Origin of the sequence: Enterobacter cloacae complex sp. 342H5 (assembly GCF_050030905.1) — a bacterium.
GTDB lineage: Bacteria > Pseudomonadota > Gammaproteobacteria > Enterobacterales > Enterobacteriaceae > Enterobacter > Enterobacter intestinihominis.
This window is the reverse complement of record NZ_JBLGVB010000001.1, coordinates 4,347,369-4,462,711: the sequence shown is the minus strand read 5'-3', so window position 1 is coordinate 4,462,711 and position 115,343 is coordinate 4,347,369. Positions and strand designations below refer to the sequence as shown.

At 56.2% G+C, this 115,343-nt stretch carries 94 protein-coding genes, 4 tRNA genes, 3 rRNA genes and 1 riboswitch (2 of these 102 cut by a window edge); of the genes, 54 read left to right on the top strand and 47 right to left on the bottom strand.

The window, feature by feature from the left end:
- Positions 1-352, bottom strand: partial view of a rhamnulokinase gene (gene rhaB, locus ACQG03_RS21295; RefSeq protein ID WP_048965903.1) — the 5' portion only. Its footprint begins 1,118 nt before the window's first position; only the first 352 of its 1,470 coding nucleotides appear in the window; its start codon is at positions 350-352; its stop codon lies off the left edge, out of view.
- Positions 353-653: 301 nt separating this feature from the next.
- Here rhaB and rhaS point away from each other — a divergent pair, with 301 nt between their 5' ends.
- Together rhaS and rhaR are read left to right on the top strand one after the other, a co-directional pair.
- Entirely contained in the window at positions 654-1,490 is an 837-nt protein-coding gene (rhaS, locus tag ACQG03_RS21290; RefSeq protein ID WP_022649815.1) for an HTH-type transcriptional activator RhaS, read from the top strand.
- Between the two features lie 73 nt (positions 1,491-1,563).
- A complete protein-coding gene (rhaR, locus tag ACQG03_RS21285) occupies positions 1,564-2,412 on the top strand; it encodes an HTH-type transcriptional activator RhaR (RefSeq protein ID WP_022649814.1) in 849 nt (282 codons plus the stop codon).
- Here the strand turns inward: rhaR and rhaT are convergent, their stop codons facing one another.
- Positions 2,413-3,447 carry an L-rhamnose/proton symporter RhaT gene (rhaT, locus tag ACQG03_RS21280; protein WP_022649813.1) on the bottom strand — a complete coding sequence of 345 codons (1,035 nt, stop codon included), beginning with the start codon at positions 3,445-3,447 and terminating at the stop codon, positions 2,413-2,415.
- Positions 3,448-3,735: 288 nt separating this feature from the next.
- Here rhaT and sodA point away from each other — a divergent pair, with 288 nt between their 5' ends.
- Entirely contained in the window at positions 3,736-4,356 is a 621-nt protein-coding gene (gene sodA, locus ACQG03_RS21275; protein ID WP_003861999.1) for a superoxide dismutase [Mn], read from the top strand.
- A gap of 66 nt (positions 4,357-4,422) precedes the next feature.
- On the top strand, positions 4,423-5,097 hold the full coding sequence (gene yiiM / locus ACQG03_RS21270; protein ID WP_063163764.1) for a 6-hydroxyaminopurine reductase: 675 nt from the start codon (positions 4,423-4,425) through the stop codon (positions 5,095-5,097).
- Between the two features lie 100 nt (positions 5,098-5,197).
- Here yiiM and cpxA read toward each other — a convergent pair whose 3' ends face one another.
- Both cpxA and cpxR read right to left on the bottom strand, forming a co-directional pair.
- A complete protein-coding gene (cpxA, locus tag ACQG03_RS21265; RefSeq protein WP_022649811.1) occupies positions 5,198-6,571 on the bottom strand; it encodes an envelope stress sensor histidine kinase CpxA in 1,374 nt (457 codons plus the stop codon).
- A complete protein-coding gene (gene cpxR, locus ACQG03_RS21260; protein WP_003862004.1) occupies positions 6,568-7,266 on the bottom strand; it encodes an envelope stress response regulator transcription factor CpxR in 699 nt (232 codons plus the stop codon). The genes cpxA and cpxR overlap by 4 nt, the downstream gene beginning before the upstream one ends.
- A gap of 150 nt (positions 7,267-7,416) precedes the next feature.
- Here cpxR and cpxP point away from each other — a divergent pair, with 150 nt between their 5' ends.
- From cpxP to ACQG03_RS21230, 6 genes are all read left to right on the top strand, one after another.
- On the top strand, positions 7,417-7,923 hold the full coding sequence (cpxP, locus tag ACQG03_RS21255) for a cell-envelope stress modulator CpxP (protein WP_023298904.1): 507 nt from the start codon (positions 7,417-7,419) through the stop codon (positions 7,921-7,923).
- A gap of 153 nt (positions 7,924-8,076) precedes the next feature.
- Positions 8,077-8,961 (top strand): CDF family cation-efflux transporter FieF, encoded by an 885-nt coding sequence (gene fieF / locus ACQG03_RS21250; protein ID WP_023298903.1) that lies wholly within the window; start codon positions 8,077-8,079, stop codon positions 8,959-8,961.
- Positions 8,962-9,145: 184 nt separating this feature from the next.
- Complete coding sequence (pfkA, locus tag ACQG03_RS21245; RefSeq protein ID WP_003862009.1) at positions 9,146-10,108, top strand: 6-phosphofructokinase; 963 nt, start codon at positions 9,146-9,148, stop codon at positions 10,106-10,108.
- A gap of 208 nt (positions 10,109-10,316) precedes the next feature.
- Positions 10,317-11,306 carry a sulfate ABC transporter substrate-binding protein gene (locus ACQG03_RS21240; RefSeq protein WP_003862012.1) on the top strand — a complete coding sequence of 330 codons (990 nt, stop codon included), beginning with the start codon at positions 10,317-10,319 and terminating at the stop codon, positions 11,304-11,306.
- Positions 11,307-11,417: 111 nt separating this feature from the next.
- Positions 11,418-12,161, top strand: a complete 744-nt coding sequence (locus ACQG03_RS21235) for a CDP-diacylglycerol diphosphatase (protein WP_063163777.1) — start codon at positions 11,418-11,420, stop codon at positions 12,159-12,161.
- 73 nt (positions 12,162-12,234) lie between these two features.
- Entirely contained in the window at positions 12,235-13,539 is a 1,305-nt protein-coding gene (locus ACQG03_RS21230) for an SLC13 family permease (protein WP_063163763.1), read from the top strand.
- A 47-nt stretch (positions 13,540-13,586) separates the two neighbouring features.
- Here the strand turns inward: ACQG03_RS21230 and tpiA are convergent, their stop codons facing one another.
- Positions 13,587-14,354 (bottom strand): triose-phosphate isomerase, encoded by a 768-nt coding sequence (gene tpiA / locus ACQG03_RS21225; protein WP_003862019.1) that lies wholly within the window; start codon positions 14,352-14,354, stop codon positions 13,587-13,589.
- A gap of 111 nt (positions 14,355-14,465) precedes the next feature.
- Positions 14,466-15,062, bottom strand: a complete 597-nt coding sequence (locus ACQG03_RS21220; protein WP_022649805.1) for a DUF1454 family protein — start codon at positions 15,060-15,062, stop codon at positions 14,466-14,468.
- Between the two features lie 112 nt (positions 15,063-15,174).
- Here ACQG03_RS21220 and ACQG03_RS21215 point away from each other — a divergent pair, with 112 nt between their 5' ends.
- On the top strand, positions 15,175-15,594 hold the full coding sequence (locus tag ACQG03_RS21215) for a DUF805 domain-containing protein (protein ID WP_063163762.1): 420 nt from the start codon (positions 15,175-15,177) through the stop codon (positions 15,592-15,594).
- On the opposite strand, the gene fpr is transcribed toward ACQG03_RS21215, so the two are convergent.
- The 4 genes from fpr to ACQG03_RS21195 all read right to left on the bottom strand — a co-directional run bounded on the left by fpr (position 15,595) and on the right by ACQG03_RS21195 (position 19,994).
- Entirely contained in the window at positions 15,595-16,341 is a 747-nt protein-coding gene (gene fpr, locus ACQG03_RS21210) for a ferredoxin--NADP(+) reductase (protein WP_022649803.1), read from the bottom strand.
- Between the two features lie 96 nt (positions 16,342-16,437).
- Positions 16,438-17,448, bottom strand: a complete 1,011-nt coding sequence (gene glpX / locus ACQG03_RS21205) for a class II fructose-bisphosphatase (protein WP_063163761.1) — start codon at positions 17,446-17,448, stop codon at positions 16,438-16,440.
- Positions 17,449-17,618: 170 nt separating this feature from the next.
- Entirely contained in the window at positions 17,619-19,127 is a 1,509-nt protein-coding gene (gene glpK, locus ACQG03_RS21200) for a glycerol kinase GlpK (protein ID WP_022649801.1), read from the bottom strand.
- A gap of 21 nt (positions 19,128-19,148) precedes the next feature.
- On the bottom strand, positions 19,149-19,994 hold the full coding sequence (locus ACQG03_RS21195; RefSeq protein ID WP_022649800.1) for an MIP/aquaporin family protein: 846 nt from the start codon (positions 19,992-19,994) through the stop codon (positions 19,149-19,151).
- 400 nt (positions 19,995-20,394) lie between these two features.
- Between ACQG03_RS21195 and zapB the strand changes: the two genes are divergently transcribed.
- On the top strand, positions 20,395-20,634 hold the full coding sequence (gene zapB, locus ACQG03_RS21190) for a septal ring assembly protein ZapB (RefSeq protein ID WP_022649799.1): 240 nt from the start codon (positions 20,395-20,397) through the stop codon (positions 20,632-20,634).
- A 583-nt stretch (positions 20,635-21,217) separates the two neighbouring features.
- On the opposite strand, the gene rraA is transcribed toward zapB, so the two are convergent.
- The 7 genes from rraA to priA all read right to left on the bottom strand — a co-directional run bounded on the left by rraA (position 21,218) and on the right by priA (position 29,155).
- Positions 21,218-21,703, bottom strand: coding sequence for a ribonuclease E activity regulator RraA (gene rraA, locus ACQG03_RS21185; RefSeq protein ID WP_022649798.1), 486 nt, complete (start codon positions 21,701-21,703; stop codon positions 21,218-21,220).
- A gap of 92 nt (positions 21,704-21,795) precedes the next feature.
- Positions 21,796-22,722, bottom strand: coding sequence for a 1,4-dihydroxy-2-naphthoate polyprenyltransferase (gene menA / locus ACQG03_RS21180; protein ID WP_139153959.1), 927 nt, complete (start codon positions 22,720-22,722; stop codon positions 21,796-21,798).
- Between the two features lie 62 nt (positions 22,723-22,784).
- Entirely contained in the window at positions 22,785-24,119 is a 1,335-nt protein-coding gene (hslU, locus tag ACQG03_RS21175; RefSeq protein ID WP_022649796.1) for an HslU--HslV peptidase ATPase subunit, read from the bottom strand.
- A 9-nt stretch (positions 24,120-24,128) separates the two neighbouring features.
- A complete protein-coding gene (hslV, locus tag ACQG03_RS21170; protein WP_022649795.1) occupies positions 24,129-24,659 on the bottom strand; it encodes an ATP-dependent protease subunit HslV in 531 nt (176 codons plus the stop codon).
- 94 nt (positions 24,660-24,753) lie between these two features.
- A complete protein-coding gene (gene ftsN / locus ACQG03_RS21165; protein ID WP_017383099.1) occupies positions 24,754-25,722 on the bottom strand; it encodes a cell division protein FtsN in 969 nt (322 codons plus the stop codon).
- A 92-nt stretch (positions 25,723-25,814) separates the two neighbouring features.
- On the bottom strand, positions 25,815-26,840 hold the full coding sequence (gene cytR, locus ACQG03_RS21160; RefSeq protein ID WP_022649794.1) for a DNA-binding transcriptional regulator CytR: 1,026 nt from the start codon (positions 26,838-26,840) through the stop codon (positions 25,815-25,817).
- A 119-nt stretch (positions 26,841-26,959) separates the two neighbouring features.
- Positions 26,960-29,155: a primosomal protein N' gene (gene priA / locus ACQG03_RS21155; RefSeq protein ID WP_023298897.1), complete on the bottom strand. Its 2,196-nt coding sequence runs from the start codon at positions 29,153-29,155 to the stop codon at positions 26,960-26,962.
- 200 nt (positions 29,156-29,355) lie between these two features.
- Here priA and rpmE point away from each other — a divergent pair, with 200 nt between their 5' ends.
- The gene (gene rpmE / locus ACQG03_RS21150) at positions 29,356-29,568 is read left to right on the top strand and encodes a 50S ribosomal protein L31 (protein ID WP_003862040.1); all 213 of its coding nucleotides are present in this window, start codon (positions 29,356-29,358) and stop codon (positions 29,566-29,568) included.
- A gap of 48 nt (positions 29,569-29,616) precedes the next feature.
- On the opposite strand, the gene metJ is transcribed toward rpmE, so the two are convergent.
- The gene (gene metJ, locus ACQG03_RS21145) at positions 29,617-29,934 is read right to left on the bottom strand and encodes a met regulon transcriptional regulator MetJ (protein ID WP_006179183.1); all 318 of its coding nucleotides are present in this window, start codon (positions 29,932-29,934) and stop codon (positions 29,617-29,619) included.
- Positions 29,935-30,209: 275 nt separating this feature from the next.
- Here metJ and metB point away from each other — a divergent pair, with 275 nt between their 5' ends.
- The 4 genes from metB to katG all read left to right on the top strand — a co-directional run bounded on the left by metB (position 30,210) and on the right by katG (position 37,291).
- Positions 30,210-31,370 (top strand): cystathionine gamma-synthase, encoded by a 1,161-nt coding sequence (metB, locus tag ACQG03_RS21140; protein ID WP_017383102.1) that lies wholly within the window; start codon positions 30,210-30,212, stop codon positions 31,368-31,370.
- A 2-nt stretch (positions 31,371-31,372) separates the two neighbouring features.
- The gene (locus tag ACQG03_RS21135; protein WP_023298896.1) at positions 31,373-33,805 is read left to right on the top strand and encodes a bifunctional aspartate kinase/homoserine dehydrogenase II; all 2,433 of its coding nucleotides are present in this window, start codon (positions 31,373-31,375) and stop codon (positions 33,803-33,805) included.
- A gap of 270 nt (positions 33,806-34,075) precedes the next feature.
- Entirely contained in the window at positions 34,076-34,966 is an 891-nt protein-coding gene (gene metF, locus ACQG03_RS21130; RefSeq protein WP_022649792.1) for a methylenetetrahydrofolate reductase, read from the top strand.
- 144 nt (positions 34,967-35,110) lie between these two features.
- Positions 35,111-37,291, top strand: coding sequence for a catalase/peroxidase HPI (katG, locus tag ACQG03_RS21125; RefSeq protein ID WP_063163758.1), 2,181 nt, complete (start codon positions 35,111-35,113; stop codon positions 37,289-37,291).
- A 91-nt stretch (positions 37,292-37,382) separates the two neighbouring features.
- Here katG and gldA read toward each other — a convergent pair whose 3' ends face one another.
- The 5 genes from gldA to argE all read right to left on the bottom strand — a co-directional run bounded on the left by gldA (position 37,383) and on the right by argE (position 44,266).
- Positions 37,383-38,486, bottom strand: coding sequence for a bifunctional L-1,2-propanediol dehydrogenase/glycerol dehydrogenase (gene gldA / locus ACQG03_RS21120; RefSeq protein WP_023298894.1), 1,104 nt, complete (start codon positions 38,484-38,486; stop codon positions 37,383-37,385).
- 12 nt (positions 38,487-38,498) lie between these two features.
- Positions 38,499-39,161 carry a fructose-6-phosphate aldolase gene (fsa, locus tag ACQG03_RS21115; RefSeq protein ID WP_058646047.1) on the bottom strand — a complete coding sequence of 221 codons (663 nt, stop codon included), beginning with the start codon at positions 39,159-39,161 and terminating at the stop codon, positions 38,499-38,501.
- A gap of 128 nt (positions 39,162-39,289) precedes the next feature.
- Positions 39,290-40,054 (bottom strand): helix-turn-helix transcriptional regulator, encoded by a 765-nt coding sequence (locus ACQG03_RS21110; RefSeq protein ID WP_023298892.1) that lies wholly within the window; start codon positions 40,052-40,054, stop codon positions 39,290-39,292.
- Between the two features lie 102 nt (positions 40,055-40,156).
- Positions 40,157-42,808, bottom strand: a complete 2,652-nt coding sequence (gene ppc, locus ACQG03_RS21105) for a phosphoenolpyruvate carboxylase (RefSeq protein WP_022649787.1) — start codon at positions 42,806-42,808, stop codon at positions 40,157-40,159.
- Positions 42,809-43,114: 306 nt separating this feature from the next.
- Positions 43,115-44,266, bottom strand: a complete 1,152-nt coding sequence (gene argE / locus ACQG03_RS21100) for an acetylornithine deacetylase (protein ID WP_015569956.1) — start codon at positions 44,264-44,266, stop codon at positions 43,115-43,117.
- A gap of 88 nt (positions 44,267-44,354) precedes the next feature.
- On the opposite strand from argE, the gene argC reads away from it, so the two are divergent.
- The 4 genes from argC (at position 44,355) to oxyR (ending at position 48,844) form a co-directional block, all read left to right on the top strand.
- Positions 44,355-45,359, top strand: a complete 1,005-nt coding sequence (gene argC / locus ACQG03_RS21095) for an N-acetyl-gamma-glutamyl-phosphate reductase (RefSeq protein ID WP_063163757.1) — start codon at positions 44,355-44,357, stop codon at positions 45,357-45,359.
- 6 nt (positions 45,360-45,365) lie between these two features.
- Positions 45,366-46,142 carry an acetylglutamate kinase gene (argB, locus tag ACQG03_RS21090; protein ID WP_094948456.1) on the top strand — a complete coding sequence of 259 codons (777 nt, stop codon included), beginning with the start codon at positions 45,366-45,368 and terminating at the stop codon, positions 46,140-46,142.
- Between the two features lie 105 nt (positions 46,143-46,247).
- Positions 46,248-47,621 (top strand): argininosuccinate lyase, encoded by a 1,374-nt coding sequence (gene argH / locus ACQG03_RS21085; RefSeq protein WP_063163756.1) that lies wholly within the window; start codon positions 46,248-46,250, stop codon positions 47,619-47,621.
- A gap of 305 nt (positions 47,622-47,926) precedes the next feature.
- Positions 47,927-48,844, top strand: coding sequence for a DNA-binding transcriptional regulator OxyR (gene oxyR / locus ACQG03_RS21080; RefSeq protein WP_022649783.1), 918 nt, complete (start codon positions 47,927-47,929; stop codon positions 48,842-48,844).
- On the opposite strand, the gene sthA is transcribed toward oxyR, so the two are convergent.
- On the bottom strand, positions 48,827-50,227 hold the full coding sequence (sthA, locus tag ACQG03_RS21075) for a Si-specific NAD(P)(+) transhydrogenase (protein WP_003862057.1): 1,401 nt from the start codon (positions 50,225-50,227) through the stop codon (positions 48,827-48,829). The two genes, oxyR and sthA, sit on opposite strands and share 18 nt — an antisense overlap.
- A 196-nt stretch (positions 50,228-50,423) precedes the next feature.
- Between sthA and fabR the strand changes: the two genes are divergently transcribed.
- Complete coding sequence (gene fabR, locus ACQG03_RS21070) at positions 50,424-51,062, top strand: HTH-type transcriptional repressor FabR (protein ID WP_003862059.1); 639 nt, start codon at positions 50,424-50,426, stop codon at positions 51,060-51,062.
- Between the two features lie 9 nt (positions 51,063-51,071).
- A complete protein-coding gene (locus ACQG03_RS21065) occupies positions 51,072-51,431 on the top strand; it encodes a YijD family membrane protein (RefSeq protein WP_017383113.1) in 360 nt (119 codons plus the stop codon).
- Between the two features lie 90 nt (positions 51,432-51,521).
- Here ACQG03_RS21065 and trmA read toward each other — a convergent pair whose 3' ends face one another.
- Positions 51,522-52,622: a tRNA (uridine(54)-C5)-methyltransferase TrmA gene (trmA, locus tag ACQG03_RS21060; RefSeq protein ID WP_063163755.1), complete on the bottom strand. Its 1,101-nt coding sequence runs from the start codon at positions 52,620-52,622 to the stop codon at positions 51,522-51,524.
- 104 nt (positions 52,623-52,726) lie between these two features.
- A riboswitch (cobalamin riboswitch) is annotated at positions 52,727-52,902 on the top strand.
- A 66-nt stretch (positions 52,903-52,968) separates the two neighbouring features.
- Between trmA and btuB the strand changes: the two genes are divergently transcribed.
- The 9 genes from btuB (at position 52,969) to ACQG03_RS21015 (ending at position 61,391) form a co-directional block, all read left to right on the top strand.
- Complete coding sequence (gene btuB / locus ACQG03_RS21055; RefSeq protein ID WP_063163754.1) at positions 52,969-54,816, top strand: TonB-dependent vitamin B12 receptor BtuB; 1,848 nt, start codon at positions 52,969-52,971, stop codon at positions 54,814-54,816.
- The gene (gene murI / locus ACQG03_RS21050; RefSeq protein WP_023298885.1) at positions 54,761-55,612 is read left to right on the top strand and encodes a glutamate racemase; all 852 of its coding nucleotides are present in this window, start codon (positions 54,761-54,763) and stop codon (positions 55,610-55,612) included. The genes btuB and murI overlap by 56 nt, the downstream gene beginning before the upstream one ends.
- Before the next feature lie 386 nt (positions 55,613-55,998).
- Positions 55,999-57,540: ribosomal RNA gene (locus ACQG03_RS21045) — 16S ribosomal RNA — on the top strand.
- 70 nt (positions 57,541-57,610) lie between these two features.
- Positions 57,611-57,687, top strand: a tRNA-Ile gene (locus tag ACQG03_RS21040).
- A gap of 105 nt (positions 57,688-57,792) precedes the next feature.
- Positions 57,793-57,868, top strand: a tRNA-Ala gene (locus ACQG03_RS21035).
- A gap of 171 nt (positions 57,869-58,039) precedes the next feature.
- Positions 58,040-60,945: ribosomal RNA gene (locus ACQG03_RS21030) — 23S ribosomal RNA — on the top strand.
- Between the two features lie 69 nt (positions 60,946-61,014).
- Positions 61,015-61,130 (top strand): 5S ribosomal RNA (rrf, locus tag ACQG03_RS21025).
- The 16S, 23S and 5S rRNA genes sit together here with 4 tRNA genes alongside, the layout of an rRNA operon.
- Positions 61,131-61,185: 55 nt before the next feature.
- A tRNA-Asp gene (locus tag ACQG03_RS21020) sits at positions 61,186-61,262 on the top strand.
- A gap of 53 nt (positions 61,263-61,315) precedes the next feature.
- A tRNA-Trp gene (locus tag ACQG03_RS21015) sits at positions 61,316-61,391 on the top strand.
- Between the two features lie 100 nt (positions 61,392-61,491).
- Here ACQG03_RS21015 and hdfR read toward each other — a convergent pair.
- Complete coding sequence (gene hdfR, locus ACQG03_RS21010) at positions 61,492-62,313, bottom strand: HTH-type transcriptional regulator HdfR (protein ID WP_022649779.1); 822 nt, start codon at positions 62,311-62,313, stop codon at positions 61,492-61,494.
- A 118-nt stretch (positions 62,314-62,431) separates the two neighbouring features.
- On the opposite strand from hdfR, the gene ACQG03_RS21005 reads away from it, so the two are divergent.
- Positions 62,432-62,770, top strand: a complete 339-nt coding sequence (locus tag ACQG03_RS21005; RefSeq protein WP_006808641.1) for a DUF413 domain-containing protein — start codon at positions 62,432-62,434, stop codon at positions 62,768-62,770.
- Positions 62,771-62,796: 26 nt separating this feature from the next.
- Here ACQG03_RS21005 and ACQG03_RS21000 read toward each other — a convergent pair whose 3' ends face one another.
- Positions 62,797-64,317, bottom strand: coding sequence for a YifB family Mg chelatase-like AAA ATPase (locus ACQG03_RS21000; protein WP_063163866.1), 1,521 nt, complete (start codon positions 64,315-64,317; stop codon positions 62,797-62,799).
- A 339-nt stretch (positions 64,318-64,656) separates the two neighbouring features.
- Here ACQG03_RS21000 and ilvL point away from each other — a divergent pair, with 339 nt between their 5' ends.
- The 7 genes from ilvL to ilvA all read left to right on the top strand — a co-directional run bounded on the left by ilvL (position 64,657) and on the right by ilvA (position 71,207).
- The gene (ilvL, locus tag ACQG03_RS20995; RefSeq protein ID WP_001311244.1) at positions 64,657-64,755 is read left to right on the top strand and encodes an ilv operon leader peptide; all 99 of its coding nucleotides are present in this window, start codon (positions 64,657-64,659) and stop codon (positions 64,753-64,755) included.
- 86 nt (positions 64,756-64,841) lie between these two features.
- Entirely contained in the window at positions 64,842-64,892 is a 51-nt protein-coding gene (gene ilvX / locus ACQG03_RS20990) for a peptide IlvX (protein WP_166792073.1), read from the top strand.
- A gap of 2 nt (positions 64,893-64,894) precedes the next feature.
- A complete protein-coding gene (gene ilvG, locus ACQG03_RS20985) occupies positions 64,895-66,541 on the top strand; it encodes an acetolactate synthase 2 catalytic subunit (protein WP_063163867.1) in 1,647 nt (548 codons plus the stop codon).
- Positions 66,538-66,801, top strand: a complete 264-nt coding sequence (gene ilvM / locus ACQG03_RS20980) for an acetolactate synthase 2 small subunit (RefSeq protein WP_063163868.1) — start codon at positions 66,538-66,540, stop codon at positions 66,799-66,801. The genes ilvG and ilvM overlap by 4 nt, the downstream gene beginning before the upstream one ends.
- 18 nt (positions 66,802-66,819) lie before the next feature.
- A complete protein-coding gene (gene ilvE, locus ACQG03_RS20975; RefSeq protein WP_003860182.1) occupies positions 66,820-67,749 on the top strand; it encodes a branched-chain-amino-acid transaminase in 930 nt (309 codons plus the stop codon).
- 60 nt (positions 67,750-67,809) lie between these two features.
- Positions 67,810-69,660 (top strand): dihydroxy-acid dehydratase, encoded by a 1,851-nt coding sequence (ilvD, locus tag ACQG03_RS20970; RefSeq protein WP_022649775.1) that lies wholly within the window; start codon positions 67,810-67,812, stop codon positions 69,658-69,660.
- Between the two features lie 2 nt (positions 69,661-69,662).
- Positions 69,663-71,207 (top strand): threonine ammonia-lyase, biosynthetic, encoded by a 1,545-nt coding sequence (gene ilvA / locus ACQG03_RS20965; protein WP_100148853.1) that lies wholly within the window; start codon positions 69,663-69,665, stop codon positions 71,205-71,207.
- Positions 71,208-71,252: 45 nt separating this feature from the next.
- Here ilvA and ilvY read toward each other — a convergent pair whose 3' ends face one another.
- Complete coding sequence (gene ilvY, locus ACQG03_RS20960) at positions 71,253-72,143, bottom strand: HTH-type transcriptional activator IlvY (protein WP_017382574.1); 891 nt, start codon at positions 72,141-72,143, stop codon at positions 71,253-71,255.
- Between the two features lie 152 nt (positions 72,144-72,295).
- Between ilvY and ilvC the strand changes: the two genes are divergently transcribed.
- On the top strand, positions 72,296-73,771 hold the full coding sequence (gene ilvC / locus ACQG03_RS20955; RefSeq protein WP_022649773.1) for a ketol-acid reductoisomerase: 1,476 nt from the start codon (positions 72,296-72,298) through the stop codon (positions 73,769-73,771).
- 36 nt (positions 73,772-73,807) lie between these two features.
- Here ilvC and trmL read toward each other — a convergent pair whose 3' ends face one another.
- From trmL to lldP, 5 genes are all read right to left on the bottom strand, one after another.
- Positions 73,808-74,281 (bottom strand): tRNA (uridine(34)/cytosine(34)/5-carboxymethylaminomethyluridine(34)-2'-O)-methyltransferase TrmL, encoded by a 474-nt coding sequence (gene trmL / locus ACQG03_RS20950; RefSeq protein WP_022649772.1) that lies wholly within the window; start codon positions 74,279-74,281, stop codon positions 73,808-73,810.
- Between the two features lie 46 nt (positions 74,282-74,327).
- Positions 74,328-75,668, bottom strand: a complete 1,341-nt coding sequence (locus ACQG03_RS20945) for an MFS transporter (RefSeq protein WP_063163869.1) — start codon at positions 75,666-75,668, stop codon at positions 74,328-74,330.
- A 179-nt stretch (positions 75,669-75,847) separates the two neighbouring features.
- On the bottom strand, positions 75,848-77,035 hold the full coding sequence (lldD, locus tag ACQG03_RS20940; protein ID WP_022649770.1) for an FMN-dependent L-lactate dehydrogenase LldD: 1,188 nt from the start codon (positions 77,033-77,035) through the stop codon (positions 75,848-75,850).
- On the bottom strand, positions 77,032-77,805 hold the full coding sequence (gene lldR, locus ACQG03_RS20935; RefSeq protein WP_023298877.1) for a transcriptional regulator LldR: 774 nt from the start codon (positions 77,803-77,805) through the stop codon (positions 77,032-77,034). The genes lldD and lldR overlap by 4 nt, the downstream gene beginning before the upstream one ends.
- Positions 77,802-79,457 (bottom strand): L-lactate permease, encoded by a 1,656-nt coding sequence (lldP, locus tag ACQG03_RS20930; RefSeq protein ID WP_063163870.1) that lies wholly within the window; start codon positions 79,455-79,457, stop codon positions 77,802-77,804. The genes lldR and lldP overlap by 4 nt, the downstream gene beginning before the upstream one ends.
- Positions 79,458-80,556: 1,099 nt before the next feature.
- Between lldP and ACQG03_RS20925 the strand changes: the two genes are divergently transcribed.
- Genes ACQG03_RS20925 through ACQG03_RS20910 form a run of 4 tightly spaced genes read left to right on the top strand, consistent with a single transcriptional unit; the run spans position 80,557 to position 85,432 of the window.
- Positions 80,557-81,138 carry a fimbrial protein gene (locus tag ACQG03_RS20925; protein ID WP_032621994.1) on the top strand — a complete coding sequence of 194 codons (582 nt, stop codon included), beginning with the start codon at positions 80,557-80,559 and terminating at the stop codon, positions 81,136-81,138.
- Between the two features lie 30 nt (positions 81,139-81,168).
- Positions 81,169-81,843: a fimbrial biogenesis chaperone gene (locus ACQG03_RS20920; RefSeq protein WP_063163871.1), complete on the top strand. Its 675-nt coding sequence runs from the start codon at positions 81,169-81,171 to the stop codon at positions 81,841-81,843.
- Positions 81,844-81,847: 4 nt separating this feature from the next.
- Positions 81,848-84,328, top strand: coding sequence for a fimbria/pilus outer membrane usher protein (locus tag ACQG03_RS20915; RefSeq protein ID WP_063163872.1), 2,481 nt, complete (start codon positions 81,848-81,850; stop codon positions 84,326-84,328).
- A gap of 9 nt (positions 84,329-84,337) precedes the next feature.
- The gene (locus ACQG03_RS20910) at positions 84,338-85,432 is read left to right on the top strand and encodes a fimbrial protein (protein WP_046620394.1); all 1,095 of its coding nucleotides are present in this window, start codon (positions 84,338-84,340) and stop codon (positions 85,430-85,432) included.
- A 31-nt stretch (positions 85,433-85,463) separates the two neighbouring features.
- Here ACQG03_RS20910 and ACQG03_RS20905 read toward each other — a convergent pair whose 3' ends face one another.
- From ACQG03_RS20905 to ACQG03_RS20890, 4 genes are all read right to left on the bottom strand, one after another.
- Complete coding sequence (locus ACQG03_RS20905) at positions 85,464-85,826, bottom strand: YibL family ribosome-associated protein (RefSeq protein WP_022649764.1); 363 nt, start codon at positions 85,824-85,826, stop codon at positions 85,464-85,466.
- Positions 85,827-85,884: 58 nt separating this feature from the next.
- A complete protein-coding gene (gene mtlR / locus ACQG03_RS20900) occupies positions 85,885-86,475 on the bottom strand; it encodes a mannitol operon repressor MtlR (RefSeq protein WP_023298873.1) in 591 nt (196 codons plus the stop codon).
- On the bottom strand, positions 86,472-87,635 hold the full coding sequence (mtlD, locus tag ACQG03_RS20895; RefSeq protein ID WP_041907503.1) for a mannitol-1-phosphate 5-dehydrogenase: 1,164 nt from the start codon (positions 87,633-87,635) through the stop codon (positions 86,472-86,474). Before mtlD ends, mtlR begins: the two co-directional genes overlap by 4 nt.
- A gap of 87 nt (positions 87,636-87,722) precedes the next feature.
- Positions 87,723-89,630, bottom strand: coding sequence for a PTS mannitol transporter subunit IICBA (locus ACQG03_RS20890; RefSeq protein ID WP_022649761.1), 1,908 nt, complete (start codon positions 89,628-89,630; stop codon positions 87,723-87,725).
- 436 nt (positions 89,631-90,066) lie between these two features.
- Between ACQG03_RS20890 and ACQG03_RS20885 the strand changes: the two genes are divergently transcribed.
- The 3 genes from ACQG03_RS20885 (at position 90,067) to selB (ending at position 93,999) form a co-directional block, all read left to right on the top strand.
- Positions 90,067-90,675, top strand: a complete 609-nt coding sequence (locus ACQG03_RS20885; protein WP_046620387.1) for a glutathione S-transferase — start codon at positions 90,067-90,069, stop codon at positions 90,673-90,675.
- A 103-nt stretch (positions 90,676-90,778) separates the two neighbouring features.
- On the top strand, positions 90,779-92,164 hold the full coding sequence (gene selA / locus ACQG03_RS20880) for an L-seryl-tRNA(Sec) selenium transferase (protein WP_063163873.1): 1,386 nt from the start codon (positions 90,779-90,781) through the stop codon (positions 92,162-92,164).
- Entirely contained in the window at positions 92,161-93,999 is a 1,839-nt protein-coding gene (gene selB, locus ACQG03_RS20875) for a selenocysteine-specific translation elongation factor (protein ID WP_063163874.1), read from the top strand. Before selA ends, selB begins: the two co-directional genes overlap by 4 nt.
- Before the next feature lie 3 nt (positions 94,000-94,002).
- Here the strand turns inward: selB and ACQG03_RS20870 are convergent, their stop codons facing one another.
- Complete coding sequence (locus ACQG03_RS20870; protein WP_022649757.1) at positions 94,003-94,887, bottom strand: ROK family protein; 885 nt, start codon at positions 94,885-94,887, stop codon at positions 94,003-94,005.
- A gap of 166 nt (positions 94,888-95,053) precedes the next feature.
- Here ACQG03_RS20870 and aldB point away from each other — a divergent pair, with 166 nt between their 5' ends.
- On the top strand, positions 95,054-96,592 hold the full coding sequence (gene aldB, locus ACQG03_RS20865) for an aldehyde dehydrogenase AldB (protein WP_023307168.1): 1,539 nt from the start codon (positions 95,054-95,056) through the stop codon (positions 96,590-96,592).
- A 132-nt stretch (positions 96,593-96,724) separates the two neighbouring features.
- Here the strand turns inward: aldB and ACQG03_RS20860 are convergent, their stop codons facing one another.
- Together ACQG03_RS20860 and ACQG03_RS20855 are read right to left on the bottom strand one after the other, a co-directional pair.
- Positions 96,725-98,674 carry a glycoside hydrolase family 127 protein gene (locus ACQG03_RS20860; protein WP_032626985.1) on the bottom strand — a complete coding sequence of 650 codons (1,950 nt, stop codon included), beginning with the start codon at positions 98,672-98,674 and terminating at the stop codon, positions 96,725-96,727.
- A 10-nt stretch (positions 98,675-98,684) separates the two neighbouring features.
- Entirely contained in the window at positions 98,685-100,085 is a 1,401-nt protein-coding gene (locus tag ACQG03_RS20855) for an MFS transporter (protein WP_022649754.1), read from the bottom strand.
- Between the two features lie 225 nt (positions 100,086-100,310).
- Between ACQG03_RS20855 and ACQG03_RS20850 the strand changes: the two genes are divergently transcribed.
- On the top strand, positions 100,311-101,129 hold the full coding sequence (locus ACQG03_RS20850; RefSeq protein ID WP_022649753.1) for an AraC family transcriptional regulator: 819 nt from the start codon (positions 100,311-100,313) through the stop codon (positions 101,127-101,129).
- Positions 101,130-101,222: 93 nt separating this feature from the next.
- On the top strand, positions 101,223-101,678 hold the full coding sequence (locus ACQG03_RS20845; RefSeq protein ID WP_045309001.1) for a 4Fe-4S dicluster domain-containing protein: 456 nt from the start codon (positions 101,223-101,225) through the stop codon (positions 101,676-101,678).
- 7 nt (positions 101,679-101,685) lie between these two features.
- On the opposite strand, the gene avtA is transcribed toward ACQG03_RS20845, so the two are convergent.
- Both avtA and ACQG03_RS20835 read right to left on the bottom strand, forming a co-directional pair.
- The gene (avtA, locus tag ACQG03_RS20840) at positions 101,686-102,939 is read right to left on the bottom strand and encodes a valine--pyruvate transaminase (RefSeq protein WP_045622149.1); all 1,254 of its coding nucleotides are present in this window, start codon (positions 102,937-102,939) and stop codon (positions 101,686-101,688) included.
- Positions 102,940-103,181: 242 nt separating this feature from the next.
- A complete protein-coding gene (locus ACQG03_RS20835) occupies positions 103,182-105,212 on the bottom strand; it encodes an alpha-amylase (protein WP_063163875.1) in 2,031 nt (676 codons plus the stop codon).
- Positions 105,213-105,525: 313 nt separating this feature from the next.
- On the opposite strand from ACQG03_RS20835, the gene ACQG03_RS20830 reads away from it, so the two are divergent.
- Positions 105,526-106,350, top strand: coding sequence for a protein bax (locus ACQG03_RS20830; protein WP_022649749.1), 825 nt, complete (start codon positions 105,526-105,528; stop codon positions 106,348-106,350).
- A 35-nt stretch (positions 106,351-106,385) separates the two neighbouring features.
- Here the strand turns inward: ACQG03_RS20830 and xylR are convergent, their stop codons facing one another.
- The 4 genes from xylR to xylF all read right to left on the bottom strand — a co-directional run bounded on the left by xylR (position 106,386) and on the right by xylF (position 111,364).
- Positions 106,386-107,564 (bottom strand): D-xylose utilization transcriptional activator XylR, encoded by a 1,179-nt coding sequence (gene xylR / locus ACQG03_RS20825; protein ID WP_038416899.1) that lies wholly within the window; start codon positions 107,562-107,564, stop codon positions 106,386-106,388.
- A gap of 34 nt (positions 107,565-107,598) precedes the next feature.
- Positions 107,599-108,780 (bottom strand): xylose ABC transporter permease XylH, encoded by a 1,182-nt coding sequence (gene xylH / locus ACQG03_RS20820; RefSeq protein WP_003860151.1) that lies wholly within the window; start codon positions 108,778-108,780, stop codon positions 107,599-107,601.
- Positions 108,758-110,299 (bottom strand): xylose ABC transporter ATP-binding protein, encoded by a 1,542-nt coding sequence (locus ACQG03_RS20815; RefSeq protein ID WP_063152813.1) that lies wholly within the window; start codon positions 110,297-110,299, stop codon positions 108,758-108,760. The genes xylH and ACQG03_RS20815 overlap by 23 nt, the downstream gene beginning before the upstream one ends.
- A gap of 72 nt (positions 110,300-110,371) precedes the next feature.
- Positions 110,372-111,364: a D-xylose ABC transporter substrate-binding protein gene (xylF, locus tag ACQG03_RS20810; protein ID WP_022649746.1), complete on the bottom strand. Its 993-nt coding sequence runs from the start codon at positions 111,362-111,364 to the stop codon at positions 110,372-110,374.
- 371 nt (positions 111,365-111,735) lie between these two features.
- Here xylF and xylA point away from each other — a divergent pair, with 371 nt between their 5' ends.
- Complete coding sequence (gene xylA, locus ACQG03_RS20805) at positions 111,736-113,058, top strand: xylose isomerase (RefSeq protein WP_045622160.1); 1,323 nt, start codon at positions 111,736-111,738, stop codon at positions 113,056-113,058.
- 59 nt (positions 113,059-113,117) lie between these two features.
- Positions 113,118-114,572, top strand: coding sequence for a xylulokinase (gene xylB / locus ACQG03_RS20800; RefSeq protein ID WP_063163876.1), 1,455 nt, complete (start codon positions 113,118-113,120; stop codon positions 114,570-114,572).
- A 52-nt stretch (positions 114,573-114,624) separates the two neighbouring features.
- Here xylB and ACQG03_RS20795 read toward each other — a convergent pair whose 3' ends face one another.
- A protein-coding gene (locus ACQG03_RS20795; RefSeq protein WP_022649743.1) for an acyltransferase crosses the window boundary here: on the bottom strand, positions 114,625-115,343 show its 3' portion. Its footprint extends 277 nt past the window's final position; 719 of the gene's 996 nt are visible here — the last part of the coding sequence; its start codon lies off the right edge, out of view; it ends in the stop codon at positions 114,625-114,627.

Sequence of the window (115,343 nt, the reverse complement as noted above, 5' to 3'; positions counted from 1 at the left end):
GCTGCGCGATGGCGTGCGCCATCAGCCCATCGGTGCGGCTGTCGCGGTAGGAGACCGGCAGGCCGACGCGTTCGCCGTGACTGTCCAGCAGCACGTAATCCACACCCCAGGTATCAATGCCGATACTGTCGATGCGAATACCGTCTTCGCAGACGTTGTGAAGTCCGGTGCGGATCTCTGCTTCCAGGGCGTCGATATCCCAGGTAACAAAACCGTCCTGTTTTTGCAGACAATTGGCGAAACGGTGCATTTCGCGAAGCGTAAGGGTGTGCAGGTCGCAGTCCCAGGTGGCGAGCATTACACGGCCGCTGGATGCGCCTAAATCGACAGCCACACAATGGCGAAAAGTCATGGTCGGGTCCTTTCTTAAGTCATTAGCGAGGAGTGTAAGAAAGGGAAGAAATAGCCACCTTCTCGCCACTGACAGCCCAAATCTCGCGCTGGCAAGAAAGCAAAGATGAACGTGAGGGAGTTCACAGTTTCCAGTAATCGCGGGGTTTGCAGGCAGTGTGACGCTGACCGCATTTCCCGATCTTTCCGCCTGTTTCTTGAAAAACCGGCAGCTTTTGCGCGGTTTGCTGTCAAAAATTTAAGGTGAGCGGGGAAGGCCTTAATTACTATTTTGAGAACTTTTCTCATTGGTAGAGGCCGTTATGACCGTACTGCACAGCGTCGATTTTTTTCCTTCGGGGGCTTCGCCGGTTGCGATTGAGCCACGGCTGCCTCAGGCTGCGTTCCCGGAACATCATCATGATTTTCATGAAATTGTGATTGTTGAGCACGGAACGGGCATCCACGTGTTTAATGGTCAGCCGTATACCATCAGCGGCGGTACGGTGTGCTTCGTGCGCGATCACGACAGGCACCTGTATGAACATACCGATAACCTGTGCCTGACCAATGTGCTCTATCGTTCTCCGGATGCGTTTCAGTTTCTCTCCGGGCTGAATCAGCTGTTGCCGCAGGAGAAGGACGGCCATTATCCGTCGCACTGGCGGGTGAATCAGTCCACGTTGCAGCAGGTGCGTCAGCTGGTAAGCCAGATGGAGCAGAGCGAGGATGGACAGGAGACGCACGCCATTGCTACCCGCGAGATGCTGTTTATGCAGCTGCTGGTGCTGCTGCGGCGCAGCAGCCTGGTGGAAGGGCTGGAAAATAACGACGCGCGCCTGAATCAGCTGATGGCCTGGCTGGAAGATCATTTTGCCGAAGATGTCTGCTGGGAAACGCTGGCGGATGACTTTTCGCTCTCGCTGCGCACGCTGCATCGTCAGCTCAAGCAGCATACCGGGCTGACGCCGCAGCGCTACCTCAACCGTCTGCGCCTGATCAAAGCGCGTCACCTTTTAAGGCACACGGATGAAAGCGTCACGGATATCGCCTATCGCTGCGGTTTCGGCGACAGTAACCACTTTTCAACGCTGTTTCGTCGGGAATTTAGCTGGTCGCCGCGCGATATCCGTCAGGGGAAAGACGCGTTGCTTCAGTAACGCGAGGGCAGTCACCGTTTTTTTACCGCAGAAAGGCTAATAATGTCCGGTTATTCGCCGTCGAGGTTGTGGTGTGGCTGCTCAGTTAATTCTTCGTAAAGATGATTTTTTTGCCTCCGCGAGTCAGGCCGTCGCGGTGGCGGACCGCTATCCACAAAACGTCTTTGCCGAGCATACCCACGAGTTCTGCGAGCTGGTGCTGGTGTGGCGGGGCAACGGCCTGCACGTCCTCAACGACCGTCCCTACCGCATCACGCGCGGAGACCTGTTCTACATCCGCGCCGAAGATAAACACTCTTACGCCTCGGTTAACGATCTGGTGTTGCAGAACGTCATCTACTGCCCTGACAGGCTTAAACTGAATGTCGACTGGGCGGGCAATATCCCCGGTTTACATGATGCCAGAGGCGAACCGCACTGGCGCTTAAGCAGCAACGGCATGGCTCAGGTGCGCCAGACGATTTCCCAGCTGGAGCAGGAGAGCCAGAAGAGCGATCCGGTGGCAAACCAGATGTCGGAGCTGCTTTTTGCCCAGCTGGTGATGACCCTGAAGCGCCATCGTTACGCTACGGATAATCCCTCTGCCACCACGCAGGAAGCGCTGCTGGATAAGCTCATCACCCGGCTTGCGGGCAGTCTTAACAAGAGTTTCGTGCTGGAAAAATTCTGCGAGCAGGAGCAGTGCAGCGAGCGCGCGCTGCGCCAGCAGTTCCGCACCCAGACGGGGATGACGGTAAACCACTATCTGCGCCAGCTGCGCATCTGCCACGCTCAGTATCTGTTACAGCATACGGAGCTGATGGTGAGTGAAGTGGCGATGCGCTGCGGCTTTGAGGACAGTAACTACTTTTCGGTGGTGTTTAACCGTGAGGTGGGGATGACGCCGGTTCAGTGGCGTCATCGCAGTCGAAAGGCAGCGTAATCAGTTCGCCATGCCGAGGCCGACGATATTGGCCGCAATAATAATCACCACGCAGCCCAGGCTCAGCACGCCAACCGGACGACGCCCGGCGTTGTTCCACTCTTTCAGCACCAGCCCAACCAGCCCGCCGCACAGCACGTAGAAGCTCATGTGCAGCATCCAGCTCATGTAGTCATACTGCGCCGGAATACTGGCGTGACCCCAGGCGTAAAAGAAGAATTGCAGATACCACATCAGACCGCCGAGGGCGGAAAGCAGGACGTTGGTGACGATCAGCGGTTTTGCCAGCGAGAAGTCGGCTTTTACCGACAGATTCTTCACTTTTGCCAGACGAATGAAGCAAAAGCCGAGGTTTACCAGTGCGCCGCCGCCCATGATCACCACGTAGCTTGGCAGGGCAACGTACAGCGGGTCGACGCCCAGCGCTGCAGCGGCGTCGTGCATCGGTTTGGCGGCGTTCATCGCGAACGACATGCCCGCCGAGAAGACGCCACACATCACCGCCAGTAGCAGCCCTTTCTTCAGGTTGAACTCTTCGGCTTTGATGCCCATCTTGCGTTCTTTCAACTGGCCCGCGCGGGTGACAATTCCCACGCCGATCACCGCTACCAGCACGCCCAGCAGCGTCATTCGCCCACCCTGGGTGTTGATCAGCACATCGAAGTTGCCGTTGAGGATTGGCGTCATCAGGGTGCCAACAATCAGCGTAATGCCGATCGCGATGCCAATCCCCATCGACATTCCGAGGTAGCGCATGGTGAGGCCGTAGTTGATATTACCGATACCCCACATCGCGCCGAACAGGAATACCGGCAGCAGGGTGGAGGCGTTGAAGGAGGAGAAGTAGCCCCAGAAATCGGGCAGCAGCATGGCGCTGATTGTCCACGGCAAAATCAGCCAGGACACGGTACCGCCAACGGACCACATGGTTTCCCATGACCAGCCTTTCACCTTTTTAAACGGGGCATAGAAACAGGCTGCACTGGCCGCGCCTATCAAATGCCAGAAGATACCCATCGTAATCGCATGATTCATTTTTACATCCTCATCGTTTTTATAGCCGGAGGCTTCCCGCCGACTTGATGAGTGTAAAAATTAGGCGGTTTGGGAACCTTCAGAAGGTTGCCGCACTTTTGTTTTGAATGGCAATCAGCACGTTAACCGCGTGAGCAGACTCACAATTCCTTCATTTCTTAAAAACCGAATAACCTTATAAAAACTACGGTATTGATAATCATTTTCAATATCATTTAATTAACTATAATGAACCAACTGCTTACGCGGCATTAACAGCTGTGCCGCCCGACAATAATGGAGAGGATTATGAGTTATACACTGCCATCCCTGCCGTATGCCTACGACGCACTGGAACCGCATTTCGACAAGCAGACGATGGAAATCCATCACACTAAACATCACCAGACCTACGTGAATAACGCGAATGCTGCGCTGGAAAGCCTGCCAGAGTTCGCTAATCTGCCTGTTGAAGAGCTGATCACCAAACTGGACCAGCTGCCAGCAGACAAGAAAACCGTGCTGCGCAACAACGCGGGCGGTCACGCTAACCACAGCCTGTTCTGGAAAGGCCTGAAAACCGGCACCACCCTTCAGGGCGACCTGAAAGCGGCTATCGAGCGTGACTTCGGTTCCGTTGACAACTTCAAAGCGGAATTCGAAAAAGCCGCTGCAACCCGTTTCGGCTCTGGCTGGGCGTGGCTGGTCCTGAAAGGTGACAAACTGGCGGTCGTTTCAACCGCAAACCAGGACTCCCCGCTGATGGGTGAAGCTATCTCTGGCGCATCCGGCTTCCCAATTCTGGGTCTGGACGTGTGGGAACACGCTTACTACCTGAAGTTCCAGAACCGTCGCCCTGACTACATCAAAGCCTTCTGGGATGTAGTGAACTGGGACGAAGCAGCAGCGCGTTTCGCCGCTAAAAAATAAGGTTGCATTGACGCCTGTGAGAAGCGAGTCTGATGACTCGCTTTTTTTGTATCTGAAGGAGTGGAGATGCATTACCCGGTGAATGTGTTTACAGGCAAGGTAAGGGAGTACGAAGGCAGTCGCCCGAGCGCTATCGCCAAAGTGCAGGTCGACGGTGAGCTGACGCTTACCGAGCTTGGTCTGGCGGGTGACCAGCAGGCCGAAAAGAAAATCCACGGCGGGCCCGATCGCGCGCTGTGCCACTATCCGCGCGAGCACTATCAGCACTGGAAAACCGAATTTCCTGAACAGGCGGACCTTTTCGTCGCCCCCGCGTTTGGCGAAAATCTCTCAACGGAAGGGCTGACGGAGAAGAACGTCTTTATTGGCGATATTTATCGCTGGGGCGATGCTCTGATTCAGGTCACCCAGCCGCGCTCGCCGTGCTTCAAACTTAACTACCATTTTGGCATTCAGGATATGTCGGCCCAGCTGCAAAACGCGGGTAAAACCGGCTGGCTGTATCGCGTTGTGCAGACGGGACAGGTTTCGGCGGATGCGCCGCTGGAGCTGGCGTCGCGGCTGAGTGAGGTGTCGGTATTCGAGGCCTGTGCCATTGCCTGGCATATGCCGTTCGACGATGAACAGTTTCACCGCCTGCTGTCAGCGGCAGGATTATCCACCAGCTGGACCAGAACGATGCAGAAGCGGCGGATAAGCGGCAAGATCGAGAGCAGTTCGCGGAGATTGTGGGGGAAATAATTTCCCCTCACCCCGGCCCTCTCCCCAGAGGGGCGAGGGTGAAAAGACCGCACCGAGCCGTCCCCTCTCCCCTATGGGGAGAGGGTTAGTGGCCAGGGGATTACGAACGCTTATACAGCGGCAGCCACAGCGTTAACCGCAGACCGCCCAGCGGGCTGTCATCGGCTTTCACCCAGCCACGGTGCTGCTGCATGGCGGTTTCAACAATCGCCAGACCCAGCCCCGTACCGCCAGATTCACGGTCGCGCGCCTCGTCGGTACGGTAGAACGGACGGAAAATCTGCTCGCGATCTTCCGGGCTGACGCCTGGACCGTCGTCGTCCACGATGATAGTGATCCCGTCTTTATCCACCGAAAACGCCACTTCAATCTTCGTGTGCGAGTAGCGCAGGGCGTTACGCACGATATTCTCCAGCGCGCTTTCCAGCGTGTTGGGGTTACCGTACAGCGGCCACGGGCCCGGCGGGAAATTGACGGTGAAGGATTTGCCCATCTGTTCCGCTTCGAAGGCCGCGTTGTCCAGCACCTCATGCCAGAGGTGATTGGCTTTCACCGTTTCGCTCACCAGCGCGTTTTTCTGCTGATTGCGCGACATCACCAGCAGATCGTTGATCATGCTGTCCAGGCGATGCGCTTCCGTCTCAATACGCTCCAGCTCTTTGCTCTCACCGCTGCGACGGCGCAGCAGGGCGGTACCCAGCTGTAAACGCGTGAGCGGCGTTCGCAGCTCGTGGGAGATATCCGACAGCAGACGTTGCTGGGCCGTCATCATTCGATCAAGCGCGCTCACCATCTGGTTAAAACTGGTTCCGGCGGCCAGGAACTCCTGCGGCCCGGATTCCAGCTCCGGATGCTGCCTCAGGTTGCCCTGCGCCACTTCGTCCGCCGCGTTTTTCAGCTTACGCGCCGGTTTCGCCAGGCTCCACGCCAGCCATAACAGCAGTGGGGAACTAACCAGCATGGTGACAATCAACAGCAACAGCGGACGGTCAAACAGCAGGTTGATGAAGTCGGACTGGGAACTGCTCGCGGGGCGAATCAGGTAGAGCTGGTAGTTATCTTCCCCATCCCGCACCGAGAAAGGGCCCACCATTTCTACCCGACCATATTTCTTTTTCTGCGGGTGATCGGCGTTATCCGCCTGGCCAATAAAGTTGCGGATAATCTGCATTTCATTGCGATCGGCCCCAATCACGCGGCCTTCACTGGTGACCAGTAAAAGACGTTGTCCGGGGGGCGCCCACTTGTCGATAGCGCGAAACAGCCTGCGCCACCACATTAAATCGTTCGGCGGATCGTTTGCCAGCTCCGCTTCCACGTGCTGCTCGATCATCACGCCCTGACGTTGCTCGCTGTCGAGCAGCTCCGTCATCTGGCGTGAGTCGAGTTTTGGCAACATCAAAACGAGCATTAAAACCAGTGCCAGCGTCAGCCAGAAGATGGCGAAGATGCGGGCGGTTAAGCTGCCTATCATGAAGCGGAAACCATCAGATAACCGCGACCACGCAGAGTTTTAAACCAGGGGTGACCGTCTTTACGCTCCGGCAGTTTACGGCGCAGGTTCGAGATATGCATATCGATGGCGCGGTCAAACGGGGTAAGGCGTTTGCCCAGCACTTCCTGGCTCAAGTGTTCACGCGACACCACCTGGCCGAGATGCTGCGCCAGCAGATACAGCAGGGTGAACTCGGTGCCGGTTAGCTCCAGCGTTTCACCGTCGAAGCTCGCTTCCTGGCGGCCCGGGTTCAGGCTCAGGGAGTCCACTTCCAGCGTAGGTGAGCTGTTGTCGGTATTCTGCTGCTGCTCGCTCCAGTGAGAGCGGCGCAGGATCGCGCGAATACGGGCCACCAGTTCACGGTCGTTGAACGGCTTAGGTAAATAGTCATCCGCACCCAGCTCAAGGCCGAGTACGCGGTCAAGCTCGCTGCCGCGCGCGGTCAGCATAATGACGGGGGTCTGGTGTGTCTGGCGAAGCTCTTTCAACGTATCAATACCGTTTTTCTTCGGCATCATGACGTCGAGCAAAAGTAAATCGATGCTGTCGTCAAGGAGACTCAGCGCCTGTTCCCCATCATGGGCAACCAGGACGTTGAAACCTTCCATGTCGAGCAACTCCTTTAAAAGAGATGTGAGCTCTCGGTCATCATCAACTAACAGGATTTTATTCATTGTTTAAATACCTCCGAGGCAGAAATTACGACATCAAGGCTATCTAATCCATGACTTTACGTTGTTTTACACCCCCTGACGCATGTTTGCAGCCTGAATCGTAGACTGTCTCTCGTTGAATCGCGACACGAAAGATTTTGGGAGCAAGTGATGCGCAAAGTTACCGCTGCCGTCATGGCCTCAACGCTGGCCTTCTGTGCGTTTAGCCAGGCTGCTGTAGCTATCAACAGCGATAACGGCTCCTCAGTAGAGGGCGCAACGCAGCACAGCAGCCAAAGCCATATGTTTGACGGCATAAGTTTAACCGAACATCAGCGTCAACAGATGCGAGATCTGATGCAGAGGGCACGACACGACCAGCCCCCTGTTAATGTTAGCGAAATGGAGACAATGCATCGCCTTGTCACCGCAGAAAATTTTGACGAAAGCGCTGTACGCGCTCAGGCAGAAAAAATGGCGCAGGAACAGGTTGCCCGCCAGGTAGAAATGGCGAAGGTACGCAACCAGATGTTCCACCTGCTAACGCCCGAGCAGCAAGCGGTTTTGAATACCAAACATCAGCAACGTATGAACCAGTTGCGTGAGGTTGCACGGATGCAGCGAAGCTCAGATATGACGCTTTTCAGTAGCAATAGCAGTACCCGTAGTAACCAGTAAACCCTGTTTTCCTTGCCATAGACACCATCCCTGTCTTCCCCCACATGATGTGGGGGTTTTTTTTGCCCATCGTTCAGTGTTGTTAACGCTTTATTCATCCTTTCACTCCACCGCCATCCGTTATACTAGCGCCATGGCATGACAGGAGTGTTTATGAATCAATCCTATGGACGGCTGGTAAGCCGGGCCGCAATAGCCGCGACGGTGACGGCGTCGTGTTTGCTGATCATTAAAATTTTCGCGTGGTGGTACACCGGGTCGGTTAGTATTCTGGCGGCGCTGGTGGATTCACTTGTGGATATTGCCGCCTCGCTGACCAACCTGCTGGTGGTGCGCTATTCGCTGCAACCGGCAGATGAAGAGCATACGTTTGGCCACGGCAAAGCGGAATCGCTGGCCGCGCTGGCACAAAGTATGTTTATTTCTGGCTCCGCGCTTTTCCTGTTTTTGACCGGCATTCAGCATCTTATTTCGCCTTCTCCGATGAACGATCCGGGCGTTGGTGTGGTCGTAACCGTAGTTGCACTTATAAGCACACTTGTTCTTGTAACGTTCCAGCGCTGGGTTGTACGCAAAACACAAAGCCAGGCTGTACGGGCCGATATGCTTCATTATCAGTCTGATGTTATGATGAATGGGGCAATTCTTATTGCGCTCGGTCTGGCCTGGTATGGCTGGCATCGTGCCGATGCGTTGTTTGCGTTAGGGATAGGGATCTATATTTTATACAGCGCGTTGCGGATGGGGTATGACGCGGTACAGTCGCTTCTTGACCGTGCGCTTCCGGATGCAGAACGTGATGAAATTTATGCCATCGTGACCCACTGGCCTGGCGTCAGTGGTGCTCACGATCTTCGTACGCGGCAGTCAGGGCCGACCCGCTTTATTCAGATTCATTTGGAAATGGAAGACAACCTGCCACTGGTTCAGGCGCATATGGTCGCTGAACAGGTGGAGCAGGCGATTTTGCAGCGTTTCCCTGGGTCAGACGTCATTATTCACCAGGATCCGTGCTCTGTCGTCCCCAGGGCGTTTTGAGCTTTCGTAATTCGTTGTAAAAAAGTGAGCCAGACCAGCATTTTGTGGATAAATTACCACCATATGGCCTGACCTGAATCAATTCAGCTGGAAGGGATTGATATACTATTTGCAGTATTCGACGGTTGAACAGTTTCTTCCGGCAGCAGATTTCAATTTTGCATTCCTAAGTTCAGAGGTAGTCATGATTAAGAAAATCGGTGTGTTGACAAGCGGCGGTGATGCGCCGGGCATGAACGCTGCAATCCGTGGGGTTGTCCGTGCAGCGCTGACGGAAGGTCTGGAAGTTTTTGGTATCTATGACGGTTACCTGGGTCTGTATGAAGACCGCATGGTTCAGCTCGACCGCTACAGCGTGTCTGACATGATCAACCGTGGCGGTACTTTCCTCGGTTCCGCGCGCTTCCCGGAATTCCGTGACGAACACATCCGTGAAGTGGCTATCGAAAACATGAAAAAACGGGGTCTGGATGCGCTGGTGGTTATCGGCGGCGACGGCTCGTACATGGGTGCAAAACGTCTGACTGAAATGGGCTTCCCGTGCATCGGCCTGCCTGGCACTATCGACAACGACATCAAAGGCACTGACTACACCATCGGTTACTTCACCGCGCTGGGTACCGTTGTGGAAGCGATTGACCGCCTGCGTGACACCTCTTCCTCTCACCAGCGTATTTCCATTGTTGAAGTGATGGGCCGTTACTGCGGTGACCTGACCCTGGCAGCGGCCATTGCCGGTGGCTGTGAGTTCGTGGTAGTTCCGGAAGTAGAGTTCAGCCGTGAAGATCTGGTCGCAGAGATCAAAGCCGGCATCGCGAAAGGTAAGAAACACGCCATCGTTGCTATCACCGAGCACATCTGTGACGTTGACGAGCTGGCGAAGTACATCGAAACCGAAACCAAACGCGAAACCCGCGCGACCGTTCTGGGTCACATTCAGCGTGGCGGTTCCCCAGGCCCGTACGACCGTATCCTGGCGTCCCGCATGGGTGCGTACGCGATCGAGCTGCTGCTACAGGGCCACGGCGGCCGCTGCGTCGGTATTCAGAACGAGAAACTGGTTCACCATGACATCATCGACGCCATTGAAAACATGAAGCGTCCGTTCAAAGGTGACTGGCTGGACTGCGCGAAAAAACTGTACTGATCGGCTCTGTTGCCCGGTGGCGCTGCGCTTACCGGGCCTACAAAAGCACGGATCGTAGGCCGGGTAAGGCGTAGCCGCCACCCGGCTTTTTTGTGCCCATCCTTTTTTTATTCCTCCACGTTATAGCCAATCTTTTTTTATTCTTTAATCATCGGTTAGCTTTCTGGCACGCTGCATTCATCAAAACACTAAACAAGAGAGCCGGGCGATGAATAAATGGGGCGTGGGGTTAACATTATTGCTGGCATCGACCAGCGTTCTGGCAAAGGACATTCAGTTACTGAACGTGTCGTACGATCCGACGCGTGAACTGTACGACCAGTACAACAAAGCTTTTGCGGCGCACTGGAAACAGGAAACCGGCGATAACGTGGTGGTTCGCCAGTCTCACGGCGGTTCAGGTAAGCAGGCGACATCGGTGATCAACGGTATCGAAGCCGACGTGGTGACCCTGGCGCTGGCTTATGACGTGGATGCGATCGCGGAGCGTGGCCGTATCGACAAAAACTGGATCAAGCGCCTGCCGGACAACTCTGCGCCATACACCTCGACCATCGTCTTCCTGGTGCGCAAAGGCAACCCGAAACAGATTAAAGACTGGAACGACCTGATTAAGCCGGGCGTGTCTGTCATCACGCCGAACCCGAAAAGCTCCGGCGGCGCACGCTGGAACTACCTGGCGGCCTGGGGCTACGCGCTGCACCATAACAACGGCGATCAGGCCAAAGCACAGGACTTCGTCAAAGCACTGTTTAAAAACGTCGAAGTGCTGGACTCCGGCGCGCGCGGCGCAACCAACACCTTCGTCGAGCGCGGCATCGGCGACGTGCTGATCGCCTGGGAAAACGAAGCCCTGCTGGCGACCAACGAGCTGGGTAAAGACAAGTTCGAGATCGTCACCCCGAGCGAATCGATCCTCGCTGAGCCGACCGTCTCCGTCGTCGATAAGGTTGTTGATAAGAAGGGCACCAAAGCGGTGGCGGAAGCCTACCTGAAGTACCTCTACTCACCGGAAGGGCAGGAAATTGCGGCGAAAAACTTCTACCGCCCGCGCGATGAGGCCGTCGCGAAGAAATACGAAAACGCCTTCCCGAAACTGAAGCTGTTCACTATTGATGATGTGTTTGGCGGCTGGACCAAAGCGCAGAAAGAGCACTTCTCTAACGGCGGCACCTTCGACCAGATCAGCAAGCGCTAAGCGTTTTACAAAGAACGACACGGTAACCCGGTGTGAGAAATCCACCGGGTTTTTTATTTGGTCATCATTTTGCGTTACTCTTTTGCCTCTATTGAAAACAGGGAACGCGTTGTGAAAAAAATTATCTTACTGATTCTGATCGTTATCGCCCTTGCCGCAGGCGGCGTGTACTGGATGAAAGCGGGTAATCCGAATGCGTTGCGCCATATCGTTCTCGACCAGTGTGTGCCCAACCAGCTGCATAACCGTAACCCGGCACCGTGTGCGCAGGTGATGCCGGATGCGGGCTACGTGGTGTTCAAGGACCGCAACGGACCGCTGCAATACCTGCTGATGCCCACGTACCGTATCAACGGCACCGAAAGCCCGCTGCTGACTGAGCCTCAGACACCGAATTTCTTCTGGCTGGCATGGCAGTCTCGTCATTTTATGAGCATGAAACGGGGAGCCGACGTGCCTGACAGCGCTATTTCGCTGACCATCAACTCCCCGACCGGGCGCACGCAGAACCATTTTCATATCCACATCTCCTGCCTGCGCCCGGACGTGCGCGAGAAGCTGAACGCGGCGCAGGGGCAAATCAGCACCCAGTGGCTACCGCTTCCGGGCGGGCTGGAAGGGCATGAGTACCTTGCCCGTCGGGTGACGGCGAACGAACTGGTGCAGCGCAGCCCGTTTATGATGCTGGCGGAAGAGCTGCCGGAAGCGCGCGACCATATGGGACGCTTCGCGCTGGCGATGGCGCAGCAGTCAGACGGCTCGTTTGTATTGCTGGCGACAGAGCGTAACCTGCTTACCTTTAACCGTGCGTCGGCTGAGGAATTGCAGGATCATCAATGCGATATCCTGAAGTGACCCCACCATAAATAGCATTTACTCGCCCTGCCTGTCGCCGTAGACTTGCTGAAAAATTCTACAGGAGACAGGTATGTCGCTCTGGTTAACGCATCCTCTGCTGCTTCCCTCGCTGATCGTCGGCGTCACCATCGTGCTGTGGGCGACGTCGCTGTTGCCGGAATTTATCACCGCGCTGCTGTTCTTTACGGCGGCGATGACCGCCAGAATCGCCCCGCCGGAAGTGATCTTTGGCGGCTTCGCCTCGTCTGCCTTCTGGCTGGTGTTCAGCGGCTTTGTGCTGGGCGTGGCGATTCGGAAAACCGGCCTGGCGGACAGGGCCGCCCGGGCGCTGTCGGCAAAGCTTACCGACTCCTGGGTGCTGATGGTGGCAAGCGTTGTGCTGCTGAGCTATGCCCTGGCATTCGTGATGCCGTCGAACATGGGACGTATTGCGCTGCTGATGCCGATTGTCGCCGCGATGGCGAAGCGGGCCGGCATTCCTGATGGCTCGCGGGCCTGGTTTGGCATGGCGCTGGCGGTCGGGTTTGGCACTTTCCAGCTCTCGGCCACTATTTTGCCCGCTAACGTGCCAAACCTGGTGATGAGCGGCGCGGCGGAGGGCTCATACGGTATCCACCTCAACTATGTCCCGTATCTGCTGCTGCACACGCCGGTGCTGGGTATTCTCAAAGGCCTGATTCTGATTGGCCTGATCTGCTGGCTGTTCCCCGGTAGCCCGAAACCAGCGAAGGATCTGACGCCGTCTGAACCGATGGGGCGTGACGAAAAACGACTCGCCTGGCTGCTGGCGGTGGTGTTGACGATGTGGGTAACGGAGAGCTGGCATGGCGTGGGCCCAGCGTGGACAGGGCTGGCGGCCTCGGTCATCGTTATGCTGCCGCGCATCGGATTTATCACCGGCGAGGAGTTCTCGGCGGGGGTGAATATGCGCACCTGTATTTACGTCGCGGGTATACTCGGGCTGGCCATTACGGTGACGCAGACCGGTATCGGTGCGGCCGTAGGCGAGGCGTTGCTCCATATCATGCCGCTGGATGCAGACCGCCCGTTTACCAGCTTCCTGGCGCTGACGGGGATCACCACGGCGCTCAACTTCATTATGACCGCCAACGGCGTTCCGGCGCTGTACACCACGCTGGCGCAGAGCTTCTCCGACGCGACCGGCTTCCCGCTTCTGTCGGTGATCATGATTCAGGTGCTGGGGTATTCCACGCCGCTGCTGCCGTATCAGGCGTCGCCGATCGTGGTGGCGATGGGCTTAGGGAAAGTGCCTGCGAAGGCGGGGATGCTGCTCTGCCTGGCGCTGGCGATTGCGACGTATCTGGTACTGCTGCCGCTGGATTATTTGTGGTTTAGCGTATTAGGACGTTTGTAGTGGTTTTGTAGGGCGGGTTAGCGAAGCGCCACCCGCCCCAAAGGCAATTACGCCTGCTTAGCCGCTTCTGCCGCTTTAACGATCACCGCGAAAGCGTCTGCTTTCAGGGATGCGCCGCCAACCAGCGCGCCATCGATGTCTGGCTGGGTGAACAGCTCAGCTGCGTTTGATGCGTTAACGGAACCGCCGTACTGGATGATGACCTGCTCAGCCACTTTCGCGTCTGCTTTTGCAATGTGGTCACGGATGAACTTGTGCACCGCCTGTGCCTGCGCTGGAGTTGCAGATTTGCCGGTACCGATCGCCCAGACTGGCTCGTAAGCGATAACCGCGCCTTCGAACGCTGCCGCGCCCTGGGTTTTCAGCACAGCGTCGATCTGACGTGCGCACACTTCTTCGGTTTTACCCGCTTCGTTTTCTGCTTCGGTTTCACCGATGCACAGAACCGGGATTAGACCCTGCTCTTTCAGCACAGCGAATTTCTTCGCGATGAACTCGTCAGATTCTTTGTGGTAGGTGCGACGCTCAGAGTGGCCGATGATGATGTATTTCGCGCCGATGTCTTTCAGCATTTCAGCGGAGGTTTCACCGGTAAACGCGCCAGACAGGTTAACGTCAACGTTCTGCGCGCCCAGAATGATGTGGCTGCCGTCAGCGGCACGTTTAGCCAGATCCAGGTACATATCCGGCGGAGCGATAGCAACCGCGCAGCCGGTCACGCCAGCCAGCTCTTTACGCAGGTTAGCAACCAGTTCGTTTACCATGTGGCGGCTGCCGTTCAGTTTCCAGTTACCCATCACTAAAGGATGTCGCATTTCAATTCTCCACGCTCAATAAGCGAATTAAGGAATATGGCCACCCTTAAGGGCAGCATGGTCTGTGAATCAGTATAGAGATTTTCCCTCGAAAGGCTTTGCTTTTTGTCATTAATTCGCCCCCTCGAGTGCGTCTGATAGGGCCAGCTTAATCGGTTCAACCGCGAAGGTCAGCCCCTTTTCGCCGTTATCTGCGACGACATAGCGAACGGCACCTTCCGTATCCGCGTAATAGCGTTTGTTTTTCCCGGCGGTAAGCAGTTTTTGCAGCTTTTGCTGGCTTTGCGCTTTCGTGAAGGTGGGGGTAAAGGCGCGCAGAATAGCGCTCATATACTCCAGCGCTTTCGCTTTCGCCGCTTTCTGCTCTGGGCCCTGAATCGGCAGCCAGGTGATCTGCATGCTTTTGATTTTTAACGTTCCGCGCTCAAGGGCAGTGGAAGCATATAGATTCTCGTTAATTTTGCTGGCAGCGCGGGTCAGGGTTGGCGTATCGCGGGCACCGTCAATCGCACGGAACTCTCCCAGCGCAAGCGAGGGGTTTTCTTTATTGAAGGCTTCGCGGAACTGGCTGATAGATTGATCGAAAGAGGGGGCGCCCGCCAGAAGGTAGGGGGCGGTGACCGGGGAAGCCGGTTCCGCGGCGTGCAGAGAAAAACTGGCGCTCAGCATCGCTAAACACAAATAAAGAGAGTGTGCCGAACTTTTCATCAACATTGCCCCTGGCCGTTATTGCCCATGATTAAAACGATATCTGGTCGGCTTGTCAAAAGGTCACAACTCCAGGGTAAAATGCGGGCTAAACAATAATAAGGAACCTTACATGACCATACAGCAGTGGTTGTTTTCATTCAAAGGGCGTATTGGACGCCGTGACTTCTGGATCTGGATGGCAGCGTGGGTTGTCGCCATGCTGCTTCTGTTTTTTGTTGCCTATAACGCCTGGCTGAGCACGCAAACTGCGGCTTTTGCGCTGGTCTGTTTACTGTGGCCAACCGCTGCCGTGGTGGTGAAACGTCTGCACGATCGCGGTCGCTCCGGCGCTTGGGCTTTTCTGATTATTCTGGCGTGGATGCTGGTGGCGGGGAACTGGTCAATGCTGCCCTCCACCCTCCCGTGGGTGGTGGGCAGACTGCTGCCGACGGTTATCTTTGTGATGATGGTTGTCGAACTGGGCGCGTTTATCGGCACCCAGAGCGAGAACAAATACGGAAAAGATACCCTTGAGGTGAAGTACCGCTGATCACCAGTAGTGTTCGGCGGTCATATGGCCCGGTCGGCGGCGAAGGTGTTTCGTCATCTGCCGGGTATCCTTCAGCAGTTGCTGCGTATCGCGCACCATCTGCGGATTACCGCACAGCATCACATGGCTGGTTTCGGTATTCATCGGTAAACCCACCGCCTCTTCCAGCGCGCCGCTTTCAATCAACGCCGGAACGCGACCGGTTAACGAGCCAGCTGCGGTTTCGCGGCTGACCACCGTCTGAATTTTTAACTTCCCGCCATATCGCTGTTCCAGCGCCTGCATCTGCGGCAAATAGCTCAGGTCTGCGGCGTAGCGCGCGGCGTGGACCAGCACGATATTCTTAAAGCGCTCCAGATCTTTGCCGTACTCCAGGATAGAGAGATACGGGCCGATGGCCGTGCCGGTCGCCAGCATCCAGAGCGTGTCACAGTCGGGGATTTCATCCAGCACGAAGAACCCCGCCGCGTCGGAGACAATCTGCACCTCATCGCCCGGTTTCAGCGCGGCGAGGCGCGGGCTGAGCTTACCGTCCGGGACGGTGACCAGATAGAACTCGAGATCCGGGTTATCAGGCGCGTTAACGTAAGAGTAGGCGCGCTGTACGCGTTCACCGTCGATATCCAGCCCGAGCTTGGCAAACTGCCCGGCGGTAAACGGATGAACGGGCGCGTGCAGCGTGAGGCTAAATAGCGCATCGGTCCAGAACTGTACCTTTGTGACTTTACCTGTTACCCAGTCCGCCATGATCTTCTCCTGTGCTGTTTCTCTCTTCTATCTTCCGTACTTGTGGGAAACATTTCCAGCCCATTCGGGCCGGAAAGCTCTATCGATCAAACGGTTTTACAGAATGTGCGTCTGTACGTCCGGGTCTTTGCGGTCGAGATAATGAATGGACTGAATGCGGCGAATGGTGCGGGATTTGCCGCGGATCAGCAAGGTTTCAGTGGTGGCCATGTTTCCCTTGCGGGTGATGCCATCCAGCAGATCGCCTTTGGTGATGCCGGTTGCGGAGAAGACCACGTTATCGCTGCGAGCCATCTCGTTCAGCGCGAGCACTTTATAGGCCTCGATGCCCATCGCCGCACAGCGCGCCAGTTCGTCTTCACCAATGCGAAGGTTCTCGTCGCTGTCGCCTTTGACCTCATGGCGTGGCAGCAGACGCGCCTGCATATCGCCGTCCAGCGCGCGGATCACTGCCGCAGAGACCACACCTTCCGGCGCGCCGCCGATGCCGTAAAGCACGTCGACCTCGCTGTCCGGCATGCAGGTCAGAATAGAGGCGGCAACGTCGCCATCAGGAATGGCAAATACGCGCACGCCGAGTGCTTGCAGATAAGCGATGGTGGCGTCGTGGCGCGGTTTCGCCAGGATGGTCACGGTGAGTTCGTTGAGCGGTTTACCCAGCGCCGCTGCGATATTGCGCAGGTTGGCATCCAGCGGCAGGCTAAGGTCGATAGCGCCTTTAGCACCAGGACCGACAATCAGCTTTTCCATGTACATATCTGGCGCGTTGAGGAAGCAGCCCTTATCGCCCACCGCCAGCACCGCCAGCGCGTTGGCCTGGCCCATCGCCGTCATGCGCGTGCCTTCGATCGGGTCGACCGCGATATCCACCGCATCGCCTTTGCCCGTCCCGACTTTTTCACCGATGTAGAGCATCGGGGCTTCGTCGATTTCGCCTTCGCCAATGACGATAGTGCCATCGATATTGACCTGATTAAGCACAATGCGCATGGCGTGGACGGCTGCGCCGTCTGCGGTATTTTTGTCGCCACGGCCCAGCCACTTGTAGCCTGCGAGGGCGGCAGCTTCGGTGACGCGGGAAAACTCGATAGCAAGTTCACGTTTCATGAGGTACTCGTACAATCAAAAGGAATTGCACGAAGTTTATCACAGAGTGGGGAGGGGGAGGGGTGGTGCGGTCTGAGCCCCTCACCCCGGCCCTCTCCCCAAAGGGGAGAGGGTGTTTTAAGTCCCCTCGCCCCTTTGGGGAGAGGGTTAGGGTGAGGGGTGAGTCTGTCTTACTCGTCGTGCTCTTCCCATGCCAGGGCACGTTTCACCGCTTTCTTCCAGCCGCTGTAGCGGTAGTTGCGCTCGGTGGTTTCGATGCCTGGACGGAATTCGCGTTCGATCACCGCTTTTTCCTGAAGCTCGTCAAGGTTTTGCCAGAAGCCAACCGCCAGACCTGCCAGATACGCCGCGCCCAGCGCCGTCACTTCTCGCACCTCAGGACGTTCAACGCGGGTACCCAGAATGTCGGACTGGAACTGCATCAGGAAGTTGTTGGCTACCGCACCGCCGTCCACGCGCAGGGCGTGCAGACGAATGCCGGAGTCCGCCTGCATCGCTTCCAGCACGTCGCGCGTCTGGTAGGCGATGGATTCCAGGGTCGCACGAATAATGTGGTTTGAGTTCACACCGCGCGTCAGGCCGAAAATCGCGCCGCGGGCGTACGGATCCCAGTACGGTGCGCCCAGACCGGTAAACGCTGGCACCACGTATACGCCGTTGGTGTCTTTCACTTTGGTCGCGAAGTATTCGGAGTCAAACGCATCGCTGATCAGCTTCATCTCGTCGCGCAGCCACTGAATGGAGGCACCCGCCATGAATACCGCCCCTTCCAGGGCATAGTTCACTTCACCGCGTGGGCCGCAGGCGATGGTGGTCAGCAGACCGTTTTCTGATTTCACCGCTTTCTCGCCGGTGTTCATGAGCATAAAGCAGCCGGTGCCGTAAGTGTTCTTCGCCATCCCTTCCTTGACGCACAGCTGGCCGAACAGCGCCGCCTGCTGGTCACCGGCAATACCGGCGATAGGAATACGGGTGCCGCCTTTACCGCCGATGTTGGTCTGGCCGTATACTTCTGAAGATTTGCGCACGTCTGGCAGCATCGCACGCGGAATGTCCAGCGCGTCCAGCATCTTGTCATCCCACTCCAGAGTGTTGATGTTAAACAGCATGGTGCGCGAGGCGTTGGTGTAGTCGGTGACGTGAACGCGTCCCTGAGTCATCTTCCAGATAAGCCAGGTATCGACGGTGCCAAACAGCAGCTCGCCGCGTCGTGCACGTTCGCGTGAACCTTCCACGTGATCGAGGATCCACTTCACTTTGGTGCCGGAGAAATACGGGTCAATGACCAGACCGGTTGTACTGCGCACGTACTCTTCCATTCCGTCGCGCTTCAGTTTTTCGCAGATCTCTGAGGTGCGGCGGCACTGCCAGACAATGGCGTTGTAGATGGGCTTACCGGTTTCGCGCTCCCAGACAACGGTGGTTTCACGCTGGTTGGTGATACCGATAGCGGCAATCTCGTCAGAACTGATGTCGGCTTTCGCCAGCACTTCCACCAGCGTGGAGCTTTGTGACGCCCAGATCTCCATCGGGTCGTGTTCAACCCAGCCTGGACGCGGATAGATTTGCTCAAATTCGCGTTGAGACACGCTGACAATGTTCGCGTCATGATCCATTACGACAGCGCGGGAGCTGGTAGTGCCCTGGTCGAGCGCAACGATATATTTTTTTTCGGTCATGGTATGTGTCCCGTAGTCAGATTACAGCGAAGCTTTTTGTTGTGTGGTGGAAGTCGACTCTTTTTCCTCTTCCACACAGGTGTCGCACGGTAAGTGGCGACCAATTAATTTGCGATAGCCGAATGCGCCCAGCGCCGCCCCTACGATTGGCCCGAACAGCGGAACCAGGAAGTAAGGAATGTCTTTGCCGCCGGTAAAGGCGACATCGCCCCATCCTGCAAAGAAGGCGAAGGTTTTTGGACCCAGGTCACGCGCCGGATTCATCGCAAAGCCGGTCAGCGGACCCATGGATGCGCCAATTACCGCAATCAGAAGGCCAATCAAAAGTGGTGCCAGCGGGCCGCGCGGAATGCCGTTTCCGTCGTCGCCCAGCGCCATAATGACGCCCATCAGAATAGCGGTAATCACCATTTCAACTGCGAACGCCTGCACAAAATTAATATGCGGATTCGGATACGTTGAGAAAATGCCTGCCAGATCCAGACTTTCGACACTGCCACGCACCATATGATGCGTCTGTTCGAAGTCGGTGAAAAGATTGTAATAAAGCCCGTAAACTAACGCCGCTGCGCAAAAGGCGCCGGCAAATTGTGAAATGATGAAAGGGACAACTTTGCGTCCGTCAAAGCACGCGAATAGCCACAACGCGATGGTCACCGCCGGGTTAAGATGTGCGCCGGAAACCCCTGCGGTCAGGTAGATGGCCATCGCCACGCCCAAACCCCAGATAATACTGATTTCCCACTGACCAAAACTGGCACCTGCCACTTTCAGTGCAGCGACACAGCCTACTCCGAAGAATATCAACAACCCGGTACCCAGGAACTCGGCAATGCACTGGCCTTTTAAGGTTGATGTCTGACTCATAATCGGAATCCTGCAAAAGAGTAATGTTTATTGTTTGCGTGACCGCCCGTGACAGCCACGATGCCCTGTAGACATAGTGTTAATTTATCGTTAACGAGCACAAACGAGAAATATCGAAATCAAAATGTGTGGTCTGTGTCAATAAAATGAGCGTTTTCGCGCCATAAAGCGCGTTTTTGCATCAACGGTATAATGTGAGCTGAATCATTTCATTAACTAAAGAGTTAACAATTTAGGGGTATATACCGCGAACGCACCAGGACCAGACCTAAAAGTGTTGCAAACCGCGATCTGCGCGGTGTGTCGCTGGACACAGAGCGCCGCGCTCCATACAATCGACGGTATATGTCGTGCGCGTTTACGTTAAAGCGTCGCCTTGCAATTCAGGAGAGGTAGCATCATGTCTTTAGAAGTGTTTGAGAAACTGGAATCGAAAGTACAGCAGGCGATCGACACCATCACCCTGCTGCAGATGGAAATTGAAGAGCTGAAAGAGAAAAACAACTCCCTGTCCCAGGAAGTTCAGAATGCTCAGCACAGCCGTGAAGAACTGGAGCGCGAAAACAACCAGCTGCGCGAACAGCAGAACGGCTGGCAGGATCGCCTGCAGGCACTGCTGGGACGTATGGAAGAAGTTTAATTCCGGTGGGGTTAACTGATTAGGCCGGGTAAGGCGAAGCCGCCACCCGGCTTTTTTATGGTTTTCGCTAACCGATATCAAACCATAAAAAAGGCCGCCTGAGGCGGCCTTAACGCTACTTGTCCTGCGCTGTCGTAGCAAAAGCAACAAACCCAACAGGTTCATCGCTCTTTACAACGAGTACGCTGGCGACAATGAACGCGATACATAAATAGCGTTTCATTATGCGGTCCCTGCAGCTAACCGCTCCACCGTTCACCACCGGTGATAAGTCGGTGGACACAAGCCCGGTTAAAGGTTGCTTTACGGTTGTGAATACACCTTTCCCTGGACCGGCGCCCATTTGCGAGATGGCGGAAAGGGACACAGCATCATAATGAGCAACAGCTGCGGAGTTAAGGTTTCCACACATAATTAGGAATTCATAAAGGGTCGACAGGGGTTACCTGAGGAATGAATCAGGGTAAGATAAAAATCCTGGTTAAAGGTTGCAATATCACCCAACGGACCGCGAATCCCGAGGGACAAAAAAACCGCCACATTGCTGTTGGCGGTTTTTTTATGCATCTCGCTTACCGATTAACTACTCAATATCCAGCGCATCCTCAGAAAGGATAATGCCGGTATTGTCAGCATAAAGGTGGTCGCCCGAGAAGAAGGTCACGCCGCCGAAATTGACGCGCACGTCGCTTTCGCCGATGCCGTCGCCCGCTGCGCCTACCGGTATGGCCGCGATGGCCTGAATCCCGATATCCATGTCTTCGAGATCGTCCACCTGACGCACGGAACCGTACACCACAATGCCTTCCCACTCGTTCTGGACGGCAATTCCCGCCAGTTCAGCATCAATCAATGCACGGCGCACGGAACCGCCGCCGTCGACCACCAGAACGCGGCCACGGCCGTTCTCTTCGAGCAGATCGTACAGCAACCCGTTGTCCTCGAAACATTTCACCGTGATGATTTGTCCGCCAAACGACGACCGTCCACCAAAGTTGGAGAACAGGGGTTCAACGACGTTGACATCTTCCTGGTAGATGTCACAAAGCTCGGAGGTATCGTATTTCATAGGTTTAACGCTCTGTTGCTGCGAATGTGTTCAGTATATCGTGCGAAATGCCTTGTTGGCAAAATCATCAATTGTTAATTGATATTTGTCAGCTAACTCAGCGTCTGGCTTAAGACAATCCCGATGACGAACAGCAGGTTAGTCAGCAATGCGCCTTTTACCGTGCGCTCCAGCATCGGCGGCATGGCAGCCGGGCTGAGTTCACGCATGACATAGCGGGCCTGCTTAACCAGCAGCGGTGCGGCGAGCACAAACAGCCAGCCCCACAGGCTGTGCAGAGAGATCAGATTGAACAGTGCCAGGCAGACCAGCGCGCCGATGAGCAGGCAGGCGTGATAGCGGCGGGCATTCACCGGGCCCAGACGCACGGCCAGCGTGTTCTTACCGTTCTCACGGTCGCTGTCGATGTCGCGCAGGTTATTGATATTCAGCACCGCCGTCGCCAGCAGACCGCAGGCGGTCGCGGGCAGGAACAGGGCGGGGATCACCGTATGCGCCTGCAAGTACCAGCTTCCCATGACGCTCAGCCAGCCGAAGAACACCAGTACGGAGATGTCGCCCAGACCAATATACCCGTAAGGACGCGTCCCGACGGTATAGGTAATTGCTGCAATAATGGCGAGCAAGCCCAGCACCAGGAAGCCAATGAAATCGCTGGTGGTTTTCGAGGCGACCGTCACCAGCGCCAGGCCGGACAGGCAAATCAACACCACGGTGATAATCAGCGCCCGCTTCATCTGTGCCCGGGTAATTACCCCTTTTTGCATCCCGCGCAGCGGCCCGATACGATCAGGTTTATCGCTGCCTTTTACCGCATCGCCGTAATCATTGGCGAGATTAGAGAGGATTTGCAGTAGCCCGGCGGTGACAAGCGCCAGACCAGCCACCAGGGGATCGAAATGCCCCTGCCACCAGGCAAGTGCGGTACCGACGATAATGGCGGCAAAAGCCAGAGGAAGCGTTTTTGGACGCAGACTTTCGAGCCACGCCTGCGTACGGCTGATATCAGTCATAGTTATTTAGCCAATAAAAATGGGGGCCATAGCCCCCATCAACAGTGATGAAAATGCATTGAACGCGATTATAGAATAAAACGGCTCAGATCTTCATCTGCCACTAACGCATCCAGGTGTTTGCCCACATACTCTGCGTCAATGGTAATGGTTTGACCGTTAAGGTCGCTCGCATCGTAAGAGATATCTTCCACCAGGCGTTCCAGCACGGTGTGCAGACGACGCGCACCGATGTTTTCGGTGGTTTCGTTGACCTGCCATGCGGCCTGAGCGATGCGTTTGATCCCATCGTCGGTGAACTCGATATTCACGCCTTCGGTCGCCATCAACGCTTTGTACTGTACGGTCACAGAAGCGTTTGGCTCAGTCAGGATACGTTCGAAATCTTCAGTGGTCAGCGCCTGCAGCTCAACGCGGATTGGCAGACGACCCTGCAGTTCCGGAATGAGATCGGATGGGCTGGCAACCTGAAACGCACCTGACGCGATAAACAGAATGTGGTCAGTTTTCACCATGCCGTGCTTGGTAGAGACGGTGCAACCTTCCACCAGCGGCAGCAGGTCGCGCTGAACGCCTTCGCGGGAAACATCCGGGCCGGAGCTGTTGCCGCCGCGCTTACAGATTTTGTCGATTTCGTCGATAAACACGATACCGTGCTGCTCAACCGCGTCGATAGCGTCCTGTTTCAGCTCTTCCGGGTTAACCAGCTTCGCGGCTTCTTCTTCAATCAGCAGCTTCATCGCGTCTTTGATTTTCAGCTTACGCGCTTTCTGCTTCTGCCCGCCCAGGTTCTGGAACATGGACTGCAACTGGCTGGTCATCTCTTCCATGCCCGGAGGGGCCATGATTTCAACGCCCATTGGCGCGGCAGCGAGATCGATCTCAATCTCTTTGTCGTCCAGCTCGCCTTCACGCAGTTTTTTGCGGAATGCCTGACGCGCAGCAGAAGGTTCAGGCTGCTGTTCAGCCTGTCCCCAGTTATTTTTTGCCGGTGGGATCAGCACGTCGAGAATACGCTCTTCGGCCATCTCTTCGGCGCGATAGCGGTTTTTCTCAATCGCCTGGACACGCACCATCTTAATCGCTGAATCGGTCAAGTCGCGGATGATGGAGTCCACTTCTTTACCCACATAGCCCACTTCGGTGAACTTGGTGGCTTCAACTTTGATGAACGGCGCGTTAGCCAGTTTGGCCAGACGACGGGCGATTTCGGTTTTACCCACCCCGGTCGGGCCGATCATCAGAATATTTTTTGGCGTCACTTCATGGCGGAGCTCTTCGTCGAGCTGCATGCGACGCCAGCGGTTACGTAGTGCGATAGCCACGGAGCGCTTGGCGTTGTCCTGGCCGATAATGTGTTTGTTCAGTTCGCTGACAATTTCGCGTGGGGTCATTTCAGACATGGGCGATCCTTACGCTTTGGAGGTCAATTCTTCGATGGTGTGATTGTGGTTGGTATAGATGCAGATATCACCTGCAATATCCAACGCTTTCACCGCGATATCGCGCGCGTTCATGTCGGTATTTTCCAACAGCGCACGGGCTGCGGCCTGGGCGTACGGGCCGCCAGAGCCGATGGCAATCAGGTCGTTTTCAGGCTGAACCACGTCGCCGTTACCGGTGATGATCAGCGAGGCGTTTTCGTCAGCCACGGCCAGCAGCGCTTCGAGCTTGCGTAGCATGCGGTCGGTACGCCAGTCTTTTGCCAGCTCAACGGCGGCTTTCACCAGATGTCCCTGATGCATTTCCAGTTTGCGTTCAAACAGTTCAAACAGCGTGAAGGCATCAGCCGTGCCGCCTGCGAAACCGGCGATCACTTTGTCGTTATAAAGACGACGTACTTTCTTCACGTTGCCTTTCATGACGGTATTACCCAGCGTGGCCTGGCCATCACCGGCAATTACCACCTGGCCGTTACGGCGTACACTTACTATTGTTGTCACGAGCAGACCCCCTGGTTACAGATTCGGGAAACAGAAGCCCTGAGCCTGTGCTCAGGGCTGAATTAAATGATAGATGGGGGGGATTTTGGGGGTTTCAACCCCCGGAGGCGAGTCGAATGCAGTTTGTGTGGCCCGCCACTTTCAAACGGGAAATGGTGCCGTCTGCGTTTTCTTTGCCTTTGACCGGTCCAATCACCACGCGATTCCAGCCGTTATTGGTGGTAATGCGTGAGTCAAATCCTTCAAATGCCAGCTGAGCACGCACCGTTTCTGCCTGCTCAGCGCCTTTAAACGAACCGCACTGAACCATCCAGCGGCGTTCATCTTTTTTCTCAGCCGTCTGCTTTGGTGCCTCGGTCTCTTTAGTGACCGGCGCAGCCTGCTGCGTTTTTGGCTGTTGCGCAGTGGTATGTGCAGGCGTCTGCAACAGATCCTGATACGGCTGTGCTGTTTGCTTCTGCGGCTGGGCTTTCGGCTGCTGCTGAACAGGCTGCGTTTGTACGGTACGCGTCTGCTGCTGCGGTTGTGTACGCGGCTGTTGTACCGGCTGCGTCTGCGTCCACTGCTGCTGTTGCGTTTGCTGCTGTGCCTGACGCTGGCGCTGCAACGTTTGCTGACGCTGCGCCGGGGTTTGTTCGTTCCACGGTACTTCGTTCAACTGCGTAGGCTGCTGGCGCATGTCCGCCTGCATCTGAGCGAGCAACTGGCGCTGTTCGTCCGTCAGCTGATCGGCATTCTTCACTTCACCCCCGGCAGAAGGCTCGGTAGGCGCACGTACGCCAGGCTGGCGGCTTTCCAGCTCTTTAATGTAGCGCCAGCGCTCTTCAGGCTTCGGAGGAAGGCCGTTGCCGACGACCTTGTTACCCTGAAGGGCTTCAGACTCTTCTTTTTTATGATGCGTAATGAAGTAGAGGCCGCCAATAAAGGCCACCAGCACAGCCGCAGCAATGGCGACCATGGCTGGGGAGACAGCAGACAGGCTACGTTGCTTGCTTTTTGAACTACTCTTTTTGCGTCGCGAAGGTGCCGGCTGGCCGCGACGTACATAATCTCGTTGTGCCACTATCGTTTCGCTGTATTTATTCGTTCGTCAGCCCGCCATGTTACTTAAGCGACGGGGCTTTGACCAGATAAGGGTGTCGAAAGGTATTTACTTTAAGTTAATGCCTGGGTAGAGCCGCGCACAATCAGCTCACAATCCAGTAGTCGTGACCCACTGCTAACTGTTTGACCGTGCAACTGATCCAGCAAAAGCAGCATCGCTTCCCGGCCAATGTCATACCGCGGCTGCGAAACAGTCGAAAGCGGCGGATCGCAAAACTCCGAAAGCGAAATATTATCAAAACCGATTATCGACAGGTCCTTTGGCACGCGCAGGCCGTGACGTTTGGCGTAGGATAACGCCCCCAGCGCCATCACGTCGCTGTGGCAGAAGACCGCGGTAGGCGGTTCTGGCAAGGCAAGCAATTTTTCCAGCGCCTGCCCGCCCGCTTCAAAGGTGAAATCACCGCGCGCAATGTAGTGCGGATCGACAACAGCCCCGGTACGGCGAAGCGCCTGAACGTAGCCCTGCAACCGGTAATGACACAGCGGCATCTCTTCTGGTCCGGCAATACAACCGATACGCTTATGCCCCAGCTCCTGAAGATAGTTCACGGCGTTGAACGCAGCGGTGAGGTTATCGATATGAACGGTCGGCAGCTCCAGCTCCGGCGCGAATTCGTTCGCCATGACCATTGGCGGTAAATTGCGCTGTTCTTCAATGCTGGCATCAAACGGCAGGCGTGAGCCAAGCAGCAGCATGCCATCAATCTGCTTGGTGATGATCAGGTCGATGAATGTTTTTTCCTGCTGGTTCTGGTGGGCACAATCACCAATCAGCACCAGATAGCCCTGGGCGGCGGCCGTGACCTCAATGCCGCGGATGATTTCGCTGAAGAAGGGATCGCAGATGTCCGGCACGATCACCAGGATGGTGCGGGATTCGTTGCGTTTAACGTTGCGCCCCATGGCTTGCGGGAAATAACCGACCTCAAGCGCCGCCTTTTCAACCCGGTTTCGGGTCGCCTGGGAGACTTTGTCAGGGTTCATCAATGCGCGGGACACGGTTGCTGTTGAGACTTGTGCTTTCTCGGCAACGTCTTTCATGGTCGCCGAGGCAACCTCTTTCCTGGACTTCAACGTCTTCTCCTCGCCTGAACACCGAACTGCGGACCGCACCATTTTTACAGATAGTTAATGGAATCGGTTACAGAATTTTCATAAAAAGTGTGAGGCGCATTAAATTTTTCGATCCGTCTTCAGCCTTCAATCGGATCGACGTCCAGAACCCACTTCACTTTTCGCGCTTCCGGCAGGGTATTAATCAGCGCCAGCGTGCCGCTGACGATCTGCTGTAAACGGATACGCGAAGGGTGCTGAAGTAAGAGTTGCCAGCGGAAACGGCCGCCGCGTTTCGGGGCGAGCGCGGGTACCGGGCCTAAAATCCACAGCTGATTATCCACCAGTGGGCTGGCCTGCAGGAGATTTCTCAGCTGTTGCAGGAATAGCGGCGCCTGCTGGTTGTTATGATCTTCCGCACGGATGATGACGTGGCTGGTCCACGGAGGAAGCTGCATCGTCTGACGTTCGGCCAGCGCCTGGTCCGCGAAGGCGTCATAGCCTTTGTGCAGCAGCGTTTGCAGCAGCGGGTGCTCAGGATGGTGCGTTTGCAGCACTACTTCGCCCTGCTTACCCGCTCGACCGGCGCGACCAGCAACCTGGGTATAAAGCTGTGCGAAACGCTCGGCGGAGCGAAAATCCGCGGAGAACAGCGCGCCGTCGACGTCCAGCAGGGCGACCAGCGTCACGTCCGGGAAGTGATGCCCTTTCGCCAGCATTTGAGTGCCAATCAGTATGCGCGCGCCGCCGCGATGCACTTCCGCCAGCTGCTGCTCCAGTGCCCCTTTGCGGCTGGTGGTGTCCCTGTCGATACGCGAAATGGGCACATCAGGGAAGAACGGCGCCAGCGCCTGTTCGAGCTGCTCCGTCCCCAGACCCACCGGCACGATGTGCGTTGAGCCGCAGGACGGGCACTGACGGGGTACCGGACGCTGGCTGTCGCAGTGGTGGCAGCGTAAATGGCGCTGAGCCTGGTGGAAGGTGTAGTAGTGATCGCAGCGCGGGCACTCGGCAATCCAGCCGCAGTCGTGGCACAGCAACGCAGGCGCGAAGCCGCGGCGGTTCAGGAACAGGATCACCTGGTTGCCCGCCTGCAAATGTTGGCGCATGCGGTTAATCAGCGCAGGCGCTAACCCGGCCTGCACCTGCTGGCCTTTCAGATCCAGCACATGCTGAATGGCCGGACGGGCATTCCCCGCGCGGCGCGTCAGGCGCAGCATGTGGTATTTACGCTGGCGAACGTTGTGCAGCGTTTCAAGCGCGGGGGTGGCGGACCCCAGAATAATGGGGATTTGCTCGCTGTGGGCGCGGTACACGGCTAAGTCGCGGGCGTGATAGCGCCAGCCTTCCTGCTGTTTATAGGAGCTGTCATGCTCTTCATCGATCACGATAACGCCGAGATTTTTAAACGGCGTAAAGAGTGAGGAACGGGTGCCAATCACAATCGCCGCTTCGCCGTTTTTCGCTTTCAGCCAGGCGCTGAGGCGCTCGCTGTCGTTCAGGCCGGAGTGCAGAACCTCAACGGGCGCATTAAAGCGTTCACGGAAACGGGCGATGGTTTGCGGCGTCAGGCCGATTTCCGGCACCATTACCAGCGCCTGTTTGCCCTGCGCGAGCACATTTTCCAGTACGCTCAGATACACTTCGGTTTTACCGGAGCCGGTGACGCCCGCCAGCAGCCAGGCGGAGAAACGATCGGCGGCGCTGTGAATCGCGCCCACGGCGGTGGCCTGCTCGGTATTCAGACGCAGGCGATCGCCCGAGACGGAAAAGCCGTCGCGCCAGTCGTGAAGGGCAGGTGCTTCGCTGGCCAGCTCGCTCAGCCCTTTCTTCCTTAATGCCTGCAACGCGGTTTCGCTCACCTCGAGCTCGTCGACCTGATGGCGCCAGATTTTCCCCTGGCGTAGCGCGGCCAACGCCTGCTGTTGTTTTTGCGAGCGCTTCAGGCTGTTAATGTCGACCGCCTGACCCTGCTCGGTGGCAAACCAGTACCACATTGGCGCATGGCTGGCGCGCTTACCCTGACGCAGCATAATCGGCAGGGCGTGGAACAATACGTCGCCAATAGGATGGTGATAATAATCTGCCGCCCACAACAGCAGTCGCCAGGTGCTGTGAGAGTAAACAGGTTCATCGTCCAGCACTTCAACGATCGATTTCAGCTCGGTAAGCGGCAGCTCGCTTTTATCGCTGACGGAGACGACGATCCCCACGCGCTGCTGTTTACCGAACGGCACGGTCACGCGACAGCCCGCTTTGGCGCTCATGCTGTCGGGCAGCAGGTAGTCAAAGGTGCGGGGAAGCGGAACGGGCAGGGCAACGTGAGCGACGGGCATCGAATCTTCCTGACTTGAAAAGTGGCGCGTTAGTATACACATTAGTGAAAGCGGCGTGCGGATCAGTTTGCATACGTTGGTTAAATTCTGTATGATTCGCCGCCTTTGGTGTACTTTACGCCAAAGAACTTACATTCAACATCGCGTGGTGTCTGGCGTTAGGGCTGGAAGAGCGACGCGGCCTTAACTGAGGTTCTCCCATGAAAAAAGATATTCACCCGAAATACGAAATGATTACTGCAAACTGCTCTTGCGGTAACTCTATCCAGATCCGCTCTACCGTGGGTCACGATCTGAACCTGGACGTGTGCGGCAAATGCCACCCGTTCTACACTGGTAAGCAGCGTGATGTTGCAACCGGTGGCCGTGTTGACCGCTTCAACAAGCGTTTCAGCATCCCGGGCGCTAAATAAGTTTCCCGAAAAAAAGGCACCGCAAGGTGCCTTTTTTGTATCCGCTTATCAGTATTCCCACGTATCCGGGTCGATACCCAGTTCACGCATGATCACCTTCGCCTCTTCTGGAATTTCGTCACTGCGCTCTTTGCGCAGATCGTCATCGTTCGGCAACGGTTGGCCGGTAAACGCATGCAGGAACGCTTCGCACAGCAGTTCGCTGTTAGTGGCGTGACGCAGGTTGTTCACCTGACGACGCGTACGTTCATCGGTGAGGATCTTCAACACCTTCAGAGGAATGGACACCGTGATTTTCTTGACTTGCTCACTCTTCTTACCGTGCTCAGCGTATGGGCTGATATATTCGCCGCTCCATTCAGCCATGAGATACCTTTAATCCTCTCAGTCATTAATCTAAAGGTGCAAAACCGGTAACCATCAGTTTTGAACCGTAATCTTGCGTAGTTTACCGTAGAGACGATACCGAGGCACGGATATTGCCGCTGTAGCGTGTCCTAAAGCATATAATTTTAACGGCTATTTGCGCATTGCTCAATCTATACGCAAAGAAGTTTAGATGTCCAGATGTATTGACGTCCATACTTTCAATGTTTACTCTGGTGCCTGACTTTTCACCTCATTCGCCAGGAAGTCTCACCATGACGCGTAAACAGGCCACCATCGCAGTGCGTAGCGGATTGAATGATGACGAGCAGTACGGCTGCGTTGTCCCGCCAATTCATCTCTCCAGCACCTATAATTTCACCGGATTTAATGAACCTCGCGCGCATGACTACTCGCGTCGCGGCAATCCTACGCGTGACGTCACCCAGCGCGCGCTGGCGGAACTGGAAGGCGGCGCAGGTGCGGTATTAACCAATACCGGCATGTCTGCCATTCACCTGGTAACCACGGTGTTCCTGAAACCTGGCGATCTGCTGGTGGCGCCGCACGACTGCTACGGCGGCAGCTATCGTCTGTTTGATAGCCTGGCGAAACGTGGCTGCTACCGCGTGTTGTTTGTCGATCAAAACGACGAACAGGCGCTGAAACAGGCGTTAGCCGAACAGCCGAAGCTGGTTCTGGTGGAAAGTCCAAGCAATCCATTGTTGCGCGTAGTCGATATTGCGAAAATTTGTCAGCTCGCAAGGGATGCGGGAGCGATAAGTGTAGTGGATAATACGTTCCTCAGTCCGGCCCTTCAGAACCCACTGGCACTGGGTGCCGATCTGGTGTTGCATTCATGCACGAAATATCTGAACGGCCATTCTGACGTGGTAGCGGGTGTGGTGATTGCCAAAGATCCTGATGTTGTCACTGAACTGGCATGGTGGGCCAATAACATTGGCGTCACCGCGGGCGCGTTCGACAGCTATTTGCTGCTGCGCGGTATCCGCACCCTGTCACCGCGTATGGACGTGGCGCAGCGTAATGCCCAGGCGATCGTGGATTTCCTGAAAACCCAGCCGCTGGTGAAGAAGCTTTATCACCCGTCGCTGCCGGAAAACCAGGGGCACGAGATTGCCGCGCGCCAACAGAAAGGATTTGGCGCGATGTTAAGTTTTGAACTGGACGGTGACGAGCAAACGCTGCGTCGCTTCCTGAGCGGGTTGTCATTGTTTACGCTGGCGGAATCCTTAGGGGGAGTAGAAAGCTTGATCTCCCACGCCGCAACCATGACGCACGCAGGTATGGCACCCGAAGCACGTGCCGCCGCCGGGATTTCCGAGACGCTGCTGCGTATCTCGACCGGTATTGAAGATTCTGAAGATTTAATTGCCGATCTGGAAAATGGCTTCCGGGTCGCAGCCAAGGGGTAATCATGAGTGTGATAGCGCAGGCAGGGGCGAAGGGTCGTCAGCTGCACAAGTTTGGTGGTAGTAGTCTTGCTGATGTGAAATGTTATCTGCGTGTCGCAGGGATCATGACCGAGTATTCACAGCCGGGGGACATGATGGTTGTCTCTGCGGCGGGCAGCACCACCAACCAGCTGATTAGCTGGCTGAAACTGAGCCAGACCGATCGCCTCTCTGCGCATCAGGTGCAACAGTCCTTACGTCGTTACCAGAGTGAACTGATTGCCGGTTTGCTGCCTGCGGACGTGGCGGACGGGCTGATAAGCGCCTTTACTCACGACCTTGAGCGTCTGGCAGCTCTGCTGGACAGCGGCATTACCGATGCGGTGTATGCGGAAGTGGTTGGCCATGGTGAAGTGTGGTCTGCGCGCCTGATGGCCGCCGTGCTGCAACATCTTGGCGTGGAAGCCGCCTGGCTCGACGCGCGTGATTTCCTGCGTGCCGAACGCGCCGCACAGCCGCAGGTAGACGAAGGGTTGTCCTACCCGCTGCTGCAACAGCTGCTGGTGCAACATCCGGGTAAACGTATTGTAGTGACCGGCTTTATCAGTCGCAGCAACGCAGGTGAAACCGTACTGCTGGGCCGTAACGGCTCTGACTACTCGGCAACGCAGATTGGCGCCCTGGCGGGCGTGTCCCGCGTCACCATCTGGAGCGACGTGGCCGGTGTCTACAGCGCGGACCCGCGCAAAGTAAAAGATGCCTGCCTGCTGCCGCTGCTGCGTCTCGACGAAGCGAGCGAGCTGGCGCGTCTGGCGGCACCAGTGCTGCACGCGCGCACGCTACAGCCGGTTTCCGGCAGCGACATCGACCTGCAACTACGCTGTAGCTACACGCCGGATCAGGGTTCCACTCGCATCGAGCGCGTGCTGGCATCCGGTACGGGCGCGCGCATTGTCACCAGCCACGATGACATCTGCCTGATTGAGTTCCAGGTACCTGCGGGCCAGGATTTCAAACTGGCGCACAAAGATATCGACACCATCCTGAAACGTGCCCAGGTGCGTCCGCTGGCCGTTGGCGTGCATAACGATCGCCAGCTGTTGCAGTTCTGCTATACCGCTGAAGTGGTGGACAGCGCCCTGAAGATTCTGGATGAAGCGGGACTGCCGGGCGAGCTTCGCCTGCGTCAGGGACTGGCGCTGGTGGCAATGGTGGGCGCGGGCGTCACCCGTAACCCGCTGCACTGCCACCGCTTCTGGCAGCAGCTGAAAGGGCAGCCGGTGGAGTTCACCTGGCAGTCGGAAGAGGGCATCAGCCTGGTTGCCGTTCTGCGCAAGGGGCCAACCGAAAGCCTGATTCAGGGCCTGCACACCTCCCTGTTCCGTGCGGAAAAACGCATCGGCCTGGTACTGTTCGGGAAAGGGAACATCGGTTCCCGCTGGCTGGAGCTGTTCGCCCGCGAGCAGGTGACGCTTTCGGCGCGTACCGGATTTGAGTTTATTCTGGCAGGCGTGGTGGACAGCCGCCGCAGCCTGTTGAACTACGAAGGGCTGGACGCCAGTCGGGCGCTGGCCTTCTTTAACGATGAAGCGGTTGAGCAGGACGAAGAGTCGCTGTTCCTGTGGATGCGCGCGCACCCGTACGACGATCTGGTGGTGCTGGACGTTACCGCCAGCGAGCAACTGGCCGACCAGTATCTGGATTTTGCCAGCCACGGGTTCCACGTCATCAGCGCCAACAAGCTGGCAGGCGCGAGCAGCACTGATAAATATCGCCAGATCCACGACGCGTTCGAAAAAACGGGTCGTCACTGGTTGTATAACGCCACCGTTGGTGCAGGTCTGCCGGTTAACCATACCGTGCGCGATCTGATTGATAGCGGCGACAGCATTCTGGCGCTGAGCGGGATCTTCTCCGGCACGCTCTCCTGGCTGTTCCTGCAATTTGACGGTACCGTGCCGTTCACCGACCTGGTGGATCAGGCGTGGCAGCAGGGCTTAACCGAGCCGGATCCGCGCGTCGACCTTGCCGGTAAAGACGTGATGCGCAAGCTGGTGATCCTGGCGCGTGAAGCGGGCTACGACATTGAGCCTGGCCAGGTTCGCGTTGAGTCTCTGGTGCCTGCGGGCTGCGAGGAAGGATCTGTCGATCACTTCTTTGAGAACGGCGACGAGCTGAACGAGCAGATGGTGCAACGTCTGGAAGCGGCAAACGAGATGGGCCTGGTGCTGCGTTACGTGGCGCGCTTCGAGGCGAACGGTAAAGCGCGCGTGGGCGTGGAGGCGGTACGTCCTGAACATCCGCTGGCGGCGCTGCTGCCGTGCGATAACGTCTTCGCCATCGAAAGCCGCTGGTACCGCGATAACCCGCTGGTGATCCGTGGCCCGGGTGCGGGGCGCGATGTGACCGCCGGAGCCATTCAGTCCGACATTAATCGCCTGGCTAAGCTACTGTAACCCCTCACCCTAACCCTCTCCCCTTAGGGGAGAGGGGACTGCTCGGTGCGGTCTTTCCCCCCTCGCCCCTTTGGGGAGAGGGCTGGGGTGAGGGGCCTTCTCACCCCCCATCATGAATCCCCTTCATCTTCCCTGAACAAACCTCACCGTTAATGTTGATTATTTCTGTTGACGTCATCCCGCTTTTCCGTCATTTTTACATCTGGACGTCTAAACGTATAGAAGTTCACAACACAACAAACAATGACACGCGAAAGATAGAGGTAAGGTATGAGCTTTTTTCACGCCAACCAGCGGGAAGCCCTGAATCAGAGCCTGGCCGAAGTAAACGGCCAGATTAACGTCTCTTTTGAATTTTTCCCGCCGCGCACCAGTGAAATGGAGCAAACCCTGTGGAGCTCTATCGATCGCCTGAGCAGCCTGAAGCCGAAGTTCGTCTCTGTGACCTACGGCGCCAACTCCGGTGAGCGTGACCGCACGCACAGCATCATTAAGGGCATTAAAGACCGAACCGGTCTGGAAGCGGCACCGCACCTCACCTGTATCGACGCCACTCCTGATGAACTGCGCGCGATTGCTCAGGACTACTGGAACAACGGCATTCGTCATATCGTTGCCCTGCGCGGCGACCTGCCGCCGGGGAGCGGTAAGCCGGACATGTACGCCACCGATCTGGTTGCCCTGCTGAAAGACGTTGCTGACTTTGATATTTCCGTTGCCGCTTACCCGGAAGTTCACCCGGAAGCGAAAAGCGCCCAGGCGGATCTGCTTAACCTGAAGCGTAAGGTGGACGCAGGTGCCAATCGCGCCATTACTCAGTTCTTCTTTGATGTGGAAAGCTATTTACGCTTTCGCGACCGCTGCGTCTCAGCGGGTATTGATGTCGAAATCATCCCTGGCATTCTGCCGGTCTCGAACTTCAAACAGGCGAAGAAATTCGCGGATATGACCAACGTGCGCATTCCGCTGTGGATGTCCAAAATGTACGAAGGTTTGGACGATGACCCGGAAACACGCAAGCTGGTGGGGGCCAATATCGCGATGGATATGGTGAAGATTTTAAGCCGTGAAGGGGTGAAGGATTTCCACTTCTATACGCTTAACCGCGCGGAGATGAGTTACGCCATTTGCCATACGCTGGGTGTCCGCCCGGCGTTATAAAGTAAAAAACCCTCATAAAGTGAGGGTTTTTTACTCGAACAGAAAGTTAAAAGGTATTAGCTATCGAATCTGTGGATTAATTCAACTATCTCTTATCGCTAGTGGTGTATATCGTAACGGTAACACTGTAAAGGGAGCATAGCGATGAGCATGTCAGACGAGACCAATAACGCGGCATCCGCCGGCAAATGTCCGTTCCACCAGGGCGGCGTCGATCACAGCGCGGGTGCAGGTACCGGCAGCAAAGAGTGGTGGCCTAAACAACTCCGCATCGATTTACTTAATCAACACTCCAGCCGTTCAAACCCTCTGGGTGAAGACTTCGACTACCGCAAAGAATTCAGTAAGCTCGACTATTCCGCCCTTAAGTGCGATCTCAAAGCACTGTTAACCGACTCACAACCGTGGTGGCCTGCCGACTGGGGCAGCTATGCGGGCCTGTTTATCCGTATGGCCTGGCACGGTGCGGGTACCTATCGCTCCGTTGATGGTCGCGGCGGTGCCGGTCGCGGTCAGCAGCGTTTTGCGCCGCTGAACTCCTGGCCTGATAACGTCAGCCTGGATAAGGCTCGCCGTCTGCTGTGGCCAATTAAGCAAAAATACGGACAAAAAATCTCCTGGGCCGACCTGTTTATCCTCGCGGGTAACGTGGCGCTGGAGAACTCCGGCTTCCGCACCTTTGGTTTCGGTGCCGGGCGTGAAGACGTCTGGGAACCGGATCTGGACGTGAACTGGGGCGATGAAAAAGCCTGGCTGACTCACCGTGACCCGGAAGCGCTGGCGAAGCGCCCGCTGGCCGCCACAGAAATGGGCCTGATTTACGTTAACCCGGAAGGGCCAAACGCCAGTGGTGAACCGCTGTCTGCGGCGGCGGCGATCCGCGCTACCTTTGGCAACATGGGCATGAATGACGAAGAGACCGTTGCGCTTATTGCAGGCGGCCATACGCTCGGTAAAACGCACGGTGCAGGCGAAGCCACGCACGTGGGCACTGACCCTGAAGCGTCGCCTATTGAAGCGCAGGGCCTGGGCTGGGCCAGCACGCACGGCACCGGTATTGGCGCTGACGCCATCACCTCCGGGCTGGAAGTTATCTGGTCTCAAACCCCAACCCAGTGGAGCAACTATTTCTTCGAGAACCTGTTCAAATACGAATGGGTGCAGACGCGTAGCCCGGCGGGCGCAATTCAGTTTGAAGCCGTGGATGCGCCGGAAATTATGCCTGACCCGTTCGACCCGTCGAAAAAACGCAAGCCAACCATGCTGGTCACCGACCTGACGCTGCGTTTTGATCCGGAATTCGAGAAAATTTCCCGTCGTTTCCTGAACGATCCGCAGGCCTTCAACGAAGCCTTTGCGCGCGCGTGGTTCAAGCTGACCCACCGCGATATGGGGCCAAAAGCGCGGTACATCGGCCCGGAAGTACCGAAAGAAGATCTGATTTGGCAGGATCCGCTGCCTCAGCCGGTGTTCCATCCGACGCAGGAAGATATTGAAAGCCTGAAAGCGGAAATCGCGGCCTCGGGTCTCTCCGTGAGCGAGCTGGTTTCCGTGGCCTGGGCGTCGGCATCGACCTTCCGCGGCGGCGACAAGCGTGGCGGCGCTAACGGCGCGCGTCTGGCGCTGGCACCTCAGCGCGACTGGGACGTTAACGCCGCGGCGGTGCGGGCATTACCGGCTCTGGAAGCGATCCAGCGCACCACCAACAAAGCGTCACTGGCCGATATCATTGTGCTGGCGGGTGTCGTGGGCGTTGAGCAGGCGGCGAAAGCGGCAGGCGTTTACGTCAACGTACCGTTCACTCCAGGTCGTGTGGATGCGCGTCAGGATCAGACGGATATCGAGATGTTTAACCTGCTCGAACCGATTGCCGACGGTTTCCGTAACTATCGCGCACAGGTGGATGTGTCCACCACGGAGTCGCTGCTGATCGACAAAGCCCAGCAGTTGACCCTGACCGCGCCGGAACTGACGGTGTTGATCGGCGGTTTGCGCGTGCTGGGTGCAAACTTCGATGGCAGCAAGAATGGCGTGTTTACTAACCGCGAGGGCGTGCTGAGCAACGACTTCTTCGTCAATCTGCTGGATATGAACACCCAGTGGAAAGCGACCGACGACTCAAACGAGCTGTTTGCCGGTAGCGATCGCGCCAGCGGGGAAGTGAAATATACCGCCACCCGCGCCGATCTGGTCTTCGGTTCCAACGCTGTCCTCCGCGCGCTGGCCGAAGTTTACGCCAGCAGCGATGCACAAGAGAAGTTCATCCGCGACTTCGTTGCCGCATGGGCGCGAGTGATGGATTTGGATCGGTTTGACGTGAAGTAACCCTTGTGCCGGGTGGCGGCTACGCCTTACCCGGCCTACAAATGAAAGTGCCATGTAGGCCGGGTAAGCGCAGCGCCACCCGGATTTTCTATTACTCCCACTCCTGCAAGAATCGCTGTCCATACTGGTCCGCCACCAGCAGCGCCGCATAGACCTGATCCGGCGTTACGCCGCCAGGCATGTTGTGAATGGTTTCCCCTTCGGCACAGGACGCCTCCGCGATCAGCCGCATTTTAGCCGGAATATCCTCTTTGATATTCAGCTGCGCCAGCGTAATTGGCAGCCCGACGCTATGGCACAGCGCCGCAACGGTTTCGATTTCTTCTACCGGCGCGTTCTCCAGTACCAGTTGCGTCAGCGTACCAAATGCCACTTTTTCACCGTGGTAGAAATGGTGCGCATCCGGCACCGCCGTCATGCCATTGTGAATGGCGTGTGCCGCCGCCAGCCCGCCACTTTCAAAGCCCACGCCGCTCAGATAGGTGTTGGCTTCAATAATGCGTTCCAGAGCAGGCGTCACCACGTGTTGTTCCGCCGCCAGCATCGCTTTCTCGCCCTCTTCAACCAGCGTGTTGTAGCACAGCTCAGCCAGCGCTAACGCTGCCTGCGTGCACTTGCCACCCGCCATGGTCGTGGCGCCGCTACGCGAACAGGCGCGCGCTTCAAACCAGGTTGCCAGGGCATCGCCAATCCCGGCGGCCAGCAGGCGCGCAGGTGCGCCCGCCACCACCCTGGTATCGACAATCACCATGTTCGGGTTGTGCGGCAGCATCAGGTAGCGATCGAACTCGCCGCTGTCGGTATAAATCACGGAAAGGGCACTGCACGGCGCATCGGTGGAGGCAATGGTCGGGGCAATAGCCACCGGCACGTCCATAAAGTGCGCCAGCGCTTTGGCGGTATCCAGCGTTTTTCCGCCCCCGATACCCAGCACCGCCAGGCAGTCGGTACTGTCGGCCAGTTTTTTCAGGCGATCGATTTCATTTTGCGAACATTCGCCGCCAAACGGTGCAATTTCGGCATGGAGTCCGGCTTTTTTAAAACTCTGACGCAGGGTTTCTTCGGCAAAACCCAGCACAAATTTATCGCCTACCACCAGCCAGCGAGCCGCCAGCGGCTTCAGGTAGTCGCCGAGACGAGTGAGAACATCAGCGCCCTGGATGTACTTCCCCGGCGATTGAATGATACGGTCCATAACATTTCTCCCTTAGAGGTTGAGGTTACCAAACGCGTTTTTCCAGTCCTGCTCGAACTTCTCTATGGCTGACTCTACCGCTGGCGTGCCGAGCATTTGTTGCGCTACGTCTAAGGGAAGCGTGATTGCCTCACATCCTGCCAACAGGCAATCCAGCGCCTGGCGCGGCGTTTTAAAGCTGGCAGCCAGCACCATGCTCTCTGGCGCATGCTGTTCCAGCAGGGATTGCAGTTCCTGTACCGTGCGAATGCCGTCACCGCCCTGCGCATCGACGCGGTTTACATACGGTGCGACATATTTCGCTCCTGCCAGCGCGGCCAGTAACCCCTGAGCGGCGCTGTAAACGGCGGTTCCCAGCGTGGTAATTCCCTCTTTCTTCAGCGCTTTAATCGCGATGAGCCCCTGTGCAGTGACGGGAATTTTTACCACGATGTCCGGCAGGGCATTGTTCAGCCGTTTTGCTTCCGCCACCATTCCTTCGGCGTCGCGGCTCATGGTTTGGGCAAACAGCCTGCCCTCCGGGCCGATAGCATGCTGCAGGCGCGGCAACACCTCCCAGACAGATTCGCCGCTGGCGGCTACGATGCTTGGGTTGGTGGTCACGCCCGCAATGGGAAAAATGCGCGCCAGGCGTTCAACTTCTGCCACGTTGGCGGTATCCAGGTACAGTTCCATTATTTTTCCTTAAGTCAGAAAGGTTGAATAAAGGATACGGCGCACCCAGTCGCGGCGAATACAGGTCAATTTTGCCAAATACTGGATAAATGTAATGTCCCTGGCGAAGTGAGAGAGCGATCACAATGCTACTTTTTGGCGATCAGCTGGCTGTGATACTGGCGTCGATATTCGGAAGGGGAACGTTCAGTGTGCTTGCGAAAGAGACGGCAAAAGTAGTTGCTGTCCGTAAATCCGCAGCTTGCAGCGATATCTTTGATTTTAAACTCGTAGCCTTTAAGAAGCTGACGCGCGTGCTCGAGGCGTGTTTGCGTAAGATATTCGTTGAACCCCACGCTGCCTGTTTTTTGAAAAAGATGAGAAAGGTAGTTCGGTGAAATATAAAACGCCTGCGCCACCGATTCACGGGTCAGTGCAGAGGCGTGATGTTCTTCGATGTAGTGACGAATCGCTTCAAATAATGCACGGCTGCGGCTGGCGGTATGGATATCGCTGCCCAGCAGATCGCGACAGTGGCTGAGCAAACTTAATACCACCAGTCTGGCCGTTTCCCGATCGTCTGGCTGCATTTGCAATTCAGCGAGCGTCTGCAAAAGGAATGCGCCCACTCGCGGCCCGCGTCTGGCAACCTGTTGCTGTTGCAAAAGCGTGTTGTCGCGCTCGAGCTGAAGAGTCAGTTGTTGCTTGCCGAAGCTGATGTTGAGCGAAAAGGCGGGTTGAAGCGGAATATTACCGGATGAAAAAAATAACGCTTCGCAGGCCGTATCAAAGCTAAGCACGAGGCAAGGTGACGTTCGGGGGAGCGGTTTAGCCGAAGGGGGGAAATGCACCTGACGCAGCGGCAAGGTGCCGTTGATCAGGTCATTCAGGATGTGGGGGATATCGTGGTGCATGGTGTGGATACCAGGGTATTGCCCGGCGGCGCTGGCGCTTGCCGGGCCTACGAAAAGCCTATTGTAGGCCGGGTAAGCGTGAGCGCCACCCGGCAAAACCGATCAACCGGTGTTACGCATCCCCGCCGCAACGCCCGCAATCGTCACCATCAGCGCCTGTTCAACGCGCGGATCCGGCTCTTTACCTTCCTCTTCCGCCAGACGCGAACGGTGCAGCAGTTCAGCCTGTAAAACGTTCAGCGGGTCGGTGTAGATGTTACGCAGTTGGATAGACTCGGCGATCCACGGCAGGTCTTCCATCAGGTGGGAGTCGTTAGCGATATCCAGCACCACTTTGATGTCGCCTTCCAGCAGCTCGCGTAGCTCTTTACCCAGCGCCCACAGCTCGGGTTTCACCAGACGCTGATCGTAGTATTCCGCCAGCCACAGGTCGGCTTTCGAGAAGACCATCTCCAGCATGCCCAGACGGGTAGAGAAGAATGGCCAGTCGCGGCACATGGTTTCCAGTTCGCTCTGCTTACCGTCTTCCACCACTTTTTGCAGCGCCGCACCGGCACCCAGCCAGGCTGGCAGCATCAGACGGTTTTGCGTCCAGGCAAAGATCCACGGAATGGCGCGCAGGGATTCAACGCCGCCAGTAGGACGACGCTTGGCCGGGCGCGAGCCGAGCGGCAGTTTACCCAGCTCCTGCTCAGGCGTGGCTGAGCGGAAGTAAGGCACAAAGTCTTTGTTTTCACGCACGTAGCCGCGATACAGATCGCAGGAGATGTCAGACAGCTCGTCCATAATCCGGCACCAGGATTCTTTTGGCTCCGGCGGCGGCAGCAGGTTGGCTTCCAGGATCGCACTGGTATAGAGCGACAGGCTGCTGATGGTCACTTCCGGCAGGCCGTACTTGAAGCGGATCATCTCGCCCTGCTCGGTCACGCGCAGGCCGCCTTTCAGGCTTCCTGGTGGTTGAGAGAGCAGCGCTGCGTGTGCAGGCGCACCGCCACGACCAATTGAGCCGCCGCGTCCGTGGAACAGGGTCAGTTCAATACCGGCTTTTTCGCAGGTTTTAATTAGCGCATCCTGCGCCTGATACTGCGCCCAGGAGGCTGCCATCACGCCCGCATCTTTCGCGGAGTCGGAATAGCCAATCATCACCATCTGCTTGCCCTGAATAAAGCCGCGATACCAGTCGATGTTCAGCAACTGGGTCATCACGTCGTTGGCGTTGTTCAGGTCGTCGAGAGTCTCAAACAGCGGTGCTACCGGCAGAGCGTAGTCGATGCCCGCTTCTTTCAGCAGAAGGTGAACGCCCAGCACGTCGGACGGGGTCTTCGCCATGGAGATCACATAGGCGGCCACCGATCCTTTCGGGGCATCCACGATCGCTTTACAGGTGTTGAGCACTTCGCGGGTGTCATTGCTTGGCTCCCAATTGCGCGGCAGCAGCGGGCGCTTGGAGTTCAGCTCGCGGATCAGGAACGCCTGTTTGTCGGCTTCGGACCAGCTTTCATAGTCGCCAATGCCGAGATAGCGGGTCAGCTCGCCCAGCGCTTCGGTATGACGGGTGCTTTCCTGACGGACGTCGATACGCACCAGCGGCACGCCGAAACACTTCACGCGGCGCAGGGTGTCGAGCAGCTCGCCATTGGCAATGATGCCCATCCCGCAGGCCTGAAGCGATTTATAACAGGCGTACAGCGGTTCCCAGAGCTGTTCGTTCTGGCTCAGCAGACCTTCCGGCTTCGGCAGGCGCTGGCCTTTCAGGCGCGCTTCCAGCCAGGCCTGCGTGGCCATCAGCTGACCGCGCAGTTTTTTCATCAGGAAACGGTACGGCTCACTGGCACCTTCTTCACCGGCCAGCGCGCGCAGTTCCGGCGTCGCTTCTACCATCGACAGCTCGGAGATCAGCACCTGAATATCTTTCAGGAACAGGTCGGTTGCTTTCCAGCGGCTCAACAACAGGACGTGACGGGTGATTTCCGCCGTCACGTTCGGGTTGCCGTCGCGGTCGCCGCCCATCCAGGAAGTGAAGCGAACCGGCACAAAGTCGACCGGCAGGCGATAGCCCAGATTTTCTTCCAGCTGTTCGTTCAGCTCGCGCAGGTAGTTTGGCACCCCTTCCCACAGGCTGTTTTCCACCACCGCAAAGCCCCATTTGGCTTCGTCGACCGGGCTTGGGCGATGCTTACGAATTTCATCGGTGTGCCAGGACTGAGCAATCAGCTGGCGCAGGCGGCGCATAAGCTGGTTACGTTCGTAGTCGGCAATGTCTTTGTTATCCAACTGCTTCAGACAGTTGTTCACTTCAACCATTTTGTGGATCAGCGTACGACGCGTGATTTCGGTTGGGTGTGCGGTCAGCACCAGCTCCAGCGAAAGGGATTCCACCGCTTTTTTGATGGTCGCTTCGTTGAGGTTGGGCTGGTCTTTGAGTTTACGAAGGGTGCGGGCAATGACTTCCGGGTTGCTGGCCGCTTCGCCTTTTGGCGAAATGCTGTGGTATTGCTCAGCGGTGTTTGCCAGGTTCAGAAACTGGCTGAAGGCGCGGGCAACGGGCAGTAGCTCATCATTAGAGAGGTTCTGCAAGGTGGTGAGCAGCTCCTGACGATTGGCCTCGTTACCGGCGCGGGAAGATTTGGACAGCTTGCGGATGGTTTCAACACGGTCGAGGATGTTCTCCCCCAACGCATCTTTGATGGTATCTCCAAGCACTTTGCCGAGCATACTGACATTACTACGCAACGCGGAATATTGTTCGTTCATAAAAACCCAGTCACCCCATCATTTTTGTTTATGCCCAGGCGAAAATTTTCTGGACATTATTTTGTCATCTCCCTTTATAAAGCCACGTAAAACCCCCGTCGTCAATTGCTGCGAAAACGGTTCAGCAGATGAATAAATGCGGGCAATTTACGAAATTTAATTCGTATTGCGTCAGATAAGAGATGCTTATGGGAATGTGACGTAGATCGCGGGATTTACTCCTCTCACCCTAACCCTCTCCCCAAAGGGGAGAGGGTACTTGAACACCCTCTCCCCTTTGGGGAGAGGGCAGGGTGAGGGGCCGTTTTAATGCCAGCAGAAGTGATGCACAACCTGGGTAATGAGTTCGCGGGTGGGCTTGATGAAGCGGGTTTCGAGATATTCGTCCGGCTGGTGGGCCTGGTTGATGGAGCCAGGGCCCAGAACCAGCGTCGGGCACAGGGTCTGAATAAACGGCGCTTCGGTGCAGTAGTTCACCACGTCGGTTTTCTCTCCGAGCAGTTTTTCCACCACCTGAACCAGCTGGTGGTCAGGCGGGCATTCGTAGCCTGGAATCGGCGGATGCAGTTCGGAGACCGTCAGACGTCCCGGCCAGCGCTCGCTGACCGGGGCCAGCGCTTCGTTCAGTAAGCCATCCAGATCGCTCAGCGTCATACCCGGCAGAGGACGGATATCCATATGCAATTCGCAGCAGGCGCAGATACGGTTGGACGCATCACCGCCGTGCAGGCTGCCGAGGTTCAGCGTCGGATACGGCACGGTGAACGCCTCGTAGTGATAGCGCTCTTTCAGATCGTCGCGCAGGGTCATGATGCGGCCAATCGCGTCATGCATCAGCTCAATGGCGTTCACGCCGCGCGCCGGATCGCTGGAGTGACCAGACTGGCCCAGCACGCGCACTGCGGTAGAAATATGGCCTTTGTGCGCCCGAATCGGTTGCAGAGAGGTAGGTTCACCGATGATCGCGCAGTCCGGGCGAATCGATGTGTTTTCAGAGAAATACCGTGCGCCCGCCATGCTGGTCTCTTCATCGGCGGTCGCCAGAATGTAGAGCGGCTTTTTCAGCGTTGTCACGTCCACGTCACGCAGCGCGTCGAGGATAAAAGCAAAGAAGCCTTTCATGTCCGCCGTGCCGAGACCGTAGAGCTTGTTGTCGTGCTCTGTCAGGGTGAACGGATCGCGGGTCCAGCGGCCATCGTCAAACGGCACGGTGTCAGTGTGACCAGCCAGCAGCAGGCCGCCAGCGCCATGTCCGGTGCTGGCGAGCAGGTTAAATTTGTGACGTGTTCCGGGGACGGGCTGAACCTCAACGTTAAACCCAAGATCGCTAAACCAACCCGCCAGCAGATTGATTAAAGACTCATTGCTCTGATCCAGCGCTTCTTCCGTTGCGCTGATGGACGGTGTGGCAATCAGGGCGCGGTAAATCTCGATAAATGGCGGTAAGTTCATTTTCATTGTTGACACACCTTAGGTCGTGATAGTATCAATATTCATGCAATAAATGTGAATAAAAATACATTAACGTTGAGCATAAAGGAACCCGATGTTGAATACGCTGATTGTAGGCGCTAGCGGTTATGCGGGCGCAGAGCTTGTAAGCTACGTGAATCGCCACCCACATATGACCATAACCGCTTTGACCGTGTCAGCGCAAAGCAATGATGCCGGAAAGTTAATTTCCGATTTGCATCCACAACTTAAGGGCGTGGTTGATTTGCCTTTGCAGGCCATGTCTGACATCAGCGAGTTTAGTGACGGCGTTGACGTGGTGTTTTTAGCCACCGCACACGAGGTCAGTCACGACCTGGCGCCGCAGTTTCTGGCAGCCGGTTGCGTGGTCTTCGATCTCTCCGGCGCGTTTCGCGTTAACGACAGCGCGTTCTACGAAAAATATTACGGCTTCACCCATCAGCACCCGGATCTGCTCGAAAAAGCGGTGTACGGCCTGGCGGAGTGGAGCGCAGATAAACTGAAAGAAGCGAATCTGATTGCCGTGCCTGGCTGTTACCCGACGGCGGCGCAGCTCTCCCTTAAGCCGCTGATCGACGCGGGTCTGCTGGATCTTGACCAGTGGCCGGTGATCAACGCCACCAGCGGCGTGAGCGGCGCCGGGCGCAAGGCCGCGATCTCCAACAGCTTCTGCGAAGTGAGCCTTCAGCCGTATGGCGTGTTTAATCACCGTCATCACCCTGAAATCACCACCCATCTGGGCGCGGAGGTGATCTTCACCCCGCACCTCGGTAGCTTCCCGCGCGGGATCCTCGAAACCATTACCTGCCGCCTGAAGCCGGGTGTGACCAAAGAACAGGTGAGCGAAGTCTTCACGCAGGCGTATGCGGATAAACCACTGGTGCGTCTGTATGACAAAGGCGTACCAGCGCTAAAAAACGTGGTCGGCCTGCCGTTCTGCGACATCGGCTTTGCCGTGCAGGGCGAGCACCTGATTGTGGTCGCCGCAGAAGATAACTTACTCAAAGGCGCTGCCGCACAGGCAATGCAGTGTGCAAATATTCGTTTCGGCTTCCCTGAAACGCAGGCTCTTATTTAAGGTGTGATGATGAACCCATTAATTATCAAACTCGGTGGTGTACTGCTGGACAGCGAAGAAGCGCTGGAGCGCCTGTTTACCGCGCTGGTGAACTATCGTGAATCACATCAACGTCCGCTGGTGATTGTCCACGGCGGCGGCTGTGTGGTGGACGAGCTGATGAAAGGGCTCAACCTGCCGGTGATTAAGAAAAATGGCCTGCGCGTCACGCCTGCCGACCAGATTGACATTATTACTGGTGCGCTGGCGGGGACGGCGAACAAAACGCTGCTGGCGTGGGCGAAGAAGCACCACATCGCGTCCGTTGGTCTCTGTCTGGGCGATGGCGATAGCGTGAAAGTGACCCAGCTCGACGAAGCGCTTGGCCATGTTGGACTGGCGCAGCCAGGTTCGCCTAAGCTGATTAACACCCTGCTGGAAGGTGGTTTTCTGCCGGTGGTGAGCTCAATCGGCGTGACCGAAGAGGGCGAGCTGATGAACGTCAATGCGGACCAGGCGGCAACCGCGCTGGCGGCCACGCTGGGCGCAGACCTGATCCTGCTCTCCGACGTGAGCGGTATTCTGGACGGCAAAGGCCAGCGTATAGCGGAAATGACCGCCGCAAAAGCCGAACAGCTGATCGATCAGGGCATTATCACCGACGGCATGATCGTTAAGGTGAACGCGGCGCTGGATGCCGCGCGCACGCTGGGTCGTCCGGTGGATATCGCCTCCTGGCGTCACGCGGAGCAACTCCCGGCGCTGTTTAACGGTACGCCGATTGGTACGCGTATTCTGGCTTAAGATTCTGTGCCGGATGGCGCTTCGCTTATCCGGCCTACGTGAATTTTGTAGGCCCGGTAAGCGCAGCGCCACCGGGCAAAAATATCATCATTAAGGAAATTCGTTATGGCACTTTGGGGTGGGCGTTTTACACAGGCAGCGGATCAGCGGTTCAAACAGTTCAACGACTCTTTGCGCTTCGACTACCGCCTGGCCGAACAGGATATTGTCGGCTCTGTGGCCTGGTCCAAAGCGCTGGTGACCGTGGGCGTGCTGACCGCAGAGGAACAGCAGCAGCTGGAAGAGGCGCTGAATAATCTGCTGGAAGAGGTGCGTCTGGATCCGCAGCAAATCCTCCAGAGCGATGCCGAAGATATTCACAGCTGGGTGGAAGGCAAACTCATCGACAAAGTCGGCCAGCTGGGTAAAAAACTGCATACCGGCCGTAGCCGTAATGACCAGGTGGCGACCGACCTGAAGCTGTGGTGCAAAGAGACCATAGGCGAACTGCTGGCGGCAAATCGTCAGTTGCAGGGCGCGCTGGTGGACACTGCGCAGAACAATCAGGATGCGGTGATGCCGGGTTATACCCACCTGCAACGCGCACAGCCGGTGACCTTTGCGCACTGGTGTCTGGCCTACGTTGAGATGCTGGCGCGTGATGAGAGCCGTTTACAGGATACCTTAACGCGTCTGGACGTCAGCCCGCTGGGCAGCGGCGCGCTGGCCGGTACGGCTTATGAAATCGACCGTGAGCAGCTGGCAGGCTGGCTGGGCTTTGCTTCCGCCACCCGCAACAGCCTGGACAGCGTCTCTGACCGTGACCATGTGCTGGAGCTGCTGTCGAATGCCTCTATCGGGATGGTGCACCTGTCGCGCTTTGCCGAAGACCTGATCTTCTTTAACTCTGGCGAAGCGGGCTTCGTCGAGCTGTCCGACCGCGTGACGTCCGGCTCCTCCCTGATGCCGCAAAAGAAAAACCCGGATGCGCTGGAGCTGATCCGCGGCAAATGTGGCCGCGTGCAGGGCGCGCTGACCGGCATGATGATGACCCTGAAAGGGCTGCCGCTGGCATACAACAAAGACATGCAGGAAGACAAAGAGGGGCTGTTCGACGCGCTCGACACCTGGCTGGACTGTCTGCATATGGGCGCGCTGGTGCTGGACGGCATTCAGGTGAAACGTCCGCGCTGCCAGGAAGCGGCGCAGCAGGGCTATGCTAACTCAACTGAGCTGGCAGACTACCTGGTGGCGAAAGGCGTACCGTTCCGCGAGGCGCACCATATTGTGGGTGAAGCGGTAGTGGAAGCGATTCGTCAGGGTAAAGCCCTTGAAGAGCTGGCGCTTGCCGACCTGCAGAAATTCAGTGCGGTTATTGGGGAGGATGTCTACCCGATTCTGGCCCTGCAATCCTGCCTGGATAAGCGTGCGGCGAAAGGTGGAGTCTCGCCGAAGCAGGTGGCGCAGGCGATTACGGACGCGAAAAACCGGTTGGTTTGATTTGTGCGGGCTGGTGCCCTCACCCCGGCCCTCTTCCACAGGGAGAGGGAGAAAAACGGAGCCTGGCTTAGTGCCGGGCTTTTTTATACGCAAAAAAAAGCGGACCACGGGGTCCGCAAAAGTTCACGTTGGCTTTAGTTTTTCGAGTTTTGAGAGAAACTCGCTGACGGTGCGGGGTCGTTTTGGGTCAAACACGTGCCGCCTCGTCTATGTGATGTATTATTCAACAGAATGCTTGATAGGGATAATCGTTCGTTGCTATGCTATCTATCGCCATGAACTATCGTGGCGACGGAGGATGAATAATGAATATTCGTGATCTTGAATACCTGGTAGCGTTAGCTGAGCATCGCCATTTTCGCCGCGCGGCAGACTCCTGCCATGTCAGCCAGCCAACGCTGAGCGGTCAGATCCGCAAGCTGGAAGATGAGCTGGGCGTGATGCTGCTGGAGCGCACCAGTCGTAAGGTACTGTTCACGCAGGCAGGTCTGCTGCTGGTGGATCAGGCGCGCACCGTACTGCGCGAGGTCAAAGTGCTCAAGGAAATGGCAAGCCAGCAGGGGGAGGCGATGTCCGGCCCGCTGCATATTGGCCTGATCCCAACCGTTGGCCCGTATCTGTTGCCGCAAATCATTCCGCTGCTGCACCAGACGTTCCCGAAACTCGAAATGTACCTGCATGAAGCGCAAACCCATCAGCTGCTGGCGCAGTTAGACAGCGGCAAGCTCGACTGCGCGATCCTGGCGCTGGTCAAAGAGAGTGAAGCGTTTATTGAAGTACCGCTGTTCGATGAGCCGATGATGCTGGCGATCTATGAAGATCACCCGTGGGCGAACCGCGATCGCGTGCCGATGGCCGATCTGGCCGGAGAAAAGCTGCTGATGCTGGAAGACGGCCACTGTCTGCGCGATCAGGCGATGGGCTTCTGCTTCGAAGCGGGTGCAGATGAAGATACCCATTTCCGCGCAACCAGCCTGGAAACGCTGCGTAACATGGTCGCGGCGGGAAGTGGCATTACGCTGCTGCCTGCGCTGGCCGTGCCGCGCGAGCGTAAGCGTGATGGCGTGGTCTATCTGCCGTGTATTAAGCCAGAGCCGCGTCGCACGATCGGCCTGGTTTATCGTCCGGGTTCACCGCTGCGCAGCCGCTATGAGCAGCTGGCAGAGGCCATCCGTGGTGCAATGGATGGCCATTTCGACAACGCGTTAAAACAGGCGGTTTAAGCCGTTCAGCGCAGCTACCCGATAGGCTTCCGCCATGGTCGGGTAGTTAAAGGTGGTGTTAACGAAGTACTCGATGGTGTTGCCACCACCTTTTTGCTCCATGATCGCCTGGCCGATATGAATGATTTCCGCGGCACGTTCACCAAAGCAGTGAATACCGAGGATCTCTTTCGTCTCGCGATGGAACAGGATCTTCAGCGTACCCACGCTCATCCCCACAATTTGTGCGCGCGCCAGGTGTTTAAACTGGGCACGACCCACCTCGTAAGGCACCTTCATGGCCGTCAACTGCTGCTCGGTTTTGCCGACAGAACTGATTTCCGGGATGGTGTAGATGCCCGTCGGGATGTCCTCGATCAGATGCGCCGTCGCTTCACCTTTCACCAGCGCCTGTGCGGCGATGCGGCCCTGATCGTAAGCAGCGGAGGCCAGACTTGGGTAACCAATAACGTCGCCCACCGCGTAAACGTGCGGCAGCGCAGTCTGGTACATGCTGTTGACCTTGAGCTGACCGCGGCTGTCGGTTTCAAGCCCGATATTCTCCAGCTGCAATGAATCCGTGTTGCCGGTACGGCCGTTGGCGTACAGCAGGCAGTCCGCCTTCAGCTTCTTACCAGATTTCAGGTGCATGATCACACCGTCGTCGCAGCCTTCGATTTTCTCGTACTCTTCGTTGTGGCGAATCACCACGCCACTATTCCAGAAGTGGTAGGAGAGGGAATCTGACATCTCCTGATCGAGGAACGCCAGCAGCCGGTCGCGGGTGTTGATCAAATCGACTTTGACCTCCATGCCGCGGAAGATCGACGCATATTCACAGCCAATCACGCCCGCGCCATAGATGATCACATGGCGTGGCTCGTGGTGCAGGCTGAGGATGGAGTCGCTGTCGTAAATGCGTGGATGAGAGAAGTCCACGTCTGCCGGATGATATGGGCGCGATCCGCAGGCAATCACAAATTTTTCAGCGGTGAGCGTCTCAACCGAACCGTCGTGGCACTCCAGCGCCAGGGTGTGTTCATCTACAAAATGCGCGTTACCCTGCAGAATTTCACAGTGGTTGCGCTCATAGAAACCCTGACGCATGCGCGTCTGCTGGTTAATGACCGTGTCTGCGTGATTCAGGATATCGGCAAAGGAAGAACGAAGAAGTCGGGAGTGGTCGCTGTAAAGAGGGTTCTGGTTAAATTCGATAATGCGGCTAACGGCGTGGCGGAGGGCTTTCGAAGGGATGGTGCCCCAGTGGGTGCAACCGCCGCCGACATTATGGTAGCGCTCAATAACCGCTACTCTGGCTCCCTGTTTTACCAGACCCATAGCAGCACCTTCGCCGCCGGGGCCGGAACCAATAACTATTGCGTCGTAATCGTAGGAATGTGGCATGGCAAGGCTTACCTGTTCTTATACATAAAAGCAACAGAATCATAACATCATTGCCTGGGTAACCCAATTATCGTTGTGCTTTTTTCGGGCAGTGGAGCACAAACCGCGCGTAAACAATCATTCACAAAGCCAGGTAAACAGATTAATTTTATTCTCTGGTATAGTGCCAACGGGCCTTTGGAAGGATTCAACTATCGTGATGGGCGTAAGAGCACAACAAAAAGAGAAAACCCGGCGTTCGCTGGTGGAAGCCGCATTCAGTCAACTGAGTGCTGAGCGGAGTTTTGCCAGTTTAAGCCTGCGCGAAGTGGCGCGCGAGGCCGGGATTGCGCCAACGTCCTTCTATCGTCATTTCCGTGATGTGGATGAACTGGGCCTGACCATGGTCGACGAGAGCGGTTTGATGCTGCGCCAGCTTATGCGTCAGGCGCGTCAGCGTATTGCCAAAGGCGGCAGCGTGATCCGCACCTCCGTGTCGACATTTATGGAATTTATCGGCAATAACCCTAACGCGTTTCGCCTTTTGCTGCGCGAGCGCTCTGGCACGTCGGCGGCGTTTCGTGCCGCCGTCGCGCGTGAAATTCAGCATTTCATCGCGGAACTTGCCGACTATCTTGAACTCGAAAACCATATGCCGCGTGCGTTTACTGAAGCACAGGCCGAGGCGATGGTGACCATTGTTTTCAGTGCGGGTGCCGAAGCGCTGGATGTCAGCATTGAGCAACGTAAGCAACTCGAAGAGCGACTGGTATTGCAGCTGCGAATGATTTCTAAAGGTGCGTACTACTGGTATCGCCGTGAACAAGAGAAGTTGGCACATCAAAACGATGAGTGAAGGTGAGTAATGAAACAGTCAGGTCAGGATAAAGGAACGCTGTTGCTGGCATTGATCGCTGGCTTATCCATCAATGGTACGTTTGCGGCGGTTTTCAGCTCAATTGTACCGTTCTCGATTTTCCCGATTATCGCGCTGGTGCTGACGGTGTATTGCCTGCATCAACGTTATCTGAACCGCACCATGCCGGTTGGGTTACCGGGGCTGGCCGCAGCCTGTTTTATTCTGGGTGTACTGTTGTACAGCACCGTGGTGCGTGCAGAGTATCCGGATATCGGTTCTAACTTCCTGCCTGCGGTGCTGTCTGTGGCGCTGGTGTTCTGGATTGGCTCGCGCATGCGTAGCCGCAAGAGCCAGTTACCAGAGTAAAGGGTTTTGTCATTGTAGGCCGGATAAGCGAAGCGCCATCCGGCTTTTTTGGCAGGTGGCGCTTCGCTTACCTGCCCTACAAGGCCCACATTACTTCGCCGTGAGCAGTACGCCGCACTCCATATGGTGCGTATATGGGAACTGATCGAACAGCGCCAGACGTTCAACCTTGTGCGTCTGGCTTAATGTTTCCAGATTCTTGCACAGCGTCTCAGGGTTACAGGAGATGTACAAAATACGCGGGTACGCCTGCACCATCTTCTCGGTTTCGCTGTCCAGGCCACTGCGCGGCGGATCGACAAAAATTGTCTCACACTGGTAGCTCTTCAAATCAATCCCTTGCAGGCGGTTAAACTCACGTACGCCGTTCATCGCCTGGGTAAACTCTTCTGCCGCCATACGAATGATCTGCACATTATCAATATGGTTAGCGGCGATGTTGTACTGCGCGGCGGCCACCGACGGTTTGGCGATTTCCGTCGCCAGCACGCGTTCGAAGTTACGCGCCAGCGCCAGCGAGAAGTTGCCGTTACCGCAGTAGAGCTCCAGCAGATCGCCCGTCGACCCTTCCGTCGCATTCAGCGCCCACTCCAGCATCTGCACGTTCATTGCCACATTCGGCTGGGTGAAGCTGTTCTCCACCTGACGGTAAACCATCTCTTTTCCTGCCACCGGCAAACGCTCGTCGATGTAATCCTGGTCCAGCATGATTTTGGTTTTGGTCGCGCGGCCAATCAGGTGCACGTTGATGTTCTGCGCGCGCAGCGCATCGCGCAGGGCTTCTGCCTGCTCGCGCCACTCGTCGGTCAGCGCTTTGTGATAGAGCAGAGAGACAATGGCCTGATTGCTTTGGGTGGTCAGGTAGTCAATCTGGAACAGCTTGTTGCGCAGCACCGGATTAGTGCGCACACCGTCGATCATCAGCGTCATTAGCTGGTTGATAAGCTCACTCGCCGCCGGGAAACTGTCTACGCGAATCCGGGATTTCGTCTGCTGATCGAAAATGATGTGGTACAGGTCATCGCCATCGTGCCAGATGCGAAACTCAGCGCGCATACGGTAGTGGCTGACCGGAGAACGAAACACCTCGGGAACGGGCGCGTTGAAAGGCGTCATCATACTTTGCAGGCGGACAACTTTTTCTGCCAGCTGTGCGTCGTACTGTTCTGTCGGGAGGTGTTCGGGGGTCATGATGCGTCCTGAGTGATAAAGAATTACGCGGGGATTGTAGGGATTGTGCAGTGGATGTCCAGATTTAATGGCTAATAGCTATCTGGACATCTATACGTGTCTAATTGTAGCATTCTGTTTCCGGTCTCCTGAGAGTGAAAAGGGAATCCAGTGCAAATCTGGAGCTGACGCGCAGCGGTAAAGACTGGCGGGATGAGAGTTGTAGACACTGTGAAAACGGGAAGTCTTCATCCGTATAACGCCACCCAGCCCGAAGACCTGCCGGGATCACGTCGCATTTGGTTTCATCATCGCGTGCTATCGATGAGGCCTGCGGCATCCTTCTTATATTGTGGATGCTTTAACAATGATTAAAAAAGTATCGCTGTTGACGGCGTTTTCCGTCACGGCATTTTCGGGCTGGGCGCAGGAAAGCGCCGACTCGTTGGTGGTGACAGCAAACCGTTTCGAACAACCTGAAAAATCTGTTCTGGCTGCGACTTCTGTCGTGACGCGGGCCGATATCGACCGCTGGCAATCCACCACGGTTCTGGATGTCATGCGTCGCCTGCCTGGCGTAGATACGGCACAAAATGGCGGGATGGGGCAGCTCTCTTCTCTCTTTATACGCGGTACGAACTCCAGCCATGTCCTGATTCTCGTCGATGGGATCCGCCTTAACCAGGCGGGCGTCACGGGGTCGTCCGATCTCAGCCAGTTTCCGATCTCCCTGGTGCAGCGCATCGAATATCTTCGTGGACCGCGTTCGGCGGTGTACGGCTCGGATGCGATCGGTGGTGTAGTCAACATTATCACTACGCGTGCGAAGGATGGCACAACGCTGAATGCTGGCGTTGGGACACACGGCTTCCAGAATTATGGTGGCAGCACCCAGCAAACATTGGGTGAAAGTACGCGCGTTACGCTGGCGGGGGATTACACCTACACAAAAGGCTTTGACGTCGTTGCTGACGGTAATAACGGCGGCCTTGCCCAGACCGATCGCGACGGCTTTATGAATAAAACGCTCTACGGCGCACTGGAGCATGCTTTCTCTGAGCAATGGAGTGGTTTCGTTCGCGGCTATGGTTACAGCAACCGTACCGCCTATGACGGCTATTACAGTTCATTTACCCCTGATGTGCTGGTTGATACCCGCCAACTCTATAGCCAGACCTGGGATGCCGGATTGCGGTTTAACCGGGATGTTTTCCATTCACAGTTGCTCTCCAGCTACAGTCACAGCAAAGACTACAATTACGATCCGCACCTTGGACGCTATGACTCCACAGCAACCCTGGATGAAATCAAACAGTACAATGTTCAGTGGACCAACTCAGTTGACGTGGGACATGGCAACATCGGCGCGGGCGTTGACTGGCAGAAACAGAGCACCGAGCCGGGTACCAACTACGTAACCAACGCCTATGACCTGCGTAACACTGGCGTCTACCTGACTGGGTTGCAGCAGTTTGGAGATTTCACTCTGGAGGCGGCAGCCCGCAGCGATGACAACTCTCAGTTTGGTCGCCATGGTACCTGGCAAAGTAGCGCAGCCTGGGAGTTCGTTGACGGTTACCGCTTCATAGCCTCTTATGGCACGGCCTATAAAGCGCCGAATCTGGGTCAGCTCTATGGCTTCTACGGCAATACCCATCTTGATCCTGAAGAGAGCAAACAGTGGGAAGGGGCGTTTGAAGGCCTGACGGCAGGCGTAAGCTGGCGCGTATCCGGCTATCGTAATGACGTTGATAATCTCATCGACTTCAACAATAACCTTCAGCAATATTACAACGTCGGCAAAGCACGCATTAAAGGTGTAGAAGCGACAGCGTCGTTTGATACGGGTCCGTTGACGCATACTGTGGGCTACGACTATGTGGATGCCCGCAATGCGGCAACCAATCAACTTCTGGACCGTCGTGCTAAACAGCAGGTGAAATATCAGCTTGATACGCAGATCTATGATGTTGACTGGAGCCTGACGTATCACTATCTCGGCATGCGCTACGACACCGACTTTGGAACCTATCCGTCAGAGAAAGTTAAAATGGGCGGCGTCAGCCTGTGGGACGTCGCGGTTTCATATCCTGTCACCTCACATCTCACAGTTCGTGGTAAAATAGCCAACCTGTTCGATAAAGATTACGAGACAGTTTATGGCTACCAAACTGCAGGACGGGAATACACCTTGTCTGGCAGCTACACCTTCTGATCCGCGTCCCACCGTGCTGGTGTTTGATTCCGGCGTCGGTGGGCTTTCGGTCTATGATGAGATTCGGCAGCTCCTGCCGGATCTCCATTACATCTACGCCTTCGATAACGTCGCGTTCCCGTATGGGGAAAAGAGTGAAGACTTTATCGTTGAGCGTGTGATTGAAATCGTCACTGCGGTACAAAAGCGCTATCCCCTGGCGCTGGCGGTTATTGCCTGTAATACGGCAAGCACGGTCTCTCTTCCTGCCCTGCGCGAAAAATTCCCGTTCCCGGTTGTGGGCGTTGTCCCGGCAATCAAACCTGCGGCGCGTCTGACGGCGAACGGTATCGTGGGGTTGCTGGCGACACGCGGTACGGTAAAACGTCCTTATACGCGTGAGCTTATTGAGCGCTTTGCCAATGAATGCCAGATCGCCATGCTCGGCTCGGCGGAGCTGGTGGAAATGGCGGAAGCGAAACTGCACGGCGAGACGGTATCGCTTGAAGAGCTGCGTCGCATTCTGCGTCCATGGCTGCGGATGCAGGAACCACCGGATACGGTTGTTCTCGGCTGCACCCATTTCCCGCTATTACAGGAAGAGCTGTTAAAGGTTTTGCCTGAAGGGACCCGGCTGGTGGATTCCGGTGCTGCGATTGCGCGTCGGACCGCCTGGCTACTGGAGCACGAGGCGCCGGATGCGAAATCAGCGGATGCTAACATCGCTTTCTGTATGGCGATAACAAAAGAAACCGAACAACTTTTGCCCGTTTTACGTCGTTATGGCTTCGAAACGCTCGAAAAACTGGCGCTGTAGCACGGTTTTGAGCAAAAAAGAGACGGTTGAACGTTTTTTTTCAAAGAGGGGTTGTCAACGTCTGAGAACTCCCTATAATGCGCCTCCACTGACACGGAACAACGGCTTACAAGCCGCCGGGACAGCGGGGTTCAGAGATGAACGCCAACAGAGAAAAGTGAAAATAATTGCTTGACTCTGAATGAGGAAAACGTAATATACGGGACCTCGCAACGATGAGCTGAAAGCCGCGTTGCAACTGCTCTTTAACAATTTATCAGACAATCTGTGTGGGCACTCAAAGTGACATGGATTCTTAATGTCCTCGGACACTAAATGAATACCAAGTCTCAACGAGTGAACACGTAATTCATTACGAAGTTTAATTCATTGAGCATCAAACTTTTAAATTGAAGAGTTTGATCATGGCTCAGATTGAACGCTGGCGGCAGGCCTAACACATGCAAGTCGAACGGTAACAGGAAGCAGCTTGCTGCTTCGCTGACGAGTGGCGGACGGGTGAGTAATGTCTGGGAAACTGCCTGATGGAGGGGGATAACTACTGGAAACGGTAGCTAATACCGCATAACGTCGCAAGACCAAAGAGGGGGACCTTCGGGCCTCTTGCCATCGGATGTGCCCAGATGGGATTAGCTAGTAGGTGGGGTAACGGCTCACCTAGGCGACGATCCCTAGCTGGTCTGAGAGGATGACCAGCCACACTGGAACTGAGACACGGTCCAGACTCCTACGGGAGGCAGCAGTGGGGAATATTGCACAATGGGCGCAAGCCTGATGCAGCCATGCCGCGTGTATGAAGAAGGCCTTCGGGTTGTAAAGTACTTTCAGCGGGGAGGAAGGCGACAGGGTTAATAACCCTGTCGATTGACGTTACCCGCAGAAGAAGCACCGGCTAACTCCGTGCCAGCAGCCGCGGTAATACGGAGGGTGCAAGCGTTAATCGGAATTACTGGGCGTAAAGCGCACGCAGGCGGTCTGTCAAGTCGGATGTGAAATCCCCGGGCTCAACCTGGGAACTGCATTCGAAACTGGCAGGCTAGAGTCTTGTAGAGGGGGGTAGAATTCCAGGTGTAGCGGTGAAATGCGTAGAGATCTGGAGGAATACCGGTGGCGAAGGCGGCCCCCTGGACAAAGACTGACGCTCAGGTGCGAAAGCGTGGGGAGCAAACAGGATTAGATACCCTGGTAGTCCACGCCGTAAACGATGTCGACTTGGAGGTTGTGCCCTTGAGGCGTGGCTTCCGGAGCTAACGCGTTAAGTCGACCGCCTGGGGAGTACGGCCGCAAGGTTAAAACTCAAATGAATTGACGGGGGCCCGCACAAGCGGTGGAGCATGTGGTTTAATTCGATGCAACGCGAAGAACCTTACCTACTCTTGACATCCAGAGAACTTAGCAGAGATGCTTTGGTGCCTTCGGGAACTCTGAGACAGGTGCTGCATGGCTGTCGTCAGCTCGTGTTGTGAAATGTTGGGTTAAGTCCCGCAACGAGCGCAACCCTTATCCTTTGTTGCCAGCGGTTAGGCCGGGAACTCAAAGGAGACTGCCAGTGATAAACTGGAGGAAGGTGGGGATGACGTCAAGTCATCATGGCCCTTACGAGTAGGGCTACACACGTGCTACAATGGCGCATACAAAGAGAAGCGACCTCGCGAGAGCAAGCGGACCTCATAAAGTGCGTCGTAGTCCGGATTGGAGTCTGCAACTCGACTCCATGAAGTCGGAATCGCTAGTAATCGTGGATCAGAATGCCACGGTGAATACGTTCCCGGGCCTTGTACACACCGCCCGTCACACCATGGGAGTGGGTTGCAAAAGAAGTAGGTAGCTTAACCTTCGGGAGGGCGCTTACCACTTTGTGATTCATGACTGGGGTGAAGTCGTAACAAGGTAACCGTAGGGGAACCTGCGGTTGGATCACCTCCTTACCTTAAAGAACCTGCCTTTGCAGTGTCCACACAGATTGTCTGATGAAAAACAGCAGTAAAAAATCTCTGCAGGCTTGTAGCTCAGGTGGTTAGAGCGCACCCCTGATAAGGGTGAGGTCGGTGGTTCAAGTCCACTCAGGCCTACCAAATTTTTGCTGATGCTGCGTTGCGGCGACACTCACATACCTGAGTATGCTTCGTGTCACCACGCCTTGCCTCAACAAAAATTACCGGTAGAGAGATAACTACGATGGGGCTATAGCTCAGCTGGGAGAGCGCCTGCCTTGCACGCAGGAGGTCTGCGGTTCGATCCCGCATAGCTCCACCATCCTTTACTGCGAACACAAGAAAACTTCAGAGTGAACCTGAAAAGGTGCACTGCGAAGTTTTGCTCTTTAAAAATCTGGATCAAGCTGAAAATTGAAACGACACATCTTTAATGGTGTGTTCGAGTCTCTCAAATTTTCGCAATCAGAAGTGAAACATCTTCGGGTTGTGAGGTTAAGCGACTAAGCGTACACGGTGGATGCCCTGGCAGTCAGAGGCGATGAAGGACGTGCTAATCTGCGAAAAGCGCCGGCGAGGTGATATGAACCTTTGACCCGGCGATGTCCGAATGGGGAAACCCAGTGCAATCCGTTGCACTATCGTTAACTGAATACATAGGTTAACGAGGCGAACCGGGGGAACTGAAACATCTAAGTACCCCGAGGAAAAGAAATCAACCGAGATTCCCCCAGTAGCGGCGAGCGAACGGGGAGCAGCCCGGAGTCTGAATCAGCTTGTGTGTTAGTGGAACGGTCTGGAAAGTCCGACGGTACAGGGTGATAGTCCCGTACACGAAAATGCACATGCTGTGAACTCGAAGAGTAGGGCGGGACACGTGGTATCCTGTCTGAATATGGGGGGACCATCCTCCAAGGCTAAATACTCCTGACTGACCGATAGTGAACCAGTACCGTGAGGGAAAGGCGAAAAGAACCCCGGCGAGGGGAGTGAAAAAGAACCTGAAACCGTGTACGTACAAGCAGTGGGAGCCTCTTTATGGGGTGACTGCGTACCTTTTGTATAATGGGTCAGCGACTTATATTCTGTAGCAAGGTTAACCGTATAGGGGAGCCGAAGGGAAACCGAGTCTTAACTGGGCGTTAAGTTGCAGGGTATAGACCCGAAACCCGGTGATCTAGCCATGGGCAGGTTGAAGGTTGGGTAACACTAACTGGAGGACCGAACCGACTAATGTTGAAAAATTAGCGGATGACCTGTGGCTGGGGGTGAAAGGCCAATCAAACCGGGAGATAGCTGGTTCTCCCCGAAAGCTATTTAGGTAGCGCCTCGTGAACTCATCTTCGGGGGTAGAGCACTGTTTCGGCTAGGGGGCCATCCCGGCTTACCAACCCGATGCAAACTACGAATACCGAAGAATGTTATCACGGGAGACACACGGCGGGTGCTAACGTCCGTCGTGAAGAGGGAAACAACCCAGACCGCCAGCTAAGGTCCCAAAGTCATGGTTAAGTGGGAAACGATGTGGGAAGGCACAGACAGCCAGGATGTTGGCTTAGAAGCAGCCATCATTTAAAGAAAGCGTAATAGCTCACTGGTCGAGTCGGCCTGCGCGGAAGATGTAACGGGGCTAAACCATGCACCGAAGCTGCGGCAGCGACGCTTATGCGTTGTTGGGTAGGGGAGCGTTCTGTAAGCCGTTGAAGGTGTCCTGTGAGGGGTGCTGGAGGTATCAGAAGTGCGAATGCTGACATAAGTAACGATAAAGCGGGTGAAAAGCCCGCTCGCCGGAAGACCAAGGGTTCCTGTCCAACGTTAATCGGGGCAGGGTGAGTCGACCCCTAAGGCGAGGCCGAAAGGCGTAGTCGATGGGAAACAGGTTAATATTCCTGTACTTGGTGTTACTGCGAAGGGGGGACGGAGAAGGCTATGTCAGCCGGGCGACGGTTGTCCCGGTTTAAGCATGTAGGCGGAGGTTCCAGGTAAATCCGGTACCTTGTTAACGCTGAGGTGTGATGACGAGGCACTACGGTGCTGAAGTGATAAATGCCCTGCTTCCAGGAAAAGCCTCTAAGCATCAGGTAACACGAAATCGTACCCCAAACCGACACAGGTGGTCAGGTAGAGAATACCAAGGCGCTTGAGAGAACTCGGGTGAAGGAACTAGGCAAAATGGTGCCGTAACTTCGGGAGAAGGCACGCTGATATGTAGGTGAAGCCCCTGCGGGCGGAGCTGAAATCAGTCGAAGATACCAGCTGGCTGCAACTGTTTATTAAAAACACAGCACTGTGCAAACACGAAAGTGGACGTATACGGTGTGACGCCTGCCCGGTGCCGGAAGGTTAATTGATGGGGTTAGCGGCAACGCGAAGCTCTTGATCGAAGCCCCGGTAAACGGCGGCCGTAACTATAACGGTCCTAAGGTAGCGAAATTCCTTGTCGGGTAAGTTCCGACCTGCACGAATGGCGTAATGATGGCCAGGCTGTCTCCACCCGAGACTCAGTGAAATTGAACTCGCTGTGAAGATGCAGTGTACCCGCGGCAAGACGGAAAGACCCCGTGAACCTTTACTATAGCTTGACACTGAACACTGGTCCTTGATGTGTAGGATAGGTGGGAGGCTTTGAAGCGTGGACGCCAGTCTGCGTGGAGCCAACCTTGAAATACCACCCTTTAATGGCTGGTGTTCTAACGTAGACCCGTAATCCGGGTTGCGGACAGTGTCTGGTGGGTAGTTTGACTGGGGCGGTCTCCTCCCAAAGAGTAACGGAGGAGCACGAAGGTTGGCTAATCCTGGTCGGACATCAGGAGGTTAGTGCAATGGCATAAGCCAGCTTGACTGCGAGCGTGACGGCGCGAGCAGGTGCGAAAGCAGGTCATAGTGATCCGGTGGTTCTGAATGGAAGGGCCATCGCTCAACGGATAAAAGGTACTCCGGGGATAACAGGCTGATACCGCCCAAGAGTTCATATCGACGGCGGTGTTTGGCACCTCGATGTCGGCTCATCACATCCTGGGGCTGAAGTAGGTCCCAAGGGTATGGCTGTTCGCCATTTAAAGTGGTACGCGAGCTGGGTTTAGAACGTCGTGAGACAGTTCGGTCCCTATCTGCCGTGGGCGCTGGAGAATTGAGGGGGGCTGCTCCTAGTACGAGAGGACCGGAGTGGACGCATCACTGGTGTTCGGGTTGTCATGCCAATGGCACTGCCCGGTAGCTAAATGCGGAAGAGATAAGTGCTGAAAGCATCTAAGCACGAAACTTGCCCCGAGATGAGTTCTCCCTGAGACTTTAAGTCTCCTGAAGGAACGTTGAAGACTACGACGTTGATAGGTCGGGTGTGTAAGCGCAGCGATGCGTTGAGCTAACCGATACTAATGAACCGTGAGGCTTAACCTTACAACGCCGAAGCTGTTTTGGCGAAGAGACAGAGACGATTTTCAGCCTGATACAGATTAACAGAATTTGCCTGGCGGCTTTAGCGCGGTGGTCCCACCTGACCCCATGCCGAACTCAGAAGTGAAACGCCGTAGCGCCGATGGTAGTGTGGGGTCTCCCCATGTGAGAGTAGGGAACTGCCAGGCATCAAATTAAGTAGTAAGCCGGTGCATTAATCCGGTGGTTACAGAAGTATTCGGTGGAGCGGTAGTTCAGTCGGTTAGAATACCTGCCTGTCACGCAGGGGGTCGCGGGTTCGAGTCCCGTCCGTTCCGCCACTTATTAAGACATTAAGCCTGCCCAAAGGGCAGGCTTAATGGCAAAAAAATTTAGGGGCGTAGCTCAGTTGGTAGAGCACCGGTCTCCAAAACCGGGTGTCGCGAGTTCGAGTCTCTCCGCCCCTGCCATATAGAATCCTTTGCTTCGGCAAAGGATTTTTTTTTGCCTGTAAAACGGCTCAACACCTTCCTGAAGAATAAGCAGCCTGCGTTTCCGCAGGCTTTTGCGTTAATCCAGTATGCTGGTTTTTAACAGATCTTTTATCTGCGACTGCTTATCGCTGTTTTGCAGCCAAATGGCATACAGCGGCCTGGAGAGCGTTGTTGAATCGGTGACAACATGGAGTGCAGGTTTATTATCCGCCCAGCGAACAGGTAACCAGGTACAGCCTTTCAGTGTGGGAAGATGCTGGCATGCGATCTCCGCAGAGCTTGTCGTGAGTTGCGGGATATCATCGCTGGCAATTAACCCCGTCTCGTGCTGCTGAAAATCAGGCCCCCATTCCAGGCGTAAATAATTCAGGTCGGCCTTCATCATTGCAGGCTCGGATGCATAGAGCGCCAGGCTAAACTGTCCAACAATCTGGCTGCTAAATTCATCCATCTTGGGGGCTTCTGTGGTGATCAGCAGATCAAGCTGCCGCTCGTGGAGTTGCTTAACCAGCGACTGGCGTTGCGCAATCCTCGCCTCAAATTGCAGATGATTGTGTGTGCGATATAGCCGCATAAGCCACTGGCTGAGCATGCATTCCCATAGTGAAGCGCTGGCACCGATCGAGAATTCATTATGCCGGGAGGTGTGCGCAACCTCCTTTCGCGCTGCCTGCCAGGTATTCATCAGGGTTTCTGCATAAGGCAATAGCTTTTCACCGGCTGGGGTTAGACGAATATTGTTGCGATGGCGGGTAAAAAGGTTCACACCCAGTTGATTTTCCAGCTGTCGAATACGAAAACTGACTGCTGACTGCGTCAGGTAGAGGGCTTCAGCTGCTCGCCCAAAGTGTCGCGTTCTGCTCACTTCGAGGAAAGTTTTTAGCAATTCCGTATCCACATCTTTCTCCACAAAATTATTTGTCGTTATGATTTAAATGTTTTGTTTTACACTCTGTCAAGCGTAACTAATACTCCGCGCCATAAATAGCTCGGCCAAAGAATTAGGAGCGTGTAGGATGGCGGAAAGCTTTACGACGACTAATCGTTTTTTCGATAATAAACATTATCCGCGCGGGTTCTCTCGTCACGGCGATTTCACTATCAAAGAAGCTCAACTTCTTGAGCGCCATGGTTATGCCTTTAACGAGCTGGATCTGGGTAAGCGCGAACCGGCAACCGAAGATGAAAAACAATTTGTCTCTGTTTGTCGTGGTGAGCGTGAGCCGCAGTCTGATGCAGAACGTGTATGGATCAAGTATATGGCTCGCATTAAGCGTCCTAAGCGTTTCCATACGCTGTCTGGCGGCAAGCCGCAGATGGAAGGTGCAGAAGACTACACCGAGTCTGACGATTAAGAAGAGAAGGGGCTACGGCCCCTTTTTTATGCCAGCATTTTTTGCAGATGCAACAGCAGCCGATCGATCGCACGGTAGCTTAATGCCTCCTGCAAATGTCGCCTCTCTATTCCGGGGCAGCCCTCCACGTCAGCGACCGTGCGCGCAACTTTCAACAAACGCTGCCACGCGCGAATGGATAGCCCAAACCGCGTCAGTGTCTCTTCCAGCCAGCCTGCATCTTCGGCGTTGAGAGAGCAAAACTGTCGGATCCCGCTGTTATCCAGCCGGGCATTCAGCCTGTTCTGACGTGCATACTGCCGCGCCTGAGCCGCAATAACCCGTTCTCGCACCACTGCTGAGCTTTCGCCTTTGATACCGGTTTGCCTCAGCAGACCGGGCGGTGGCAGGGGGAGCTCGAGAGATAAATCAAAACGGTCGAGGAAGGGGCCAGACAGCTTACTCAGATAGCGCAGCGTCTGCTCCGGCGTACAGCGGTTATGGTTGCCCTGATAATGGCCCGTTGGGCTAGGGTTCATCGCGGCGACCAGCTGAAACTGCGCAGGGTAGCTTATTTTGGCGCGTGTACGAGACAGATGGATTTCGCCGGATTCAATCGGCTCCCGCAACGCATCCAGCACGCGGCGTTCAAACTCTGGCAATTCATCCAGGAACAGAATGCCGTTGTGTGCCAGTGAGATTTCACCCGGTCCGGGAATTGAGCCCCCGCCCACCATCGCGGTAAGAGACGCACTGTGGTGTGGCGAGCGGAAAGGACGGCGGCGCCACTGTTTATGCAGCGATATTGAACTGACCAGGCTAAATATCGCGGCGCTTTCCAGCGCGTCGTGATTATTGAGGGGGGGCAGCAGGCCGCTCAACCTGCTCGCCAGCATCGTTTTCCCCGTGCCTGGCGGACCTATCAGTAGCAGGTTATGCCCACCCGCGGCCGTTATTTCTAACGCCCGCTTACCCTGTTCCTGACCCATAATATCGCTGAGGTCATCGGGTGAATCTGCCACTACCTCCTCATTCTCCTGCGGCTCGGCAAGCTCGTGTCGGCCTTCCAGCCAGGCGCAAACCTCCTGCAAATGTCCCGCGACAAGACACCCCTTTTCGGCGATAAGGCTGACTTCAGAGGCATTTTCATTGGCCACAATGATTTGCCTTCCCGCGCGTATGGCTTCAAGCGCACCCGAGATTGCTCCGGGAACGCCTCTTAACGCGCCTGTAAGCGCTAATTCACCCACGAACTCGCACGAGCTTAACCCTGACGTATTGAGCTGTTCAGAAGCCGCGAGAAGCGCTATAGCAATAGGTAAATCATATCGCCCCCCCTCCTTTGGCAAATCGGCGGGCGCAAGGTTGATGGTGATCTTCTTCGCCGGAAAAGCATAACCGCTATTAATAATTGCGCTGCGCACGCGATCCCTGGCCTCCTTAACGGTCGTTTCGGGTAAGCCGACCAGCGTCAGTCCGGGCAGTCCATTACTTAAATGAACCTCTACAGAAATAAGCGGTGCCTTCACGCCGATGGCCGCGCGTGTATAAACAACTGACAGTGACATAAGCCCTCCTTGGCGGTGACTATGCCAGCATCATTTTTCCTGTTTAGCGCTAATTCACTGAATTACGGCGCTCGTTCCAGCCTTTTAGCGCCTAAATGTAATCATTACATGTCGGTGGAATCGGCCTCGCAGAAAAGAAATCATGCGCGCCTTGCCTGATGAAACAGGACAAAAATATGAAAAATCTTCATTTCTATTTTTTCCCTATATAAAACAACGATTTTGAATGAAATAGTTCGCTTGCTACAGAAATGAGTCATAAAAAAATCTTGTGTCAGATGAAATATCTGTGGTAACTCTTTAGGTATTCCTTCGAACAAGATGCAAAAAGAACTGAAAATGACAGCCCTTCTACGAGTGATTAGCCTGGTCGTGATTAGCGTGGTGGTGATTATTATCCCACCGTGCGGGGCTGCACTTGGACGAGGAAAGGCTTAGAAATCAAGCCTTAACGAACTAAGACCCCCGCACCGAAAGGTCCGGGGGTTTTTTTATGACTAAAAAACTTAAATGAGGAGCAGAGAATGACGACTAGCACAAAATTCTGTTTCTCCAGATTTATGACGGGGAACTAACTATGAATGGGGCACAATGGGTAGTACATGCGTTGCGCGCGCAGGGAGTCGAAACCGTATTCGGTTATCCGGGTGGCGCAATTATGCCGATTTACGATGCACTGTATGACGGCGGCGTGGAACACCTCTTGTGCCGACACGAGCAGGGCGCAGCGATGGCCGCCATCGGTTATGCCCGTGCGACCGGTAAAACCGGCGTCTGTATGGCCACCTCCGGTCCGGGCGCAACGAACCTGATCACCGGCCTGGCTGACGCGCTGCTCGATTCCGTACCCGTGGTGGCGATCACCGGCCAGGTGGCCTCTCCGTTCATCGGCACCGATGCTTTCCAGGAAGTGGATGTGCTTGGTTTATCGCTTGCCTGCACCAAACACAGCTTCCTCGTTCAGTCTCTCGAAGAGCTGCCGCGCGTGATGGCCGAAGCGTTCGAGGTTGCCAGCTCTGGCCGTCCTGGCCCGGTTCTGGTAGATATCCCGAAAGATATTCAGGTTGCACTCGGCGATCTGGAACCGCACTTCTCCACCGTTGAAAGCGACAACGTGTTTCCCCATACGGAGGTTGAAGAGGCTCGCCAGATGCTGGCGCAGGCGAAACAGCCGATGCTGTATGTAGGCGGCGGCGTGGGCATGGCGCAGGCTGTTCCTGCCCTGCGCGAATTTATCGCAGTAACGCAAATGCCCGCCATCTGCACGCTGAAAGGATTGGGCGCGGTCGACGCGGACTATCCATACTATTTGGGCATGTTAGGGATGCACGGCACCAAAGCGGCAAACCTGGCGGTGCAGGAGTGTGACCTGCTCATCGCCGTCGGCGCCCGTTTTGACGACCGCGTCACCGGCAAGCTGAACACCTTTGCGCCGAACGCCAAAGTGATCCATATGGACATCGACCCGGCGGAGATGAACAAACTGCGTCAGGCGCATGTCGCGTTGCAGGGCGATCTCAACGCGCTTTTACCGGCGCTGGAGCAGCCGCTGGATATCAACCCATGGCGTCAGCACACCGCAGATATGCGCGCTGAACACGCCTGGCGTTACGATCACCCCGGCGAGGCCATCTATGCGCCGCTGTTGTTGAAACAGTTGTCCGACCGCAAACCCGCAGACAGCGTGGTGACGACGGATGTCGGCCAGCATCAGATGTGGTCAGCCCAGCACATGACCTACACCCGTCCGGAGAACTTCATCACCTCGAGCGGCTTAGGCACGATGGGCTTCGGCCTGCCCGCTGCCGTGGGCGCACAGGTTGCCCGCCCGAACGATACTGTTATCTGTATCTCCGGTGACGGCTCCTTCATGATGAACGTCCAGGAGCTCGGCACCGTGAAGCGTAAGCAGTTACCGCTGAAGATCGTTTTGCTCGATAACCAGCGTTTAGGCATGGTTCGCCAGTGGCAGCAGCTGTTCTTCCAGGAGCGTTACAGCGAAACGACCCTGACCGACAACCCCGATTTCCTCACCCTGGCCAGCGCCTTCGGCATTCCTGGCCAGCACATCACCCGTAAAGACCAGGTTGAAGCGGCACTCGACACCATGCTGTCAAGCGAAGGGCCATACCTGCTTCATGTCTCAATCGACGAGCTTGAGAACGTCTGGCCGTTGGTACCGCCCGGTGCCAGTAACTCACAAATGCTGGAGAAATTATCATGATGCAACATCAGGTCGCCGTGCAGGCTCGCTTCAACCCGGAAACGTTAGAACGCGTATTGCGTGTGGTGCGTCATCGTGGTTTTCAGATTTGCTCTATGAATATGGAAACGGCCACGGATGCACAAAATATCAGTATCGAATTAACCGTTGCCAGCCCGCGGCCGGTCGACTTACTGTTTAGTCAGTTATCAAAACTGGTAGACGTTGCCCATGTTGCCATCTGCCAGACCACAACCACATCACAACAAATCCGCGCTTAAGCGTGACAGGACGAAAAAATGACGACAAAAAAAGCTGATTACATTTGGTTCAATGGTGAGATGGTTCGCTGGGAAGACGCGAAAGTTCACGTGATGTCCCACGCGCTGCACTACGGCACCTCCGTGTTTGAAGGCATCCGTTGCTACGATTCTCACAAAGGACCAGTGGTGTTCCGCCATCGCGAACACATGCAGCGTCTGCATGACTCAGCCAAAATTTATCGTTTCCCGGTCTCCCAAAGCGTTGATGAGCTGATGGAAGCCTGCCGCGAGGTGATCCGCCAGAACAAACTGACCAGTGCCTATATTCGTCCGCTGGTCTTCGTGGGTGATGTCGGCATGGGTGTCAATCCGCCCGCTGGCTATAACACCGATGTGATCATTGCTGCGTTCCCGTGGGGCGCCTACCTGGGCGCGGAAGCACTGGATCAGGGGATCGACGCAATGGTTTCTTCCTGGAACCGCGTGGCACCAAACACTATCCCGACCGCGGCTAAAGCGGGCGGTAACTACCTTTCCTCACTGCTGGTCGGCAGCGAAGCGCGCCGTCACGGTTACCAGGAAGGTATCGCGCTCGATGTAAATGGCTACATCTCCGAAGGTGCGGGCGAAAACCTGTTTGAAGTGAAAGACGGCATTCTGTTCACCCCGCCGTTCACCTCGTCCGCGCTGCCGGGCATCACCCGCGACGCCATCATCAAGCTGGCAAAAGATCTGGGTATCGAAGTACGCGAGCAGGTGCTGTCCCGCGAATCCCTGTACCTGGCTGACGAAGTGTTCATGTCCGGTACCGCGGCTGAAATTACACCGGTGCGTAGCGTCGACGGCATTCAGGTGGGCGAAGGCCGCTGTGGTCCGGTCACCAAACGCATTCAGCAAGCCTTCTTCGGCCTGTTCACCGGCGAAACAGAAGACAAATACGGCTGGTTGGATCAGGTTAATCACTAAATATAAATTTGGGACGGCACGCACCGTCCCATTTAATAGTCAGACGGGAGTAAATAAAGCATGCCTAAGTATCGTTCAGCCACCACCACCCACGGCCGTAATATGGCGGGTGCCCGCGCACTGTGGCGCGCCACCGGAATGACCGACGCCGATTTCGGCAAGCCAATTATCGCCGTGGTGAACTCCTTCACCCAGTTTGTGCCGGGCCACGTGCACCTGCGCGATCTCGGTAAGCTGGTTGCCGAGCAAATCGAAGCCTCCGGCGGCGTGGCGAAAGAGTTCAACACCATTGCGGTGGATGACGGTATCGCAATGGGCCACGGGGGGATGCTCTATTCACTGCCGTCGCGCGAGCTGATCGCCGACTCGGTGGAGTACATGGTTAACGCCCACTGCGCCGATGCGATGGTCTGTATCTCCAACTGCGACAAAATCACCCCGGGGATGCTGATGGCCTCCCTGCGCCTGAACATTCCGGTGATCTTCGTTTCCGGCGGCCCGATGGAAGCGGGTAAAACCAAGCTTTCCGACAAAATCATCAAGCTCGACCTGGTCGATGCGATGATCCAGGGCGCGGACCCGAAAGTCTCTGACGAGCAGAGCGACCAGGTGGAACGCTCCGCGTGCCCGACCTGCGGCTCCTGTTCCGGGATGTTCACCGCCAACTCCATGAACTGCCTGACCGAAGCGCTGGGCCTTTCTCAGCCGGGTAACGGCTCGCTGCTGGCGACCCACGCCGACCGTAAGCAGCTGTTCCTTAACGCGGGCAAGCGCATCGTTGAGCTGACCAAACGCTACTACGAGCAGGACGACGCCAGCGCGCTGCCGCGCAACATCGCCAGTAAAGCGGCGTTCGAAAACGCCATGACGCTGGATATCGCCATGGGCGGTTCCACCAACACCGTTCTGCACCTGCTGGCCGCCGCGCAGGAAGCCGAAATCGACTTCACCATGAGCGACATCGACAAGCTCTCCCGCAAAGTGCCGCAGCTGTGTAAAGTCGCGCCGAGTACCCAGAAGTACCATATGGAAGACGTGCATCGTGCTGGTGGTGTCATCGGTATTCTCGGCGAGCTGGATCGCGCAGGGCTGCTGAACCGCAACGTGAAAAATGTGCTCGGCCTGACGCTGCCGGAGTCGCTGGACCAGTACGACGTGATGCTGACCAAAGACGACGCGGTGAAAAAGATGTTCCGCGCCGGTCCGGCAGGTATTCGCACCACGCAGGCGTTCTCGCAGGATTGCCGCTGGGACACGCTGGATGACGATCGCGCCGAAGGCTGCATCCGCTCGCTGGAACATGCCTACAGCAAAGACGGCGGTCTGGCCGTGCTGTACGGTAACTTTGCGGAAAACGGCTGCATCGTGAAAACCGCAGGCGTGGACGACAGCATTCTCAAATTCACCGGTCCGGCAAAAGTGTATGAAAGTCAGGACGAGGCGGTAGACGCTATCCTCGGTGGCAAAGTGGTGGAAGGCGACGTGGTGGTCATTCGCTACGAAGGGCCGAAAGGCGGTCCGGGCATGCAGGAGATGCTCTACCCGACTACCTTCCTGAAATCGATGGGCCTCGGCAAAGCCTGCGCGCTGATCACCGACGGTCGTTTCTCTGGCGGCACGTCAGGCCTCTCCATTGGCCACGTCTCCCCGGAAGCGGCAAGCGGCGGCAATATCGCGATCATCGAAGATGGCGACCTGATCGAAATCGACATTCCGAACCGCGGCATTCAGCTGAAGCTGAGTGACCAGGAGATTGCGGCCCGTCGTGAAGCGCAGGAAGCCCGCGGCGACAAAGCCTGGACGCCGAAAGACCGCCAGCGTGAAGTCTCCTTCGCCCTGCGTGCCTACGCAAGCCTTGCCACCAGTGCAGATAAAGGCGCGGTGCGCGATAAATCTAAACTTGGGGGCTAATGATGGCCGAGTCACAACCCTTATCCGCCGCCCCCGAGGGGGCGGAATACCTGAGAGCGGTGCTGCGCGCGCCGGTCTATGAAGCCGTGCAGGTCACGCCCCTGCAAAAAATGGACAAACTCTCCTCGCGCCTCGACAACGTCATTCTGGTGAAGCGCGAAGACAGGCAGCCGGTGCACAGCTTCAAGCTGCGCGGCGCCTACGCGATGATGGCCGGGCTGACGGATGAGCAGAAAGCGCGCGGCGTCATTACCGCGTCGGCGGGCAACCACGCGCAGGGCGTAGCGTTCTCCGCGGCCCGTTTAGGGCTGAAAGCGCTGATCGTGATGCCGGTTGCCACGGCGGATATCAAAGTCGACGCGGTGCGCGGTTTTGGCGGGGAAGTGCTGCTCCACGGCGCGAATTTTGACGAAGCGAAAGCCAAAGCGATTGAGCTGGCGCAGCAGCAGGGTTTCACCTGGGTCCCGCCGTTCGATCACCCGATGGTGATTGCCGGGCAGGGTACGCTGGCGCTGGAACTGTTGCAGCAGGATGCCCATCTCGACCGCGTTTTCGTCCCGGTGGGCGGCGGTGGCTTAGCCGCTGGTGTGGCGGTGCTGATCAAACAGCTAATGCCGCAGATCAAAGTGATTGCGGTTGAAGCGGAAGACTCCGCTTGCCTGAAGGCGGCGCTGGACGCCGGACATCCGGTGGATCTGCCGCGCGTCGGGCTGTTCGCCGAGGGCGTGGCGGTGAAGCGCATTGGCGATGAAACGTTCCGTCTGTGCCAGGAGTATCTCGACGATATCGTCACCGTCGACAGCGACGCTATCTGCGCGGCGATGAAAGATCTCTTCGAGGATGTGCGTGCGGTGGCGGAGCCGTCCGGCGCGCTGGCGCTGGCGGGGATGAAGAAATACATCGCCCAGCACAACATTCGCGGCGAGCGTCTGGCGCACGTGCTTTCCGGCGCCAATGTGAACTTCCACGGCCTGCGCTACGTGTCCGAACGCTGTGAGCTGGGCGAGCAGCGTGAAGCCCTGCTGGCGGTGACCATTCCGGAAGAGAAGGGCAGCTTCCTGAAGTTTTGCCAGCTGCTGGGCGGCCGTTCGGTAACGGAGTTCAACTACCGCTTTGCCGATGCCAAAGATGCGTGCATATTTGTCGGCGTGCGTCTGAGCCGTGGCGTGGAGGAGCGCAAAGAGATCCTCAGCCTGCTGCATGACGGCGGCTACAGCGTGGTCGATCTCTCCGACGACGAAATGGCGAAGCTGCACGTGCGTTACATGGTCGGCGGCCGTCCATCCAAGCCGCTCAAGGAACGCCTGTTCAGCTTCGAGTTCCCGGAATCGCCGGGCGCGTTGCTCAAGTTCCTGCACACGCTGGGCACCCACTGGAACATTTCTCTGTTCCACTACCGCAGCCACGGCACCGACTACGGCCGCGTTCTGGCGGCGTTCGAGCTGGGCGAGCACGAGCCGGATTTCGAAACGCGCCTGAACGAGCTGGGCTATGAGTGCCATGACGAAACCCACAACCCGGCGTTCCGCTTCTTCCTCGCGGGCTAAGGGTTGAGCTGCGTGTAGGCCGGGTAAGCGCAGCGCCACCCGGCTTTAGTGGTTCGGCAATATCTTCCAGAACGCATCAATAAGCGGCTCATGCAGCCGCTTTTTTTGTGCGCACACGCCAAGCTCGAACGGCGTTTTTTCGTCGCTGCGTTCTAAAATCATCACGCGATTGCGCACTGGCTCCGGGCTGTTTTCCAGCACCACTTCTGGCAGCAGCGCCACGCCGCAGCCGAGCGCTACCATCGACACCATCGCCTCATGGCCGCCGACCGTGGCGTAAATCGACGGGTTGCTGATTTTCTGGCGGCGGAACCACAGCTCAATGCGGCGGCGCACCGGCCCCTGATCGGCCATGATAAACGGCACCGTCGACCAGTCCGGTTTCTCCACCGAGACCTGGTTGCGCACCGGGCAGGGCAGCGCCGGGGCAATCAGTACTACCGCCAGATTCTCCAGCATTGAGAACGCTACCGCGCCCGGCAGGGTTTCCGGCTTCCCGGCAATCGCGAGATCCGCTTCGCCCGTGACCACTTTTTCCATCGCGTCGGCGGCATCGCCGGTGGTGAGCTTAATTTCAACCGACGGATGTTCCGCGCGGAAGCGGTCGAGAATGGGGGGAAGATGGCTGTAGGCGGCGGTCACGGAGCAGAAAATATGCAGCTCGCCGGAAAGCGACGGCCCCTGCTGGTCGATGGTGTGCCGCAGCTGCTGGTACTGCAACAAGGTTTGCTGGGCAAAGATGCGCAGCTCTTCACCGGCTTCCGTGAGGGTGACGGTGCGGTTATCGCGCACGAACAGCGGCTGGCCGAGGTCTTCCTCAAGGCGCTGGATCTGGCGCGACAGCGTGGAAGGACTGACGTGCATCGCCCGGGCGCTGCGGCCAAAGTGACGGCTTTCCGCCAGATGCAGGAACATTTTCAGATCGCGTAAATCCACCGATTCCACTCCCTCTTTTTACATTGCATAAATTGCAATGTGACGTTGTGAATATATCAATTTCCGCAATAAATTTCCTGTTGTAATGTGGGTACATTCTCGCTAAAACGCGAACCGAACAATAAGACGCACAACATCACGAGGTATCACCCATGGCTAACTACTTTAATACACTGAACTTGCGCCAGCAGCTGGCGCAGCTGGGCAAATGCCGCTTCATGGCGCGCGATGAATTTGCTGATGGCGCGAGCTACCTTCAGGGTAAAAAAGTGGTCATTGTTGGCTGTGGCGCACAGGGTCTGAACCAGGGCCTGAACATGCGTGACTCCGGGCTGGATATCTCCTACGCCCTGCGCAAAGAAGCGATTGCTGAAAAGCGCGCTTCCTGGCGTAAAGCGACCGAAAACGGCTTCAAAGTAGGTACCTACGAAGAGCTGATCCCGCAGGCGGACCTGGTGGTTAACCTGACGCCAGACAAGCAGCACTCTGACGTTGTGCGTTCCGTACAGCCGCTGATGAAAGACGGCGCCGCGCTGGGTTACTCCCACGGCTTCAACATCGTTGAAGTGGGCGAGCAGATCCGTAAAGACATCACCGTAGTGATGGTGGCACCGAAGTGCCCGGGCACCGAAGTGCGCGAAGAGTACAAACGTGGTTTCGGCGTACCGACGCTGATCGCCGTTCACCCGGAAAACGATCCGAAAGGCGAAGGCATGGCGATTGCCAAAGCCTGGGCAGCGGCCACCGGCGGCCATCGTGCGGGCGTACTGGAATCTTCCTTCGTTGCGGAAGTGAAATCTGACCTGATGGGCGAGCAGACCATTCTGTGCGGCATGCTCCAGGCGGGTTCTCTGCTGTGCTTCGACAAGCTGGTGGAAGAGGGCACCGATCCGGCATACGCGGAAAAACTGATTCAGTTCGGCTGGGAAACCATCACCGAAGCGCTGAAGCAGGGCGGCATTACGCTGATGATGGACCGTCTGTCCAATCCGGCAAAACTGCGCGCGTTCGCACTCTCTGAACAGCTGAAAACCATCATGGCACCGCTGTTCCAGAAACACATGGACGACATCATCTCCGGCGAGTTCTCTTCCGGCATGATGGCGGACTGGGCGAATGACGATAAGAAACTGCTGACCTGGCGCGAAGAGACCGGTAAAACCGCGTTCGAAACGGCACCACAGTTCGAGGGTAAAATCAGCGAGCAGGAGTACTTCGATAAAGGCGTACTGATGATCGCGATGGTGAAAGCGGGCGTTGAGCTGGCGTTCGAAACCATGGTGGATTCCGGCATCATTGAAGAATCTGCGTACTACGAATCGCTGCACGAGCTGCCGCTGATCGCAAACACCATCGCCCGTAAGCGTCTGTATGAGATGAACGTGGTGATCTCCGATACCGCCGAGTACGGTAACTATCTGTTCTCTTACGCCTGCGTACCGCTGCTGAAAGAGTTCATGACTACCCTGCAAGCAGGCGATCTGGGTAAAGCGATTGCGGAAGGTGCGGTTGATAACGCGCAGCTTCGTGACGTTAATGAAGCGATTCGCAGTCACGAAATCGAGAAAGTGGGCCAGAAACTGCGTGGCTACATGACCGATATGAAACGTATCGCAGTAGCAGACTAAAAAGACAATCGGGTGGCGCAAGCCACCCGAACTGTTTTAGCTACGCAGTATCGCGCCGGGATAACCCAGCTGGCGCCACGCCTCATACACCACCACCGACACCGCATTCGACAGGTTCATGCTGCGGCTGTCCGGCATCATCGGAATACGAATTTTTTGCTCAGCGGGCAAGGCATCCAGAATGGTGGCCGGCAGGCCGCGGGTTTCCGGACCAAACATCAGATAATCCCCGTCCTGATAGCTTACGGCACTGTGCGCTGGCGTGCCTTTGGTGGTCAGGGCGAACATGCGCTGCGGCTTCTCTGCGTCCAGAAACGCGGCGTAATCGTGATGACGAACGACGGCAGTAAACTCATGGTAGTCCAGCCCCGCGCGGCGCAGACGTTTGTCGTCCCACGTAAAGCCCATCGGCTCAATGATGTGCAGACGAAAACCGGTGTTGGCGCACAGGCGGATGATATTGCCGGTATTGGGTGGGATTTCTGGTTCGAATAAGACGATGTTAAGCATGCTGCCCCCTTAATTGCGGGGGGCAGAATAGCAGAAAAGAGAGGGACTAGGCGACGCCCGGCTCCTGCGAGCGGCTATACAGCATTTTGTAGACGGTTGCCGCCGCGGCCACGAGAGCAGGCACGCTGAGGATCATCAAAATACTGTCCGCCTGCCACTGCATGGAGAGAAGCTGGGCGCTGGTCATGGTGCCCGCCACGCCGCCGAAGCGGCCGATCCCCTGCATCCAGGCGATACCCGTCGCGCGGCACTCGGTAGGGTAAAAGGTGGCGGCCAGGGTCTGCATCCCCGACTGCGCGCCATTCATCGCGATCCCCATCAGGAAGATTAACCCGCCAAACAGGGCGATATGATTATGCTCAATGCCGAGTAAAAGAATCAGGCCCATCGTCAGCACGAAACCACACGCGACCACCTTGTGCGCTTCCCAGCGGTCCATCATCCAGCCCGCGAGCAGAATGCCAGCGGTGCCGCCGAAGGTGAACAGCGAGGTGAGCCAGGCGGATTCCGCCAGCGCATACCCCATCCCCTGCATCAGCGTTGGCATCCAGCTCAGCAGGACGTAATAAATCACCAGTCCCATAAAGTAGGTGACCCACAGCATCAGGGTGCCGGGCAGCCAGGGCATGGAAAACAGCTGCGACACGCTGCCTTTTTTCGACGCGACCTTCTCCTCCGCCAGGAAAAAGCCCGTGACGCTATCCAGCGTGCTGCGGGCGAACTGGCTGGCGATGCGGCGAACCTGCGCGACGTCTTTCCCGCGCTGCACCAGAAACTTCACCGACTCCGGCAACAGCAGCGCCAGCAGCACCGTTAAAATCAGCGGCGCAATCGCGCCGGTCAGCAGTACGCTTCGCCAGCCATGGTGAGGGATAAGCCAGGACGAGATCGCCCCGCCGCCCGCCGCACCCAGCGGAAAGCCGCAGTACATGGTGTTAATTGCCATGGCGCGGCAGCGCTGGGGGGCAAACTCTGAGATCAGTGTGATGGCGTTAGGCATCGCGGCGCCCAGCCCGAGACCGGTCAGAAATCGCCACAGCGTCAGGGTATTCAGACTTTGCGCCCAGGCCGTGCCCAGGCTCGCCAGGCCGAAGAACAGGCATGAAAAGACCAGTACGCGCTTGCGTCCCATACGGTCCGATACCGGACCTGCAATAAGAGCTCCCAGCGACAGCCCCAGTAGCGCCGCACTCAACACCGGCCCCAGATCCTGTTTATGTATTCCCCACTCCGCCGACAGCGTAGGCGCAATGTAACCCATCGCGGCGGTATCGAAACCATCGATCGCCAGCACCAGAAAGCCCAGCACAATAAGAAGCCAGTGAAACCCTGAAAAAGGACTCTCATCGATCACCTGCTGAATATCCACCCGACCTGAATACGTCATACGTTTCCTCCGATGTAATGTTGTTTTTGTGTTCTTGTATTTGCTTGTCTATACAATTGCGGAGGGGCGGGGCATGTCAAATTTTCTTATCCAGAATGTTACGCAGGTGTTATTTTCGACAAAAAAAGCGCCCGAGGGTAAAGCCGGGCGCGGAAGAAGGGGAGGCTAACCGGGGGAGATCAGGCCGCGTTTCCCTGAGAAAGGGGGGCCAGCGCCGCAGGCAGCTTACTGAGCTCCTGCACCAGAGAGTCTTTGCTGATTTCACCGATTGTTTTCGCACCGGTCAGGGTCATCGCCACCTTCATCTCTTTCTCGATCAGGTTCAGCAGATTCGCCACGCCCGCCTGGCCGCTGGTGGCCAGCGCGTACAGGTAAGCACGGCCCAGCAGCACACTGTCTGCGCCCAGGGCAATCATGCGCACCACGTCCAGCCCGTTACGGATGCCGCTGTCGGCCAGAATCGCAATATCGCCTTTCACCGCATCGGCAATGGCTGGCAGGGCGCGGGCGGAGGAGAGCACCCCGTCAAGCTGGCGGCCACCATGGTTAGAGACCACGATCCCATCGGCGCCAAAACGCACCGCGTCGCGGGCATCTTCCGGATCGAGGATCCCTTTGATCACCATCGGGCCGTCCCAGAATTCGCGGATCCACTCCAGGTCTTTCCAGGAGATGGATGGATCGAAGTTGTTCGCCAGCCAGCCGATGTAATCTTCCAGCCCGGTCGGTTTACCCAGGTAGGCCGAAATATTGCCCAGATCGTGCGGACGGCCATTCACGCCGACATCCCACGCCCACTGCGGGTGCGTCACCGCCTGCCAGTAGCGGCGCATCGCGGCGTTCGGACCGCTCATGCCGGAGTGCGCATCACGGTAGCGGGCGCCGGGCGTGGGCATATCGACGGTAAAGACCAGCGTTGAGCAGCCTGCCGCTTTGGCGCGCTCCAGCGCGTTACGCATAAAGCCGCGATCGCGCAGGACGTACAGCTGGAACCACATCGGGCGCTTGATGGTCGGGGCGACCTCTTCAATCGGGCAGACGGACACGGTGGAAAGGGTAAACGGAATGCCTTTGGCATCTGCGGCGGCGGCGGCCTGCACTTCGCCCCGGCGGGCATACATGCCGCATAAGCCGACGGGCGCAAGCGCCACCGGCATGGAGAGCGTCTCGTTAAACAGCTTCGTCTCAAGGCTCAGGTCAGACATATTCTTCAGCACGCGCTGGCGCAGGGCCACTTCCGACAGGTCCTCCACGTTGCGGCGCAGGGTATATTCGGCGTACGCCCCGCCGTCAATGTAGTGGAACAGGAATGGCGGCAAAATGCGCTGTGCCGCGGCGCGATAGTCACTGGCTGCGGAAATAATCATGCTTTGTTCTCCCTGGAAATATCACTCTCGCCAGGCAGACGGGTAATACGCGCCTGTCGGGCCTGATCTTCATCGAATCGTTTAATGGTGGTATGCACGAAGCCGAGATGCGCCATCATCGCCTTGCGCGCGGCCTCGGCATCACCGGCCAGAATGGCGTTGAGCACCGCCTCGTGCTGTTCGGTCAGCTGGGCAAACACCGGCGGCACCAGATACATGCGCTGGCGGCTCTGCTTCACGGAGGATTGCAGCAGGTCGAAGAACCCGCGCATGGTTTGCAGCAGAACCACGTTGTGCGAGGCCTCGGCAATCGCGAGGTGAAAACGCACGTCCGCCTGGGAGGCGATGTCCGGATCGCTGCTTTGCGTGGCCTCAAAGCAGGCTTTGAGCTTCTCTTTGTCGGCCTCGGTTGCCCGCATCGCCGCATGCCACGCGGTGCTGGTTTCGATGGCGTGGCGCGCTTCGAGGATGTCAAAGCTGTAGTCCGGGTCGTTTTCCATCAGCGTCTTAAGCGGCTGCACGATGTTTTGTTCGGACCAGTCGTCATGCTGCCAGCGCACGAAGGTGCCGCCGCCTCGACGGCTCAGCAGCACCCCTTCGCTGACCAGCGTCGCCAGCGCCTCGCGCAGTGAATTGCGCGACACGCCAAGCTGGGCGGCAAGCTGACGCTCGGCGGGCAATCTCATGCCCGCTTCCAGCTGTTGTTCTTCTATCAGCGCCCGTACGCGAGTGGCAATCTCGTCGGACAGGCGTCTGGGCATCACTATCATGGAATCATCCAGGTTAAGACATAGGCCTGCAATGTGGTGATCACGCCCACCATGCAGGTAAATATCAGGCTGTGTTTAACGGTAAAGCGGAACAGATCCGACTCTTTGCCTACCAGCCCCACCGCGGCACAGGCAATGGCGATGGACTGCGGTGAGATCATCTTCCCGGTCACGCCGCCGGTGGTGTTCGCGGCGACCAGCAGCACGTCCGAGACGCCAATCTGCTGCGCGGCTGTGGCCTGTAGGGCGGCAAACAGGGCGTTAGATGACGTATCTGAACCGGTCAGGAACACCCCCAGCCAGCCGAGGAACGGCGAGAAGAAGGTAAACGCGTGGCCGGTATGCGCCAGCGCTAACGCCAGCGTCGACGACAGGCCGGAGTAGTTCGAAATAAACGCGAACGCCAGCACCATGCCGATGGAGTAAATCGGCAGCATCAGCTCTTTAATCGTCGCCGCAAAGGTCTGCACCGCGACGGCAGGCTTCATGCGCAGCCACACTACGGAAAGGATAGCGGCAAACAGGATGGCCGTGCCGGTGGCTGAGAACCAGTCAAACTTAAACACTGCCGCATACGGCGTGGCGTCGTGTACCACCGGCGGCATACGGGCGACCATTTTGTCGAGGAACGGCACGGAGATATTAATCACCATGTCGTACAGCGCGCCGCCCGGGGCGAACAGGGCTTTAAACGGCGGAATACTCCACAGCGTCACGGTGGCGGTCAGGAACAGGAACGGTGACCACGCGCGCACAATCTGTCCGGCGGTATAGCCGGTGCGCGCCAGCGTCTGATCCACGTGCGATGCGCCCATGTCAGCAAAGCGGAAGATACGTACCGGCTGCCAGCGTTTCAGGAACAGCGTCAGACAGACCAGCGACACCAGGGAAGAGATGATGTCCGGCAGTTCCGGGCCGAGGAAGTTGGAGCTGAGATACTGGGCAATGGCGAACGAACCGCCCGCTACCATCACCGCAGGCCAGGTCTCCTTCACGCCGCGCCAGCCGTCCATAATCGCCATGATCCAGAACAGCACGATAATGGTCAGGAACGGCAGCTGGCGGCCCACCATCTGGCCGATCTCGAAGCTGTCCAGCCCGGTCACCTGGCCCGCCACCAGAATAGGAATGCCCATCGCGCCAAACGCCACCGGCGCGGTATTCACAATCAGGCACAGGCCAGCGGCATACAGCGGGTTAAAGCCCAGACCGACCAGCAGGGCGGCGGTGATGGCCACCGGTGCGCCGAATCCTGCCGCCCCTTCCAGAAATGCTCCGAAGGAGAAGCCGACGATCAGCATCTGCAAACGCTGGTCCGGCGTGATGGAGAGAATCGACGAGCGAATAATGTCGAACTGCCCGGTTTTGACCGAGATTTTGTAGACAAAGACGGCGGCGATGATGATCCACGCAATCGGCCACAGTCCGTAGAAGAAGCCATAGACGACGGAGGCCAGCGCGCGATCGACCGGCATTTTGTAGAAGAACAACGCCACCATCAGGGCGATGGCAACGGTATACGTCGCGGCGAGGTAGCCCTTCAGCTTGAGCTTAATCAGCGCAAAGAAGAAAAACAGGATCGGTAGCGATGCGATCAGGCTCGACAGCCAGATATTTCCGGCCGGATCGTAGTTTTGTTGCCAGAGGCTCATGCAGGTCTCCTGAGGACCACACAGGTGTTCGTCGGGTGAGTCTCTGCTCATCTCTGCGTCACACTTAGTGTAAAAGTGGTCCTTCCAATATTGTGATGTAGGGTTAATGACAACAAATGGTTAACCAAGTGTTGCTATTCAGCAATTGTTTTGTGAAGTGGAGCATCGAAATTGTGAACGATGGATAGCTTTGTGCGTGATTGGTAGGACCAAACCCGCAAAATCAAATCACCGTGTGCGTTGGGAGCGGTGGTCAGGTGGAGAGCCTTACATTCGCCTTTTAAGCAGATACGGCGCGTAAAAGAGGTTATATAAAAAGGAGAGGTGATAATGTTTCGTGAATTTAATGAGGTTTGTTTGTTTTATTTGTGTTTTTGAGAAGCTGTATATGTGTGAGCAGAGTGATATATTTCCTATAAATAAAAATTTTTTTTGGTTAAAAATGCGAAATCTAAGCTGTAGCAAAAAATTTTAATTAAGGTAAATTTCACATATAGATTTTAACAGTGTATTACAAACGATCAATTGATGATCGATAAAGAAATATCCTGTTCAAGTGTTGTTTTTCAGGATAAAGGGTAAGAATTTTGCGCTGAACAGACATTTTTTGGCTAATAATATTCTGAAATAAATTGATCAAACAATGATCAGTTGACTCTCTTGTAATTTAGTTGCGGTATTAAAAGCAGATTAATAATTATTATGGCAATCGAAAGGGGTTAAATTTGTTAGTTGAGTGTTAATTTCTGAGTGTTTACAGACGCGGCATATTGCTTTTCAATGCGTAGACGTTAAAAGGCATTTGATTTACTATTTATTCAGAAGCAACGTAACAGAAGATTTTAAATTTATTACTAACCACAACGTATTCAGTGTTATTTTCGGCCAGAAGTCATTCCTCAGTTGAAGGATATCTGTGTATGGCCTTCTGAAAATATACGGATTATCACCATGGGATGGACCCTGCTTTATTCTATAAGGTCGCGTCACCCATTCTGCTAAAAACCTTTCGGTGGCGTTTTTAAATCCTTATAGCGGTTATTGTACCTGGTACAACAAGTCTATATCTGTTTAATTTACAGAGGGGAAAGTGTTCCAAATGAAAATCAAAAATGTGGCGCTGGCGATTGCCGCGGCGGGGCTGCTGTTATCTTCTCAATCAGTACTGGCAAGCAGTGATTCTGGCGTTAATGCTTCTCTGGATACCGGTGCGGGTTCGCAAAGTACGGGCGGGGTGATCAATTTTACCGGGAAGATTACCCTTATTTCCTGTGATATTACTCCGGCCTCTAAAAACAAAACGGTAGACCTTGGGGCGTGGGCAAAAAGCTACTTTGACGATCACAACGAAACGACGCCGCGCGAGTTCAAAATCAACGTGGAAAACTGCCCGGAGACGGTTGAATCGGTTGCGGTACTGTTTGACGGAACCAAAGATACGGTGAATGACACACTGCTTCAGGTTACGCCGGGTGAAGGTATGGCGACGGGTGTCGGCGTGAAGCTTTATAACAGCGATCGCAGCACCGCGATTAAACCGGGTACGGTATCTGAAACAACCGCACCGGATGATCAAGGCAATGCTGAATTAACTTTCTATGCCGCACTTGACAAAGATGGCACGGAAATCAACGCCGGCGATGTTAACGCCGTATCCAACTTCCTGATGGTTTATAACTGATTTCACTGTCAGCCACCTCCAGAGATAATAATGATGAAACGTTTATCGTATATTATGCTCACTGCATTAATGGTTAGTTCTGCGTCAGTTTCCGCTGGCGTTGTAATGGGGGGAACACGGATCGTATACCCGCAAAACAGCAAGGAGGTGGCATTTTCTGTTTCTAATATGGAAAGTGCGGTTCCCTATCTTATTCAGTCGTGGGTTGAAGGCGATGGGCCGGATAAAAATAACGCTGCGCCATTTATTGTCACACCACCTCTGTTCAGACTTGATCCGGAGCAGACCAACACGCTGCGTATTCAATATACCGGCGCTCCGCTGCCCACAGATCGTGAATCTGTATTCTGGCTCGATATTAAAGCGATAGCGCCAAAGCCAAAAGTGAGCAGCAACGAATTACAGGTAAACGTCAAATCGAAATTTAAAATCTTCTACCGCCCGGATAACCTGAAAGGGGACGCCGCCACGGCCTGGCAGAAAATAACGTTTTCGCGAACGGGAAAAGGGCTTAAGGCCGCTAACCCGACGCCATACTACGTCTCTTTTTATCGTCTGACCGTTGGCGGGCATAAAATTGAGCAGCCGGGCATGATCGGTCCAGGGGAAACCCGGGAATGGCCTGTGTCCGCCTCCGGGGGCGTAAGCTGGTCGGCTATTAATGATTTTGGTGCCATCACCGCCACCCACACCCAGCCTCTTTAAGACCATGCCTTTTCGCCTGTTTCGTTACGCGCCGCTTTCGGTGTTGCTGCTTAGCTTCAGCCGCACGGGGATGGCCGAGGATTACTTTGATCCCGCCGCGCTGGAGCTTTCCTCTACTGAACAGAAAACGGCGGATCTGCACTATTTCTCTGAAAAGGGCGGGCAGATGCCAGGCACCTGGCTCGTGACGCTGGAGATTAACGGACGCGAGGAGCGGCATCAGGAGATCACCTTCGTCAATGAGAAAGGCAGCCTGCAACCCGTTTTTAGCGTATCGCTGCTGGAAGCGCTTGGCGTAAATGTAGGGGCCATTCCTGCATTCTCCCGGTTGCAGGAGGGAGAAACGTTCACGCACATCGAGGATTTTATTCCGGCAGCGCGAACCTCTTATGATTTCAACCAGCAGCGTCTCTTTCTCAGCCTGCCGCAGGCGGCAATGAAACACCGCAGCCGTGGCTACGTGCCGCAGTCGCAGTGGGACGATGGTATCCCGGCGGCATTTACTGATTACAGTCTGTCGGGCGGTCAGGCCCGTCATCAGAGCGGGGTCACAACATCCAGCTATCTGAGCCTGCGTAACGGCATCAATCTGGGGGCGTGGCGGCTGCGTAACACCTCGGCCTGGAGCCACAGCGACGCGGGCGGCGACCATTTTCAGTCGCAAAGTAGCTGGCTGACCCGGGATATTCGCCGTCTTAACAGCCAGCTACGGATCGGTGATGCCTGGACCGCAGGCGACGTCTTCGATAGCGTGGCGTTTCGCGGGGTACAGCTCTCATCAAGCGAAAGCATGTTGCCCGACAGCCAGCGCGGCTTCGCACCAACCATCCGCGGCGTCGCACACAGCTTCGCTAAAGTCTCCGTTTCGCAAAATGGCTATGTGATCTATGAAACCTGGGTGGCCGCCGGGCCATTTATCATTAACGATCTGTTCCCGGGCGCACAAAGTGGCGATCTACAGGTTACGGTCACGGAAAGTGACGGCTCAACGCGCGTCTTTACCCAGCCCTACTCTGCGGTGCCGTTTATGCGACGCCAGGGCAGCCTGAAATACAGTCTCAATGCAGGACGATTTCACTCCGGCTCCGGTGATGCGCGTTCGCCCGAATTTGTTGAAGGCGCTTTCTTCTACGGTCTGCTCTCCAGGATGACGGTGTATGGCGGCTTTCGTACGGCGAGCAACTATCAGGCCGGTGCAATTGGCGTAGGCAGAGGGTTTGGCGCATTTGGCTCGCTGGGTATTGACGATACGCTGGCAAAAAGCCGTTTACCCGACGGCAAAAGCGCGATGGGGCAGGCGTGGCGCATTCAGTACCAGAAAGATTTCAGCGCTACCGGCACCGCCTTCAACCTGGCGAGCTATCGCTATGCCTCGCGCAATTACTACGAATTTAGTGAACTGAATCAGTCTGACAGCCAACAGCTGCAACTCAATAATCGCCGTAGCCGCTCGCAGGTCACTTTTTCACAGACGCTGGGTCAGTTCGGCAGCCTCAGCGTCTCGGCATGGATGCAGGATTACTGGCATACGTCCGGGCAGGATAAAACCATCCACATTGGCTGGTACACCAGCTGGCGGGGTATTTCCTGGGGCGCGGGGTATGACTACACCGACTCAGCGCTTGAGCAGCATCCCGATCGCACCGTGTCGTTTAACGTCAATGTTCCGCTTGGCAACTGGCTGCCGGGCAGTTCGGTCAGTTACTACGCCAACCACAACAATCGTGGGATGACCACGCAGCAGGTGTCGCTCAACGGCAGCGCGCCGGCGAACCGCAACCTGAATTACAGCGTTCAGCAGAGTAAGACCAGTGAGGGAGAGGCCGACAGCACCAGCCTGGCGCTGCAATACAACGGTGGCTACGGCAACGTCAGCCTCGGTTATGACCACAGCCGAAACGGTAGCAACGCGAGTCTTGGACTCGCCGGAGGCGTTATCGCCACGCAGTATGGCGTCACGCTTAGCCAGCCGCTGGGCGATACCGTCGCCCTGCTGCGCGTGCCCGGCGCGGCGAACGTTGAGCCGGAGGGCTACAACGGGATCCATACCGACAGCCGCGGCTATGCGGTCATGCCAACGCTCTCGGCGTATCGCAAAAATACCGTCAGCCTTGATACGGCGACGCTGGGTGAGAACGTCGACATTGAGCAAAGCGGTCTGACGCTCATTCCCACCAGCGGCGCGGTGGTGCTGGCCAATTACACAACCCACATTGGTTATCGCGTTCTGTTTTCCCTGCGCTACCACGGCGAACCGTTGCCGTTTGGCGCGCAGGCTGAAGTGGTGGAGCAGAACCGCCATTCTGCAAACCGAAGCATGGTCGCTGACGGCGGTCAGGCCTACCTGAGCGGGGTACCAGAGCGCGGCACCCTGCGCGTCACCTGGTATGAAAACGGGGAGCAGCAGCAATGCCAGACACCTTTCAGACTGGGGAAAGCTCATATGGCCCCCGGTATCGCCACGCTGTCCGTTGAGTGCCATTAGAGGAATATCATGCGTCGTTTTATTCACTGGTTTTTCTATCTGAGCCTTCTTTCGCTTTTTGGCATGCTGAGTTTTCATGCGCACGCTCAGGCCTCGCCCTGCCGCACCACGCGCGATCAGTGGGTTGTCCAGGTACCCTACGCCATTGGATATGCTCCCGGCACCGCGGATTGGACGCCGGTTTCCGCGCCGATACAGTCTACCGGGCAAGACTTCTACAACTGTGATGGCGGTAGTGACCCCTGGCGTAGTATCGGATTTGTCGAGCTGGATAACCCCGTCGGCACCGTGGTGGGGGAAGACGGTGCGTCGCGGCACGTCTACAAAACCCAGATTGACGGCATCGGCTACGCGCTCGGGTTCCGCGAGCAGCAGTACTGTGGTGCGGATGCCGTACAGTATATTGACGGCACCAGCCCGGTAGACGGCAACGAGTCCCGGCGTATCTGCGATGCCTCACAGAATCCTGCCTTTGCCAGCGCCCCAACGTATAAATTGCAGTTCTGGGTGGTGTTTTACAAAATCCCGACGACCAGCCCCATGCCTGACGATAACGCCAACTCCCAGGAGCAAAATGTCGGATCGCTGATATTGCAGGCGGGAGAAAATCAAGCCAGCGCCACCAACGTGGCGACACCAGTACAGATTCATCTCGCCAGCTTCACCGTCAGGCGTACCAGCTGCTCAGTGGGCTCTCGCAGCATTCTTGTTCCCATGGGGAGCGTGAGCCAGCGTGAATTTCACGGCATCGGCTCCCGTGCCGGAGGCGGACGCTTCAGCATTCCGGTGACCTGTGAAAATAACACGGCGGTTAAGATGGGTTTCTTTGGCGATACCACGCCGGGCAACGATCGGGCGCTGGCGTTGACGAAGCAGGAGGATAGCGCCAGCGGTGTCGGGATCGAACTGCTTTACGGTGACAATACCGGTTCGGTTCAGGGGCAGGTGGTATCGTGGAACACCCCGCAGGTGTCAGCGCTTGGCCAGGTAGGGGATAACCAGACGCAGACCTTCTGGTTTGATGCGCATTACATTCAGACGGAAGAGAACGTAACGGCGGGAAAAGCGGATGCGATGGCCACGTTTAACCTGATTTACAACTGAGTTTCCCCTGCGCAGCGGCAGGGGAGAGCGATCAGAACGCGGTCTTACTAAAACCCGTCATCTCTTTCAGGCCCATTTCGCGGCCAAGCTCAGTCATCGGGTGCACCACCACCAGGCCACGGACGCTTTTCTTCAGCTTGCCCATGTCGGCCTGCTCTTTTTTGGTGATCGCGCGGCGATGCGGCATGTTCATCAGCTTCTGCGCCTCTTTACTCAGCTTCTGGCCTTTCACATCGCGCAGGCGCTCAATTTCCGCCTCCAGCTTCACGGACTCTTTTTCCAGCTCGGCATATTTCTCGGCGGAATCAACAAGGGAGAGGCCAGCCATCTGATGGCGGATCAGATCCAGACGGTCGCTCAGGCGTTTAATTTCGTTCTTTTCGACTTCTTTCATGACAAATAACTCTGAAAACGGGGAATTTACAGGGAAGGATACACCAATGTGTGCGGGCTTACTTCTGAAACGCTTTTTTTAAGCTGATTTTAGAAATCAGCTCAGTCAGGGAAAGTACCATGGTGGAGCGGACAACCTGTTGATAACGCAGCTTTTGCATCATGTACAGCTCAGGGTCGCTGTCATCAAACTGAGGTGCGGGAGGGAGCGCGGCTACGCAGTGCAATTCGCCGAAGGGCCCCAGGATCTCATCATCGGTGAAGGTGTACTCATTGCCGTCATGATTGAGCTCTTCGCGCAGCGCCATTAACAGCTCGGCGTCTTCATACTCCTGACGGTTGAGCACGCCAAGACCGTAGATCAGCTTCAGCCGTACCGATAAATCGCCCAGCGGTCCGTCTCCGTCAAGTAACGGTTCTACAGCATACTTTACCGCGTAGTCGTCTTTGCGAAACACCTGAAGCACCAGAATGTTCACCGCCTCGGTTAACAGCTCGACGGCGGCGATCAGGAAACTTCGTACGGTTTTGCCAGCATTCAGACGCTCAAGCACACGATTTTCAAAGGCCTGGGTTTGTTCCATTATTGCCTGCATATCTGACAATCTGTTATTCGGGCGCAGGCTAACCTGCGCCGGACTCTGCATCATTTGGTTGCGTTGTATGCGCTGACCGCCTCCGCAACTACGTCACTGTTGGCATCCAGACCGGAGATCTGCGCCAGCGCAGCCTGCGCGCCTTTGTCATCAATCAGCTGAGCCAGCTCAATCGCCTGCGGATCCTGCTCGCTGCGGTAGTGCATGGCGGCAGCGATTCCCTTCACCAGGTTAGCGTGCGGCAGACCGTATTCCAGCGTGCCCAGCAGCGGTTTAATCAGGCGGTCACCCGCGCTTAGTTTACGCAGCGGTTGACGACCCACGCGCTCAACGTCATCTTTCAGATACGGGTTTTCAAAACGACCGAGGATTTTCTGGATGTATGCTGCGTGTTTATCAGCATCAAAACCGTAGCGTTTGATCAGCACCGCGCCGCTCTCTTCCATTGCCCCTTTGACCACCGCACGGATGTTCTCATCGAGGATCGCGTCACGAATCGTCTGATGACCGGCCAATTTCCCGAGGTACGCGGTTATAGCATGCCCGGTGTTCAGCGTGAAGAGTTTACGTTCGACAAATGCCATCAGATTATCGGTTAATTCCATTCCCGGAATGGTCGGCAGCGCGCCTTTAAACTGAGTTTTATCAACGATCCACTCGCTGAAGGTTTCCACCGTCACTTCCAGCGGGTCGTTGGTGGCGGATTCTGATGGCGGAACGATGCGGTCAACGGCGGAATCCACAAAACCAACGTGCGCTTCAACCCAGGCTTTATCTTCCTCAGCCACAGCGGCCAGAACGTGGCCTTTCAGCTGCGTGGTGCCGCGCACCATGTTTTCACAGGCGATGATGTTCAGCGGCGTTTCAACGCCTTGTGCTTTACGCTTCGCCAGGCCTTTCGCGACCGCCGGGGCGATACGCTCAAGCACCACCGGACCCACGGCTGTGGTGACCAGATCAACGCTTGCGATGAGGTCAATCACGTCGTCGCCAATGCTGCTTACCGCGTTGACGCCAGAGACCGTTTCAACCTGTTCGTTTTCACCCACCACGTGAACCTGATAGCTATGACGGGCATTCAGGGCATCAAGAACCACCTGATTCACATCGGCGAATGTCAGGGTAATGCCTGCGTCTGCCAGCAGTTTACCGATAAAGCCACGTCCGATATTACCTGCGCCAAAATGTAATGCTTTCATAGTGTTAACCTTCATCAATGTTTTTACCCGAGAGGGCTGGGGTGAGGAACGTTTTCCCCCTCACCCTAGCCCCCTCCCCGGGGGGAGAGGGAAGAGGCGCTGTTACTTGTTAAGCAGAGCCAGAACTTCTTCAACGCTGGTGGTATTGGCCAGACGCTCAATAACCGTTTCGTCATCCAGCGCGTTGGTCAGGCTGGTAATCACCTGGATATGCTCGTTATTGCGAGCGGCGATACCAATCACCAGACGGGCGATGTCGTCCTCTTCTTCACCGAAGCGCACGCCATCAGGATACTGACAGAACACCACGCCGGTTTTCAGCACGCGGTCTTTCGCTTCAACCGTACCGTGCGGAACCGCGATGGATTCACCCAGGTAGGTTGGGGTCAGCTTTTCACGCTCCAGCATCGCCTCAACGTATTCCGGCTGAACGTAGCCGCCTTTCACCAGCTGCTCACCGGCGAAGCGAATGGCCTCTTCTTTATTGGTCGCCGTGCGGCCAAGGAAGATATTTTCTGCGCCCAGTTTGAACAGATGCGCGTTGCTCTCGTCGAAGCTGTCTTGCAGGCTGGTGCGCACCTTCACTTCGTTATCTTCATGGCGCTGGGCCGCAACCAGACGTTCTGTCAGGCTGGTGTACAAGCCGCTGTCGAGGAAGTTGGTCAGGGAAATGTGCTGCGCCTGCGGCACCTGACGCATGGCGCGCTCGGTCAGATCGCGGTGCGTGATCACCAGGTCAACGTCCGGCGGCAGGTTGTTAATCGCGCTGTTGGTCACGGAGATGTTGGTCAGACCCGCATCCTGCACTTTCTTACGCAGCACGCCCGCACCCATTGCGCTGGAACCCATACCGGCATCACAGGCCACGATAATTTTACGCACGTGGCTCAGGTCGTTAGAGACATCACCCGCCGCCAGCGGCGTTGCGCCTTTGGATTCGGCTTTCATGTCATGCATACGACGGGTTGCCGCTTCGATATCGTCGTCTTCTTTCACCTTGCTGGTTTTCAGCAGGATAGCGGAGACCACGAAGGAGACGGCCATGGCCGCACAGATCGCCGCGATGTTCGCGAAGTAGGCGCCTTTCGGGGTCATCGCCAGCACCGCCAGAATAGAGCCTGGAGAAGCAGGAGACACCAGACCACCGCCCAGTACGCTCAGGGTGAACACGCCGGTCATACCGCCAAGGATAACGGCCAGGATCAGACGTGGGTTCATCAGCACATACGGGAAGTAAATTTCGTGAATACCGCCCAGGAAGTGAATGATCGCCGCGCCGCCAGCAGACTGTTTCGCGCTGCCGCGACCAAAGAACATGTACGCCAGCAGAACGCCCATACCCGGACCCGGGTTCGCTTCAATCAGGAAGAAGATGGACTTGCCGAGATCGTGTGACTGCTGGATACCCAGCGGTGAGAAGATACCGTGGTTGATGGCGTTGTTCAGGAACAGGATTTTCGCCGGTTCAACGAAGATAGACGCCAGCGGCAGCATGTCGTGCGCCACCATGAAGTTAACGCCCGCAGCCAGCAGTTTGGAGAGCACTTCAACCGCAGGGCCAATGCCGAGGAACGCCAGAATCGCGAGGATCATCCCGATGATGCCCGCGGAGAAGTTGTTCACCAGCATTTCGAAGCCGGATTTGATCTTGCCATCAACCCAGACGTCAAATTTCTTGATCGCCCAGCCGCCCAGAGGACCGGCAATCATCGCACCGAGGAACATCGGCATATCCGCACCGACAATCACCCCCATGGTTGTGATGGCACCCACGACACCACCACGGTCACCGCCCACCAGACGACCACCGGTATAACCGATGAGCAGCGGCAGCAGGTACGTAATCATTGGGCCAACAAGTTTCGCCAGCGTTTCGTTAGGCAACCACCCTGTCGGAATAAATAATGCGGTGATAATACCCCACGCGATAAACGCGCCGATATTTGGCATCACCATGTTGCTGAGGAAACGACCAAAGCTTTGCACTTTGATCTTGAAATCGGATGACATAAAACACCCCTTCTTATGTTTACGCTTAGGCTTGTGGCCCGAGGTTTATCGTTAATGTGCGGCGGCAGAGGTAGCCGGGCCCTGTTCTGATGCTGTGAAATCTGGCACTGAATCGTTCAACTGTCCAGACAGTGGAATTTTGTGTGATCTGAATCACATGAATGTAGGGGGTGAGGATATTAATGAAGTGATCGCGATCACATAATGGGTGTGTAAAAAAAATACATTGCTCAGAATTACGCCAAAATGAGGGCTGTTTTGTGATTAATATCACAATGTTAAGTTGGCTGTTTGTTTCCAGATTGTGATTTGATTCACAAAATATTTTTATGCAGATTTCTCCCGTATCCCCTCACGGCAGGAATGCGATACGTACACCTGCCTTTTTTCTCGGCTTGATCCATACTGACCTCTTTATGGGCATTAAGGAAAAGCAATGAAACTCATCGGCAGTTATACCAGTCCTTTCGTGCGTAAGATTTCGATTCTCCTGCTGGAGAAAGGGATTGAATTTGAATTCGTAAATGAACAACCGTACCACGCAGAGAACGGCGTTGCGCAGTACAACCCGCTGGGGAAAGTCCCGGCGCTGGTAACGGACGAGGGCGACTACTGGTTTGATTCCCCGATCATTGCGGAGTACATCGAGCTGCTTGGCGTTGCGCCAGCCATGCTGCCGGCGGATCCAAAAGCGGCGCTGGCGATGAAGCAAATTGAAGCCCTGGCGGATGGCATTATGGATGCGGCATTAACGTCCGTACGCGAGCAGGCAAGGCCCGCCGCCCAGCAGTCAGAAAATGAGCTGCTGCGCCAGCGCGAAAAAATCAGCCGCAGCCTGGATATGTGCGAACAGCTGATCCGCGACGGGAAAATTCAGAGCGATAGCCTGAATCTGGCGACGATCGCCATCGCCTGCGCCATTGGCTACCTTAATTTCCGCCGCGTCTCGCCGGGCTGGTGCGTGGATCGTCCGCTGCTGGTCAAACTGGCGGAGACGCTCTTCCAGCGCGAAAGTTTCGCCCGGACTGAACCACCAAAGGCTTGATGCGGGTTATAACACTTCCTGGCGGGAGGCGGTACAATCCCCCCACATGTTAACTCCCTCTCCCGTCGGGAGGGGGGAAGATACTTACTCGCCAGGCGCATTCATGACTACTCATCATTCCCTCTACAGCCAGATCCCCGCTACCGATCGTCTGCTTCGTGATCCGCGCATCACTGCGGTGCTGGAGCAGTTTGGCCATACTGCAACGGTCGACATGCTACGCCAGCTTCAGGACGATGCGCGTCGCCATATTCAGGCTGAAAACGCGCTACCCGGCTGGTGCGAGGCATGGGCGCAGGAAGTTGAACGCAGGCTGAGCAAGCACGGGCAGAGCGCGTTGCGCCCGGTTATTAACCTGACGGGCACGGTTCTGCACACCAATCTGGGCCGGGCACAGCAGGCAGAAGAAGCAATAGAGGCCGTCACCCGGGCCATGCGCTCGCCGGTGACGCTGGAGTACGATCTGGACGGCGCCGGGCGCGGGCATCGCGATCGCGCACTGGCGGATCTTCTCTGCCAGATCACCGGCGCGGAAGATGCCTGCATTGTGAATAACAACGCGGCGGCGGTGCTGTTAATGCTGGCGGCCACCGCGAGCGGAAAAGAGGTTGTCGTCTCTCGCGGCGAGCTGGTGGAGATCGGCGGGGCGTTTCGTATTCCGGATGTCATGCGCCAGGCGGGCTGCACGCTGCATGAAGTGGGCACAACCAACCGTACCCATGCAAAAGATTATCGCGCTGCGGTGAATGAAAACACCGCCCTGCTGATGAAAGTGCATACCAGTAATTACCACATTGAGGGGTTCACCAAAACGGTGGAAGAGGCCGAACTGGCCGCCATCGGGCGCGAGCTAAACGTGCCGGTGATTGCCGATCTCGGCAGCGGGTCGCTGGTGGATATGCGCCAGTACGGTCTGCCGAAAGAGCCAATGGTGCAGGAAATGGTTGCTGCGGGCGTAAGCCTGGTCAGTTTCTCCGGCGATAAACTGCTGGGCGGGCCGCAGGCGGGGATTATCGTCGGCAAGCGCGAGCTGATTGCGCAGCTACAGCAGCACCCACTGAAGCGTGCCCTGCGTGCCGATAAAATGACGCTGGCCGCGCTGGAAGCCACGCTGCGGCTCTATCTCCACCCGGAGAAACTGGCTGACCGCCTGCCCACGTTGCGTTTGCTGAGCCGTGATGAAGCCTCTGTTCGCGCGCGGGCGGAAGCGCTACTGCCGCAGATTGCTCCTCATTACCCTGAGTTTGACGTTCGTATCGAGCCTTGCCTGTCGCAAATTGGCAGCGGCTCGCTGCCCGTGGACAGGTTACCGAGCGAAGCGCTGACGTTCACCCCGCGCGACGGACGCGGAAGCCAGCTTGAGGCGCTGTCGGCGCGCTGGCGTGCATTACCGACGCCAGTGATTGGCCGGATCGGTGATGGTCGTATGTGGCTGGATTTACGCTGCCTGGAAGATGAAGGGCGGTTTCTGGAGATGATGTTGAAATGATTATTGCCACCGCCGGTCACGTTGACCACGGCAAAACCACGTTATTGCAGGCCATTACGGGCGTGAATGCCGATCGCCTGCCGGAAGAGAAAAAGCGCGGCATGACCATTGACCTGGGTTACGCCTACTGGCCACAGCCCGACGGTCGCGTGCTGGGCTTTATCGACGTGCCCGGCCACGAGAAGTTTCTTTCCAATATGCTCGCGGGCGTGGGCGGGATCGATCACGCTCTGCTGGTTGTCGCGTGCGATGACGGGGTGATGGCGCAAACGCGCGAGCATCTGGCGATCCTGCAACTGACGGGAAACCCGCAGTTGACCGTCGCCCTCACCAAAGCGGACCGTGTGGATGAGGTGCGTATCAACGAGGTGCGTGAAGAGGTGCTGGCGGCGCTGAGTGAATATGGTTTTAAGGATGCCGCTCTGTTTGTCACCGTGGCGACAGAAGGCCGCGGTATCGACGCTCTTCGCGACCATTTGCAGCAGATCCCGTCTCGTGAGCATGCCAGCCATCACCGCTTCCGTCTGGCGATCGACAGGGCGTTTACCGTGAAAGGGGCTGGGCTGGTGGTGACCGGTACCGCGCTGAGTGGCGAAGTTAACGTGGGCGATACCCTGTGGCTGACGGGCGTGAACAAACCCATGCGCGTGCGCGTGCTTCACGCGCAAAACCAGCCGGTGGAACAGGCCCACGCCGGGCAGCGTATCGCCCTGAATATTGCTGGTGATGCCGAAAAAGACCAGCTTAACCGCGGCGACTGGCTGCTGGCCGACGCGCCGCCGGAGCCTTCTGAACGGATTATCGTTTCTCTACAGACCCACACGCCGCTGACCCAGTGGCAGCCGCTGCATATCCATCACGCGGCCAGCCACATCACCGGACGCGTGTCGCTGCTGGAAAACGATCTCGCCGAACTGGTGTTCGACTCCCCGCTCTGGCTGGCGGATAACGACCGCCTGGTTCTGCGCGACATCTCCGCGCGCGAAACCCTGGCGGGCGCCCGCGTGGTGATGCTGAATCCGCCCCGTCGCGGCAAGCGTAAGCCCGAGTATTTAGCGTGGCTGGCCTCGCTGGCCCAGGCCCGTGACGACAAGTCTGCGTTAGATATCCACCTTGAGCGTGGTGCGGTGGATCTGGCTGCGTTCGCCTGGGCGCGCCAGCTCAGCGGTGAAGGATTGCGTCTTCTGACGCAGGAGCCGGGTTTTATTCAGGCTGGCAACAGCCTGCTGAACGCGCCGGTGGCGGCGCGCTGGCAGCGTAAAGTGCTGAGCACGCTGGCGACCTACCATGAACAGCATCAGGATGAGCCAGGCCCGGGCCGTGAACGTCTGCGGCGCATGGCGTTGCCCATGGAAGACGACGCACTGGTGCTGTTGCTGATTGAAAACATGCGTGAAAGCGGCGTGATTGCAAGTCATCACGGCTGGCTGCACCTGCCGGAACATAAGGCCGGTTTTACCGCTGAGCAGGACGCGGTCTGGCAAAAAGTGGCGGCGCTGTTTGGCGATGAACCCTGGTGGGTGCGCGATCTGGCGCGTGAAACCAATACCGATGAGCAGCTGATGCGTCAGGTACTGCGGCATGCGGCGCAGCAGGGCATGATTGTGGCGATCGTGAAAGATCGTTATTACCGCAACGATCGGATCGTTGCGTTTGCGAACCTGATCCGGGAGCTGGATCAGGCGCGCGGATCAACCTGCGCCGCAGACTTCCGCGATCGGCTGAACGTAGGACGCAAACTGGCGATTCAGATCCTGGAGTATTTCAACCGCATCGGGTTTACGCGTCGTCGTGGCAATGACCATGTGCTACGCGACGCGCAGTTATTTCCGTAAGCGTTAAGCGCTGCGCGCCTGCTTCTGCTTAGCCAGCCAGACCGCGCCCAGCCTTCCCGCCTGGTTACCCAGCTCGCAGGGAAGGATGGGCACCCGGAGCGCTTCCCACTCCTCGAATCGCTGTAAATATTTATCCAGCAGGAGATAGATTTTCTCCTGCTCACTAATGCCGCCGCCAATCAGCACCGCCTGCGGATCAAACATAGAGATCACGCTGTAAATACCGCGCGACAGACAATGCGCCCACGCTTCAATGGCCTCGCGCAGATGTACGTCGCTGTCCATGCGTTTAAACAGCTCCTCACCATCAGGCATCTCATCTTCCGACACGGCCAGCGCGCGGCGGCAGGCTTTCATCAGGCCACTGGCGGACGCCACTTCATGCATCGGTTCGCCCTCATTGCCTACGGGCAGCACGCCAAACTCACCCGCCCGGTAGTGCGACCCGCGGTAGAGATCGCCCTCCATGACGATACCGCCGCCGATGCCGGTGCCGATGGTGATGCAAACGAAATGCTCATAGTCCTTGCCCGCGCCCTGCCAGCGCTCGCCCAGCGCCGCGCAATTGGCATCGTTTTCGATTGTCACGGGGAGATCGGTCAGCTGTGCGAACAGTTCGCACAGGTTTTCGCCGTCAAGATAGTCCAGCGCCCCGGCTTTGGCCGCTTCGCCAGTATGGTGATTGATATGTCCTGGAAAACTCACGCCAATACTGGCGATCTCGTGCTCCTGGCAGTATTTATCCACTACCGTTTTCCACTTCTCTTTGAAGGTGCTTTCATCGTCCGGCGTATCATATTCATCGGATGTCAGTTCTTCGCCGTTTTCATTAATTACGCCGTGTTTGATGTGGGTTCCACCCACGTCAAAGCCGATAAATAGCTGCATTGCATCATTCCTCATGAGCCCTTGAGCTATTAAGTATGGCTGCGGCGGCAGAAACGAAACGTAAAGTACGGTAATCCGTGATGCGGCTCGTAAACCCGCTACCCGCTGGCGAGAAAATCACCAGCCGGAACTACCCTTGTTGTACAACAACAGCAAGGAGACGGTCATGACAAACAATCCTCCCTCATCGCGTATCCAGCCTGGCGAGTATGGTTTTCCCCTTAAGCTGAAGCCCCGCTATGACAACTTTATCGGCGGCGACTGGGTGGCGCCCGTCGACGGTGAATACTATTCCAACCTGACGCCCGTTACCGGCCAGCCGCTGTGTGAAATTGCCAGTTCGGGCAAGCGGGATATCGATTTAGCGCTGGATGCGGCGCATAAGGCGAAAGATAAGTGGGGGCAAATGTCCGTTCAGGACAGAGCGGCCATTTTGTTCAAAATCGCCGATCGGATGGAGCAGAATCTGGAGCTGCTGGCGACCGCAGAAACGTGGGACAACGGCAAGCCGATCCGCGAAACCATGGCGGCGGACGTGCCGCTGGCGATCGACCATTTCCGCTATTTTGCGTCCTGCATTCGTGCCCAGGAGGGGGGAATAAGTGAAGTTGACAAAGATACCGTGGCGTATCACTTCCACGAGCCGCTCGGCGTGGTGGGGCAAATTATTCCGTGGAACTTCCCGCTGCTGATGGCGAGCTGGAAAATGGCGCCCGCGCTGGCGGCGGGTAACTGCGTGGTGCTGAAACCTGCACGCTTAACGCCGCTTTCGGTACTGCTGCTGATGGAGGTGATTGGCGACCTGTTGCCGCCGGGGGTCATTAACGTGGTCAACGGGGCCGGGGGAGAGATCGGCGAATATCTGGCTACTTCAAAGCGTATTGCTAAAGTGGCGTTTACCGGCTCAACGGAAGTGGGTCAGCAGATCATGCAGTACGCGACCCAGAACATCATTCCGGTCACCCTGGAGCTGGGCGGGAAATCGCCGAACATCTTCTTTGCCGACGTGATGGATGAAGAGGACGCCTTCTTCGACAAAGCGCTGGAAGGGTTTGCGCTGTTCGCGTTCAACCAGGGTGAAGTCTGCACCTGTCCGAGCCGCGCGCTGGTGCAGGAATCCATTTATGAGCGCTTTATGGAGCGGGCGATCCGGCGCGTGGAGTCGATTCGCAGCGGTAATCCGCTGGATAACGTCACCCAGATGGGAGCGCAGGTATCGCATGGCCAGCTGGAAACCATCCTCAACTATATTGATATCGGTAAAAAAGAGGGGGCCGATGTGTTGACCGGCGGTCGTCGTAAGGTGCTGGGCGGCGATTTGCAGGAGGGTTACTACCTTGAGCCGACCATCCTGTTCGGTAAGAACAACATGCGCGTTTTCCAGGAGGAAATTTTTGGACCGGTGCTGGCCGTCACCACGTTTAAAACCATGGACGAGGCGCTGGAGCTCGCTAACGACACGCAGTATGGCCTGGGGGCGGGCGTCTGGAGCCGTAACGGTAACCTTGCCTATAAAATGGGCCGCGGCATTCAGGCCGGACGCGTATGGACAAACTGCTATCACGCCTATCCGGCTCATGCGGCGTTTGGCGGCTACAAACAGTCGGGCATCGGGCGCGAAACCCATAAGATGATGCTGGAGCACTACCAGCAAACGAAATGTCTGTTAGTCAGCTACTCCGATAAACCGCTGGGGCTGTTTTAATCTCCCGGCTCAGGCCGTCCCGGGCGGCCTGAGCCGGGTTAAAGCCGGGTGGCGGCTTCGCCTTACCCGGCCTACTTTTTACTTCCTCTCCCGTGGGAGAGGGTTGGGGTGAGGGCAACAGGCCGCAGTTATTCAGCCTTCATCCACCCATATCCGCATTTCCCCTTCTCCCCGGTTTGCCCAGCTGAACCATGGAATAAAGGTCAGCGTCTGGGGCTGACGTTCTACCGGCGAGTGGTCGTACTGCCACAGGGCATCAGTGTCCTTCGCCTGACACCCGATCCCTTCCGCCTGTATCAGCATCTTGTGCGCGAAAATGCCTTTGCCTTCAAATACCCGAAACGCGCTGTCTTGCGGCAAAGAAAGGTTATGCAGATTTGCGCCGTTATCGGCTTCTTCCAGGCAGTAAACCAGCGGCCCACGCTGCAATGCGACTTTCCCCGCCTGCTGGCGCACCTGCGGGTTGCCGTACACGCGGCGGACCGGCATCGGTAACGTCAGCGTCAGCGTGTCGCCTTCCTGCCAGCTGCGGTTGAGGTATAAGTATCCACGGGAGACCTCGCCTGTAATGGCTTGACCATTGAGCGAAACAGCCGGTTCCGCACACCAGTCCGGCAGCCTCAGGGCCAGCGTGTGAGTCACCGGAACTGGTGAGGTTATCTCGATTTTCACCTGCTCATGCCACGGATAGTTTCCGCTAATACGCAGCTGGAGGGTGTTTTCCCCCACCGGAATGGCGACATCGTTTCCCACGTACAGGTTGATCAACAGCGCGTCCGGGCGAACGGTATAAATATAGTGCCCCAGCGAGGTCAGCACGCGCGCAATATTCGGCGGGCAACAGGCGCAGCCGAACCAGCGCTGGCGCACCGGTTTAACGTGGTCATAGATATGGTTAAAGGCCAGTGTTTTCGGGTGCACTTCCAGCGGATTCACATAAAAGAAATGCTTACCGTCCAGCGCCATGCCACCCAGCACCGTGTTGTATAGTGCGCGCTCCATCACGTCGGCGTAGTGGCCGTCCGCCTCCATCTCCAGCATCCGGCGGGCAAACATCATCAGGCCGATGGAGGCGCAGCTTTCGGCATAGACCGTATCGTTGGGCAGATCGTAATCGCTGCTGAATGCCTCGCCGCTGCTTTGCGAGCCAATCCCGCCGGTGATGTACAGCTGGCGCTGTGCCATGTTGTTCCACAGCCGCAGGCAATCCTGACGTTTCCCTTCGTCGTTGCTCAGGCGCGCCAGATGCGCCATGCCCGCCATCAGATAGACAAAACGCACGGCGTGGCCGATGGCCGTTTGTTGTTCGGCAAGGGGCTGATGCGCCTGGCTGTAGGCTTTGTCCTTGACCATCCACGCCGGGCCATAGGTGTTCCAGTATGACGTTCTGCCGCGCTTCTCATATTCGATATCGTAGAAGTGAGGCTGTGTGCCGCGTTCCTCAATAAAGTATTTCACCAGATTGAGATAGCGTGGCTCCTGCGTGACGTCGTACAGCCGCATCAGCGCCAGCTCGATTTCCGGGTGGCCCGGATAGCCGTGCAGCTGGTTTTCGCCCGGGCCAAACACGCTGTCGATATGATCCGCCAGCCTGCACACCACGTCCAGCAGGCGGCGCTTTCCGGTTCCCTGGAAATACGCCACGCCCGCTTCAATCATATGTCCGGCGCAGTACAGTTCGTGGCATTCGGCCAGATTGGTCCAGCGCTCGGCCGGTGCTTTCACCGTGAAATAGGTATTGAGATAGCCATCTTCACACTGCGCCGCTGCGACCAGCTCGATCACCTCGTCGGCGGTTTTTTCCAGTTCGGCATCCGGCTTCTGGCACAGCGACCACGCTACGGCTTCGAGCCATTTCGCCACGTCGCTGTCCTGAAAGACCATCCCGTAAAACGCCCCCTGTTCCAGACCGGCCGCGATGCGGAAGTTGGCGATGGCGTGGCTGGGTTCAGCCTCCGCCACGCGATCGTTAAGCGCATCCCACTGGTAGGGGATTACCACATCGCGGACCAGCCGTTGGTACTGACCAAGAAACGGGTCGTTGATTTTCAGCTGATGCAGGTCGGCTTCCATTATGGTCATATCGTTCTCCTCAGGACTGTACATGACGCTGGCGCAAATCGGTTGCAATGCGCGACATCACGGGATTGTTAAGCCTGCACCAGCGGATAGCGACCGCCAGCAGCAGGTGGAAAAGGGCAGGGAGCAGCGTCTCCATGGCGGTGATGCCCTGCAATGAGGCGGGTGTCTGGTTGCCCGCGCCTGGCTGATAGGCCACGGCAATAAACACCAGGCTGATGATCCCGGCGCTGGATGCCCACGCGAGCTTGATGAAAAATAGATTGAAGGCGAAATTCATCCCCGAGGAGCGCACGCCGGTTTTCCATTCGCCGTAGTCATCGGCAAAGGCCATTAGCGAGAAGTGAAGCGGCAGGGTGAAGCCCAGGATCACGCCGTTACTTAAAATCACGATAAGCCAGAGCGTCTGGTGCGCCGGGCCACCTGGCAGGAACCACATTCCCATAGCAAGCGCAGCGAGCACCAGGTTGGTGTAGTAGTAGAGTTTGACGGTATCAATCCGCCGCGACAGCGGGTTGACGATCACCGCGCCCAGAATGGCGGCAAAGGTCACCATGGTGAAAAACAGCGAGGTGTACGCCGTGCTGCCCTGAAGCACGTAGGTGATGAAGTACATGTACCCGCCGCCGCGAATGTTGAAGACGTTGATCAGCAGAAACGACATCACCAGCATCAGCAGCAGCTGATCGTTTTTACGCAGGCCCGCCAGGTGCTCGCGCAGGGTGAATTTCCCCATCAACGCAAGCGGGACGCGCTCGCGCACCCAGAAGAAGCAGCACAAGAACATCACCACAGCGATGGCGCACAGTACGCCGACGCCCAGCTGATAACCCCGGGCGGTATTGCCCTGTCCCAGCTCTGACACCAGCCACGGCAGGCCAACGGAGACCAGAAAGCCCGCCACGCCGCACAGTACGAAGCGCCAGGACTGGCAGGATATTACCTCGTTGTGGCGGGTGGTCATGGTGTTGATCAGCGCGCAATATGGCACGTTGATGGCGGTATAGCCCACTGAAAGCAACAGATAGGTGCCGAACGCCCAGGCGATTTTCACGCCCATGCTGGCGTCCGGGACGGTGAAGGTCAGCACGCCGACGATCCCGATGGGAAGCGCGACCCACAGCTGCCACGGACGAAAACGCCCCCAGCGGCTCTGCGTGCGGTCGGCAATCACGCCCATCACCGGATCGGAAATCGCGTCAAATACCCGAAGGGCAATAAACAGCGTGCCCACCAGCGCGGGCGTCAGGCCAAATACATCGGTATAGAAAAAGGTCAGGAAGTTCATGATCAGGCAGGTAATTACCGTGCCGCCCGCGTCGCCCAGGCCGTAGCCAATTTTCTCGCGGACTGACAGCCGGTCATCGGCTGCCTGTTTTGCAACTTCTGCGTCTGTAATCGGTGTGGAAGTCATGGGGTAACTCCTCGATAAACGATTTTTTATCGTATTTGTGCAAGGTACCCCATTTATTCTGCATTCAACGGGCAGACCAACAAGGGAAGGGAAAAGTATAAAAAGGTGACGATTCCGACCTGATGGTAAAACTGTGAGTTTGATCGAGCTGTTCTGCTGATATTTATTAATAATCAAACAATAAACGCAATATTAGCCACCATAAAAGCGGGGAATTGAATATCCATGCTTGAATTATCCATAGCACTTCCGATTAAGGTTCAAAATGGCGGGTTATTTATCTCCCGGGGCGTGGGTCGTCATCCCGCACGAAAATTATCTTCGTGGGAGATAATCTTTGTCGAAAAAGGGACATTAACGATCCAGGAGGAAAATACGCTGTTTGAGGTAAACGCCGGCGAGAGTTTATTACTTTGGCCGAAGCGGCGGCATGTCGGCGTGGAAGATTTTCCGGGCGATCTCAAATTTTACTGGCTGCATTTTGAGGTGGATGAAGGCTTGCCTGCGTTGCCAGGTGCGACGCCACTGTCGATTGAGCAACACTGTAGCGTGCGGGATCCGCAATATGTTATTGCGTTATTCCGTCAGTTTTTAAGCGAGCAGGAAAAATTACAGCGTAGCCAGGCGCTGGAGATAATTTTGCTGTTAATTTTGCAGCAGATATCGCTCTCGCCGGGATATGAAGATAAAGCGGATGATGCGGGCGCAGCAATGGCGTGGAAGGCCAAACAGCTTATCCGCACTCACTTTCATTTGCCCATATCCACTTCACAGCTGGCGAAAGAGCTGCATTGCAATGCAGATTACCTGGGGCGAGTATTTCGCCGGACGTTTCATTTAACCCTGACGGAGGCAATACACCGCCAGCGCGTCAGGGCCGCTGAAAAATTGTTGCTGAACGATGCGGCCTCATTAACTGAAGTGGCCACCCGGTGCGGTTTTAATGACGTGGGTTATTTCCGGCAAATATTCTCGAAACATACCGGGTTAACGCCCGCCGTCTGGAAACGGCGGTACTGTAAAGAGCATATTAATTCCGGATGAGCGCATCCTCTTTGACCCATCACACCTTCGCTGCCTCGGACGTTATGTATGATGTGCTCAGAACCGGGTTTTAATGCACGCGAGGCATAACTGATGAACCGATTTATTCTGACGGATCCTGAAAAATGTATCGGGTGCCGCACCTGTGAGGTGGCGTGCATGATGTCGCATCAAAGCAGCGCCACGCCAGAAGCATTTACGTCACGTATCCGCGTGGTTAAGGGGGGAACCTTCACCACGGCCGTGGGCTGCCACCAGTGTGAAGATGCGCCCTGCGCGAATGTCTGCCCGACGGGGGCCATTCACCGTGCTGCGGGAGCCTGGCTCGTTGAGCAGGCTCGCTGTATCGGCTGCAAAAGCTGTATGGTGGCGTGCCCGTTCGGGGCAATGCAGGTTCGGGTTGTGGGAGATCGCGTTCAGGCGCTGAAATGTGATTTGTGCATGCATCGCGAGGGCGGTCCCGCCTGCGTCGAAGCCTGTCCCACCCACGCGCTGCGCTGCATAGACCCCGCCAGACTACGCGTGGAACGGCTGCGTAATCTGGCCTGAGGTTTTATTAACCGGCCTCGCGCCAGGCGTTCTCAATCTCTTCGGCGAGAATTTTCACACCCGCTTCGATTTTTTCCGGGTCCGGGACGTAGTTCATGCGCATGCACTGGTGCGTATGCGGCCACGGTTTATCCAGTCCCGGGAAGAAGTAATCCCCCGGCACCATCAGCACGCCACGCTTTTTCAGACGCTGATAAAGCAGCTCTGTCGTAATGGGCAGATCCTTAAACCACAGCCACAGGAAAATTGCCCCTTCCGGTTTATGGATCAGGCAGCGTTCCTCCGGTAAGTAGCGGCGAAGGATGGCGATAGTTTCCTGAACGCGCTGAGAGTAAAACGGCTTGATCACCTCATTTGACAGGCGCAGCAGGTCGTTACGCCTGATCATCTCGCACATCATCGCCGGGCCGATGCCGCCAGGGGAAAGGCTGATAATGCCGTTCATGTTGGTAATGGCGGTGATGATTTTCTCGTTAGCAATGATAATGCCGCAGCGGCTGCCCGGCAGGCCCAGCTTGGAGAGGCTCATGCAGAGGATGATGTTCGGGTTCCACAGCGGACGCGCTTCGCTGAAGATGATACCCGGGAACGGTACGCCATAGGCGTTATCGATCACCAGCGGGATGCCGTGCTGATTCGCCAGCACATCCAGCTTCATCAGCTCGTCGTCGGTGATCACGTTCCCCGTCGGGTTGGTGGGACGAGATACGCAGATCATGCCCGTCTCTTCACCGATATGCAGATGTTCAAAATCGACGTGATATTTGAACTGGCCCTCTGGCAACAACTCGATATTCGGACGTGCGGAAACAAACAGGTCTTCTTCGAGGCCGGCATCGGCATAGCCGATATACTCCGGTGCCAGCGGGAACAGCACTTTTTTCGTGGTGCCGTCGGCGCGGCGTCCGGCGAACAGATTGAATAAGTAGAAAAACGCGCTCTGACTGCCGTTTGTCAGTGCAATGTTCTGTGGTTCGATATCCCAACCCAGCGCTTCCCGCAGCATTGCCGCCAGAAGCGTCAGTAGTTCTGTTTTACCCTGAGGGCCGTCGTAATTACATAGCGCATCGGTTGCTTTACCGTTTTCCAGCATGTCTGCCAGCAGCGTCTGGAAGTAGGTGTTCATCTCCGGAATTTGAGCCGGGTTTCCGCCGCCAAGCATGATAGCGCCTGGGGTGCGCAGCCCGTCGTTGAGGTCCTCCATCAGGCGGGTAATGCCTGAATGGCGGGTAAATTTGTCGCCGAATTGTGAAAACGTCATAGCAGGTGATCTGTCGGGCTTAATATGAAAGGCAGTAACCATAACGCCAGCACCGTGTTGGTGCAAATCGGCGGATGTGGTCGGATTTGTTGTTTTGTATGGTGGAGAGGGATTATTGCAGTGAATCCTTCTGATGAATGTACCCCTCACCCCGACCCTCTCCCCAAAGGGGCGAGGGTGAAAGACCGCACCGTGCAATCCCCTAGCCCCTTAGGGGAGAGGGTTAGGGTGAGGGGGCTGTTCTACTGATTACCCGCCCACACCACCATCACCTTATCGCCCTTGTGCTCGCGCACAAAGCCGTAGCCTTCTTTCACTGACAGCGTTGTTTGCTTGCCTTCACCCACAGCCGGATGACGGGCGCGGAACTGCCCCAGAAGCTGCCAGTGGGCGACAGTTAACGCCTGTTTACCCGTGACGTCCTGCCAGTTCATATCCGAACGGGTTCCCTGTAGCGGATCGGAGCCCGTCGGACCAAATGGACGCTCTGATTCATCGCCGTAATAGATCTGCACGCTTCCCGGCGCCAGCAGCAGTAACTCAGCGGCGCGCTGACCCCCTTCACGGAACAGACGCGTATCGTGGGAGGAGAGATAGCTCAGCACATTAAAACTTTGCAGCTTTTCTGCCATTTGCTGCCAGGTCAAATCCATATCTGCCAGACAGTCCACTGCTTTCGCCGCCTGCTCCTGATAGTCAAAGTTGATCATCGCATCGAAGCCGTGACGGTAATAATCGCTCTGCATCACGCCGTGGCCCCAGGACTCACCGGTCATCCAGAACGGCGCATCGTCGAGTTTTTTGTCCGGGTTGGCGGCCTTCCACGCGGCCAGCGCCTGGCTGGCCTGGTCTTTCAGTTGCTGCCAGGCTTCATGCTCAACGTGTTTGGCGGTATCGACCCGGAAACCGTCGATGCCGTAGTCACGTACCCACTGGCTAAGCCAGTGGGTCAGGTAATCTCGCGGCGTGAAATTCGTCATCACTTTCGCGTTGGTGTCGGGCTTGTGTTGATAAAAGTTCGGCAAACCTGACGGGGTTTTTGATTCCGTTTTCAGATCCGGCAGGAAGGCCAGGGACATGGTCAAGTCGTCAAAGCCCGGGTTGTCGTAATCACCGATATCGGTACGGATCCATTTTTTACCCCACCATTTTTCCCATGCGGCTTTGTCACTGAAGTTGATGTAATCGTTGAAGCTGTGCCAGCTTTGAACCGCGCCTGGCTTCCAGTCAGTCCAGCGTTCGCCGAGCGTTTTTTTCAGCTCATCTCCCTGTAAATAGAGTGCGCCAAACTGATATTGCTGCATATCTGCAAGCGTCGCATAGCCCGCGTGGTTCATGACAACGTCAAACAGGACGCGGATACCGCGCCTGTGCGCGTCGTCGACAAGCTGGCGTAAATCATCTTCGTTGCCCATGTTGGCGTCGAGTTTCGTCCAGTCCTGGGTGTAATAACCGTGATACGCGTAGTGGGGGAAATCCCCTTTGGTGCCGCCGCCAACCCAGCCGTGGATCTGCTCCAGCGGGGAGCTTATCCAGAGCGCATTCACGCCCAGTTGCTGAAGGTAATCCAGTTTGCTGGTAAGCCCTTTCAGATCGCCGCCGTGGAAAGTACCTATCTCCTGCATACCATCTTTATGGCGGCCATAGCTGTTGTCGTTGGTGGGGTCGCCATTCACGAAGCGATCGGTCAGCACGAAATAGACGGTGGCGTTTTGCCAGCTGAACGGCGCGGGTTTGTCCGTTTCGGCGCGCTCAAGCAGCAGCAGGCCATTGCTGTTGGCGGCTGGCTGAAGAGTCACTTTGCCATTTTGAACGGTCGCGGTCTGTTTGCTGTAAAAATCACGCACCACCGTGCCTTCCGGGAACGTGTTAACGACGTCGATCGTGAGCGGTTTGCCGTCCCACTTCGGGCACTGGCGGGTAACGTTTGCGACAGGCTGTGGCGCCGCACTTTGTACCGTCAGCATCAGCGTCGGCGTTCCAGAGCGCGTATCAATACGCATCTGATAAACGCCGTCACGGAATAACCGCCACTGCGGTGGCGTGCCTTCGCACGGTTTGAGCGACAGCATCTCGTTGAGCTTAATGGCCTTTGTCGGCTGCCAGCACGCGTTGTCAAGACTCAACGTCAGTGGACGGGTACCCTTCGCAAGCGTTGCCTGGCTGGTAAAGACGCCGGTACCTTCAGCGTTGAATGCGTCAAATCCCGGCGATGACCAGTCGGCATGCGCGAATGCGGGTAACATCAGAACAACTAATGCAGTGCGTTTCATTCCATTTTCCTGTCGCGGCATTTTTGACCAGTGTGCCATTCGGCTCAGGGGAAAAACTCCTCCTCTGAGGCTTTCTGCCAGGAGGACGCGTAGGGATGAGTGATCCCGCGCAAAATTAGGCAGTTATCTGCGATATCGCGCACATTTTTCCAGTGTTGGTGCTTTAATGAGCATGTTCCGGATGACATAGTTTCGGAATTGGACTATTTATAGACGTGCTCTTGAAGACTATTTTTGGTACGATTTGAGATTCCGCTCTCAAATTTTGAAGAAAATAAGGTGTTGGAATGCTTATATCCGACCAGGAGACCTAATGATATCGACTCCCATTCGACGATATGGGGCCGCGATACTCATGTTACTCACCATGGCATTTTCAGGTGAGGTGCTTGCAAAGACGCACACGGATACAACGAGTAAGAAAGCCCACGTAATAAAGACGACAAGCAGTAAGGTTAGCAGTAAACAAGAGTATTCTCGCAATAGTGCAAAGAGTAGTTCACTTCCTGATTTGCGAAAATACCCTTCCGGGACACCAAGGAAAAAAGCGTTTCTCCGGACGGTAATGCCTTACATTAAAAGTCAAAATGCCGCGATTACTGCGGATCGTAACTGGCTGATCGCCAAACAGTACGATAGCCGCTGGTCGCCGTCTGAGCGCACTCGCCTGAAAGACATCGCCAAACGCTATAAAGTGAAGTGGAGCGGGAACACGCGTCGTGTGCCGTGGAACACTCTGTTAGAGCGTGTGGACATTATTCCAGGCAGTATGGTCGCGACAATGGCCGCCGCCGAAAGCGGTTGGGGCACCTCGAAGCTGGCGCGCAACAACAATAATCTGTTTGGCATGAAATGCGCAAAAGGTCGTTGTACTAATGCACCCGGCAAGGTGAAGGGCTATTCACAGTTTGAATCGGTGAAAGATTCCGTGAATGCCTATGTGGTGAATCTGAACACCCACCCGGCCTACTCTTCGTTCCGTAAGTCACGCGCGCAGCTGCGTAAGGCGGACCAGGAAGTGACGGCCACGGCGATGATCCACAAGCTGAAAGGTTATTCCACCCAGGGACAGCGCTACAACAACTACCTGTTCTCCATGTACCAGGATAACCAGCGTCTGATTGCCGCACATATGTAATGAAAAACGCCTTCCACTGGAAGGCGTTCTTTTTTCTAGAGCAGGACTTCACTGTACCGTTCCCGGTACTCCTTCGGCGTGGTGTCATACTCTTTCCTGAACACCGAATAGAAATACTGAAGCGACGGATAGCCGCACATCTGTGAAATCTCGTTGATCGACAGCGAGGTGGAGATCAGCAGACTGCGCGCTTTCTCCAGCTTTTCCGCATGGATCACGGCGTGGATCGTCTCACCGACTTCCTCTTTAAACCGCTTCTCCAGATTCGAACGTGAAATGCCGACCGAATCCAGTACCTGATCGACCTTAATCCCTTTGCAGGCATGATTGCGAATGTAGTGCATCGCCTGAATCACGGCCGGATCGTTTAAGGAACGGTAGTCAGTTGAGCGACGCTCGACCACGCGAACGGGCGGAACCAGCAGACGCTGGAGCGGCAGGGATTCGTTGTCTAACAGTCTGTGCAGCAGCTTCGCGGCCTGATAGCCCATCTGACGGGTACCCTGCGCCACGGATGAGAGCGCCACGCGCGACAGATAGCGTGTAAGCTCTTCGTTATCAATACCAATCACGCACAGCTTTTCAGGCACAGGAATATGCAAATGTTCGCACACCTGTAATACGTGGCGGGCGCGGGCGTCCGTCACGGCGATAATCCCTGTCTGGGGCGGCAGCGTTTGCAGCCAGTCAGCCAGGCGATTCTGTGCGTGCTGCCAGTTTTCTGGCGCGGTTTCCAGCCCCTGATAAACGACGCCGCGATACTTCTCCTGGGCAACCAGCTGGCAGAAGGCATACTCACGCTCCATCGCCCAGCGCTTTCCGCTGGTGGCGGGCAATCCGTAAAACGCAAAACGATGGACGCCTTTCTCCTTTAAATGGAGGAAGGCGGTCTCAACCAGGGCATGGTTATCCGTGGCGATGTAGTGAACGGGGGGGTAATGTTCCGCTGAATGGTAAGAGCCGCCAACGCCCACGATAGGTACGTCGACACCACTCAGCAACTGTTCAATCACGGGGTCGTCAAAGTCAGCGATAACCCCGTCTCCCAGCCAGTCTTTGATGTTCTCCAGACGGGTACGGAAATCTTCTTCGATGAAAATATCCCATTCGGATTGCGACGCCTGCAAATATTCACCAACCCCCTCAACCACCTGACGGTCATAGGCTTTGTTGGCATTGAATAACAACGTAATGCGGTGACGCTTTTCAAACATGGCTCACTTTCCCAAATTAGTCACGATACGGTTCTCAGGCGCGCCGCTTGGTGGCAGAGTCCATCCAGACTGCCAGCAAAAGAATGGCCCCTTTGACGATATACTGCCAAAACGTCGGCACGTCCATCATACTCATCCCGTTATCCAGCGAAGCCATAATAAATGCGCCCATCACCGCACCCGCCACGCTGCCAATGCCTCCGGCGAGGCTGGTCCCGCCAATCACGCAGGCGGCGATGGCGTCCAGCTCGGCAATATTACCGGCAGACGGGGAACCCGCACCCAGACGTGAGCTGAGGATCAGCCCCGCGATGGCTACCATCAGGCCGTTGATGGCAAAGACGGCGAGTTTGGTGCGCTCGACGTTGATACCAGATAAACGCGCGGCTTCAAGATTGCCGCCGATAGCATAAATACGGCGACCGAATGCGGTACGTGTGGCCATAAACATCCCACCTAACAGCAACAGCGCCAGCAGCAGAACGGGCGTTGGGACACCGCGATAATCGTTTAGCAGCCAGATGGCCCCCAGCACAATCACCGCAGTAAGCGCCTGACGGCCGACAACCGAGGTTGAGGCAGGCGAGGCCAGCCCCAGCGCCTGGCGACGCATGCGTCCTCGCCATTGCCACGCGACAAACGCCATCAGCCCAACCACGCCGATCGTAAAACCGACGCCATCAGAGAGGTAGCTTTGGCCAATCTGGGACATCGAGGCGCTGGTCGGGGAGACGGTAGTGCCGTTGGTGATCCCAATCAGAATACCGCGGAAGGCCAGCATCCCTGCTAAGGTGACAATAAACGACGGGACTTTACGGTAGGCCACCCACCAGCCGTTCCACGCACCCAGCAGCAGACCCAGTACCAGCGTGACCGCAATCGTCAGCGGCAGCGGCCAGCCGAGCCAGACGTCAAAAATTGCCGCCACGCCGCCGAGCAGACCCATCATCGACCCTACCGACAGGTCAATTTCCGCTGAGATAATCACAAAGACCATCCCCACCGCCAGGATCCCGGTGATGGCGGTCTGACGCAGCAGGTTAGAGACGTTACGTGCGCTCAAATAGGAGCCATCGGTCATCCAGGTAAAGAACAACATGATGACGATAATGGCGGCAATCATTACAAAAACTTGCAGATTCAACGATTTAAGTCCTGCGAACGCACCGGGCGTCGGAACAGCGACTTTGATATCAGACGGGTTGCTTTTCGACATGGCGTTCGCTCCTTAAGGCAGCTTCCATCACCTGCTCTTGCGTCAGGTTCTGGTTGTTCAGGTTGGCTTTGAGTTTTCCTTCGTGCATGACCAGCACGCGGTCGCTCAGCCCCAGCACTTCAGGCAATTCGGACGAGATAACAATGACGGCAATCCCTTGCTGCACAAGCTGGTTGATCAGCTTGTAGATTTCATACTTCGCGCCGATATCGATCCCGCGCGTGGGTTCGTCCAGAATTAAAATGCGCGGATTAAGCAACAGGCAGCGCGCCAGAATCGCTTTCTGCTGGTTGCCGCCGCTCAGGCGACCTATCGCCAGTTCCGGCGAGGAGGTTTTCACCTTGAGCCTGGCAAGTGACTGAAGAATACACTGCTGTTCTGCGGCATCATCCAGGCTGCTCAGCGCGCCGGAAAACTGGCTGAGCGCCGCCAGCGTGATATTTTTTCCCACCGCCATGACCGGCACGATGCCGTCTTTTTTGCGGTCTTCGGGCACCATAGCAATGCCTTTGGCAATGGCCTGCTGGCAGTTGTCGATTTTTACCGGCTGACCGTCGATATAAATTTTGCCTTCCCAGCGCCCCGGCCAGACGCCAAACAGACACTGCACGGCCTCGGTTCTTCCGGCACCCACTAAACCCGCAATACCGAGAATTTCGCCGCGGTGCAGCGAGAAGGAGAGGTTATCCACGCGCTTGATGTGGCGGTTAACGGGATGCCACGCCGTCAGGTTTTCCACGCGCAGGAGTTCTTCGCCTATGGTGTGTGGTTCGTTGGGATACAGTGCGGTGAGTTCGCGACCCACCATCATGGTGATGATGTCATCTTCGCTCATGCCTTCTGCTTCACGCGTGCCAATGTGCTGCCCGTCGCGGATGACGCAGATGGTGTCGGAAATAGCTTTCACCTCATTGAGCTTGTGCGAAATATAGATGCAGGCGATACCGTGGTTTTGCAGGTCGCGGATGATATTGAGCAGAACGGCGGTTTCCTGTTCGGTGAGCGAGGCGGTTGGCTCGTCGAGGATCAGCAGGCGTACCTGTTTATTTAGCGCCTTGGCGATCTCCACCAGCTGCTGCTGGCCCAAACCTAAGTCGCCCACGCGCGTATGCGGTGAGATAGCGAGACTCACCTGGGCCAGCAGTTTTTCGCAGCGCAGCGTCATGGTGTCGTAATCCAGTACGCCGTGGCGCGAGAGTTCGACCCCAAGAAAGATATTTTCCAGCACGGTAAGGTGCTTCACCAGCGCCAGCTCCTGGTGAATGATAGCGATGCCTTTACGTTCGGTATCACGAATGTGCGTGGCCTGAAGCACCTCACCGGCAAAGACGATTTCGCCCTCGTAGCTGCCGTGCGGATAGATCCCGCACAGCACCTTCATCAGCGTGGATTTCCCCGAGCCGTTTTCGCCGCACAGCGACATCACTTCGCCGGGGTTCAGCCGCAGGCTTACGTTGTCGACCGCTTTCACCGCTCCGAAGGCTTTGGTGATGCTTTTCATTTCAAGTAAATAAGACATAACTGCTCCGCATAGCCCGACAGATGAACAGGGCAGGTCGATGCGCCCCCGCCGGGCAGGGGCTGCGCTGGATTACAGTTCACTCTTCTTATGGAAACCGTCTTTCACCACCGTGGCGTCAATATTCTCTTTGTTGACTTCGATAGGGGTAAGCAGGCGAGCTGGCACGTCTTTCAGGCCGTTATTTAACGTCGCGTCTGCTTTAGGTTGCTGGCCATTTCCCAGCTCAACGGCAATTTCGGCGGCCGTATTTGCAAGCTCGGTAATGGGCTTATAGACCGTCATAGTCTGGGTACCCGCGATAATGCGTTTTACACCCGCAAGGTCGGCGTCCTGTCCGGAAATAGCGACTTTCCCGGCCAGACCCTGCGCGCTCAGCGCCTGAATGGCGCCCCCCGCAGTGGCGTCGTTAGAGGCCACCACTGCATCGATTTTGTTGTTATTTGCGGTCAACGCGTTTTCCATAATTTTCAGCGCGTTTTCCGGTAACCAGCCGTCAGCCCACTGATCGCCGACGACTTTAATTTTGCCCTCGTCGATATACGGCTTCAGCACTTTCATTTGTCCCTGACGGAACAGTTTGGCGTTGTTATCCACAGGCGAGCCGCCCATCAGGAAATAATTCCCTTGAGGCACTTTTGCGATCAAGCTTTTAGCCTGTAATTCACCCACCTTTTCATTGTCGAACGAAATATAATAATCAATATCCGCATTATTAATCATGCGGTCATAAGCCAGGACTTTTATGCCTTCCTGTTTTGCTTCTTTCACCACGTTGCTTAATACCTGGCCGTTATACGGGATAATGACCAGCACATCGACGCCACGGTTGATCATATTCTCAATTTGCGACATTTGCGTCTCTTCGTTGCCGTTAGCGGACTGAACGAACACCTCCGCACCGAGAGATTCCGCTTTTTTAACAAAGATATCGCGATCTTTTTGCCAGCGCTCCAGGCGTAAGTCATCAATCGCCATGCCGATTTTGACTTCTTTGGCGTGGCCGGCAAAGCTTGCAAGCAGGAGAGTAGTGCAGAGCGTTAGGGTCAGGTTCTTTATCTTCATAATTATTAGGCCTTTTTGTAGGGGTATGTGTAGCTGAGATAAAAGAAACATTCACTGCTGAGACGCAGCAAATTTTTAACGTGGAAAGGCCTGCTGGCAATTACAGATTTTTATCTTCTCATTACGATATTTGGTTTATTTCTGAATTTATGACCGCGATCGGATTTTAAAAAGCGTAACCTATTAATTACATTTGATTCTGGAATGCGCGCCGAAAAATAGTTTGTCTGCACATTATTTTGCGAGCCAGCGCACAATTGCGCATTCTCTCAATAGCAGTGTGAAATAACGTAATTGAGCAACCTCCAATGTCTATTCACTATTACTCCAGAAGCAAGACCACGCCGCATACCCTGATTATGGAGCTCAATATGCAAGCTTATTTCGACCAACTCGATCGCGTTCGTTTCGAAGGCACGAAAACGACCAATCCTTTAGCATTTCGTCACTACAACCCGGATGAGCTGGTGCTGGGTAAGCGCATGGAAGATCACTTGCGCTTTGCCGCCTGCTACTGGCACACCTTCTGCTGGAACGGTGCCGATATGTTCGGCGTGGGCTCTTTTGACCGTCCATGGCAACAGCCGGGCGAGGCCATTGAGCTGGCGAAGCGTAAAGCCGACGTCGCGTTCGAGTTCTTCCATAAGCTGAACGTGCCGTACTACTGTTTCCACGATGTGGACGTGTCGCCGGAAGGGGCGTCGCTGAAAGAGTATCTGAACAATTTTGCGCAGATGGTCGACGTGCTGGCTGAAAAACAGCAGCAAAGCGGCGTGAAGCTGCTCTGGGGTACGGCTAACTGCTTTACCAACCCTCGCTATGGCGCGGGCGCGTCAACCAACCCGGACCCGGAAGTCTTCAGCTGGGCGGCAACCCAGGTCGTGACTGCGATGAACGCCACGCATCAGCTGGGCGGTGAGAACTACGTTCTCTGGGGCGGTCGTGAAGGCTATGAAACGCTGCTGAATACTGACCTGCGCCAGGAGCGTGAGCAGATTGGCCGCTTTATGCAGATGGTTGTGGACCACAAGCACAAAATCGGCTTCCGCGGTACGCTGCTGATTGAGCCAAAACCACAGGAGCCAACCAAGCATCAGTACGACTACGATGTCGCCACCGTGTATGGCTTCCTGAAGCAGTTTGGTCTGGAAAAAGAGATCAAAGTGAACATTGAGGCTAACCACGCCACGCTGGCGGGCCACTCGTTCCATCACGAAATCGCCTCTGCGATTGCGCTGGGCATCTTCGGATCGGTGGATGCGAACCGCGGCGATCCGCAGCTGGGCTGGGATACCGACCAGTTCCCGAACAGCGTCGAAGAGAATGCGCTGGTGATGTACGAAATCATCAAAGCGGGCGGTTTCACCACCGGCGGCCTGAACTTCGACGCCAAAGTGCGTCGCCAGAGCACCGATAAATACGATTTGTTCTACGGGCATATTGGCGCGATGGACACCATGGCGCTGGCGCTGAAGGTGGCGGCCCGTATGATTGAAGACGGTGAGCTGGATAAGCGCGTGGCGAAGCGCTACAGCGGCTGGAACAGTGAGCTGGGCCAGCAAATTTTGAAAGGTCAGTTATCGCTTGCGGAGATCGCGAAGTACGCTGAACAGCATCAGTTGGCACCGCAGCATCAGAGCGGCCATCAGGAACTGCTGGAAAACCTGGTCAATCACTACCTGTTCGATAAATAACAGCATTCATGCCCGGTAAGCGCAGCGCCGCCGGGCATTTCTGTCAAAGGAGTCACCACATGTATATCGGGATCGATCTTGGCACGTCGGGGGTGAAAGCCATCCTGTTAAGCGAGCAGGGCGATGTGTTAGCCACGCAGACTGAAAAGTTGCAGGTTTCACGCCCGCAGCCACTTTGGTCGGAACAAGATCCGGAGCAGTGGTGGCAGGCGACGGACCGCGCGATGAAAGCCTTAGGTGAGCAGCACAGCCTGCGCGACGTGAAAGCGCTGGGCATTGCCGGGCAAATGCATGGCGCCACGCTGCTGGATAGCCAGCATCGCGTACTGCGCCCGGCTATTCTCTGGAACGATGGCCGCTGTGCGGAAGAGTGCGCGATCCTTGAGGAGCGTGTGCCTGCGTCCCGCGAGATTACGGGCAATCTGATGATGCCCGGTTTTACCGCGCCAAAACTCCTGTGGGTGCAGCGCCATGAGCCTGAGATTTTTCGTCAGGTGGCGAAGGTTCTGTTGCCGAAAGACTACCTGCGTTTTCGCATGACGGGGGATTTCGCCAGCGACATGTCTGACGCCGCGGGCACGATGTGGCTCGACGTGGCGAAACGGGACTGGAGCGAAGCGATGCTGGATGCCTGCCAGCTGACGCGCGATCATATGCCTGCGCTGTTTGAAGGCAGTGATATCACGGGCGCTTTGCAGCCTTCTGTTGCTGAACGCTGGAATATGCCAGCCGTACCTGTCGTTGCCGGCGGTGGCGATAATGCGGCGGGTGCGGTCGGCGTGGGGATGGTGGAGACAGGACAGGCCATGCTCTCGCTCGGCACTTCCGGCGTCTATTTTGCCGTCAGTGACGGCTATCGTAGTAACCCTGAAAGCGCCGTACACAGCTTCTGCCACGCGTTGCCGGGTAAATGGCATTTGATGTCGGTGATGCTGAGCGCGGCATCCTGCCTCGACTGGGCGGCAAAGCTGACCGGAATGGCGGACGTCCCGGCGCTTATCACAGCGGCACAGCAGGCGGATGATACTGCCGGTGCGGTCTGGTTTTTACCGTACCTTTCCGGCGAGCGGACGCCGCATAACAACCCGGAAGCGAAAGGGGTCTTCTTCGGCCTTACCCATCAGCACGGCCCGGCAGAGCTGGCGCGCGCGGTGCTTGAAGGGGTCGGTTATGCGTTGGCGGACGGCATGGATGTCGTGCATGACTGTGGCCTGACGCCATCCAGCATTACGTTAATTGGCGGCGGGGCACGAAGCAGCTACTGGCGGCAGATGCTTTCCGATATCAGCGGGTTGCAGCTGGACTATCGTACTGGGGGAGATGTTGGTCCGGCGCTCGGTGCGGCACGGCTGGCGCAAATTGCGCTGAACCGGGATAAACCACTGCCCCAGCTTTTGCCCCAGCTGCCGCTTGAACAGCAGCATCGTCCTGATGCGAAAAATCATGCTCGCTACGCTGAAAGACGAGACGTTTTCCGCAAAATCTATCAGCAGCTTTTACCGCTAATGTCATAAACAGGAGCCGGGTGGCGCTAACGCTTACCCGGCCTGCCAGCCTTCAACCGGGTTAGCTCACAAACCTGCGTGTATCGATGCGTTGCAGCAGCATTGAGAGCAGCAGGCTGACAACCAGCGTAACGGTAAATATCCAGACAATATCCAGCACCGGCCAGCTTTTAAGCTCAACGCCGCGGGTGCGCAGGGCGTGGATCACCAGCGCGTGAAAACCGTAAATGCCCAGCGAGTGGCGAGAGATAAACCCCAGCACCGGAAGCGGGCGGGCATTCAGGGTGTTTTTAAACAGGGTCAGCAGCGAAACCGCGCAGATAAAGACCATCGGCCCGCAGTAGAGATACCAGGTATCGGCAAAGTTTCCGCGCCATTGCAGCTCGTGCAGCGTCCCTCGAGAGATAATAAACACACCGGCGATAAATGCTGCCGCGCAAAGCCAGTTTATTCCTCTCTTTTGCGTCTCCATCATGCCGATGGCGCGCCCCAGCATGCCGTACAGCACGTAATAAAACGTATCGCCGTTGATATAGAGGTTAACGGGCAGCCATTCAAAGCCATCAATTTTCTGTGAGACGGTATTCGGGTTTGCCACGATCCCGATTATTACCATCAAGGCCAGCAGCATTTTACCGCTAACGTTTTTTACCTGAATTAACGGCGAAACCAGATAGATAACCATTATCGCGAAGAAAAACCACAGATGATAGAACACTGGTTTTTGCAACAAATTGAGCAGGGAACGTTCAGCATTAATTGAAGTGAACAGGATGATAT

Excerpts from the sequence above, each read along its gene's own strand:
- rhaS (WP_022649815.1), top strand. The coding sequence starts at position 654 with ATGACCGTACTGCACAGCGTCGATTTTTTTCCTTCGGGGGCTTCGCCG.
- rhaT (WP_022649813.1), bottom strand. The coding sequence starts at position 3,447 with ATGAATCATGCGATTACGATGGGTATCTTCTGGCATTTGATAGGCGCG.
- sodA (WP_003861999.1), top strand. The coding sequence starts at position 3,736 with ATGAGTTATACACTGCCATCCCTGCCGTATGCCTACGACGCACTGGAA.
- yiiM (WP_063163764.1), top strand. The coding sequence starts at position 4,423 with ATGCATTACCCGGTGAATGTGTTTACAGGCAAGGTAAGGGAGTACGAA.
- cpxA (WP_022649811.1), bottom strand. The coding sequence starts at position 6,571 with ATGATAGGCAGCTTAACCGCCCGCATCTTCGCCATCTTCTGGCTGACG.
- cpxR (WP_003862004.1), bottom strand. The coding sequence starts at position 7,266 with ATGAATAAAATCCTGTTAGTTGATGATGACCGAGAGCTCACATCTCTT.
- cpxP (WP_023298904.1), top strand. The coding sequence starts at position 7,417 with ATGCGCAAAGTTACCGCTGCCGTCATGGCCTCAACGCTGGCCTTCTGT.
- fieF (WP_023298903.1), top strand. The coding sequence starts at position 8,077 with ATGAATCAATCCTATGGACGGCTGGTAAGCCGGGCCGCAATAGCCGCG.
- pfkA (WP_003862009.1), top strand. The coding sequence starts at position 9,146 with ATGATTAAGAAAATCGGTGTGTTGACAAGCGGCGGTGATGCGCCGGGC.
- ACQG03_RS21240 (WP_003862012.1), top strand. The coding sequence starts at position 10,317 with ATGAATAAATGGGGCGTGGGGTTAACATTATTGCTGGCATCGACCAGC.
- ACQG03_RS21230 (WP_063163763.1), top strand. The coding sequence starts at position 12,235 with ATGTCGCTCTGGTTAACGCATCCTCTGCTGCTTCCCTCGCTGATCGTC.
- tpiA (WP_003862019.1), bottom strand. The coding sequence starts at position 14,354 with ATGCGACATCCTTTAGTGATGGGTAACTGGAAACTGAACGGCAGCCGC.
- ACQG03_RS21220 (WP_022649805.1), bottom strand. The coding sequence starts at position 15,062 with ATGAAAAGTTCGGCACACTCTCTTTATTTGTGTTTAGCGATGCTGAGC.
- ACQG03_RS21215 (WP_063163762.1), top strand. The coding sequence starts at position 15,175 with ATGACCATACAGCAGTGGTTGTTTTCATTCAAAGGGCGTATTGGACGC.
- fpr (WP_022649803.1), bottom strand. The coding sequence starts at position 16,341 with ATGGCGGACTGGGTAACAGGTAAAGTCACAAAGGTACAGTTCTGGACC.
- glpX (WP_063163761.1), bottom strand. The coding sequence starts at position 17,448 with ATGAAACGTGAACTTGCTATCGAGTTTTCCCGCGTCACCGAAGCTGCC.
- glpK (WP_022649801.1), bottom strand. The coding sequence starts at position 19,127 with ATGACCGAAAAAAAATATATCGTTGCGCTCGACCAGGGCACTACCAGC.
- ACQG03_RS21195 (WP_022649800.1), bottom strand. The coding sequence starts at position 19,994 with ATGAGTCAGACATCAACCTTAAAAGGCCAGTGCATTGCCGAGTTCCTG.
- zapB (WP_022649799.1), top strand. The coding sequence starts at position 20,395 with ATGTCTTTAGAAGTGTTTGAGAAACTGGAATCGAAAGTACAGCAGGCG.
- rraA (WP_022649798.1), bottom strand. The coding sequence starts at position 21,703 with ATGAAATACGATACCTCCGAGCTTTGTGACATCTACCAGGAAGATGTC.
- hslU (WP_022649796.1), bottom strand. The coding sequence starts at position 24,119 with ATGTCTGAAATGACCCCACGCGAAATTGTCAGCGAACTGAACAAACAC.
- priA (WP_023298897.1), bottom strand. The coding sequence starts at position 29,155 with ATGCCCGTCGCTCACGTTGCCCTGCCCGTTCCGCTTCCCCGCACCTTT.
- rpmE (WP_003862040.1), top strand. The coding sequence starts at position 29,356 with ATGAAAAAAGATATTCACCCGAAATACGAAATGATTACTGCAAACTGC.
- metJ (WP_006179183.1), bottom strand. The coding sequence starts at position 29,934 with ATGGCTGAATGGAGCGGCGAATATATCAGCCCATACGCTGAGCACGGT.
- metB (WP_017383102.1), top strand. The coding sequence starts at position 30,210 with ATGACGCGTAAACAGGCCACCATCGCAGTGCGTAGCGGATTGAATGAT.
- ACQG03_RS21135 (WP_023298896.1), top strand. The coding sequence starts at position 31,373 with ATGAGTGTGATAGCGCAGGCAGGGGCGAAGGGTCGTCAGCTGCACAAG.
- metF (WP_022649792.1), top strand. The coding sequence starts at position 34,076 with ATGAGCTTTTTTCACGCCAACCAGCGGGAAGCCCTGAATCAGAGCCTG.
- katG (WP_063163758.1), top strand. The coding sequence starts at position 35,111 with ATGAGCATGTCAGACGAGACCAATAACGCGGCATCCGCCGGCAAATGT.
- gldA (WP_023298894.1), bottom strand. The coding sequence starts at position 38,486 with ATGGACCGTATCATTCAATCGCCGGGGAAGTACATCCAGGGCGCTGAT.
- fsa (WP_058646047.1), bottom strand. The coding sequence starts at position 39,161 with ATGGAACTGTACCTGGATACCGCCAACGTGGCAGAAGTTGAACGCCTG.
- ACQG03_RS21110 (WP_023298892.1), bottom strand. The coding sequence starts at position 40,054 with ATGCACCACGATATCCCCCACATCCTGAATGACCTGATCAACGGCACC.
- ppc (WP_022649787.1), bottom strand. The coding sequence starts at position 42,808 with ATGAACGAACAATATTCCGCGTTGCGTAGTAATGTCAGTATGCTCGGC.
- argE (WP_015569956.1), bottom strand. The coding sequence starts at position 44,266 with ATGAAAATGAACTTACCGCCATTTATCGAGATTTACCGCGCCCTGATT.
- argC (WP_063163757.1), top strand. The coding sequence starts at position 44,355 with ATGTTGAATACGCTGATTGTAGGCGCTAGCGGTTATGCGGGCGCAGAG.
- argB (WP_094948456.1), top strand. The coding sequence starts at position 45,366 with ATGATGAACCCATTAATTATCAAACTCGGTGGTGTACTGCTGGACAGC.
- argH (WP_063163756.1), top strand. The coding sequence starts at position 46,248 with ATGGCACTTTGGGGTGGGCGTTTTACACAGGCAGCGGATCAGCGGTTC.
- oxyR (WP_022649783.1), top strand. The coding sequence starts at position 47,927 with ATGAATATTCGTGATCTTGAATACCTGGTAGCGTTAGCTGAGCATCGC.
- sthA (WP_003862057.1), bottom strand. The coding sequence starts at position 50,227 with ATGCCACATTCCTACGATTACGACGCAATAGTTATTGGTTCCGGCCCC.
- ACQG03_RS21065 (WP_017383113.1), top strand. The coding sequence starts at position 51,072 with ATGAAACAGTCAGGTCAGGATAAAGGAACGCTGTTGCTGGCATTGATC.
- trmA (WP_063163755.1), bottom strand. The coding sequence starts at position 52,622 with ATGACCCCCGAACACCTCCCGACAGAACAGTACGACGCACAGCTGGCA.
- btuB (WP_063163754.1), top strand. The coding sequence starts at position 52,969 with ATGATTAAAAAAGTATCGCTGTTGACGGCGTTTTCCGTCACGGCATTT.
- murI (WP_023298885.1), top strand. The coding sequence starts at position 54,761 with ATGGCTACCAAACTGCAGGACGGGAATACACCTTGTCTGGCAGCTACA.
- ACQG03_RS21005 (WP_006808641.1), top strand. The coding sequence starts at position 62,432 with ATGGCGGAAAGCTTTACGACGACTAATCGTTTTTTCGATAATAAACAT.
- ACQG03_RS21000 (WP_063163866.1), bottom strand. The coding sequence starts at position 64,317 with ATGTCACTGTCAGTTGTTTATACACGCGCGGCCATCGGCGTGAAGGCA.
- ilvL (WP_001311244.1), top strand. The coding sequence starts at position 64,657 with ATGACAGCCCTTCTACGAGTGATTAGCCTGGTCGTGATTAGCGTGGTG.
- ilvG (WP_063163867.1), top strand. The coding sequence starts at position 64,895 with ATGAATGGGGCACAATGGGTAGTACATGCGTTGCGCGCGCAGGGAGTC.
- ilvM (WP_063163868.1), top strand. The coding sequence starts at position 66,538 with ATGATGCAACATCAGGTCGCCGTGCAGGCTCGCTTCAACCCGGAAACG.
- ilvE (WP_003860182.1), top strand. The coding sequence starts at position 66,820 with ATGACGACAAAAAAAGCTGATTACATTTGGTTCAATGGTGAGATGGTT.
- ilvD (WP_022649775.1), top strand. The coding sequence starts at position 67,810 with ATGCCTAAGTATCGTTCAGCCACCACCACCCACGGCCGTAATATGGCG.
- ilvA (WP_100148853.1), top strand. The coding sequence starts at position 69,663 with ATGGCCGAGTCACAACCCTTATCCGCCGCCCCCGAGGGGGCGGAATAC.
- ilvC (WP_022649773.1), top strand. The coding sequence starts at position 72,296 with ATGGCTAACTACTTTAATACACTGAACTTGCGCCAGCAGCTGGCGCAG.
- trmL (WP_022649772.1), bottom strand. The coding sequence starts at position 74,281 with ATGCTTAACATCGTCTTATTCGAACCAGAAATCCCACCCAATACCGGC.
- ACQG03_RS20945 (WP_063163869.1), bottom strand. The coding sequence starts at position 75,668 with ATGACGTATTCAGGTCGGGTGGATATTCAGCAGGTGATCGATGAGAGT.
- lldD (WP_022649770.1), bottom strand. The coding sequence starts at position 77,035 with ATGATTATTTCCGCAGCCAGTGACTATCGCGCCGCGGCACAGCGCATT.
- lldR (WP_023298877.1), bottom strand. The coding sequence starts at position 77,805 with ATGATAGTGATGCCCAGACGCCTGTCCGACGAGATTGCCACTCGCGTA.
- lldP (WP_063163870.1), bottom strand. The coding sequence starts at position 79,457 with ATGAGCCTCTGGCAACAAAACTACGATCCGGCCGGAAATATCTGGCTG.
- ACQG03_RS20925 (WP_032621994.1), top strand. The coding sequence starts at position 80,557 with ATGAAAATCAAAAATGTGGCGCTGGCGATTGCCGCGGCGGGGCTGCTG.
- ACQG03_RS20920 (WP_063163871.1), top strand. The coding sequence starts at position 81,169 with ATGATGAAACGTTTATCGTATATTATGCTCACTGCATTAATGGTTAGT.
- ACQG03_RS20915 (WP_063163872.1), top strand. The coding sequence starts at position 81,848 with ATGCCTTTTCGCCTGTTTCGTTACGCGCCGCTTTCGGTGTTGCTGCTT.
- ACQG03_RS20910 (WP_046620394.1), top strand. The coding sequence starts at position 84,338 with ATGCGTCGTTTTATTCACTGGTTTTTCTATCTGAGCCTTCTTTCGCTT.
- ACQG03_RS20905 (WP_022649764.1), bottom strand. The coding sequence starts at position 85,826 with ATGAAAGAAGTCGAAAAGAACGAAATTAAACGCCTGAGCGACCGTCTG.
- mtlR (WP_023298873.1), bottom strand. The coding sequence starts at position 86,475 with ATGATGCAGAGTCCGGCGCAGGTTAGCCTGCGCCCGAATAACAGATTG.
- mtlD (WP_041907503.1), bottom strand. The coding sequence starts at position 87,635 with ATGAAGGTTAACACTATGAAAGCATTACATTTTGGCGCAGGTAATATC.
- ACQG03_RS20890 (WP_022649761.1), bottom strand. The coding sequence starts at position 89,630 with ATGTCATCCGATTTCAAGATCAAAGTGCAAAGCTTTGGTCGTTTCCTC.
- ACQG03_RS20885 (WP_046620387.1), top strand. The coding sequence starts at position 90,067 with ATGAAACTCATCGGCAGTTATACCAGTCCTTTCGTGCGTAAGATTTCG.
- selA (WP_063163873.1), top strand. The coding sequence starts at position 90,779 with ATGACTACTCATCATTCCCTCTACAGCCAGATCCCCGCTACCGATCGT.
- selB (WP_063163874.1), top strand. The coding sequence starts at position 92,161 with ATGATTATTGCCACCGCCGGTCACGTTGACCACGGCAAAACCACGTTA.
- ACQG03_RS20870 (WP_022649757.1), bottom strand. The coding sequence starts at position 94,887 with ATGCAGCTATTTATCGGCTTTGACGTGGGTGGAACCCACATCAAACAC.
- aldB (WP_023307168.1), top strand. The coding sequence starts at position 95,054 with ATGACAAACAATCCTCCCTCATCGCGTATCCAGCCTGGCGAGTATGGT.
- ACQG03_RS20860 (WP_032626985.1), bottom strand. The coding sequence starts at position 98,674 with ATGACCATAATGGAAGCCGACCTGCATCAGCTGAAAATCAACGACCCG.
- ACQG03_RS20855 (WP_022649754.1), bottom strand. The coding sequence starts at position 100,085 with ATGACTTCCACACCGATTACAGACGCAGAAGTTGCAAAACAGGCAGCC.
- ACQG03_RS20850 (WP_022649753.1), top strand. The coding sequence starts at position 100,311 with ATGCTTGAATTATCCATAGCACTTCCGATTAAGGTTCAAAATGGCGGG.
- ACQG03_RS20845 (WP_045309001.1), top strand. The coding sequence starts at position 101,223 with ATGAACCGATTTATTCTGACGGATCCTGAAAAATGTATCGGGTGCCGC.
- avtA (WP_045622149.1), bottom strand. The coding sequence starts at position 102,939 with ATGACGTTTTCACAATTCGGCGACAAATTTACCCGCCATTCAGGCATT.
- ACQG03_RS20835 (WP_063163875.1), bottom strand. The coding sequence starts at position 105,212 with ATGAAACGCACTGCATTAGTTGTTCTGATGTTACCCGCATTCGCGCAT.
- ACQG03_RS20830 (WP_022649749.1), top strand. The coding sequence starts at position 105,526 with ATGATATCGACTCCCATTCGACGATATGGGGCCGCGATACTCATGTTA.
- xylR (WP_038416899.1), bottom strand. The coding sequence starts at position 107,564 with ATGTTTGAAAAGCGTCACCGCATTACGTTGTTATTCAATGCCAACAAA.
- xylH (WP_003860151.1), bottom strand. The coding sequence starts at position 108,780 with ATGTCGAAAAGCAACCCGTCTGATATCAAAGTCGCTGTTCCGACGCCC.
- ACQG03_RS20815 (WP_063152813.1), bottom strand. The coding sequence starts at position 110,299 with ATGTCTTATTTACTTGAAATGAAAAGCATCACCAAAGCCTTCGGAGCG.
- xylF (WP_022649746.1), bottom strand. The coding sequence starts at position 111,364 with ATGAAGATAAAGAACCTGACCCTAACGCTCTGCACTACTCTCCTGCTT.
- xylA (WP_045622160.1), top strand. The coding sequence starts at position 111,736 with ATGCAAGCTTATTTCGACCAACTCGATCGCGTTCGTTTCGAAGGCACG.
- xylB (WP_063163876.1), top strand. The coding sequence starts at position 113,118 with ATGTATATCGGGATCGATCTTGGCACGTCGGGGGTGAAAGCCATCCTG.